This window comes from Allorhizobium undicola ORS 992 = ATCC 700741 (assembly GCF_000621665.1).
In the GTDB taxonomy this organism is placed as follows: domain Bacteria; phylum Pseudomonadota; class Alphaproteobacteria; order Rhizobiales; family Rhizobiaceae; genus Allorhizobium; species Allorhizobium undicola.
On the sequence record NZ_JHXQ01000006.1, the window covers coordinates 1 to 115,343 of the forward strand.

At 58.4% G+C, this 115,343-nt stretch carries 95 protein-coding genes; 35 read left to right on the forward strand and 60 right to left on the reverse strand.

The window, feature by feature from the left end; all coding sequences use genetic code 11:
• On the reverse strand, window positions 1-266 hold a 266-nt coding region (locus T424_RS0108435), incomplete at its 3' end, for an IS5 family transposase (protein ID WP_037067118.1).
• Between the two features lie 786 nt (window positions 267-1,052).
• Window positions 1,053-1,313 (reverse strand): hypothetical protein, encoded by a 261-nt coding sequence (locus T424_RS22490; RefSeq protein WP_154664854.1) that lies wholly within the window; start codon window positions 1,311-1,313, stop codon window positions 1,053-1,055.
• A gap of 201 nt (window positions 1,314-1,514) precedes the next feature.
• Between T424_RS22490 and T424_RS22495 the strand changes: the two genes are divergently transcribed.
• The 3 genes from T424_RS22495 to T424_RS20520 are packed head-to-tail and all read left to right on the forward strand — an operon-like array spanning window position 1,515 to window position 3,122.
• Complete coding sequence (locus T424_RS22495; RefSeq protein WP_154664855.1) at window positions 1,515-1,814, forward strand: hypothetical protein; 300 nt, start codon at window positions 1,515-1,517, stop codon at window positions 1,812-1,814.
• Window positions 1,760-2,371 carry a YitT family protein gene (locus T424_RS0108445; protein WP_027487343.1) on the forward strand — a complete coding sequence of 204 codons (612 nt, stop codon included), beginning with the start codon at window positions 1,760-1,762 and terminating at the stop codon, window positions 2,369-2,371. Before T424_RS22495 ends, T424_RS0108445 begins: the two co-directional genes overlap by 55 nt.
• A gap of 7 nt (window positions 2,372-2,378) precedes the next feature.
• Window positions 2,379-3,122, forward strand: a complete 744-nt coding sequence (locus tag T424_RS20520) for a GntR family transcriptional regulator (RefSeq protein WP_245269492.1) — start codon at window positions 2,379-2,381, stop codon at window positions 3,120-3,122.
• 378 nt (window positions 3,123-3,500) lie between these two features.
• Here the strand turns inward: T424_RS20520 and T424_RS0108455 are convergent, their stop codons facing one another.
• The 4 genes from T424_RS0108455 to T424_RS20530 form a co-directional block, all read right to left on the reverse strand.
• Window positions 3,501-3,926 (reverse strand): response regulator, encoded by a 426-nt coding sequence (locus T424_RS0108455; protein ID WP_027487344.1) that lies wholly within the window; start codon window positions 3,924-3,926, stop codon window positions 3,501-3,503.
• Window positions 3,923-5,053 carry a PAS domain-containing protein gene (locus tag T424_RS0108460; protein WP_027487345.1) on the reverse strand — a complete coding sequence of 377 codons (1,131 nt, stop codon included), beginning with the start codon at window positions 5,051-5,053 and terminating at the stop codon, window positions 3,923-3,925. Before T424_RS0108460 ends, T424_RS0108455 begins: the two co-directional genes overlap by 4 nt.
• 171 nt (window positions 5,054-5,224) lie before the next feature.
• A complete protein-coding gene (locus tag T424_RS20525; protein WP_037067083.1) occupies window positions 5,225-8,107 on the reverse strand; it encodes a hybrid sensor histidine kinase/response regulator in 2,883 nt (960 codons plus the stop codon).
• A 520-nt stretch (window positions 8,108-8,627) separates the two neighbouring features.
• Window positions 8,628-9,320 (reverse strand): BON domain-containing protein, encoded by a 693-nt coding sequence (locus T424_RS20530; protein WP_051558869.1) that lies wholly within the window; start codon window positions 9,318-9,320, stop codon window positions 8,628-8,630.
• Between the two features lie 350 nt (window positions 9,321-9,670).
• On the opposite strand from T424_RS20530, the gene T424_RS20535 reads away from it, so the two are divergent.
• A complete protein-coding gene (locus T424_RS20535) occupies window positions 9,671-10,228 on the forward strand; it encodes a DUF4142 domain-containing protein (RefSeq protein WP_051558870.1) in 558 nt (185 codons plus the stop codon).
• 290 nt (window positions 10,229-10,518) lie between these two features.
• Window positions 10,519-11,019, forward strand: a complete 501-nt coding sequence (locus T424_RS0108480; protein WP_027487346.1) for a YciE/YciF ferroxidase family protein — start codon at window positions 10,519-10,521, stop codon at window positions 11,017-11,019.
• A gap of 170 nt (window positions 11,020-11,189) precedes the next feature.
• Here T424_RS0108480 and T424_RS20540 read toward each other — a convergent pair whose 3' ends face one another.
• From T424_RS20540 to T424_RS0108495, 3 genes are all read right to left on the reverse strand, one after another.
• Window positions 11,190-11,393, reverse strand: coding sequence for a hypothetical protein (locus T424_RS20540; RefSeq protein ID WP_037067128.1), 204 nt, complete (start codon window positions 11,391-11,393; stop codon window positions 11,190-11,192).
• Between the two features lie 80 nt (window positions 11,394-11,473).
• Window positions 11,474-12,436, reverse strand: coding sequence for a bile acid:sodium symporter family protein (locus T424_RS0108490; RefSeq protein ID WP_027487347.1), 963 nt, complete (start codon window positions 12,434-12,436; stop codon window positions 11,474-11,476).
• A 301-nt stretch (window positions 12,437-12,737) separates the two neighbouring features.
• Window positions 12,738-13,817, reverse strand: coding sequence for a DNA topoisomerase IB (locus T424_RS0108495; protein ID WP_051558871.1), 1,080 nt, complete (start codon window positions 13,815-13,817; stop codon window positions 12,738-12,740).
• Between the two features lie 131 nt (window positions 13,818-13,948).
• On the opposite strand from T424_RS0108495, the gene T424_RS20545 reads away from it, so the two are divergent.
• The gene (locus tag T424_RS20545; RefSeq protein WP_051558872.1) at window positions 13,949-14,599 is read left to right on the forward strand and encodes a DUF4334 domain-containing protein; all 651 of its coding nucleotides are present in this window, start codon (window positions 13,949-13,951) and stop codon (window positions 14,597-14,599) included.
• Window positions 14,600-14,740: 141 nt separating this feature from the next.
• Complete coding sequence (locus tag T424_RS0108505; RefSeq protein ID WP_027487349.1) at window positions 14,741-15,703, forward strand: Gfo/Idh/MocA family oxidoreductase; 963 nt, start codon at window positions 14,741-14,743, stop codon at window positions 15,701-15,703.
• 44 nt (window positions 15,704-15,747) lie between these two features.
• On the opposite strand, the gene T424_RS0108510 is transcribed toward T424_RS0108505, so the two are convergent.
• Window positions 15,748-16,215, reverse strand: coding sequence for a sigma factor-like helix-turn-helix DNA-binding protein (locus T424_RS0108510; RefSeq protein WP_154664856.1), 468 nt, complete (start codon window positions 16,213-16,215; stop codon window positions 15,748-15,750).
• Between the two features lie 550 nt (window positions 16,216-16,765).
• Between T424_RS0108510 and T424_RS0108515 the strand changes: the two genes are divergently transcribed.
• The 3 genes from T424_RS0108515 (at window position 16,766) to T424_RS22500 (ending at window position 19,147) form a co-directional block, all read left to right on the forward strand.
• Complete coding sequence (locus T424_RS0108515; RefSeq protein ID WP_027487351.1) at window positions 16,766-17,044, forward strand: DUF2934 domain-containing protein; 279 nt, start codon at window positions 16,766-16,768, stop codon at window positions 17,042-17,044.
• Between the two features lie 91 nt (window positions 17,045-17,135).
• Complete coding sequence (gene glgA, locus T424_RS20550) at window positions 17,136-18,605, forward strand: glycogen synthase GlgA (protein WP_051558875.1); 1,470 nt, start codon at window positions 17,136-17,138, stop codon at window positions 18,603-18,605.
• Between the two features lie 368 nt (window positions 18,606-18,973).
• Window positions 18,974-19,147, forward strand: coding sequence for a hypothetical protein (locus tag T424_RS22500; protein ID WP_154664857.1), 174 nt, complete (start codon window positions 18,974-18,976; stop codon window positions 19,145-19,147).
• A gap of 154 nt (window positions 19,148-19,301) precedes the next feature.
• Here the strand turns inward: T424_RS22500 and T424_RS0108530 are convergent, their stop codons facing one another.
• The 5 genes from T424_RS0108530 to T424_RS0108550 all read right to left on the reverse strand — a co-directional run bounded on the left by T424_RS0108530 (window position 19,302) and on the right by T424_RS0108550 (window position 23,513).
• Entirely contained in the window at window positions 19,302-20,207 is a 906-nt protein-coding gene (locus tag T424_RS0108530) for a homocysteine S-methyltransferase family protein (RefSeq protein WP_027487352.1), read from the reverse strand.
• A gap of 122 nt (window positions 20,208-20,329) precedes the next feature.
• Window positions 20,330-21,019, reverse strand: a complete 690-nt coding sequence (locus tag T424_RS0108535) for an ABC transporter permease (protein ID WP_027487353.1) — start codon at window positions 21,017-21,019, stop codon at window positions 20,330-20,332.
• A gap of 9 nt (window positions 21,020-21,028) precedes the next feature.
• Window positions 21,029-21,754 (reverse strand): ABC transporter permease, encoded by a 726-nt coding sequence (locus tag T424_RS0108540; RefSeq protein WP_027487354.1) that lies wholly within the window; start codon window positions 21,752-21,754, stop codon window positions 21,029-21,031.
• Between the two features lie 11 nt (window positions 21,755-21,765).
• The gene (locus T424_RS0108545) at window positions 21,766-22,539 is read right to left on the reverse strand and encodes a transporter substrate-binding domain-containing protein (protein ID WP_027487355.1); all 774 of its coding nucleotides are present in this window, start codon (window positions 22,537-22,539) and stop codon (window positions 21,766-21,768) included.
• A 197-nt stretch (window positions 22,540-22,736) separates the two neighbouring features.
• Complete coding sequence (locus tag T424_RS0108550) at window positions 22,737-23,513, reverse strand: ABC transporter ATP-binding protein (RefSeq protein WP_027487356.1); 777 nt, start codon at window positions 23,511-23,513, stop codon at window positions 22,737-22,739.
• Between the two features lie 231 nt (window positions 23,514-23,744).
• Here T424_RS0108550 and T424_RS0108555 point away from each other — a divergent pair, with 231 nt between their 5' ends.
• Window positions 23,745-24,221: an Lrp/AsnC family transcriptional regulator gene (locus tag T424_RS0108555; protein WP_027487357.1), complete on the forward strand. Its 477-nt coding sequence runs from the start codon at window positions 23,745-23,747 to the stop codon at window positions 24,219-24,221.
• A 20-nt stretch (window positions 24,222-24,241) separates the two neighbouring features.
• Here the strand turns inward: T424_RS0108555 and T424_RS20555 are convergent, their stop codons facing one another.
• Genes T424_RS20555 through T424_RS0108570 form a run of 3 tightly spaced genes read right to left on the reverse strand, consistent with a single transcriptional unit; the run spans window position 24,242 to window position 25,534 of the window.
• The gene (locus tag T424_RS20555) at window positions 24,242-24,886 is read right to left on the reverse strand and encodes an exopolysaccharide biosynthesis protein (RefSeq protein ID WP_161712550.1); all 645 of its coding nucleotides are present in this window, start codon (window positions 24,884-24,886) and stop codon (window positions 24,242-24,244) included.
• A gap of 2 nt (window positions 24,887-24,888) precedes the next feature.
• On the reverse strand, window positions 24,889-25,221 hold the full coding sequence (locus tag T424_RS20560) for an ATPase inhibitor subunit zeta (protein WP_051558876.1): 333 nt from the start codon (window positions 25,219-25,221) through the stop codon (window positions 24,889-24,891).
• A 22-nt stretch (window positions 25,222-25,243) separates the two neighbouring features.
• Window positions 25,244-25,534, reverse strand: a complete 291-nt coding sequence (locus T424_RS0108570) for a hypothetical protein (RefSeq protein WP_154664858.1) — start codon at window positions 25,532-25,534, stop codon at window positions 25,244-25,246.
• Between the two features lie 514 nt (window positions 25,535-26,048).
• On the opposite strand from T424_RS0108570, the gene T424_RS0108580 reads away from it, so the two are divergent.
• Window positions 26,049-26,870, forward strand: coding sequence for a bifunctional allantoicase/(S)-ureidoglycine aminohydrolase (locus T424_RS0108580; protein WP_027487360.1), 822 nt, complete (start codon window positions 26,049-26,051; stop codon window positions 26,868-26,870).
• A gap of 466 nt (window positions 26,871-27,336) precedes the next feature.
• Here T424_RS0108580 and treY read toward each other — a convergent pair whose 3' ends face one another.
• Complete coding sequence (treY, locus tag T424_RS0108585; RefSeq protein ID WP_027487361.1) at window positions 27,337-29,982, reverse strand: malto-oligosyltrehalose synthase; 2,646 nt, start codon at window positions 29,980-29,982, stop codon at window positions 27,337-27,339.
• 271 nt (window positions 29,983-30,253) lie between these two features.
• Here treY and T424_RS20565 point away from each other — a divergent pair, with 271 nt between their 5' ends.
• A complete protein-coding gene (locus tag T424_RS20565) occupies window positions 30,254-31,711 on the forward strand; it encodes a phospholipase D-like domain-containing protein (RefSeq protein WP_161712552.1) in 1,458 nt (485 codons plus the stop codon).
• A gap of 113 nt (window positions 31,712-31,824) precedes the next feature.
• Here the strand turns inward: T424_RS20565 and T424_RS0108595 are convergent, their stop codons facing one another.
• Entirely contained in the window at window positions 31,825-32,778 is a 954-nt protein-coding gene (locus T424_RS0108595; RefSeq protein ID WP_027487362.1) for a putative bifunctional lysylphosphatidylglycerol flippase/synthetase, read from the reverse strand.
• A gap of 60 nt (window positions 32,779-32,838) precedes the next feature.
• Between T424_RS0108595 and T424_RS0108600 the strand changes: the two genes are divergently transcribed.
• The 3 genes from T424_RS0108600 (at window position 32,839) to T424_RS0108610 (ending at window position 35,770) form a co-directional block, all read left to right on the forward strand.
• Window positions 32,839-33,579: an endonuclease/exonuclease/phosphatase family protein gene (locus T424_RS0108600; RefSeq protein ID WP_051558879.1), complete on the forward strand. Its 741-nt coding sequence runs from the start codon at window positions 32,839-32,841 to the stop codon at window positions 33,577-33,579.
• A gap of 120 nt (window positions 33,580-33,699) precedes the next feature.
• On the forward strand, window positions 33,700-34,365 hold the full coding sequence (locus T424_RS0108605; protein WP_027487364.1) for a response regulator: 666 nt from the start codon (window positions 33,700-33,702) through the stop codon (window positions 34,363-34,365).
• A gap of 1 nt (window position 34,366) precedes the next feature.
• Window positions 34,367-35,770 carry a sensor histidine kinase gene (locus T424_RS0108610; protein WP_037067092.1) on the forward strand — a complete coding sequence of 468 codons (1,404 nt, stop codon included), beginning with the start codon at window positions 34,367-34,369 and terminating at the stop codon, window positions 35,768-35,770.
• 89 nt (window positions 35,771-35,859) lie between these two features.
• Here the strand turns inward: T424_RS0108610 and T424_RS0108615 are convergent, their stop codons facing one another.
• The 3 genes from T424_RS0108615 to T424_RS0108630 all read right to left on the reverse strand — a co-directional run bounded on the left by T424_RS0108615 (window position 35,860) and on the right by T424_RS0108630 (window position 38,748).
• Entirely contained in the window at window positions 35,860-36,738 is an 879-nt protein-coding gene (locus T424_RS0108615; RefSeq protein WP_027487366.1) for an ABC transporter permease, read from the reverse strand.
• A 14-nt stretch (window positions 36,739-36,752) separates the two neighbouring features.
• Window positions 36,753-37,571 (reverse strand): ABC transporter ATP-binding protein, encoded by an 819-nt coding sequence (locus tag T424_RS0108620; RefSeq protein ID WP_027487367.1) that lies wholly within the window; start codon window positions 37,569-37,571, stop codon window positions 36,753-36,755.
• 145 nt (window positions 37,572-37,716) lie between these two features.
• Window positions 37,717-38,748, reverse strand: coding sequence for an ABC transporter substrate-binding protein (locus tag T424_RS0108630; protein ID WP_407921388.1), 1,032 nt, complete (start codon window positions 38,746-38,748; stop codon window positions 37,717-37,719).
• 197 nt (window positions 38,749-38,945) lie between these two features.
• On the opposite strand from T424_RS0108630, the gene T424_RS0108635 reads away from it, so the two are divergent.
• From T424_RS0108635 to T424_RS0108655, 5 genes are all read left to right on the forward strand, one after another.
• The gene (locus T424_RS0108635) at window positions 38,946-39,974 is read left to right on the forward strand and encodes a LacI family DNA-binding transcriptional regulator (protein ID WP_027487369.1); all 1,029 of its coding nucleotides are present in this window, start codon (window positions 38,946-38,948) and stop codon (window positions 39,972-39,974) included.
• A 229-nt stretch (window positions 39,975-40,203) separates the two neighbouring features.
• Complete coding sequence (locus T424_RS0108640; RefSeq protein ID WP_027487370.1) at window positions 40,204-41,148, forward strand: sugar ABC transporter substrate-binding protein; 945 nt, start codon at window positions 40,204-40,206, stop codon at window positions 41,146-41,148.
• Between the two features lie 222 nt (window positions 41,149-41,370).
• The gene (locus tag T424_RS0108645; RefSeq protein ID WP_027487371.1) at window positions 41,371-42,270 is read left to right on the forward strand and encodes a sugar phosphate isomerase/epimerase family protein; all 900 of its coding nucleotides are present in this window, start codon (window positions 41,371-41,373) and stop codon (window positions 42,268-42,270) included.
• 10 nt (window positions 42,271-42,280) lie between these two features.
• The gene (locus T424_RS0108650) at window positions 42,281-43,291 is read left to right on the forward strand and encodes a Gfo/Idh/MocA family protein (RefSeq protein WP_027487372.1); all 1,011 of its coding nucleotides are present in this window, start codon (window positions 42,281-42,283) and stop codon (window positions 43,289-43,291) included.
• An 11-nt stretch (window positions 43,292-43,302) separates the two neighbouring features.
• A complete protein-coding gene (locus tag T424_RS0108655) occupies window positions 43,303-44,097 on the forward strand; it encodes a TIM barrel protein (RefSeq protein WP_027487373.1) in 795 nt (264 codons plus the stop codon).
• 65 nt (window positions 44,098-44,162) lie between these two features.
• Here T424_RS0108655 and T424_RS0108660 read toward each other — a convergent pair whose 3' ends face one another.
• Window positions 44,163-44,996: an AraC family transcriptional regulator gene (locus tag T424_RS0108660; RefSeq protein ID WP_027487374.1), complete on the reverse strand. Its 834-nt coding sequence runs from the start codon at window positions 44,994-44,996 to the stop codon at window positions 44,163-44,165.
• A 697-nt stretch (window positions 44,997-45,693) separates the two neighbouring features.
• On the opposite strand from T424_RS0108660, the gene T424_RS20570 reads away from it, so the two are divergent.
• From T424_RS20570 to T424_RS0108675, 3 genes are read left to right on the forward strand one after another with little or no spacing between them, the layout of a single operon-like run.
• Window positions 45,694-46,440: a serine O-acetyltransferase gene (locus tag T424_RS20570; protein ID WP_051558882.1), complete on the forward strand. Its 747-nt coding sequence runs from the start codon at window positions 45,694-45,696 to the stop codon at window positions 46,438-46,440.
• Window positions 46,440-47,327, forward strand: coding sequence for a PLP-dependent cysteine synthase family protein (locus T424_RS20575; protein ID WP_084268445.1), 888 nt, complete (start codon window positions 46,440-46,442; stop codon window positions 47,325-47,327). The genes T424_RS20570 and T424_RS20575 overlap by 1 nt, the downstream gene beginning before the upstream one ends.
• Before the next feature lie 5 nt (window positions 47,328-47,332).
• A complete protein-coding gene (locus T424_RS0108675; protein WP_161712554.1) occupies window positions 47,333-48,172 on the forward strand; it encodes a class I SAM-dependent methyltransferase in 840 nt (279 codons plus the stop codon).
• A gap of 74 nt (window positions 48,173-48,246) precedes the next feature.
• Here the strand turns inward: T424_RS0108675 and T424_RS0108680 are convergent, their stop codons facing one another.
• Both T424_RS0108680 and T424_RS0108685 read right to left on the reverse strand, forming a co-directional pair.
• A complete protein-coding gene (locus T424_RS0108680) occupies window positions 48,247-48,888 on the reverse strand; it encodes an SGNH/GDSL hydrolase family protein (RefSeq protein WP_027487376.1) in 642 nt (213 codons plus the stop codon).
• Window positions 48,889-48,894: 6 nt separating this feature from the next.
• Complete coding sequence (locus T424_RS0108685; protein WP_027487377.1) at window positions 48,895-49,710, reverse strand: IclR family transcriptional regulator domain-containing protein; 816 nt, start codon at window positions 49,708-49,710, stop codon at window positions 48,895-48,897.
• 248 nt (window positions 49,711-49,958) lie between these two features.
• Here T424_RS0108685 and bglB point away from each other — a divergent pair, with 248 nt between their 5' ends.
• Complete coding sequence (gene bglB / locus T424_RS0108690) at window positions 49,959-51,077, forward strand: beta-galactosidase BglB (RefSeq protein ID WP_027487378.1); 1,119 nt, start codon at window positions 49,959-49,961, stop codon at window positions 51,075-51,077.
• Between the two features lie 22 nt (window positions 51,078-51,099).
• Here bglB and T424_RS22505 read toward each other — a convergent pair whose 3' ends face one another.
• The gene (locus T424_RS22505; RefSeq protein WP_154664859.1) at window positions 51,100-51,255 is read right to left on the reverse strand and encodes a hypothetical protein; all 156 of its coding nucleotides are present in this window, start codon (window positions 51,253-51,255) and stop codon (window positions 51,100-51,102) included.
• Between the two features lie 117 nt (window positions 51,256-51,372).
• Here T424_RS22505 and T424_RS0108700 point away from each other — a divergent pair, with 117 nt between their 5' ends.
• From T424_RS0108700 to T424_RS0108720, 5 genes are all read left to right on the forward strand, one after another.
• A complete protein-coding gene (locus tag T424_RS0108700) occupies window positions 51,373-52,656 on the forward strand; it encodes an ABC transporter substrate-binding protein (RefSeq protein WP_027487379.1) in 1,284 nt (427 codons plus the stop codon).
• 80 nt (window positions 52,657-52,736) lie between these two features.
• Entirely contained in the window at window positions 52,737-53,630 is an 894-nt protein-coding gene (locus tag T424_RS0108705; protein ID WP_027487380.1) for a carbohydrate ABC transporter permease, read from the forward strand.
• Window positions 53,631-53,757: 127 nt separating this feature from the next.
• Entirely contained in the window at window positions 53,758-54,528 is a 771-nt protein-coding gene (locus T424_RS0108710) for a carbohydrate ABC transporter permease (protein ID WP_245269498.1), read from the forward strand.
• Between the two features lie 11 nt (window positions 54,529-54,539).
• On the forward strand, window positions 54,540-55,643 hold the full coding sequence (locus T424_RS0108715; RefSeq protein ID WP_027487382.1) for an ABC transporter ATP-binding protein: 1,104 nt from the start codon (window positions 54,540-54,542) through the stop codon (window positions 55,641-55,643).
• 424 nt (window positions 55,644-56,067) lie between these two features.
• On the forward strand, window positions 56,068-57,393 hold the full coding sequence (locus T424_RS0108720; protein WP_027487383.1) for a site-specific DNA-methyltransferase: 1,326 nt from the start codon (window positions 56,068-56,070) through the stop codon (window positions 57,391-57,393).
• Here T424_RS0108720 and T424_RS0108725 read toward each other — a convergent pair.
• The 20 genes from T424_RS0108725 to T424_RS0108830 form a co-directional block, all read right to left on the reverse strand.
• Window positions 57,390-58,277 (reverse strand): hypothetical protein, encoded by an 888-nt coding sequence (locus T424_RS0108725; RefSeq protein ID WP_037067097.1) that lies wholly within the window; start codon window positions 58,275-58,277, stop codon window positions 57,390-57,392. The two genes, T424_RS0108720 and T424_RS0108725, sit on opposite strands and share 4 nt — an antisense overlap.
• A gap of 101 nt (window positions 58,278-58,378) precedes the next feature.
• A complete protein-coding gene (locus T424_RS20580) occupies window positions 58,379-60,106 on the reverse strand; it encodes a diflavin oxidoreductase (protein WP_051558884.1) in 1,728 nt (575 codons plus the stop codon).
• Window positions 60,107-60,245: 139 nt separating this feature from the next.
• The gene (locus tag T424_RS0108735; RefSeq protein ID WP_027487385.1) at window positions 60,246-60,704 is read right to left on the reverse strand and encodes an SRPBCC domain-containing protein; all 459 of its coding nucleotides are present in this window, start codon (window positions 60,702-60,704) and stop codon (window positions 60,246-60,248) included.
• 197 nt (window positions 60,705-60,901) lie between these two features.
• Window positions 60,902-61,675, reverse strand: coding sequence for a thioesterase II family protein (locus tag T424_RS20585; protein ID WP_051558885.1), 774 nt, complete (start codon window positions 61,673-61,675; stop codon window positions 60,902-60,904).
• Window positions 61,672-64,062 carry a beta-ketoacyl synthase N-terminal-like domain-containing protein gene (locus T424_RS20590; protein ID WP_027487386.1) on the reverse strand — a complete coding sequence of 797 codons (2,391 nt, stop codon included), beginning with the start codon at window positions 64,060-64,062 and terminating at the stop codon, window positions 61,672-61,674. The genes T424_RS20585 and T424_RS20590 overlap by 4 nt, the downstream gene beginning before the upstream one ends.
• Before the next feature lie 60 nt (window positions 64,063-64,122).
• Entirely contained in the window at window positions 64,123-72,987 is an 8,865-nt protein-coding gene (locus T424_RS0108750; protein ID WP_027487387.1) for a type I polyketide synthase, read from the reverse strand.
• 79 nt (window positions 72,988-73,066) lie between these two features.
• A complete protein-coding gene (locus T424_RS0108755) occupies window positions 73,067-79,285 on the reverse strand; it encodes a type I polyketide synthase (RefSeq protein WP_027487388.1) in 6,219 nt (2,072 codons plus the stop codon).
• Between the two features lie 8 nt (window positions 79,286-79,293).
• Window positions 79,294-80,382, reverse strand: a complete 1,089-nt coding sequence (locus T424_RS20595) for an alpha/beta hydrolase (protein WP_051558886.1) — start codon at window positions 80,380-80,382, stop codon at window positions 79,294-79,296.
• On the reverse strand, window positions 80,366-81,595 hold the full coding sequence (locus tag T424_RS0108765) for an FAD-dependent monooxygenase (protein ID WP_027487389.1): 1,230 nt from the start codon (window positions 81,593-81,595) through the stop codon (window positions 80,366-80,368). The genes T424_RS20595 and T424_RS0108765 overlap by 17 nt, the downstream gene beginning before the upstream one ends.
• Complete coding sequence (locus tag T424_RS23180; protein WP_027487390.1) at window positions 81,592-82,350, reverse strand: 2-oxo acid dehydrogenase subunit E2; 759 nt, start codon at window positions 82,348-82,350, stop codon at window positions 81,592-81,594. The genes T424_RS0108765 and T424_RS23180 overlap by 4 nt, the downstream gene beginning before the upstream one ends.
• The gene (locus tag T424_RS0108775) at window positions 82,347-82,586 is read right to left on the reverse strand and encodes an acyl carrier protein (RefSeq protein ID WP_027487391.1); all 240 of its coding nucleotides are present in this window, start codon (window positions 82,584-82,586) and stop codon (window positions 82,347-82,349) included. The genes T424_RS23180 and T424_RS0108775 overlap by 4 nt, the downstream gene beginning before the upstream one ends.
• On the reverse strand, window positions 82,576-84,465 hold the full coding sequence (locus tag T424_RS0108780; protein ID WP_027487392.1) for an HAD-IIIC family phosphatase: 1,890 nt from the start codon (window positions 84,463-84,465) through the stop codon (window positions 82,576-82,578). Before T424_RS0108780 ends, T424_RS0108775 begins: the two co-directional genes overlap by 11 nt.
• Window positions 84,462-85,436 (reverse strand): 3-oxoacyl-ACP synthase III family protein, encoded by a 975-nt coding sequence (locus tag T424_RS0108785; RefSeq protein WP_245269493.1) that lies wholly within the window; start codon window positions 85,434-85,436, stop codon window positions 84,462-84,464. Before T424_RS0108785 ends, T424_RS0108780 begins: the two co-directional genes overlap by 4 nt.
• 476 nt (window positions 85,437-85,912) lie before the next feature.
• Window positions 85,913-87,133, reverse strand: coding sequence for a plasmid replication protein RepC (gene repC, locus T424_RS0108790; RefSeq protein ID WP_027487394.1), 1,221 nt, complete (start codon window positions 87,131-87,133; stop codon window positions 85,913-85,915).
• 551 nt (window positions 87,134-87,684) lie between these two features.
• On the reverse strand, window positions 87,685-88,725 hold the full coding sequence (repB, locus tag T424_RS0108805; protein ID WP_027487395.1) for a plasmid partitioning protein RepB: 1,041 nt from the start codon (window positions 88,723-88,725) through the stop codon (window positions 87,685-87,687).
• Window positions 88,722-89,975: a plasmid partitioning protein RepA gene (gene repA / locus T424_RS0108810; protein WP_051558888.1), complete on the reverse strand. Its 1,254-nt coding sequence runs from the start codon at window positions 89,973-89,975 to the stop codon at window positions 88,722-88,724. The genes repB and repA overlap by 4 nt, the downstream gene beginning before the upstream one ends.
• Before the next feature lie 171 nt (window positions 89,976-90,146).
• A complete protein-coding gene (gene eutC / locus T424_RS0108815) occupies window positions 90,147-90,923 on the reverse strand; it encodes an ethanolamine ammonia-lyase subunit EutC (protein WP_027487397.1) in 777 nt (258 codons plus the stop codon).
• Window positions 90,920-92,317: an ethanolamine ammonia-lyase subunit EutB gene (locus tag T424_RS0108820; RefSeq protein WP_027487398.1), complete on the reverse strand. Its 1,398-nt coding sequence runs from the start codon at window positions 92,315-92,317 to the stop codon at window positions 90,920-90,922. Before T424_RS0108820 ends, eutC begins: the two co-directional genes overlap by 4 nt.
• A gap of 220 nt (window positions 92,318-92,537) precedes the next feature.
• Window positions 92,538-93,101, reverse strand: a complete 564-nt coding sequence (locus T424_RS0108825; RefSeq protein ID WP_027487399.1) for a DNA-3-methyladenine glycosylase — start codon at window positions 93,099-93,101, stop codon at window positions 92,538-92,540.
• A gap of 51 nt (window positions 93,102-93,152) precedes the next feature.
• Window positions 93,153-93,449, reverse strand: coding sequence for a PilZ domain-containing protein (locus T424_RS0108830; protein ID WP_245269495.1), 297 nt, complete (start codon window positions 93,447-93,449; stop codon window positions 93,153-93,155).
• A gap of 324 nt (window positions 93,450-93,773) precedes the next feature.
• On the opposite strand from T424_RS0108830, the gene T424_RS0108835 reads away from it, so the two are divergent.
• Window positions 93,774-95,585, forward strand: a complete 1,812-nt coding sequence (locus tag T424_RS0108835) for a bifunctional diguanylate cyclase/phosphodiesterase (protein WP_027487401.1) — start codon at window positions 93,774-93,776, stop codon at window positions 95,583-95,585.
• Here the strand turns inward: T424_RS0108835 and T424_RS0108840 are convergent.
• From T424_RS0108840 to T424_RS23230, 5 genes are all read right to left on the reverse strand, one after another.
• A complete protein-coding gene (locus tag T424_RS0108840) occupies window positions 95,577-96,329 on the reverse strand; it encodes an aspartate/glutamate racemase family protein (RefSeq protein WP_027487402.1) in 753 nt (250 codons plus the stop codon). The two genes, T424_RS0108835 and T424_RS0108840, sit on opposite strands and share 9 nt — an antisense overlap.
• Before the next feature lie 4 nt (window positions 96,330-96,333).
• Window positions 96,334-97,152, reverse strand: a complete 819-nt coding sequence (locus tag T424_RS0108845) for an ABC transporter permease (protein ID WP_027487403.1) — start codon at window positions 97,150-97,152, stop codon at window positions 96,334-96,336.
• 1 nt (window position 97,153) lies between these two features.
• A complete protein-coding gene (locus T424_RS0108850) occupies window positions 97,154-98,059 on the reverse strand; it encodes an ABC transporter permease (protein ID WP_027487404.1) in 906 nt (301 codons plus the stop codon).
• Window positions 98,060-98,163: 104 nt separating this feature from the next.
• On the reverse strand, window positions 98,164-99,453 hold the full coding sequence (locus T424_RS0108855) for an ABC transporter substrate-binding protein (RefSeq protein WP_027487405.1): 1,290 nt from the start codon (window positions 99,451-99,453) through the stop codon (window positions 98,164-98,166).
• A gap of 27 nt (window positions 99,454-99,480) precedes the next feature.
• Window positions 99,481-100,566, reverse strand: coding sequence for an ABC transporter ATP-binding protein (locus T424_RS23230; RefSeq protein WP_027487406.1), 1,086 nt, complete (start codon window positions 100,564-100,566; stop codon window positions 99,481-99,483).
• 275 nt (window positions 100,567-100,841) lie between these two features.
• On the opposite strand from T424_RS23230, the gene T424_RS0108865 reads away from it, so the two are divergent.
• Window positions 100,842-101,552: a GntR family transcriptional regulator gene (locus T424_RS0108865; protein ID WP_027487407.1), complete on the forward strand. Its 711-nt coding sequence runs from the start codon at window positions 100,842-100,844 to the stop codon at window positions 101,550-101,552.
• Between the two features lie 58 nt (window positions 101,553-101,610).
• Here the strand turns inward: T424_RS0108865 and T424_RS0108870 are convergent, their stop codons facing one another.
• The 8 genes from T424_RS0108870 to T424_RS0108905 all read right to left on the reverse strand — a co-directional run bounded on the left by T424_RS0108870 (window position 101,611) and on the right by T424_RS0108905 (window position 109,923).
• Complete coding sequence (locus tag T424_RS0108870; RefSeq protein WP_027487408.1) at window positions 101,611-102,462, reverse strand: fumarylacetoacetate hydrolase family protein; 852 nt, start codon at window positions 102,460-102,462, stop codon at window positions 101,611-101,613.
• Window positions 102,463-102,576: 114 nt separating this feature from the next.
• Window positions 102,577-103,959, reverse strand: coding sequence for an FGGY-family carbohydrate kinase (locus T424_RS0108875; protein WP_027487409.1), 1,383 nt, complete (start codon window positions 103,957-103,959; stop codon window positions 102,577-102,579).
• Complete coding sequence (gene rhaM / locus T424_RS0108880; RefSeq protein WP_027487410.1) at window positions 103,956-104,279, reverse strand: L-rhamnose mutarotase; 324 nt, start codon at window positions 104,277-104,279, stop codon at window positions 103,956-103,958. Before rhaM ends, T424_RS0108875 begins: the two co-directional genes overlap by 4 nt.
• A gap of 3 nt (window positions 104,280-104,282) precedes the next feature.
• Window positions 104,283-105,296, reverse strand: a complete 1,014-nt coding sequence (locus tag T424_RS0108885) for an ABC transporter permease (RefSeq protein WP_027487411.1) — start codon at window positions 105,294-105,296, stop codon at window positions 104,283-104,285.
• The gene (locus tag T424_RS0108890; protein WP_027487412.1) at window positions 105,293-106,291 is read right to left on the reverse strand and encodes an ABC transporter permease; all 999 of its coding nucleotides are present in this window, start codon (window positions 106,289-106,291) and stop codon (window positions 105,293-105,295) included. The genes T424_RS0108885 and T424_RS0108890 overlap by 4 nt, the downstream gene beginning before the upstream one ends.
• Before the next feature lie 8 nt (window positions 106,292-106,299).
• Window positions 106,300-107,769, reverse strand: coding sequence for a sugar ABC transporter ATP-binding protein (locus T424_RS0108895; protein ID WP_245269501.1), 1,470 nt, complete (start codon window positions 107,767-107,769; stop codon window positions 106,300-106,302).
• Between the two features lie 280 nt (window positions 107,770-108,049).
• On the reverse strand, window positions 108,050-109,045 hold the full coding sequence (gene rhaS, locus T424_RS0108900; protein ID WP_027487414.1) for a rhamnose ABC transporter substrate-binding protein: 996 nt from the start codon (window positions 109,043-109,045) through the stop codon (window positions 108,050-108,052).
• A 65-nt stretch (window positions 109,046-109,110) separates the two neighbouring features.
• Window positions 109,111-109,923: a DeoR/GlpR family DNA-binding transcription regulator gene (locus T424_RS0108905; protein WP_027487415.1), complete on the reverse strand. Its 813-nt coding sequence runs from the start codon at window positions 109,921-109,923 to the stop codon at window positions 109,111-109,113.
• 197 nt (window positions 109,924-110,120) lie between these two features.
• Here T424_RS0108905 and T424_RS0108910 point away from each other — a divergent pair, with 197 nt between their 5' ends.
• The 3 genes from T424_RS0108910 to T424_RS20600 all read left to right on the forward strand — a co-directional run bounded on the left by T424_RS0108910 (window position 110,121) and on the right by T424_RS20600 (window position 114,469).
• Entirely contained in the window at window positions 110,121-112,217 is a 2,097-nt protein-coding gene (locus tag T424_RS0108910) for a bifunctional rhamnulose-1-phosphate aldolase/short-chain dehydrogenase (protein WP_027487416.1), read from the forward strand.
• A 148-nt stretch (window positions 112,218-112,365) separates the two neighbouring features.
• Window positions 112,366-113,658, forward strand: coding sequence for an L-rhamnose catabolism isomerase (gene rhaI, locus T424_RS0108915; protein ID WP_027487417.1), 1,293 nt, complete (start codon window positions 112,366-112,368; stop codon window positions 113,656-113,658).
• Between the two features lie 88 nt (window positions 113,659-113,746).
• Window positions 113,747-114,469, forward strand: coding sequence for a DUF1003 domain-containing protein (locus tag T424_RS20600; protein ID WP_084268455.1), 723 nt, complete (start codon window positions 113,747-113,749; stop codon window positions 114,467-114,469).
• The last annotated feature ends 874 nt before the right edge of the window (window positions 114,470-115,343 follow it).

The following is a 115,343-nucleotide window of genomic DNA, read 5'->3' on the forward strand; positions in this document are numbered from 1 at the left end:
GGATCATTGGACATCGCAGCGAACATACGCCACCAGACGCCCTTTTTGCTCCAGCGGCTGAAGCGCCGGAAGACGCTATTCCACTCGCCGAAGACCTCTGGCAAGTCACGCCAAGGCGAGCCCGTGCGCACGATCCAAAGCACGGCTTCCACGAACATCCGGTTGTCGCGGCCCGACGACCCCCGTGTCCGTTCGTCACCAATGATGTGCGTCGATATCCGCGCCCACTGCTCGTCCCGAAGGATCAACCGGTCCAATACGCCCATGACTGCCTCCAAAAGACAGTCTTGAATCTGATTTGCTCAGCCTTGGGAATCCCAAGAGTCCACAAGACCTAGGAGATAACCCATTGATCTCGTGATACCCGAACCGCATAATGAAAGCGAAACTCCACTTACGGTTCACCACATGAAGTAACCAACATGGTGGTTTTCCGCCCTTGAAATAAGCGAGGGCAAATATCTGCGAGAGGGCCAAATTTACAATTTGCTTTCGAAGTAATGACGAGACTACCCCTTAAATACGGAATTAGGTTATACAAAACTTAAAATAGCGTCAATGACCCCATCCTGCGTTAGAACATTGGGCCGAAAATTAGGACCGGTTTTCGGAAAAGTCTGCTCGAAAATAAGAAAGCAGAGCGTCGTATTGATTCTGGTTCACAGTACACGACACAACCTATCATGCTTCGTTTTGAGCACTTGTTCTTCCATGCATTGATAGCGTTTGAGGTGATAAGTCGATCCAGGCGGTGAAGGTATAAAGCCCAGGCGGAACCATGATTTCTGAGGTCCTCCCAGGGTTTTTCGTTTGATAGTTTTCATGCCCATTTTTGTGCCGCACACCGGCAAGACCAGGTCATCGCAGGGGGAGAGAATGTTTCCGAACAGTTGGGTGGCTCCACCATTCCCAGTATTCGACCATTCCCAGTGCAATGTCCAAAAATATGGATTGGCCAAAAGTGGACAACGATTTTGCGTTTACCACATTCATCCGGATGAAAGGAATGAAGCAGGCCACCTGGAACTGGCACCCCCCCTATTCAACCTACTTCAGCAGATCGAGGCATCACTCCGGTCTATAAGACTTTCTCCATCGAAAAATTCCTGATGCTCGTCGGCTGCAATTACCTCTTCCTCATCTGCAACGCCAACCAGGACCTCTTCAGCTTGGTCCAGCAATGCACCGAGCGCTTGCCTAGCCTGAACGTAAGCTTGAATAGTGTCAGCGTCGGCGGGATTGGCTTGCGCATGATAATACTGCGCAACGGAGAGCCCTTTCTCTCGGCGACCATTTTCCAGGGTAGATCGCATCTCACGAACCTGCCTGCGAAGCTCGAAGTAGCGTAGCATAAGTGATGTGAGTTCGCGTTGCCGCTCTATCGTAGTCAATAGCCAATCCCCAGTCGTAAAGGGCATGAGCGCAGACACGATTCGCAACGAAAAGTACAGAACGCTAAACGTTCAGACCATGCTCGACATATGCTTTGGCGCGAATATTAAGCAGGCGCACACATGGTGACGCTACGCAATACCTTAAGCGTCGAGGCCTTTATGGCAGAAAAACGTAAAGAAGACCTGAAGCAGGAAATCTTATTTTACAGAGCGACGCCCCGTCCTGAAGGCCAGGATAGGCACTCGTTGACAGGTGTCAACAGCAACAGGTTGACACCTGTCAACAGCCTATTGCCAAGCCCCCTCACAACTGGCACATCCATCGCGAGACTATCTGTAATTAAACAATCTGCTCCGGAGAAAGCATGGAAACTGACCGCAGCCACCGCCATCGTTTACACGAAGATGCAATTGCGCTGATATTGGGTACGCTCTTTGTCTCGCTAGGAACCCAAATCTATTCACAGACAACGCTACTGGTCGGCAGCACCGCAGGTCTTGCTCTCCTGATGAGCTACGTCACCCACGCGTCCTTCGGTATCATCTTTTTCGTTCTCAACCTCCCCTTCTACTATCTTGCTTGGAAGCGCATGGGTAAAGGATTCACGATCCGCACCTTTTTGGCGGCCACACTCGTTGCCTTGATGACCCAGCACCAGCCCCAATGGGTCAACTTCGCAGATCTGAATCCTGTCTATGCGACCCTTGTTGGTGGTGGGCTGATTGGGAATGGCCTGTTGATGCTATTTCGCCACAGAACCGGCCTTGGCGGTGTAAACATCCTTGCCATGTATCTTCAGGATCGCTTCAACTTGCGAGCCGGTTACATCATGCTCGGGATTGATGCCGCCATCATGATTGCCGCATATTTCGTGATCCCCATCGATCGCCTGGGCCTGTCCCTGATTGGCGCAGCCATCACAAACCTCATCATCGCAATAAATCACAAGCCCGGGCGATACGTGGCATGGAGTTGATGAGTTGATGCGCTTCAAAAAAGGTGACGTGCTTCTTTGCGTCAGCGGAACATGGAGCCACTTCGAAGACCACGCCATCAGCGGCGCACAACAGGGCAGGAATGGGAACGGTGCCATGCGAAGCGGAAAAACCGGACAGGAAATCGCTGATGCACTGGCTGGAATGATTATCACCGGAAAAATGCCTCCGGGCGAGCGTCTGGATGAGCTTTCGCTTGCTTCGCAATTTTCCGTTTCCAGAACACCCGTGCGCGAAGCGCTACGCCACCTCAAGGCCATGCGTCTTGTTGAGCATCAACCCAACCGAACCGCAGTAGTTGCCTCAATCGCTACAGCCTATCTTAACGCGATGATCGAAAGCCTGGCCGAGATGGAAGCCATTTGCGCCCGGTTCTCCGCAGAACGTATGACTGCCGAAGAACGGCATATACTCGAGCGCTTGCATCGCCAGTCCGCCCTGCTCGTTCATAACGGAAGCGATCAGGAATATGCCCTCGCAAATGCCGAATTTCATGCGCGGCTTTATCGTGGCGCCCATAACGACCACATCTCCGAAATCGCCATGCAAACGCGCCGCCGCCTTATCCCCTTCCGCAATCAACAGATCCGGCACAAAAGTCGCCTGGCACATTCCTATCGAGATCATGGAGTTATCCTTCACGCCATCCTGCGTGGTGACGGCGCCGCCGCAGGACAGGCTGCCCATGACCACATCACCTCAAATGGAGACGGCGGCGACGCAACCACATGAACAGGTGAGGGCATCCGCCCGAAACTCGGATGAGCCTCGACAGCTGGTGCGCATGTACTCGCCTAAAAAATCAGAAAATGGTTCAAGGAACATCTGAAGGACTGGTTGACAGGCTCCTTCTTCACGGAAATGCAAAAGTTGCAAATACGATTTTTCTTTATTTTTCAATATGTTGAATGAATGCTGGCGGACATTCTCATCCCAAGGGTCATTGAAAATGACTCTTGGGATTCCCTTCTCGAATATTTCAAGCCTCTGACGCAGTTGAGATATTCGAAATCCCTGCAAGGCGAGGATGCGTTAGCATCTTCGAGCTTTGGGACCACGCGGATCAAGTCTGACATATTCAGAATGCTCGTTCAGCTCCCCCCGACAGGCTCAGCCCGCCATACGGCCCTCGTCCTCTCCTGCAAGAATGAGGCTCGGAGGTGCGTCCCACCGCTGCACCTCGCCACGCATCAAAGCTTCAACGAAACGAACCGCATTTTCTAGGCCGTTCATCGTATAAGGCTTTTCGATTGCGCCGACCGCACCGGCAAAATCGACTGGCAAGCGCCGAACATTCCCGGTGACAAATACAAAGGGAATGCCACGCGCCGAGAGATAACGACCAACCTCCAGCCCAGTTACGCCATCCAGCAAATGAACGTCGACAAAGGCGAAATCAGGACGTTGCGCGTCGATTTTCATGCGTGCCTCGTGGCTGGTCATGGCCTGACCTACCACCTGATGCCCAACAGATTCCAGCTCGCTCTCCAGTTCCAACGCAAGCAGAGCTTCGTCTTCAACAATCAGGATGTTCATCGAATCGGTCCTTCGATAATTGCCTCAACCGGAAGAATGACACGTGAAAGCTGTGCGCCACTTTCCTGCTCCCGAGAAATCTGGGCGCGAAGTTGCCGGGCACAGGTGTCGATAATCAGCTGGCTAAAGCTCGCCTCTTCACTGATTTTCCCGCTCCCATCGATCTGGTCAGCAATCTCGATCAGAAAATGCCCATTCTGGCGCCTCACTGTGACTCGCATCTTACCGCCAAAGTCACGCAAGCCACGACGCGATGCGTCACCAACCAGTTCATTCACAATCAACGCCAGCGGTGATGCCTTGATCGCAGGAACAAGGACTGGCGACAAATCCAGCTCAAGCCTTACATCATCGCGTTTAAGCGCGTTGACCATGTCCACGACGCGCTCCCTAGTAAACTCGGCAATATCGAAACGGGTCACATCATCCGTCGTGAACAGCATCCGCTGAACCGTACTCAGCGCTTCCACCCGATCCAGAACAGAGCGAAGAGTATCCCGCGCCACGGGATCGGAAGAATTGCGTGCCTGAAGTTTCAACAGCGAGGCTATGGTCAGCAGATTGTTCTTCACCCGGTGATCCACCTCGTGAACCAGCACGGTTTTCGCCTGAAGGGCCTGGCGCAAATCTTGCGTCCTGTCGGCAACCTCCTTTTCCGCAGCCAGCCTTGCCTGCGCGAGGGCAAATTCATTGTTCTTGACAGAAGTAAAGTCCAGCTGCGATGCGAAGAAATAAATGGTATCGTCGGCTTCGTCCTTCACCGGACTAATGAACAATGCATTCCAGAAAGTGGAGCCATCGCGGCGATAATTAAGGATATTTTCCGAGACGTTGACCCGGGCCTCCACACCCGTTCTTATTCGGTTAACGGTGCCCCTATCCGTCTGCGGCCCTTGCAGAAGGCGGCAATTTTGCCCAAGCAGCTCGTCATGATGATAGCCGGTCAGATCACAGAAGGCGTGATTGGCAAAAATGATCGGGTTATCGGCCTGCCGCGGATCGGTGATGATCATCGGCATTCGTGTTGCCTTGAAAGCAGCCGCAAAGGGATCTTCGCTTGCATGGCCCGCAAGAAGCCGGGCCTGGGCCTGCTGTGCAGAAATTTTTGAACTCTCGTCTGCCGACATACTTTTACTGTCACTTTCCAGCAGCCGGGAGGAGCCGAAGCAATAATCCACCCGCGATTCAGTCATGCGTTGTAACGTCGTGGTTCAGGCGCAAATGTCCACCTTCACGCAATGAAAATGCCTCCGAAACTGTTTCGTTCCATGCAGCGCGCAAAATTTTGCCGGCGCCTTTCATTGCCGGGCCAGACACAGCTTGCGAATGAGTTGTTCAAGCACCCCGTGCGAATAGGGCTTTATCAGGATCTCGGCCCCCTCCACATTTCCGGCAAGAACAGAGCGGCTGTCACCCGTGGCGAAAATGACCGGCAAGCCCTTCTCACGCGCCCGCAGCCTGTCCGCCAACTCCACACCCGAACCATCGGGCAGATGCAAATCGGTCACAAGCACATCAGCGCCATGCTCATTGAACAGCAGGAGACTTTCGGCAAGCGAATCTGCCTCAAGCACGGATAAACCGGCTTCGGTGAGAATCTCTGCCGTACTCAGCCGAATCAAAAGATCATCCTCGCATAGAAGAACGCGGATCTTTTCCGCCTGAGCAGAGGGAACGGGCAGGGCAGGGACCGAAGACTGAGGCCGAGCGGCCTTTTCGTCATCGAGAATCTGACGGATCTTCCGTGCAAGCTGGTCGCGGCTATAGGGCTTGCTCAGGAAATGAATCCCTGCATCCAGCTTTCCATCGTGAACGATCGAGTTTTCGGTGTAGCCCGAAGTAAACAGCACACCAAGCCCCGGTATCCTGTCCTTGGCACGGCGTGCAAGCTCGGTACTTTTCATAGGACCGGGCATCACGACGTCGGTGAAAAGCAGATCAAGGGCAATGCCACTTTCCAGAACGATCAGGCCGGAGGCGGCATCCTTGGCCTTTAGCACCGAATAGCCAAGATCGGTGAGCAGCGCCACGGCGGTTTCCCGCACGGCATCATCATCCTCCACCACCAATATGCTTTCATGACCGCCGACCACGGACAGAGGAACCACCTGAACCACATCTTCCGGCTCGAGCGAACGAGGAAGGTAAAGTTTCACTGTCGTGCCGCAGCCCAACTCGCTGTAAATGCGGATATGACCACCGGATTGCTTGACGAAGCCATAAACCATGGAAAGGCCAAGGCCTGTTCCCTTTCCTTCCGGCTTTGTCGTAAAGAAGGGATCGAAAACTTTTGCGATGATATCGGGCGGAATGCCTGGCCCGGTATCCGTTACGGCCAGCATGACATATTGTCCCGGCTTCACATCGGGCGAATTGCGCACGTAATCGTCGTCAAGATAGGCGTTACCGGCCTCGATGGTGAGCTTGCCGAAGCCTTCCATCGCATCGCGTGCATTGATGGCAAGGTTTAGGACGGCGGTTTCAACATTGGTGGGATCGACCAGGGTGTTCCACAAACCGCCGCCCACCACGACCTCAATTTCGATAGCCTCCCCGAGACTGCGGCGCACCATGTGATCCATGTCGCGCACCAATCGCCCAAGATTAAGCACCTTAGGAGCCAGCGGCTGGCGGCGGCTGAAGGCCAGAAGCTGGGAGGCAAGCCGCGCACCGCGCATCGCCGCCGTCAAGGCATTTTCAAGCTGTTGGTTTGCCTTGGCATTCCCCGCCACATGGCGGCCTAGAAGTTGAAGATTGCCGGTAACGACTTGAAGGAGATTGTTGAAATCATGCGCAATGCCACCTGCCAGATTGCCAATGGCCTCCATTTTCTGGCTTTGTCGCAACACCTCCTGCGTCCGTTCAAGCTCCTGCGTACGCTCTTCAATGCGGTTTTCCAACATTTGGGCCAGATATTCGAGCTGGGTCTCCGTCTGCTTCTGATGTTCAATATCGGTATTTGTCCCCACCCAGCGGATGAGGGTGCCGTTCTCTGCGAAAAAGGGAATGGCCCGTGTCAAGTGCCAATGATAGACCCCGTCATGGCGGCGAAACCGCAGTTCCGTTTCGATCAGTGAACGCTCGGCCTGCCCCTTTTGCCAGGCAGACCACAGGCGTTCCCTGTCGTCGGGATGCACCGAACGGCCGGGCAATTGTCCAATCAATTCTTCTGAAGACAGCCCGGAATATTTATAAAAACGATCATTGCACCATTCCATATGACCATCCGGCAACATGGACCAGGCATGGTTCGGCACGGATTGAGCCAGCGAACGGAATCGTTCTTCATTTTCTCTCGCCGCCTCCTGGGCAAGCCGCTGCTCCGTCACGTCATGCCCCTGCACGAAGATGCCGAAAATGTCGCCATCGTCCGTTCGCATGGGTTGGAAGACGAAATCCAGAAAGAATTCACGAACGGTGCTGTCGTCGCCACCCTCTAGCAAAACGCGCAGGGAACGGGCATGAAATGGCTGTCCCGTCGCATAAACGCGATCCAGCACCTCTATGAAGCCCTGCCGGGAAATTTCCGGCAAAGCCTCCGCAACCCGCATTCCAATGAGCTTATCCCGCCTTACAAGTGCGCGGTAGGCCGCATTGGCAAGATCGAAGACATGATCTGGGCCGCGAAGCACGGCCGTAAAGCTTGGCGCCTGCTCCAGAAGAGAGCGGAAATAGCCGCGCTCCCGATCCAACAAAAGGTTAAGGCCGCTAACTTCATGGGCGCGCCGCAGCACATCCACTTCGACGCCAATATTCTGCTGCGCCCTCTGCCGCAGCAGATGCATTTCCGTGACATCCACCGTGTGTTGCAGGATGAGCTCCACCTCACCCCGATCGTTCAGAAAGGGTGTATGGGTCGCACTCCAGTAACGGTCCTCAATCTGGCCATCCGGGCGAGCAATGGGATAGGGAATAAGCGGAAGATGATCGATCTGGCCGGCTTCAAGCACACGCTGCAAGGATGTGCGAAGCATCCGTTCCGAAACAGAGCCCGCCTCGCTGGGAAAAGCCTCGAAGATGTTGCGGCCGCTCAGTTCATCCCGCTTTCGCTGCGTCACCGAAAGATAGGCCTCATTCATCCCGATAATGACCATTTGCCGGTCCAGAATCACATATGGATTCGGAGCCTGATCAAAAAGCGTCTCGAGATGAGCCTGCGTCAGTTGAATATTTCGGAACATGAGTGGGGGGAAACCTGTCGCCTGGAAGTTTCTTGGAATGCACTGAATCTTGGTGGCCGCAAGCCCTGTGGCCCGCAAGGCTACTTTCCCCTGCAAAGGAGAGGAATAGAAAAAGCATGGAACGACCGAGGGTGAACGGCCCTCGATATCGGGCGCCGGCCATCTTCAGAGGCATTCTTCCGCTAAGGCATTTCACAACAAAGCGAAAGCTGCATCTGTCTAAAATGCAGAAAAACTGCTGTTGAACGCCGCGCGTAGCCTTCACGATATCCAGACCTATCCCGCAACATCGAAGGATAAGGAAGCCATGAAAGACATAAAATCCATGAAACCTTGCGATACAGCACATTTTTCGCCGCCAGCCTGCTTTACTTCCAAACGGCAGGGAAGGGGAGGCCACATGCAAACACAGTTTTCCCCGGAGGATCGCTCCCCCAGGGAAAAGGATTCGTGAGTCATTCTTCGGAACCGGCTATGTACCACGGCTTCCACCTTGCGCCACGTTTCATGGCCTCCGCCCTTAGAGAGATGAGGCGCCGAGACCTGAAACCGTGCGGGTGTCCGGGCGCTTTACACGGATATTGTTCTGGACATTGACCACACCAGATATGGAATCGGCGATATCCTCCGCCCGCCGCTTCTCATATCGGTTTGCGACCTCGCCGCTTAGCGTCACATCGCCTTCGACGACCTGAACCTCGATGTCGGAAGCATCGACTGCCGCATCCTCGCTCAATCGGTCATTGACGTCCTCTAGAATACGGGCATCGGTTCGCTTGTAACCACGTGGCCCCTTGCCACGATTCTGGTCCATCTCGCGGCGCCGCTCCGCCTGTTCATCGCCAAACCAGGATGCAATCTCGTCGCTGGCCCGATCCACAAAACCACGGTCAGCCGCCCATCCCGGCGCATAGGAACGGTTCTCGGAGCCGCGATAGCCTGATCGATCGTATCGATCCGCACGGGATCTATAGGGGCGTTCGCGTTCACCTCCGTCGCCATAACCGGCGTCCGTAAAGCCCGTTTCGCCAGCCGACCAGCCCTCCCGGCGACGTGATGGATGATCCCTGCCGTAAGGATCAGCCATCGTGTGTCGATACGGGCTGGAATAGCCGCTTTCGCCGGGGCCGTAACCATCATAGTCACGCTCATCGCGGTCGGGCTGCAAACGCAGACGATCATCCGGGTGCCGGTTTCGATCGTTATAAGCCATTGCAATCTCCTTTTATCTCGAATGGATTGGGCAGCAAAGAAGCGCTGCCCAACTTGCCATCTCCGCTAAAAACAGCCCGCATCCATATTTGTTCCTTCAAACTTTCTGCATGTGACGGGGAACACCTTCAAAGAAGGCCGGTTAGGGGCGTGAGAATCCTGTGTGCCGGCTTGATCAAGGCTGGCATATGTGAGCGTGGCGCCGGCTGAAATGCGAAGAAACAAAGAGTTTGAACATTCCGGCGATCGACCGCCGCAACAGACGAGTTTGACATGACCTCATGACGTGTCACCGTCCTTGAGGCGAAGCAAACGCGGCCCATGCCACACATCATGAAAAGGAGAGAAATCATGATCGTCCGCCCCCTTGTCGCCGCCGCAGGCCTGATATTTTCAACGGCATCTTTCGCCCAGCAAACAATGCCTGCTTCTCCCCCAGCCGCACAAATGCCCGCAGCCTCTTCCAAGGGAAGCCAGCAGGCTTTGGCGCCCACGCCCAAGGACTTTGCACTGCAGGCTGCCGCAGGCAATCTGTTCGAAATCCAAAGCGCCGCCCTTGCGGAAAAGCGCGCAGTCAGCGTGGAAATCAAAGCTTTCGCCCACCAGATTTCCAAAGACCACCAGCAGGCGCAACAAGATCTCAAACGCGCGGCCAAAGATGAAAACATTACCCTTCCCAAAACCCTGCCTGCTGAATTGCAGGACAAGCTAAAGGCCCTGGAAGCCTCCACCGATCAGTTTGATGCCGCCTTCCTTTCCGCCCAGGTCAGCGCGCATGAGCAGACACTGGCTCTACTTCAAGCCTATTCGGACAAGGGAGAAAAAGGCGCGCTGAAGACCTATGCCATAGCGCAGACCGGGACGATTCGAATGCATCTGGTGAAAGCCCAGAACCTGGCAACCAAATAAAGGATATGCGGAACAGAAATGCCATCAGCCTTTATCCAAATCTACTGGTTGACATGCCAATGAATTTGAACTCGGAACAAATTCCGTTATTAAAATTTTTTAATATTAATACCAATAATAAAAAGATTATAAAATAAGTAACATTTATATATTCTATTTTTATACGTGAGGCAATCGAATAATATTATTATTTATTATATATATGAATATATAACAAGATATTTATAATTTACATTGCGAACCATCCAATATAACTGAGTTTACTGTTGCAATCGAGAGGAGATAGCATCATGATTGACAAGACCCTTGAAGATTTGTTCCATGAAACCTTGAAGGATATTTATTACGCAGAAAGAAAGATCCTGAAATCCTTACCGAAAATGGCGCGCGGGGCACAGGATCAGAAGCTGAAGCAAGCCTTCGAAAAGCACCGCGATGAAACCGAGGGGCAGATCGAGCGTTTGCATCAGGTTTTTGAAATCATCGGCAAACGTCCGCGCGCCAAGACGTGTCCAGCCATTGATGGCATTGTGGAAGAGGGCGAAGAAATCCTTGAAGAATTCAAGGGCAACCCTGCGCTCGATGCCGGCTTGCTGGCAGCCGCTCAAGCTATCGAACATTACGAGATTAGCCGCTACGGTACATTGCGCACCTGGGCGCAACAATTGGGACTGAAGGACGCGGTCACTCTTCTGGAGCAGACACTTGCGGAAGAATCCAAGACCGATGCGGATCTAACCAAGCTTGCCGAAAGCGCCGTCAACACAGCCGCAAAGAAAAAAGCCGCCTGATAGCAGTCATCTCGACGCTGCGAGGAGCCATTGCCATGGCTCCTCGCATTTTTGCATCAAAATATGGCATTCATAAAAAAACCTCCTGCGAGCGGCAGGAGGTGTGCGCTTTCATGAATGACGGATAGATCCTCTCCCCAGAAGAGGACAGATCCAAGGCGTAAATGAACTCAGGAAACCATTTCGAGTTTCAGCATCCTTCCAAGCAGATCCTGCTTTCGCAGCACGACGCGGCAGAGCGACTGACGCCGTGCATGGCTGCGAGCTGCTTCAATGGCCATACGGTCATTCGGATAAACCGGTGACGGGCTGCCATCGAAGATGTAAATCCAGCCGGTGGGTTCCGGCAACACATCGCAAAAAAATTCGGGCATGATGGGGCTCCTTCCAATAGCGCCCCAACACCTCGGCCGCCTCGAAAGTTCCACACTCACGGCAAAAACAGGCCAGGATGTCACATTTCCTGCCGCCCAGGATAGCGCTGGGCAAGAACGGCGCAGGCCATAAGCTGAATTTGGTGGAACAGCATGATTGGCAGCAGAATGGCGCCCATAGCCTGTCCCGCGAAAATGGCGCTCGCCATCGGCACACCGGAGGCCAGGCTTTTCTTCGAACCGCAAAAGGTCAAGGCGATTTCGTCTTCACGGGAAAATCCCAGCCTACGGCCACCAAACATGGTGAGTCCAAGAACGATTGCCAGCAGAACGACGTTCAGCACAAGCACCAACCCCACATCGCTGAGCTTGAAACTTGTCCAGATGCCTTCAATTACGGCTTCGCTGAAGGCCGAATAGACCACCATGAGGATGGATCCCCGATCAATGGGAGACAAGATTTTCTTGCGCGCCCGCACCCAATTGCCGATCCATGGTTCCGCAAGTTGCCCCGCAACAAAGGGCAGCAGAAGTTGAAGGCAGATTTGCCAGATTGCGTCGAGCGAAACCGTGCCGTGTCCACTCGTTGAAAGAAGGAGCCCGCACAGAATAGGCGTTAGAAACATGCCAAAGATATTGGAGGCCGAAGCAGCACAAATGGCGGCAGCAACATTGCCGCCTGCCATGGAGGTGAAGGCAATTGAAGACTGCACCGTGGAAGGCAGGACGCAAATATACAAGATGCCAAAATAGAGGGGAGGAGGCAGAAGGTCATGGATTGCCAGTCCAAGAAGCAGACCCAGAAGCGGAAATATCACGAATGTCGTTGACAGGATTGCCAGATGCAGCCGCCAGTGAAGAAGCCCGGCAACGATCACCTGTCGTGAAAGCCGCGCGCCGTGCAGGAAAAACAGGGCAGCAATGGCAATGCGGGTCGCGATGCCAAAAATATCGGCAGCTTCGCCGGTAATCGGCAACACGGAGGCAAGGGCCACTGTTGCCACAAGCAGCAGGGTGAAGGTATCGGGAAGAAAACGTCTCATAGGAACACTTACTCTTCAATCAAGCATTTCCCGGAAAGGTGTCGTTGGGGCTTTCCGTCCGGAAATGCGTAAAAACAAGGAGTTAGAACGGCACAGGTGAACCCGTGTTTGTCAGAAGGGCTCTGAATTCGCAGGTTGCAACCATCCTCCCGGTATCGGGCCAGCGGCCAGGCATTCCCTCCCGAACAGGCAGAAACCGGAATGTGATGGATTGTTCGAAAAGGAAGACGAAAGAGTTGCTTTGCCGCCCTTATTATTGGTGTTGCCGGATGCCTGCAACCGCCGCCCTCTCCAGGTTCTTTCATTTTTTGGTGAGGATGTCGCCCACCATGCGCAGATAGGACAGAAGGCGGGCTTCATCGGCCTTCTGTCCCGATCGGGGCTTTACGTCCTTCAAATCATGCAGCAGTGCTTGCCGCTCCTGCGGCCCGGCAAGCGTGGCGAGTGAAAGAACATCCGGGTGAACATAGCTCGAGCGGCAAATTGCCGGGGTATTGTGCAAGGCTTCGGCGGCAGCCGTGCAGATTTCCTTTATCGTCGGGCTGCGATCCTCTTTCACCGCCTGAAGGGCTGCCTTGAATCCTGCAAGTGTGCCGCCCCAGGTCCGAAACGTCTTTGCAGAGATCGCCTGGCCGGAAATGGTGCCAAGATAGGTGTTCAACCGGCCGGAATCGATGCGATGGCTCAGCCCTTCCTCGTCTTGATAGGTAAAGAGTTCACGTCCCGGCAGGTCCGCAATTTCCTCCAGTATCCTTTGAAGCCGCGGATGCCTGAGACTTCGAGTAAGCTTCTTTCCGCCTTTCGCGGTAAACTGTAATACAATTCCATCTTCCCCGAAACGAAGATGCCGCTTGAGAAGCGTGGTCGCTCCATAGGTCCGGTTTTCACGGGCATAGCTGTGATTGCCCACACGGATATGACTGGCATCGAGCAGGGCAGCGAGCGCTGCCAGAAGGAAGACCTGCTCATCCTGAGGATTAACGAGATCAGCATTGATCCGGGCCCGCATCAAGGGCAAAACCTCTCCAAACTGCATGAGATCCCCGAATTTGATCTGGGACCGCCACGCTTGCCAGTCGGTATGGTATCGATATTGTTTTCGCCCCCGTTGATCCAGCCCCGTCGCCTGGAGATGCCCGCGAGGATCAAGGCAGATCCATACATCTGTATAGGCCGGAGGAAGCCCCAGCGCCGCAATACGCTTGCGCAGGGCCTCATCCGCAAGCAGCGCGCCATTGGGCAGCCTGTAACAGAAACCTCGCCCACGCTTGAGCCGGCGAATGCCGGGCTCCTTGTCACTGACATAAACAAGCCCGATCCGTTCGAGATCCTTGGCCAGATCTTCAGGTTCGGGAGAGGGGAGGGCAGGGGCGAGTATCATGGCTCACAGAACGACCATAAATGTCTCATGTTCCCCTCCGGGATCAACTGGGGACATTTTCCTGCGGAAGCATAAGGGAACAAAACACCTTACACCCCGTTGACCATAGCTCCGTGGAATGGGGATGATGCATGAACGAAACCAGTCGCGAAGAAACCTCGCTCCCGCCCACCGATGACCTCCTTTGTCCTTCTGCGCCATCAGCTTTCATCCCTGAGGTTGCGGGCTGGCTGTCGAACTGGCAGGCGAAGGGACTTTCACCGGAGGAAGCCATTGCCCGATTTCTCGATCTTCCGGCCATGGAAGTCGAAGAAATGGCTGGTCGCTGGCGTGCCAGCGAATTGCCTACCTTCCACCCGCTCGATGGATTGCTCGTACGCTTCGGCTGGCACGGAAAGTGGTTTGTTTCGGCGGAAGAGGGGCATCCGCTGATGGTCAAGGGCAGATTCGGCCTGTTTCCCTTGAACCCCTTCGTCATTCCCCTGCGTCTCATGGTGGCTCATCGGTGGTTGTTCGATCATTTCGTTGGATATTGGCTGGTGCGCCATGCAGGCCGGCTATTCGCCGCACCCCGCGCCAAGGCACGCCTGCGGCCGGTGGCTCTGGGCGGCACGGTCAGTGCCGCCATGATCTATGACGAGAAGCCGATCATAGACCATTTTCGCCGCCTTGATTCGCAGCGCTGCGTCGGCCTGATGGACTACCGCGATTTCGATCGGCCCTTCTTCTTCCTGCTCATCCGCGACGAGAGCACTCCGCAGGACATGGACTGGAACTTATAGGCAATCCGGCGCGTTAGCAGTGGTCCCGGACAAGCGCTTCCACACCGAAGGCTTGAGGCGAACCGTCGGATACTGCCTGTACCCTCCCTGCGTCCATCTTCCAATAAGCGGCCCAATCGCTTTGAGTGCCAAGGATAATCAATGAATATGCCCGTAATGATCCAGGATCAGACCATTTCTGGCGCAATGCCGCTGCGGCTGGGATTTCTGGGAGCCGATCGTGATGCACGGGCCTGCATGGCATCACTTGGGTGTGCGCCATACGCTGAAATCTCGGCCTTTGCCGAAACGGCGGCCTGCGATGCCATGGCCGCTCTCTCCCTTGCTCCGCGGGCTTTCCGCACCTTTGACCTTGAGGCACTTCTCAAGCGGAACATCAACGGGCTGGTCATCAACAGCAGCAGCGCCAGCAATGCCGAACATGCCTTGTGTGCCCTGGCCCGCTCCCTCCCCGTCCTTTCACTACAGCCTATCGGACGTTGCGCCGATGAACTGCGAGCAGTCTTGGAAGCTGCCCGCTCCCTTGGCCAGCGGATCGAGATTGATTTTCCCTATCGCCTGGGCGATAGGCAGCGCGAATTGAGGGAGCGGCTTCGCAATGCGCCTTCCGGCGTGATCGAGACAATCCGAATTGATGCCTATCTTGCCATGCCGGCAGAAAATGAAGCCGCTTACCGTCATCAGGAGGCACAATTCTGGCATCATCTTGTTGATCTGGCACTCTGGCTTCAGGATCGCCCATGCCTGCCGAGGCTGCAATGGCTTCCTCTGACGGACAGCAAGCGAGAAGCCATCATGGAAGCGGCAGACGGAATGCTTGTTGAAATTGCGGTGCATCTTCACACAGCACCCAGCCATGGCGAGCTGGTATGCGTCACAGTTGAAGGCGCTCTAGAAGAGCGCGGACTGCGGCTTTCCCGCGGCAAGATCAACACCTTGCTACCTTCTTTGCCCGCAGGTTCACAATGGCCGCAAATGCTGACATCCCAAATGAGCGCGTCAGGCTGGGTCCAGCGTATCGCGGAAGGCGAAGGCTTTGACGAAAACTCCCTTGGCATGATCGAAATCGCCGAGTGTGTGGATCAGATTGTTGGCAAGCGCTGATATTTTACCGGAAACGGTCAGATTTACGCCGCTACGCTGTGCATTCAGGGGCGCTGCTGGAAAAGCGCAAGCTCTCTGCCGAGCCGGCGTCGCGCGCGGTTGAGGCGGCTCTTTACAGTACCCATAGGACAGGCGCAAATCATTGACGCATCTTCATAGCGCTCGCCCAGCATGACGGCCAGAACGACAACTTCGCGATGGTGAAGGGGAAGCCTTCCAAGCGCCGCCAGAATCTGTGCCGAGGCAAGCGAAAAACCGTTCCCTGCCGTCCCGCCCGCTACCTTCGAGCCGCTTCGAGCGGTCCTTGACCTTGTGGAGCCCGGCTTCGCTCGCCGATAGAAGGTACGGCGCACAAGGAAGAGCAGCCAGGTTTTGCAACCCATGCCGGATGGAGCACTCTCATTTCCCGACAGAACGACCTCCAGGGTTTCCTCCACGAGAGGATCGCCTTCCTGTAGATCAAGGCACAATCCGAGCGCAAAAGCCCTTAGAGATGGGATCGCCTCCGCCACGGCATCCGTTCCTGACCTGTCACGCTTTCGCAAGCCTGCGATCCTTCCCTGAGGTTGAAAATCTGGAAAATGTCCGTAAAGCCAAAGGGCGTTCCTGCCGTTGCCTCCGAAATGAAGACGAATTGCCTTTCCAAGTGCTTAAAGGCAACCGCAAGCCCTCCTGCTACAGCCATATGCGTGTAAACGCCACGCTTCCCGTGCGGTTCCAGAAGCTTTAGAAAATTAGCTTGGCAAAAGGCCGCCTCGTTGACAGGTGTCAACGCTGTCAACTTTCAGCATGAATCTCAGGGTCAGCCAGACACGATATCGTCAAAGCATGTCGCGCAAAAGTGTGCAGCGGTTTTGCGATAACGACATGCGAAAAAACAACGGCGTAAAGCGTCAGGAGCGAATCTGAAAGATCGCGATACGCTTTAGAGCGACTACTTTAATGAATCTGAAAGCAATTTTAAATTGAAATACTATTTGAGCAATCGCACAATAAGCTCGCCTTCATGCGGAACAGTTCACCTCCATCCTGCGTTCTGACAGGGTCAACGGGAGACAGGAAATGAAGCCATTCGACACAGAGTGGGTTGAAAAGCGAGCATACGCCTTATGGGAAGAGGAAGGGCGGCCTCACGGTCGAGATGCTCTTCATTGGGATCGGGCCTTCCAGGAATATCAATCGCTTTCGCAATCCGCGGAAAAGGCCAGGGCTGGCACCCGCCGCCGGGTGGCGCAGGCGGCTGTCATTCATCAATCCCCCGAAGCCGAAATGGCGGATGTTCCCGTCGATCCAACGCCTGCAAAGCCAAAGGCAGCCAAGCGCAGCAAGAAGGAGGCTTAGTATGCGTTCTCTTCTCCATTCGAATGCGCCCCCTCCCGCCCCATCTGCAATAGGCTATCTTGGTAGAGGCAGCCGTATACAAGAGGGCCAGATGCGGGTCTTGTCGGTGACATCCGAGATTTTCCCCCTGATCAAGACCGGCGGCCTCGCCGACGTCACTGGCGCGCTCCCCAAAGCACTTATGCGTTTTGGCATTGCGACACGCACCCTCGTGCCCGCTTATGCAAGCCTGCGACCGATGATCCGTGACCGGCGCCCTCTCATGGAATTCGAGGATCTTCTGGGTGAAACGGCAGCACTCTATGCCGTGCAGGCAGAAGGTCTGGATCTGTTTCTTCTGGATGCTCCCGCCCTTTTCGACCGTCCCGGCGGTCCCTATATTAATGCCGAGGGCAAGGACCACGAAGACAACTGGCGGCGTTTTGCGCTGCTTTCGCTTGCCGCCGCCGAGATTGCGTCTGGAGCCCTGCCGGGCTGGCAGCCCGATCTTGTGCACACCCATGACTGGCAGACGGCTCTGACCTCAGTCTATATGCGCGAACGCGATTGCCGGGTCCCGGTCGTTTTGACCATCCACAATCTCGCCTTTCAGGGGCAGTTTTCCGCATCTCTCCTGCATGCCATCGGTCTGCCGCCGTCCGTTTTCACTACGGACTGCCTCGAATACTATAACGACATCTGCTTTCTCAAGGGCGGACTCATGACGGCCGATCTGATTACGGCTGTGAGTCCCACCTACGCACGCGAGATTTTGACAAAACGCTTCGGCATGGGCCTTGAGGGCGTGCTGTCGCTCCGACGCAATAAATTGTGGGGCATCGTCAACGGGATCGATAGCGAAATCTGGGATCCAGCCAACGATCCACACCTGTTTGCCCGCTTCGACCAGAAGACGATCGGACTGAAGCGCCTCAACAAGATGGAGCTGCAAAACCGCTTCGGCCTCCAGAACGATGATGGTCCGCTTTTTGCCGCCGTTACCCGCCTCACATGGCAAAAGGGCATGGACATGATGGCCGAAGCTGCCGATGAAATCATCCATGGCGGCGGCAAGTTGTTTATTCTCGGCCAGGGGGATCAAGCCATCGAAGCGGCTCTTCATGCCGTAGCCGAGCGCTATCCCGGACGCATGGCCGTGCAGATCGGCTATGATGAAGAGACTGCCCACCGGGTTCATGGAGGTGCCGATTCAATCATTCAGCCCTCGCGATTCGAGCCCTGCGGCCTTACCCAGCTTTACGCGCTTCGCTACGGCTGCGTTCCTGTCGTGTCCCGCACCGGAGGCCTCGCTGAAACCATCATCGATGCGAATGACGCCGCGTTATCGGCTAAGGCAGCAACAGGTTTTCAATTCCATCCGGTAACGACGGATGGTTTGAGACACGCGCTGCGTCGCGCTCTTCAGGCCTATGCCTCGCCAAAGGAATGGCGAAGGTTGCAAATTCAGGCCATGCGGGCCAATTATAGCTGGGAAAGAAGTGCCGAACGCTACTCCAATCTCTACGCCAATCTTATCCGGCAGGCGGGCGGCAGACCCACGGCAAGCAAGCTTTCGCTGTAACCGGAGACGATCCTCAAGGAGCGCTTGCGGGAGGACCGAAAAAGAAAGCCGGTTTTCCCGAAAACATAATCGTGGCTTTTGTCCAACTTCAAAATCATGACTGGCATTGGATGCATTGCGCCACTCCAGATTCCTTTACCTGCGTTCTTTCAATCAAAGCCGACAGGGCAACGGCTATTTCGTTGAGCAATCCCAGAAAAATTGGAATCCGAATTATCCAGCAGATTTAGGGTGTTACAGCGCCCTTTGTGCGTTTGATAAAACGCACGGCGCTGTAGAGCAGCTCTGATTTTTTTTTAAGTAGTCCAACCGGCAACAACCTGCGTAGTGAAAAGATAAATTCAAACCACAACGGCGTGGCGTGAGACATGATTAAAAAAAGCTCTACCGGTAATACTCCCACTCCTGGCAAGGAGAGCCTTGACCACAGGCTGCATATGCTGCTGCAAGAAATCGAAAAGGCACCCGTGCCCGAAAAGATTTCAAGGCTTGCCAGAGAGGTTCAGGATGCACTGAACGCAAAGGCAGGAGAGAAGGAATAAGGCTGGCCTGGGCCTCATGGGATCCAACAGCGGATCCCTCAGGTGTTCTCAGCCATGGCCGCTTCGCATGTCCCGCAAGCAGCGGCGACAAAAACATGTGAAGCGGCAATTTCAATCCATCCTGAAGCCGATGTGACTCAGTAACCATAATCCTTCAGCGCAGTGCGCGGGAAATTAGGTGTATATGCTCCGCACCGATACCGCAGCATCCGCCGATCATGGTAGCGCCCGCCTCTGCCCAGGAGCAGGCGAAGCTTGAATAGCGATCCCCCGTCAGATCCTTTCGGGTATCGTGAAGTCCTTCATTTGCGGCGCTGTCGCCCTGCTCGCCTTCGAAGGCATTGGCATAGACGCCAATTTCAAGATCGGCGTCCTTTTCCGCAAAGACCGCGGCGGCCACTTCGACGGCCCGCTGCATGACTTCGGGTTTGCTGCAATTGAACAGCAGCGCCTTTGCGCCAGAACCGGCGATCCAGGCCGCAGCGTCAGCGACGGTTTCCCCCGAACGAAGTTTCGGCGTGGCGCCGGCGACCTCCTCGCCTCCGTCCTCAAGCGTGAAAGATACCCAGAACGGCTTGTTCGTGGCCGAAACAGCCTCACGCACCGCCTCACCTTCAGCAATCAGACTGAGCGTTTCGCCCAGCCACACATCCACATAGGCGTCGAGGTTTGCCACAAGAACCTTCAGATAGTCCTGAACGCGGCGAGCGTCGAAATTTTGCGGCTCATAGGAACCAAAGATCGGTGGCAACGATCCCGCCACGAGAACCTTGCGATCCTTGACGGCATCCGCCGCCTCACGCGCGAGCCGCCCGGAGAGGGCGATAAGCGCGGCACCTTCTTTCGCAAAGCGCTCTTCGCCAATATGGAATGGTACCAGCGCATAGCTGTTGGTGGTGACGACATCGGCACCGGCGGCAATGAATTCATCGTGAACCTGCCGCACGATCTGCGGAGAATTCATCAACGCCAGCGCTGACCACTCCGGCTGCTTCAACTCGGCACCCAGCCGCAACAATTCGCGGCTCATGCCACCGTCGAGAATAAGCATCCTTTTCATTGTGATCTCCCTGAAATGTCCGCGCATTCATCCGGACGTCTTGATTTGAATGATGTTGATGTCACCTGCTGGACCTTTGCCCGGCAGGACAGCCTTCGCTGGAAATACACATTTCCCCCATGTCAGCGGCGAACCGGAACCTGAGCCTCGATCAGCCTGAAAGCCCGCGCGATCATCGCCGTCAGGATCAAATAAAAGATCGTAACCACGAGAAGCGGCTCGTAGACGAGAAGCGTGTCCTGCCGCACCTTGTAGGCCACGGCATAGAGGTCCATCACCGTGACCGTAAAGGCGAGGGGGGTTGCCTTCAACTGCATGACGATTTCACCGGCAATCGTTGGCAGGGCAATGCGAATGGCGCGAGGCAACCAGATGCGCCGAACGAGCGTGAAACGTCCCATGCCAAAGGCGCGGGCTGCTTCCAGCTCGCCCTTTGGCACGGCCAGCAGCGCGCCGCGCAGCACCTCGGCTTCATAGGCCGCATAATTGAGGGTAAAACTCACGACCGCGAAGAAAAACCCTTCCCGCAGAACGGGCCAGAGGAAGCTTTGCCGCAGGCCGGGCACGATGGGAAGAAGCGAGCCGACGCCGTAATAAAGCAACCAGAGCTGGATCAGCAGCGGGGTCCCGCGAAAGAATGTGCAAAAAGACCGCGCCGACAGTCTCGCTATCCTTCCCCCGCTTACCTGCGCGAAAGCAAGCCCGATCGCGAGGATGAAGCCAAGGCTGACGGAGAGAACGAGAAGCACAAGCGTTTGCCTTGCGCCTGTCAGAAGCAGCGGCCAATAAGCGGCGATCCAGGAAAAATCCATTTTCAGTCCCTATCGCAAAGCGGGCTGGCCACGCCGCACGCGCCGCTCAAGAAGCTTGAAGCCCGCATTCGAAACAAGCGTAATCATCAGATAGAGGAGAGCTGACGCCAGAAAGAACACGAAATATTGCTTGGTGCTGGCGCCAGCCAGGCGGGTCGCCAATGCAAGCTCCTGATAGCCGACCACTGCGACAAGGGCGCTGTCCTTGGTGACGGACAGCCAGAGATTGGCCAGTCCCGGCAGCGCATTCGGCAAAAGCGCAGGCAGAACGACCCGCCGGAAACGAAGCGCCGGCCCCATCCCGAAAGCCTTGGCCGCCTCGATCTGGCCGACAGGAATGGCAAGAATGGCCCCACGCAGGATCTCGGTAACATAGGCTCCCTGCACGAAACCCAGCACCGCAACGGCTGCGATAAAACCGTTGACCTCCACGGGCGGAAGCCCGAGGCTCACGAGCAGACGGTTCAGCCCGTCCGTGCCGGCATAATAAAGCCCGACGATGAGGATCAATTCCGGTATAGCCCGAATGGCCGTGGTATAGACATTCAGAAGCTCAAGTCCGAAACGGTTGCCGGAGAGCTTGCCGAGCGCGCCCCCCAGCCCCAGAACAAGCCCCAGGGCAAAGGCCCCGGCGGAAATGGCCAGCGTTGCCGCCGCACCCGTCAAGAGCACGCCACCCCAACCCGGCGGATAGGGGGCGAGCAATTCGAAAATGCTTGGAGACGTGCTGGCCATTGGTGATGTGCTTACTTCGCGCCGTAAATATCGAAGCTGAAATATTTGCGGGTGATCTCGTCATATTTGCCGCTGGCGCGAACCGCCGCGATGGCGGCATTGAGCCTGGCCTTAAGCGCCTGATCTTCCTTGCGCACGCCGCCGGAAACACCAGCGCCCAGCACCTCGCGGTCGTCGGCGACATCACCCATCTTGGCGCAGCAATCCTTGCCGGTATCACTCTTCAAAAACGCATCGAGCGGCAGGGAATCGCCGAAAACATAATCGATACGGCCTGCGGCAAGATCCTGGAACGCCTCGTCCAGTGTCTGATAGGTCTTTTCCTCGGCAACCTTGGAGAAATATTTTTTGTAATAATCGGACTGGATGGTCGAAACCTGAATGCCGATGGTCTTGCCCTTCACGTCCTCAGCGGCCGCGCCGGGCTTCTGGTCCTTTGGACCGATCAGCGTGCTGGGCGTGTTGTAATACTTGTCCGTGAAGTCGATAACCTTGCGGCGCTCGTCCGTGGCCGACATGGACGACCAGATCACGTCGAATTTCTTGCTTTGCAGGGCAGGGATAAGGCCGTCCCAGGACAGCTCCACGATCGAGCATTTTTCCTTCATTTCCGCGCAGACCGCATCCATGAAGTCGATCTCCCAACCCTGCCATTTTCCGGCAGCATCCTTGGCAAAGAAGGGCGGATAGGATTCGTTCATGATCCCGAAGCGAAGGTCGGCATGAGCAGACATGGCCGAAACGGCAAGTGCTGCTCCAGCCAGAAGTACGGACAGAATTTTCATTCACTAGCTCCCTTTGAGTGATCGATGCCATTCCAGCGAAAGTGTGGAACGCACCAACTGTCTGTTTTTAAGCACTTACGACCAGAAAACCGGTTTCCGGTTTTCTGACAATGCTTGAACATTCAAGAACATCGCGACCTGCAACAGAAGCCTGTCGGGTGCGGCCTGTCTATCGGTACCTACCAGGTTTCGAACCGTCACTGAGCAAGCCCTGAGGTGAAATCACGGCATCTGGCGCTCAATGGCGCGCCGAAAACCTGTTCCGGCGGTCCCTGCTCCTCGATACGTCCCTGATCGAGAAAAAGCACGTGGCTGGAAACATCGCGTGCAAAGCGCATTTCATGCGTCACCAGCAGCATGGTCCGCCCCTCTTCAGCCAATTGTCTGATGACCTTCAGCACCTCGCCAACCAATTCGGGATCGAGCGCCGATGTGGGCTCGTCGAACAGCATCACCGCAGGCTCTATGCAAAGCGCCCTTGCAATGGCTGCACGCTGTTGCTGGCCGCCCGAAAGAAAAGCCGGATAGCTGTTTCGCTTGTCGTAAAGGCCCACCTTGTGCAGCAATGCCTCGGCCCGTGTAATGGCCTCGGCTTTCGCCACCCCCATCACGTGAACGGGGGCTTCGATGACATTTTCAAGCACCGTCCGGTGAGCCCATAGATTGAAGCTCTGGAACACCATGCCAAGACCGGTCCGCAGGCGCTCGACCTGACGCCAGCTCCGGGCGTCCATGCCGGAACGGGTGGCACGGGTGCGGATTTCCTCGCCCTTGATGGAAACAGTGCCGCGATCGGGAATTTCCAGAAAATTAAGGCAGCGCAGAAACGTACTCTTTCCGGAGCCGGACGAGCCGATAATGGAAATGACATCCCCGCTCGCAGCCTTCACCGAGACGCCTTTCAGCACTTCGTTTTCCCCAAAACGTTTGTGCAGCTCGTTTGCCTCGAGGGCAAAGGGTGTCTCAACTGTCATTCTCAATCCGATCTCAGCGCCTGTGCGGAAGATAATAGCCAATTTGCGAGAGATGTATGCGCATAACGACCTCGAAGAACGAATAAAACGCAAAAAATCATCTAATTTGGGTTTTTTTCCCAAGCGCGATTGACTTTACAATTGTAAGACAGCCTGACAAGGTGCAGCCTGCATTCACAGAATGCGCCAGACGGCCCCGGAAAATCAGGGGACGCGCAAGGAAGAAGAGCAATGGAACGCTTCGACAGGTTCGACCGTGAAATCATCCAGATGGTCCAGCGCAATTGCCAATTGAAGGCAGAAGCAATTGCCGAGGCGGTGGGTCTTTCCACCTCTGCCGTGCAGCGACGGTTGAAGCGCCTGCGCGAGGAAGGGGTGATCCGCAGTGAAATTGCGGTGATAGACCGCAAGGCCACCGGCCATCCCATGGTCTTCATCGTGGGCATGGAAATCGAACGCGATAATTACGATGCGCTGGCAAAATTCCGCTCCTGGGCGGAAAAGCAGGATCATATCCAGCAGGTCTATTATGTGACCGGCCATGTCGATCTGATCGCTATCGTCACGGCCCGCGATGTCGAGCATTATGACGACATCGCAGCGCTCATCATGGCTGAAAACCCGCAAATCCGCCGGATGCACACAAATGTCGTGCTGCGGGATGTCAAGCTGGGGCTGTTCATACCCATTGCGGACACATCATTATAGGCGCCTGCGCCCGCAGACGATCAGCCTGCCATGGCTGTCGAAAGGGCGGAATGGGCCGCACCGAAAAGAAGATAGGACGTCACACAGGCGGCAACCGCCACCCCCATGGCAAAAAGCACCACCAGCCCGTCGCGCTCGGCAAGCGAAATTGCAATCAAAATCACCGCCAGCGCCGGCACCGTATTGCCGAAGGGAATGGGAAGCGCGATCAGCACCGCCAGAAGCAATATGGGGATCGCCAGCAGGATGCGCGCCGATTTTCCGGTCAGCAAGCCAAGCCGGCCATTTTCCAGCCAGCCTTCAGCCCGCAAAACCCAGGGATGGCCGACACGCGCCATGGCCTCGACCACTTTGAGCGGAAGTCTTCTGCGCCCGATAAAGGCCGGGAACCACAGCCGGTCTGCGCCCCATAGCATCTGGAGCGCAACAATCGCCAGACAGGTTCCGAAAACCATGCCGAAGGGGCCCGGCAAGGGAATAATGGTGGGGAGCGCCAGGATCAGCAGGGTGAAGGCAACACCGATCCGCCCGCGATGACCGATGATTGCATCGATTTCAATGCCATTTTCGGCGCGGGCCTTCTCCAGAATTTGCAGAAGAAAATCGGAGCCGCGCAAAACCGGCTCCTCGCTCGAAACATAGGGCGGATCGTTTTTAACGTTCATGGTCAGTCCGTGCATCCACTTTCGCGCAGGGCCTGCTGGTGCAGCGAGCGAAGCAGGCGAAGCGCATCGGCCTGGCTGATCGTCAGGTTCATCGCCTCGAAGTCCTGCTGGATCTTCACGATCAGATCCTGATCGCCCTTCACCACATAATCGGCCAGATGCATTTGCCGGGCGTAACGGGAGAGGGCCTCACCCGAAAGCCCCATGCGTTCGCCCGCCCAATACCCGAACAGCACATTGCGCCGGGCGCGAATGGCATCGGGCGTATCGTCTGCCGACCATTCCGAATGGCTCATATCAGCCTCCATCACACGGGCCGCGGCTTGCATGGTCATCACGTCTCATTCCTTCAACTTGTCAGAGGTTTTCTTGTTCCGCGCCATCCGTTACCTGCGCCAGAATCCCGGCGCAGGAAGGATGCACGGTCTGGGCCAGGGAGGTCGGCTCCACAAAGCCGGTGGCCAGTCCCACGGCCGAGCGGGCAGCCCACCATGGATCGTTCAGCCCCTTGTCGAGAAGGCGCGTCCCCGTCTCGGAAACACAGGTGCGCGCCTGCTCGACCACGGCAGCAGATCCCTGCAATTGCGCTATCCGTGACTGGTATTCCGCCTGGAAAGGCTCCAGCAGAACCGCCGAAAGGAGAGCCATGAACCACTCCGAGATCATCACATCACCTCCCGCTGCAACGAATGGCGAGCAAGGCCGCGATCAGAGAGACGAACACGCCCGCCACTATTGGGAGGATTAAGGCCTCTGGGCTTGCGATCCCGGCGGTCGGATGCGGGGAGGGGGGCACGGCCCGGTCTGTCATGGCGCAAGATGGGAAAGGTCACAGGTCTACTCCTTCGCCGGCAAAACGCTGTCGACAAAGGTCCGACATCGCAGAAGCGCCGGCGGCTGCTGCCAGAGGGGCCCGGACCACGGGATGACCTGAAAATGGTCGCCGAAGGCGGCTGTTTCAAGGCGCAAGCGGGGAAAAAGCGGCGCATTTTCGCGATTTCTGCGCCCTAAATGTTAATATCTTGCGGGAGCGGGAATGACGCGCTACCCAAGATACGCGGTCTTCTGGATTTTGAAATTTGCTCTGGCGGGCGCGCGCGCCGCAGCAAATGTCCAGTCAGACCACAAGACGATTTGCCGAACCAGACAGGGCCTCTACTCCATGAGCGACAATAGCTACTTCAACGCCTATGGCGGCCTGCCGCCGCAAACCCAGACGCTTTCCGGCAAGGCCGTGTTCAAGACGGCCTATGCCGTGATCCCGAAGGGCGTGATGAGCGACATTGTAACCAGCCTCCTTCCGCACTGGTCCGGCGCGCGCGCCTGGATCATTGCGCGGCCCATGACCGGATTTGCCGAAACCTTTTCGCAATATATCATGGAAGTCGCGCCGGGTGGCGGAAGCGACAGGCCGGATAACGACCCGCGTGCCCAAAGCGCGATATTCGTCGTGGAAGGCACGCCCTGCATCATCCATGAGGGGCAACGTCATCTGTTGCGTCCCGGTTCATTCGCCTTTCTGCCTGCGGGATCGGCCTGGAGCCTGAAGAACGAAGGGCAGGGGCCTGCCCGTTTCCATTGGATCCGCAAGGCTTTCCAGCCCGTGGAAGGGGTGGAGCCGCCCCCGGCCATGTTTACCCATGAGGATCAACATCCGATTTCGATGATGCCGGAAACCAATGGCGCATGGGGAACCACGCGCTTCATCGATCCTGACGATATTCGCTATGATTTCCATGTCACCATCGTCACCTTCCAGCCGGGCGGCATCATCCCCTTCATGGAGACCCATGTGATGGAGCATGGCCTCTATGTTCTGGAAGGCAAGGCGGTCTACCGGCTCAATGACGACTGGGTGGAGGTCGAGGCCGGAGATTTCATGTGGCTGCGGGCGTTTTGCCCGCAGGCCTGTTATGCCGGAGGGCCCGGACGTTTCCGCTATCTTCTCTACAAGGATGTGAACCGCCACGCCCGCCTCTGGTAGGCGACGCGAATAGAGCATTTTCAGGAAAAGTGGAAACCGGTTTTCCGTCCGGAAATGCGTAAAAACGAACAGTTAGAGCCTTTCACCGTTTCCGTGACACAGTACACGACGCTACGGTTTTGCGTGTGGCTTACCCCCCTCTGTCCTGCCGGACATCTCCCCCTCAAGGGGGGAGATCGGCAAGATCAAGGCCCTGCCTAAATTCCTGAAAAAGGCCGTCCTCACAAATAGCCTTTGAAGAATGGCGCTTTGTCCGTATTGCAATCTCCCCCCTTGAGGGGGAGATGCCTGGCAAGGCAGAGGGGGGTAGGCCACGCCAAATTCCTCAGCGTCGTGTACTGTGTTTCCGTGAAAGGCTCTACAGCGCCGTGCGTTTTATCAAACGCACGGCGCTGTAACACTTTAAATCTGCTGCATAATTTTCACCTTAAATCGATTTCGATTTAAGGAATTATGCAGTAGAGGTTCAATCTTCACACGCCCTGAGCAGCGCCACAGGGTGAGTTTGCATGAGCGTGGAAAGGCTGATTTGCGGCCCTTCCACCCTTTCTGCCGAGAAAATATCCTGAAAACCTTTCGCCCCGGCCTGCTGTGGCAAGGTCAGGCTACTGGCCGAAAGAAGCGCCGGATCGAGCAGCAAGCCCTCTTGCGCCATGCAGCCGAGCGTCAAGCGCGGCGCAAGAACGATGACGCTTTCGCCTGCCCGCATTCTCTCGAAGGCGATGACATGGCAAGCGGCCGGCCCCTCCACCGAAAGGGTTCGATAAGAGCCTTGCGTGAAAAGCTCCGGATGCATGTCCCGCCGCAGGGCCAGAACCCTGGCAATCATCCATGCCTTGTAAGCAGCAAACTCATCTGCCGTGGCGGGCGGCGCCGTGCGGGGTGGTGCGGCAAAGGCCACCTCGCGGCGATTATCCGGATCGACGAGGGAGAAATCCGACCATTCGCTGCCCTGATAGATGTCCGGTATGCCCGGCGCCGTCAGCTTGATCAATGTCTGGGACAGAGAATTCATCATGCCGGACGCAGTTATCATGCCCGCAAATTCCTTGAAATCCGCAAGCACATCGGCGTTGCGGGGTTCAAAAAGGCCATTTGCGTAAGCGAGGACGGCCTTTTCATAGGCCTCGTTTTCATCGCCCCAGTTGGTGCGTTGCTTGGCCTCCCGCAACGCTTTGGAGAGATAGGCGGAAAAGCGCTGCGACACCCCTTGCTCATCTTGTTCGTCCAGCTGCGCGGGCAGGGGCCACATGCCCAGCAGGGACTGGAACATCAGCCATTCCACCTGCGGTTCCGGCGCCACACCGTCTGGCAGCTGCATGGCCTCGCCAGCAAGCCGCTCGCGCCAGCGGGCGAAAGCGGCAAGCCACGCCTCCGGTGCTTCACTGAGGGTAAACAGCCGGGCTCTGGCATCTTCGCCGCGCTTCGTGTCATGGGTCGAACTTGCCAGAAGGGCATGGGGCGCCGTCTGGACACGCTGCTGCATGGCAGAATGGAAGCTGTCCACCCCGCTGACCTTTTCTGGATCTCCTCCCACTTCATTCAAGGCAATAAGCGCATTGAACCGGTAAAACAGGGTATCCTCCAGTGACTTTGCCATGATTGGACCAGTCAATTGCTGGAACCGGGCACGAAAACGCCGGATCTCTTCCCGTCGGTGCGCCGCAGCTTCGCCTTTCATCAGCCCAATGATATGGGAAATGGCCGCGCCCGACGCGGACGCGGCGTCTGAACGGGCACGCTCCACAACCTCGTCGATGAGAATTTCATCGCCTTCCTCCATGCCGTGACGATCGGCATAGGTGCGATAAACCGGAAATTGCCGAACAAGCGCGCATATGCCTGCCTGCAACGCGGCAAGCGGCGGGCAGGCCTGGCCGGGCGGGCAGCAGGTGCGGGCAAGGCGGGCAAGATAATCGACCTCTCCGGCAAAATTGACCGACAACATCTGATCCTTGGCATCGAGAAGCTGTTCGGCATAAGGCTTTGACGCGCCCAGCATCGCAAATGCTTGCTGCAAACGCTGCAACCCATCGGGGCACACCAGCGCATCGGCAATACTGGCCGAAAATTCATAGCCCGTGGTTCCCTGCACCGGCCAGGATGCAGGAAGCGTCTCGTTCTTCTCCAGAATTTTTTCCACGACGATATAAATGTCCGGCCCCACCGCCTGCCGCAGCCGGGCAAGATAGGCCGCCGGATCAGCCAGACCGTCGATGTGGTCAAGCCTCAGGCCCTGCACAAGCCCGCGCGATACCAGATCCAGAACGAGCCTGTGGCTTTCGCCGAAGACCTTTTCATCTTCCACGCGCAGCCCGACAAGCTCCGTCACTTCAAAGAAGCGGCGATAGGTCAGATGCGACTTTGCCAGCCGCCAGTCCACCAGGCGATAGGCCTGCGCCTCATGCAGGCGGGACAGCAATTGCTTGTCTGCCGAAAGCGCTTCAAGCGCTTGCGCCAGTTCATCGGCCTCCTGCCGGGAAAATTTCAGCGCCTTGCGCTGTTCGGCCCATTTTTCGCACGCCGCATCTTGCGAAAGCCGCTCCAGCCGACGCGCCGGCTGGATGGGCAAGCGCGACAGGCATTGGTCCCAGCTTGCAGGTGTCAGGGGATAGGCCTGCCCATAAACGCTGAAGCAAAGCCGGTTTTCAGCCGGGTCGAATGTCAGTACAATTTCACCCTGCGCGGCGACTTCCTCGAAAGGAGCGCCCAGAAAGGGCAGGGTGAGCGGCTCCTGCCAGTCGATGTCGAAAAATCCGGCAAAAGGGCTGGCCTCGCCCCACTCGATTACATCCCGCCACCAGCGGTTTTTAAGACCTGATGACATGTGATTGGGAACAATATCCAGGATGAGACCAAGCCCCGCCGCCCTCAAGCCTTCGACAAGATCGACAAACCCCGCCTCGCCGCCAAGCTCCGGATCGATCTCGTTGCAATCGGCAACATCGTAACCATGCGTCGATCCATCCGCGGCGGTGAAGATCGGCGAGGCATAAAGGTGGCTCACACCAAGGCCGACGAGATGCGGAAGGATTTCCCTTGCGCCTGAAAAGGTCATGCCGTTGCGGAATTGAAGGCGGTAGGTGGCAGTGGGAAACGCCGTCGAGGCCATGAAATATCCTTTGCGCAAGGCATCCGGTTCGCGGGCGCCGGGTCCGAAGGCTTGGGAAACAGGATCTTCGGCGCATTTGTTCCGATAGATTTTCAGCACGCGCCGCCCTCGCAACATCGCCGGAACAGGCGAGGGAACAAAGACGCGGCTGCCCCGTTACGCAGACGCGGGCAGGCGAAAGCACGATCTTGTGCCATGACGGGCCCGCGGGGGAATGATGGACTGGAAAAAGCACTTTGCCAGAATGCCCGTATCACCTGCGGACACGATCATGGCGCCCGGACACAATGTCTGGCGAACCGTTACGGCGGACAAGGCCGGCTTTCTCATCGATGGCGCTGATTATTTCGAAGCGCTGGAAGAAAGCCTCGGCCATGCGCGGGAACAGGTTTTCATTATCGGCTGGGATTTCAACCCCGATATAAGGCTTCGTCCTGCCGATCCGGGCTCGCCCACGCTTGGCCAGACGCTGCTTTCGCTGGTCGAACGCAAGCGTGATCTCAACATCCATATCCTTGTCTGGTCAATGGGCCCGGTCTATTCAGGCAAATCCCTGAAAATTCTGAAACGGCGGCGCTGGAACGCGCATCCGCGCATTCATTTCCGTCTCGATACACGCCATGCCGTACGCGGCTCCCATCACCAGAAACTGGTGGTGGTGGACGATGCCCTTGCCTTCGTTGGCGGCATAGACCTGACGCACAAGCGCTGGGACACCGCCGAGCATCGAGCCAACGATCCGTTGCGGGTGACGCCGAAGCGGGAAGCCTATGAACCTGTTCATGACCTGCAAATGGTCATGAACGGCGAGGCCGCCGAAACGGCAGGGGAGGTGGCACGCCGCCGCTGGCTTCAGGCCACGGGAGAAACACTGGAGACCCCGCGCTGCCACACCGTTCCCGTGCCGGAACTCGCCCGGCACCTGCTTTCTGACATGGAGGTAGGATTTGCCCGCACCGAGCCTTCGATTCGCAACAGTCCGCCGGTTCGGGAAAGCTTCCGGCTGACGCTGGACTGCCTCGCCAGCGCCAATACATGCATCTACATCGAAAGCCAGTATTTCGCCAATGCCGAGGTTGCCGACATTCTCGAGCAGAAACTGCTAAGACCCGACGGCCCGGAAGTGGTGGTCATCACCACGCGCACATCGCATGGCTTTCTCGAGCGGGTCGTGCTGGGTGAAAATCGCGATCGCATGATCCGCAAGCTCAGGCAGGCCGATAAATACGGGCGCTTCCGCGCCTTCTATCCCGTGGTTGCAACCGATACCGCCGAACCGCAGGAAGTGCTGGTCCATGCAAAGCTCCTGCTGATCGACAATCGCTTCATCAGGGTCGGATCGGCTAATCTCAACCAGCGTTCGGTCGGCCTCGACACGGAACTGGACGTGGCCATCGAGGCCCGCCTCCCGCAAGAAGAGCGCATTCTCGAAAGCCTGCGCCATCGCCTCGTTTCAGAACATCTCGGCACAAGCCAGGCTGCGGTGGAGCGGCAATTCCGTCAGTCGAATTCGCTGGTCAGGACCATCGAGGAACTGAACATGGGACGCCGTGGCCTCAGGCCTTTCTCAGGCACCGGCGCCCCCGGCAAGACGGACCTGCATTTTGCCACCGGTCTTGTGGATCCCCGCGCGCCCTGGTGGCCGCTGCGCCCGTTCAAGGTAAAGCCTCTCGCAAAGCTTCAGGGCTTCGAACTGCCCAAGCAATCGTCGGAGGGCGAACCCGGCTGACCTTACCTGCCACTGGCCGTTGCTGAAACCGATACGGGCATCATGAAAGTGGTGCCCGTTTTCGAATTTGTGAAACGGGGCGGGTGGCGTATCAGGGCACCCGTCTTTACCAATCAGTGCGAAACCATCCTGACGTCTCTGACGTCCGCCTCGTCTTCGGTCCTTCGTGCTTTCCAGGCGCGGTACTCGCTGACGGCAAGCAGGAGGGCGCCAAGCGGCAGCGGGATGAAGAAATAGACGACGCGAAAGGCGATAAGCGCGCCGATGGAGGCATCCTTGCCCATCAGAAAGGAAATCGTTGCCTCCATCACTCCCAATCCACCGGGAACATGGGCCACAAGCGCCGACAAATTGGCAACGACATAGGCGGTGGTGGTTTCGAAATATCCGGCGCTGGCGCGTGCCAGCCAATGCAGGCAGGCCGCGACGCTGGCAAAATTTGCAATGCCGACAAGCACCTGCATGATCCCGATCGTGCCTTCGGGCAGGGTAAACCGCCATTTGAACAGCCGGACCGTCCCCCTGAAAACAAAGCAGCAGACGATATAGGCCCCGATCAGGCCAAGGCAGGCAAGGCCAAGCCACCAGGCAAGATCCTTGCCCATGCCCCCAAGCTTTGCCGCACTTTCCGGCAAAAGCACAAGGCAGATGCCCGCAAGCGCGATAAGCCCGATGGCAACGGTCGATCCGCAAAACAGAATGACCTTGGCGATTTCTTCCGTCTTCAAACCCCAGCGCGCATAATAACGATAGCGAACCGCGCCGCTTGAAAGCGCCGCAAGGCCGATATTATGGCCAATGGCGAGACTGGAAAACGAGGCGATGGCCGCTTTCCTCCACTCAAGCCTGTGCCCGGCGTAAAGCAGGCCGAGATAGTCGAAACCTGTCAGGCAAAGATAGGACAGCGCACAAAAGCAAAGCGAAAGCGCAAAGCCGGAGGCGGGAATAGCGCTGAGCGATGTCTTGATGTCCTCCAGAGAGAACTGGCTGAGCGCCTTATAGGTCAGCCACAATGCCGCAACGGTCGCAACCAGCATCAATCCATGCAGCAGTATTTTCTTTTTCATTTAATCCGGGCTCCCGTTTTGCGTTCGGGAACGATTTGCCGGGCCCATGGGTTCCCCTGCATGATTTCAAGGAAGAAGAAGAACCCGGCAAGTTTCCGGTTGATGACCTATAATATCCACGGCGGCATCGGAACGGATCGCAAACTCGATCTTTCCCGCATTGCCGCCGTCATCGAAGGCTCCCAGGCCGAAATCGTCTGCCTACAGGAAGTAGACGTGAATCGCGGCCGAAGCGCCTTTACCGATCAGGCAAATGAGATTGCCCGCCACATCGGCATGGACGCGCATTTCCATCCCGCCCTCGATATTGCCGGGGAAAAATATGGCGATGCGATCCTGACCTCCCGCCGCAGCCGGCTCGTCAAGGCAGGGCCCTTGCCCTCCACCGGCGAGCAGCGGGGCGCGCTATGGGTGGAAATCGCCATGGACCAACGCAGGATCAATGTCATCACAACCCATCTCGGCCTGCGGGGAGGGGAGAGAAACAGGCAGGCTGCCGCTCTTATGGGCTCCGATTGGCTGGACCATCCCCGCCGGGACGATCAGGCCTTCATTCTGGCCGGAGATTTGAATGCCGTATCCCGCTCGGCATCCTATCGTGACTTGCGGCGCATGTTGGACGATCCGGCGGCAAAGATTGCCCGGCCAACCTTTCCCTCGCGTTTTCCCATCCTGAGGATCGACCATATTCTCATCAGCCGGCACCTGGAAGCAAGCTTCGTCGAAACCTTGCTCTCACCCCTCAGCCGGCTTGCATCCGATCACCTGCCGCTTGTGGCCGATCTTGCCTTTCGCGACTGAAACAGGCAGAGGCCTGACGGCGGCGTCCCGCAGCCGTGAAAGCCATGGGCTTTTGCAAACACTTCGCCTTATAAGAAAAGGCAGGCGTGCCGACATTCGGGCGAGGAACAAGGGGGTTACATGCGACTGCTCATCGTGGAGGACAATCCTGATCTGGCCGGCTGGCTTGGCCGAGCCCTGACCCAGGCCCGCTATACGGTGGACGTCGCGCATGACGGGGAAGAGGCCGAGGAAATGCTGGCGGTGGCCGACTATGCCGCCATGGTTCTCGATCTTTCATTGCCGAAAATCGACGGCATGACGCTCCTGCGCAATATCCGCCGGGCCGGCAACAAGACGCCTGTCATCATCCTCACCGCAAATGCCTCTCTCGATGGCCGGGTTGCAGGCCTTGATGCAGGCGCCGACGATTATCTGGCAAAACCCTTCGAACTTCCGGAGCTTGAAGCACGATTGCGGGCTCTGATCCGTCGCGGCCACGATCTGGCCAATCCGGAAATCACCGTGGGCGACCTTACTCTTCACAGCGCAACCCGGCAATTTTTCCTCGGAGGCACGCTGCTGGCGCTCACGCCAAGAGAGCATTCAGTGCTGGAATTCCTCATCCTGCGCTCCGGCACGCCGGTTTCGAAATCGGCATTGCTGCAAAGCGTCTTTGGCTTCGACGCAGACGTCGATCCCTCCACGATCGAGCTATATGTGCATCGCCTGCGAAAGAAAATCGAGGGCGCCAGCGTGGAAATCGCCACGCTGCGCGGTCTTGGCTACCTTCTGAGGGCCTTGTGACATGGCCGCCCTTCTGTGGCGCCGGGCCAGTGACGGACTTGCCCTGCTGCGTGCAAGCCTGTTGGGGCAACTTCTCGTCTGGGTCACTGCCACGCTGGTCATCGTGCTCAGCATCAATCTGGTTCTCAGCCTTCGCCAGGGCAATGCCACCGCCGAAATCGTCACTGACAACATGCTTCTGGGCTCGGCCCGCATGATTGCCGAAGCCGTCCATGTCGATGGCAGCGGCACGATTGCCGCAGACATTCCTCCCGCGGCCCTCGAGATCTTCAATACCGGCTATGGCGACCGCGTCTACTACAAGGTCACGACTCCATGGGGAAACATCATTGCCGGCTATGAGGGACTGGCAGAACCGCGCCAGCAGATGGTCGGCCAGAACATGCAGTTCCGGGACATGGATATTCGCGCCATGGCCATTACCCACCCCGTGGTGGGCCTGAGCGAAGATGGACTTGTCACAGTGGTCATTGCTGTCACCCGCAACGGGCAGAAAGCGCTTCGCCACAGATTGTGGTGGTCGGATTTTGTCAATCAGTCCGTTCTCGTCGCGGCAGCCGGGCTTGTCACGGTCTTTGGCCTGCGGCGCGGCCTTGCGCCGGTCCTTCGGCTTCGCGATGCCGTGGTCGCCAGCAAGCGGGAGCGCTTGGAACCCTTCGATCCCGCCAGTGTCCAGACGGAATTGCGGCCTCTGGTTCATGCGCTGAACGATTATATGGGCCGGGTCCAGAAGCAGATGGCGGCCCAGCGCCGCTTCGTCTCCAATGCTGCCCATCAGCTGCGCACGCCACTGACACTCTTGTCCACCCAGGCAGCCGTCGCCGCGCGGGAGCAGGACGAAGCGGCGCGGCTGGAAGCACTTCAGGCGCTGACGCGCAGCACCCGGCAGGTTTCACGCCTTGCCGAGCAATTGCTGACATTGACCCGCGCCGAACCCGGCAGCCGCGCGCCTCGGGCCGAGCATATCGACATGGCGGTGATAGCCCGCGAAGTGCTGGAGGCTCAGGCCGTGGACGCCTTGCAGCGCGGTATCGATCTTGGACTGGATGCCGAGGAGAAAGCCCCCGTGGTGGGCGATGGAACGATGCTGAGGGAAATGCTGGTCAATCTGGTCGATAATGCCCTGCGCTATACCCCCGCCCCCGGCGACGTCACGGTGAGACTTAAATGCGTGGAAGACCATGTCGTGCTGCGGGTGGAAGATTCCGGACCCGGCATTCCCGTCAGCGAACATGACCAGGTCTTCGAGCGATTTTACCGTATCATCGGCACCAAGGCCGATGGCAGCGGGCTGGGGCTGGCCATTGTCCGCGAGGTGGTGGACGGGGCAGGCGGGACCGTTACCCTTGGCAGCGCCGCCTCCGGCGGCCTTGCCGTAACGGTAAGGCTACCCAGACGGCAGTGATGCGGGACATTACCGCCCGCCTCCCGTGTTTCAATCATGATGAAATCGCGGCGAAGACGATTCCCGCCTTCACCGCGATTGATGGAGTCTCAATGGGTATCCAGGCTCTGTTGCGGCCGCCACTTGGCAAGGCGGTTTTCAACAAGCGTCATGACATATTCGGCAACAAGCGTCACGATCATCACCAGCACGATTGCCGCGAACATACCTGCCGCGTCGAACGTGCCCTTGGCAATCGAAATCAACTGGCCGATCCCGTAGCGCGCGCCGACGAATTCACCGACGATCGCACCGATGATCGCAAAGCCGAAGGAGACATGCAGGCTGGCGAAAATCCAGCTCATGGCGGAGGGAATGACGACGGCCCGCGTGACCTGCCAATCCGACGCGCCGAGAATGCGGGCATTGGCGATCATATCACGATCGGCTTCCCGCACGCCCTGAAAGGCATTGGCAAAGACCACGAAGAACACCATCACGAAGGCCAGCGCCACCTTGGAGGCCAGCCCAAGCCCCATGATCATGATGAAGATCGGCGCCAGAACCACACGCGGAATGGAGTTGATGGCCTTGATGTAAACCGAGAAAATATCGGACAGCATCTGGTTTCGTCCAAGGCCGATGCCAACCACCACGCCGGCAATCGAACCACTGAAAAAGCCGATCAGGGCCTCCTCCATCGTCACGCCCAGATTATACCACAGCGATCCTTCGGTGGTGCCATTCACCGCCCAGTCGTGAAGGCGCTCAACCACAGCACTCGGGCTTGCATAGAAAAAGGGATCGATCCAGTTCCGGTTCGATGCCAGCTCCCAAAGGCCCAGAACCGCCACCAGAATACCCACCTGCCAGGCACGGACCGTCAGCTTGCGGCGCCTGATACGCGCCAGCGCGGCGGCTTCGATCTCCTTGTCGCTGGTGCCGGGACGAAAGGCGGCTGTCGTTGCTTCCATCGTCATGTCGGTCATGTCACGTCTCCTCCTCAGGCGGCTTCGCTGGCGCGGCGATAGCTGGTTTCGACTTCCTGGCGCAGGTCGTCCCAGATGGTCTTGCAGTAGTCGATAAAGGCCGGTTCGTAGCGGATCTCGGAAACGACACGCGGACGCGGCAATTCGATCTTGTAAACGGACTTCACCGTCGCAGGACCGGCGGTCAGAACATAGACCTTGTCGGCCAGAGCCACCGCCTCTTCGAGGTCGTGCGTGACGAAGACCACGGATGCCTGCCGCTCCGACCAGAGCTTCAGCAACTCCTCATGCATGACCGTGCGCGTCTGCACGTCGAGCGCGGAGAAAGGCTCGTCCATCAACAGGATCTCGGGCTCGTTGATGAAGGTCTGGGCCAGGGCCACACGTTTGCGCATCCCGCCTGAAAGCTGGTGCGGATAGTGATGCAGGAATTTCGACAGGCCCACACGGGCAAGCCAGCTTTTGGCCAGTTGCTCGGCCTCGGCCTTCGGCTTGCCGCGAAACAAGGGGCCCGCCATGACATTGTCGATGACGTTGCGCCAGGGAAAGAGGGCATCCTTCTGAAAGGCAAAACCGACCCTTGGATCGATGCCGTTCACCGGGCCGCCCATCAGGCGAACCTCACCTGCGGACGGCTTTGCCAGCCCGGTGACAAGGTTCAGCGTCGTGGACTTGCCGCAACCGGTGGGACCGACCACGGCGACAAATTCGCCGCGCTCGACCGTCATGTTGAAATCCTTGAGCGCAGTCAACGTCTTGCCCGTGGGCGAAACGAAACGGCGGGTCACGTTGATCAATTCTATGGCCGGCTCCCGGCCCTGATTGGCAGACATGGCTTATCCTTTCGGTGAAAGGCCGAACATGGATGGCTTCCAGCACAATGCCGAAAGCGGCTTTATGAGAAAAAGGCATAAAGGCAAGCGCGGCCGCCTCATGCCCGACCACTCGGCATGAAATTGCGGCCGTCTTCGTCAGTCGTTACTTCGCGTTTATCACGAATTCGGTCGTATAGGTCTTGGCCAGATCGATCTTCTTGCCTTTGACATTCTTGGAAAACTCGGAAAGCACGGCCAGAACCGTCTTCGGACCGTCTTCCGGCATGACGCCATCCGGCGTGAACATGCCCTTGCCCGCTTCAAGCGCCTTGATATAGCCTTCCTTGTCGCCGACGTAGAAATCCTTCGGCATCTGCTCGGCAATCTCGGCGGCGCTGTGAGTATTGATATATTTCAGCGTCTTGACGAAAGCATTGGCAAGTTTCTGGACTTCTTCCTTATGGCTCTGGACCCAGGCCGTCTCCATATAGAGAGATGCCGCCGGATAGGTGCCGCCCAGCGCCTCGCGGGTCTTCTCCACCGTTCTGAGATCAACCAGCACGCGGGCTTCGCCGGTCTTCAACATGCGCGAGATCGTCGGCTCGGTTGTCATGCCCGCCTGGATATGGTCCTGCTGCATGGCCGCGATGAAGGTGCCTCCCGCGCCAACCGGAACCGTCACCACCTCACCGGGACCAAGGCCGCCCTTGGATGCCATGAACAGCGTGAGGAAATTGGTGGAGGAGCCAAGCCCCGTCACACCAAGGCTCTTGCCCTTCAGATCCTTGAAGGACGTGACGTCCGGATATTTGCTGGAGACAAGCTCGACTTCGCCGGGCGCCTGGCTGAACTGAACCACCGATTGCACGAACTTGCCCTTGGCCTGAAGATCGACACAGTGATCGTAAAAACCGACGACGCCGTGAACCGCACCCGCCAGAAGCTGGTTTTCGGCATCGACGCCCGCCGCCTCGTTGAGGAGTTCGACGTCGAGACCCTCTTCCTTGAAATATCCAAGGCTTTCGGTGAGCTTTGCCGGAAGATAGATCTGCTTTTCATAACCGCCGACCATGATGGTGATTTTTTCGGCAGCTCCGGCAAGGGCGCTCGTGCTTAAAAGCGCGGCAACGGCAAGACCGGAAACAGATAGAATGCGCTTTGCGATGCAATGAAACTGCATGAATTCCTCCCTCAGGCGGCATCGGTTCGCGCCCTCCGTAGCGCTTTCCCTGCCGATGCCTGAACGAAGCATTAACAGGCCGAGCTTTCATTCAGCTTTCAGTCGCTGGCAAAAATCAATTCTTTTGCGCAGACGGCCTGTCAGCCTGATTGAAATCATTGCAGGCCTGATGAAGTATATCATCCATAAAATCATAAATTCGGAGGAAACCCATGCGTCGCCCTACCATTGCCGATCTCGCGCGCGCTGCCGGCGTTTCCGTCGCGACGGTTGACCGCGTGCTGAGCGGACGCCTGCCGGTGCGGGAGGAAACATCCCGCAAGGTCTATGAGGCGGCGGAAAAAATCGGCTACCACGGCACCAATCTCATTCGCCAGCGATTGTTTTCCGACCTGCCGGAATACCGGCTCGGCGTCATCCTGCGCAAGGAGAGGCACTCCTTCTATCAATCCTTTGCCAGCGAAATCGAGGAAGCGGCAAACACGGCGCGCAAGTGCCGCCTGCGCCTCCACGTCCAGTTTGCCCAGACCGCCGAACCAACGGAAATGGCCGATCTTCTGATGGCCATGCAGGGCAAGGTCCAGGCGGTGGCCGCCACCGGCCCGGATCACCACGACGTGACCTCGGCCGTAACGGAGCTGAAAAGCCGTGGAATTCCAACTTTTTCATTGCTCTCGGATTTTGCCCAGGGCGTGCGGGAGGCCTATATCGGCGCCAACAACCTCAAGGCCGGACGAACCGCAGCCTGGCTGATCTCGCATCTGGCAAGACGTCCGGGAAAGGTCATCCTGTTTGTCGGCGGGCACCGTTTCCACGGTCACGCGCTGCGCGAAACCGGATTTCGCAGCTATATGCGCGAATATGCCCCCGATTTCGAGGTTCTCGACGCCCTCGTCAACCTGGAAACACGCCGCCTGACCTATGAAGCTTTGCTCAGCGCGCTTTCCCGGCATGAAAACCTCGTGGGTGTCTATTGCGTGGGCGGCGGCATGGAAGGCGCAATCGAAGCCCTTCGCGAAGCAGGCGAGGGCAGGGGGATCGTCACCCTCGTCAACGAATTGACGCCGGACTCCCGCCAGGCCCTGCTCGACCGCACCATCTCCTGCGTCTTGCAGACCCCGCTGCGGGAATTATGCGCCGACCTTGTTTCGATGATGGTCAACACCATCGAGCAAGGCATGTCGGACACGCCCGGACAGCGGTTTCTGCCCCCGCAAATCTGGGTGCCCGAAAGCCTGTGAGGGCATGATGTCTTTCTATCATTACAAGTTGATCGTTTTCTTTCATGCTTGATGGGGTATCGCTTCCTCTTTTTCGTTGACTGTGACCGCGTGTTTGACGATCTTGTGTCCCGGACGGTCGTCACGGGAGGCCACCGTTCCGGTTTGTCGGGAGGCGTGCGGATCAAACTCCGCGTTCGCCCTCCGGACGCCGGTTCCATGACACCGACTACTCAAGGGAGGACTATTTATGAGAAAATTTCTGTTGGCTGCTTGCGCTAGCGTGAGCTTCGTCGCTTCTGCCGCTCACGCCGAAAACGTCGGCGTTTCCATGGCGCTGTTCGACGACAACTTCCTCACGGTTCTGCGCACCGGTATGCAGGATTACGCCAAGACGCAGAAGGGCGTAACGCTTCAAATCGAAGACGCCCAGAACGACGTGGCAAAGCAGCAGAGCCAGATCCAGAACTTCATCGCTTCCAACGTGGACGCCATCATCGTGAACCCGGTTGATACCGACGCGACGGCCGCCATTTCGAAGCTCGCAGCAGATGCCGGCATTCCGCTGGTTTACGTGAACCGCCAGCCGGTCAACGTTGACAGCCTTCCCGACAAGCAGGCTTTCGTCGCATCCGACGAAAAGCAGTCCGGCACGCTCCAGACCAAGGAAGTCTGCCGCCTTCTGAAGGCAAGCGGCGCCAAGGAAGCAAGCGCCGTCGTCATGATGGGCGAGCTCTCCAACCAGGCTGCCCGCGTTCGCACCCAGGACATCAAGGACGTGATCGCCACGCCGGAATGCTCCTTCATCAAGATCGTTGAAGAGCAAACCGCAAACTGGTCGCGTACCCAGGGCGCCGACCTGATGACCAACTGGCTCTCCAGCGACGTCAAGTTCAACGCCGTCATCGCCAACAACGACGAAATGGCCATTGGCGCCATCCAGTCGCTCAAGGCTGCCGGCAAGAACATGAAGGACTACGTGATCGCCGGTATCGACGGCACGCAGGACGCTCTTGCAGCCATGCAGGCCGGCGACCTCGACGTCACCGTTTTCCAGAACGCTGCCGGCCAGGGCCGCGGCTCGCTCGATGCAGCCCTCAAGCTCGCCAAGGGTGAGAAGGTTGACAAGAAGGTTTACGTTCCCTTCGAACTGGTAACGCCGGATAACGCCAAGAAGTACGTGGTCAAGAACTGATCCTCCCGGGAGGGGCGGGGGCAGCGTGCAGGCTGATCTCGCCCTTCTTCCACGCCGGCATGATCCGGCGCATGACGTTGACAATCACCGGGCACGGCTCACCGTTGGCCCGGATTTTATCGAGCCCTGCCGAAAACAGGCGATGAGTCGTCCGAGACTCATGACGCGGATCGCGCGTTCGTCTTTAAAGACAGGCGTGTCCCATCTCTCCGAGGATGAATGATGAAAATTGCAATCGACCCTTTCATGCATCGCCATTTGAGCCTTGAGGAACTGCCCCGCAAGGTGCGTGAGCTTGGCTACGACTGGATCGAAATGAGCCCTCGCGGTGATTTTCTCGAGTGGTTCAAGGCGCCGCGCGTTTTTCCGGCCCGCATCAAGTCCTTCAAGCAGGCTCTGGCAGCTGAAAATGTGAAAATCGCTTCGCTGCTGCCCATGTATCGCTGGGCATCCAATGACGAGACGGAGCGCAAGGCGGCCGTAAAGCACTGGAAGCGCGCCATCGAAATCTGTGTCGAACTCGAAGTCGATACCATGAATTCCGAATTCGGCCGCGGTCCGCACCCTGACAAGGGCTCCTGCTACTGCTGCCATACCGGCTCGATGATCGAGGCCTGCGAGGACGCCTGGTGGCGCTCGATGGAAGAACTCGTGCCGATCTTCGAACGCGAAGGCATTCAGCTCAATGTCGAGCCACATCCGGAAGACTGGTGCGAGACGCTGCAACCGGCGCTGGACATCATCCGCACGGTCAACTCCAAAAACGTGAAATTCCTCTATTGCGCGCCGCACACCTTCTATTTCGGCGACGATACCAAGGCCATGCTGCGCGAAGCGAAAGATGTGCTTGCTCACGTGCATGTCGGCGACACCTTCAATCACAAGGCCTCTTCCGGGCTGCGTTACATCCTCAATCCCCCCGGCACGCAGGCGCGCGTTCACCAGCACCTCAACATCGGCCAGGGCGAAGTTCCGTGGGACGATTTCTTCGGCACGCTCGCCGAAATCGGTTTCGACGGCATCATGACGGCTTGCGTCTTTGCCTGGGAAGACAAGGCAGACCAGTCCGGCAAGTTCATGCGCTCCGAAATGCAGCGCTACATCGATCGCTATTTCAAGTAAGGAAAAGCAAATGACAGTGAGAATTGGTGTGATTGGCACGGGTATGATCGGCCGCGACCACACGCGCCGCATCCAGCAGGTCCTCTCCGGCGCCAAGATCGTCGCCTTCAGCGACGTTAACCTGGAAGGCGCAAAGGCCGTTCAGGCAGATCTCGCCCCGGACGCCCGCATCTATGCCACCGGCGAAGAACTGATTGCAGCCGACGACGTCGATGCCATTCTGGTGACATCGTGGGGCGCAACGCATGAGCAGTATGTTCTGGCTGCGATCGCGGCCGGCAAGCCCTGCTTCTGCGAAAAGCCGCTGGCCACCACTGCCGCTGGCGCAAAGCGCATCGTCGATGCCGAAGTTGCCCATGGCAAGCGCCTCGTTCAGGTTGGCTTCATGCGCCGTTACGATGCAGGCTACCGCCTGCTGAAAAAGGCCGTGGACGAAGAAATCGGCACGCCTCTGATGATCCACGCTGCCCACCGCAACCCTTCGGTTCCGGAACAGTATGTCACGCCGATGGCAATCCACGACACGCTGATCCACGAAATCGACGTGCTGCGCTGGCTGCTCAACGACGATTACGTTTCCGCCCAGGTCGTTTTCCCGCGCAAGTCCAGCTACAGCCATGCGAAGCTTGCCGATCCGCAGATCGTCCTTCTGGAAACCAAGAAGGGCGTCCGCATCGACGTGGAAGTCTTTGTAAATTGCCGTTACGGCTATGACATCCAGTGCCAGGTTGTCGGCGAAGAAGGTCTCGCAAACCTGCCGGAGCCGATGTCCATCGTCATGCGCAAGGGCGCGAAGCTGCAAAACGCCATCCTTACCGACTGGAAGGATCGCTTCATCGACAGCTATGACGTGGAACTGGCCGACTTCATCGCTGCCGCCCAGAAAGGTACGGCTGCCGGTCCTTCGAGCTGGGACGGTTATGTTGCCGCCATCACCTCGGATGCCTGCGTCGAAGCTCAGGAAAAGACCGGCCAGATCGTTCCGATCTCCCTGCCGGAACGTCCGGCCCTTTACAACTGAGGTTTGCTGAAATGCGTTTTGCAATCAACCACATCGCCGCGCCGCGCCTTTCGGTGGACGATTTCTTCGCGATGACCCGCCGTTTGGGTTCGACCGAAGTCGAAATCCGCAACGATCTGCCGGACGTCATGGGCACGGTCGATCCTGCTGCCGTTCGCGAGGCTGCCGCCCGTCACGGCGTCACGATCCTCTCGATCAATGCGCTTTACCCGTTCAACGTCTGGTCCGGCGATCTGCCGGAGCGTGCCAAGCGCATGGCAGCCTATGCCAAGGCCTGCGGCGCCAAGGCTCTGGTCATGTGCCCGCTCAACGACGGCACGCCGGTTTCCTTCGAAGACGTCGTTGCCGCGCTGAAGGCCATGAAGCCCATCCTCGAAGAGAACGGCATTATCGGTCTGGTAGAGCCGCTCGGCTTCCCGATTTCCTCGCTTCGCAAGAAGTCCGTGGCAATCGATGCCATCAAGGCAGCCGGCGGCGAGGGCGTGTACAAGCTCATGCATGACACGTTCCACCATCATCTCGCAGGCGAAACCGAGTTCTATCCCGAATGGACGGGGCTCGTTCACGTTTCCGGCGTGACGGATCCGGCCGTTACGGTAGACGCCATGCTGGACGCTCACCGCGTTCTCGTGGATGGCGCCGACCGCCTGGAAAACATTCCCCAGGTCAAGGCACTGCTGGCGGCTGGCTATGAAGGTCCGTTCTCCTTCGAGCCCTTCGCCGAGGAAGTCCATGCTGCGGCAGACCCCGAAGGTGCACTGCGCGAGAGCATCGACTTCATCAAGGCAGGCGTGGCAAAGGCCTGAGGCCCAACCACATCCTATTGATTTAAAAAACACCGGCCTGATCCGTTCAGGCCGGTGCCTTGGTTTCAACGGCAAGCGCTAGCATAGCGATTTGGCGTCAGCCCGAAGGCCTTGCGAAAATGGCCGATGAAATGGCTCTGGTCGTAAAAGCCGACATTCGCGGCAACACAGGCGGCGGGCATTCCCTCGACCAGCATGGCTTTTGCCGCCTCCAGCCGCAGATTGTTCACATATTGATGCACGGTCATCCCCGTCTGTTGTTTGAACAGACGCATGAAATGAAATTCGCTCAAACCGGATTGACCAGCTATCTCCTCTATCGACAAACGCTCCGCCAATTGCTCACGAATATAATCGAGGCTTCGTTGAATGGGCGCCTTAGGCGGTGAGGAAATGTGAGAAAAATGCGCGCGCCGACCATATCGGCGGATCAGCATTTCAAAGGCCCCGAGCACCGCCTCCTGCCGACCGACCAAATCAGGGCAACTGGCGGCAACATCCGCAGCCGCGACGAGCCGCTGCGCCATTTCCCGATCTTCGATCAGAAAAGACGTGCCAAAGTCCAGCGACCCCCGCGCAGTTCCGTATAGCCCCTCGGCCAGGCGTTCGAGGCTCGCGGCACTTGGATAAAAGGCCGAATAGGACCAGCTCACATCCCTTGCCGCACTTTCACCGGTATGCACCTCGCCGGGCGGAATAATCATGACGCTTCCGGGCAGGGCAACCCCATGCATATGAGCGATCCTGTGTTTCTGCGCCCCGCCGCTAAAGGCGGCCACTACAAAAAAGTCATGGGCATGAGGCGCATAGCGGTAACTTTGACACCGCGCTTTCAACACATCCGTTCCGCCGAGAAGATGCCGATCATGCCACAACTGGATCGTGTCACTGTTTGCCATGCGTATCTTGAATCCCCTTTGCTTGCGCCTGGAGCCTTCCGGATCTGAATTTGGCTTCGGCGAGACGGATTAGGATCAAAACTCAATCAGGATGGGTGTTCTGTTGAACGAGATGGGATTGCGTGGCGGCGAACAAGCGTAAGGCAAGGCCGTGAGCCCTTGTCGAGCATTGTTCGCAATCAGGCGGCCCATCCGGTTCAACCCTTCGGGCAAGGCGAATTTTCGCGTCTGCGGGCGTCGGAAAGTTTTTAGAGCGCTTTTCGATCTGACTGCATCAGATCGGCGCTCTAACCTTTTCTTTTTGAACCATAATCTTGTCGATCCGCGTTTCACTCCGGTCAGATTATGCTCTAACCAGACGCCGAACGCGCACCGAACGATAGCGTCAACCTCATACAACTTCCGGTAACTTTTACTTTTAGCTATAACTCTGGATAGCATATTGATAAGCCACCCAGCAATAAGTTGTCCCGGAATTTTATTCTATCTTGGGTTTTTCTGCCGAAAACAGTTCAGCTTGCACCAAGCCCAGTCGCCCTATTTCTGCATTTCCTAATTGATCGTTGAGACATATTCTCAAATAAACGGCAAGCGGTTTACGATTTTTTCAACCGCAGTTTCTTCCTATCTCCGGCCGTCAAACGTGAATTAGGTTCATGCCTCTCATAAACAATTGGTTTAAAGAGGATGGCGCGAAGTGGAAACCTATTACTCTTTCAATAAGGATGACATAAACGCAATCAATCAGAATGACGCGCGCAATTTCCATGCGCGGGATTATGTTCTGCGCCTTGCCGCCATCGCACTCGACTGTCCATGCGAAACGATTTTACCTTGGCACAGGGACAGTATTATCAAAGATATTCTTCCGCTGGCCCTTGAAGACCTTGAGGCTTATCACAGGCAAGATCCAAGCATCCGCCACAAGCCTGTTTCCTGCATTGCATCGCCCCATTCCACCTTTTTCGCCGTTCTCGCCTATCGCATCGCCCACCGCCTGATCGCAGAGCAAACGCCCTCGGCACAGGAAAACGCCATGCGTTTGAGCTTTTACGCCCGCAGCCAGACCGGAATAGACATTCATCCCGAAGCGCAAATCGGCCGTCGCTTCGTCATCGATCATGGATGGGGCGTGGTGATCGGCCAGACAACCGTGATTGGCAATGACTGCTACATCCTCAATGATGTCATTCTTGGCGCCCGCACCGTCTCGAATGCCTCTGAGGGCAAGCGTCATCCGTCGATTGGCAACCGGGTGCAGATTTGCGCGAAGGTGCGGATTTTCGGGCCGGTGACGATTGGCGATGACTGCTTCATCGGGCCGGATGTTACCGTATTGCATGACGCCGCCCCCGGAACGCGGCTTTTGCGGGCAACAGAGCCGCCAGTCTGGATGACGGCAGCGGCCATATCGGCTCTGGCCGGAGTAGGGGGGGCGGAATAATGCCTCGCGCAACCCCCATGATCTCGCCTCGCGCCAATCTCCGGGTCAAGCTGGAGCATATGAACCCGGCCGGGAGCCACAAGGCGAGGGCAGCCCGCCACATTCTCCGCAAGGCCATTGCCGAGGGGGAACTCAAGCCTGGCGGCATCCGCCGGATCCTTGAAAAAAGTGGCGGCAATTTCGGCATAGGACTGGCCTTCGAAGCCATGAAGCTCGGGATTGGCGTGGATCTGGTGATCGGCCTGTCCTTTTCTCCCGTCAAAAGGCGGCTTTGCGAGGAGTTCGGCGCACGCCTCGTGGGTGTGGATTTACTCCATGAGGGCAAACAGCCAAAGCAGGTCATCGCCACCCTTCTGGAAGAGCAGGGGAGTCGATATTTCTTCACCGACCAATTCGCCAATGACGCCAATTTTCAGGCACATATCGAAGAAACAGGCCCCGAAATCATTGCCCAGCTTGACCGCGATGCCGATCGCTTCGATGGCGTGACGCTTGTGGTGGGCGCTGGCACCGGCGCCCATGCGGCGGCGCTGGAAAGCGTTTTCCGGCCCCATTTCAAAAAATTCGAACTGGTGGTGATCGAGCCGGAAAACTGTTCCTTTTTGGAAGGGACTTTCGGCAGCCATGGACAGCAGGGGGCAGCCGTCGGTGTCAGGCCTCCCTTTCTCGATCTCGCCAAAGTCGATGCCTTTGCGCCGATTACCGACCAGCAGGCAGGCGAGGGGCAAAGGATGATGGCGCGGCACTGCGGCATTTATCCGGGACCGACAGGCGGTGCCAATTATCTCGTAGCCCATGATCTGGCCATCCGGCACCCGGAGCGGCTGGTTTTGACCATGACTTATGACACGGGCGAAGGCTACCTTTCGCAAACGATGACAGGATGAACGGAATGAACGATTTCTTTTCCTTCGAACTCCAGAGCTTCGCTGAATTTGAGCGTCATGGTTGGGAAAAGCTTTCCTCCGCCTATGACGGAAGCTGGGGCCATGTCACCAGCGCCTTTGCGCCCGCCATTCTCAATGCCCTTCCCGATCTGGAAGGGCTTCGGCTGATGGATGTTGCGACCGGACCGGGCTATGCGGCCCGGCTTGCCCTTCAGCGCGGGGCAAAGGTGACGGGCGTGGATTTTTCGGCAAACATGATTGCCTCGGCCCGGCAGAATGTTCCCAAAGCGCAGTTCGAGATCGCCGATGTGAAAAGCCTGCCTTTCAACGATGGTGAATTCGATTTCGCCATATCGAATTTTGGCTTTCAGCACTTCGATGATCCAGCCGCCGCCTTTCGGGAAATCGCCCGCGTGCTGAAGCCGCATGGAATGCTCTCCTTTACCGTTTGGGCGGAAAGCGCCCGCAATGCGGCAAGCCTGATCCTGGAACAGGCGCTTGATCGTTTCGCGCAGGAGCCCAATTGCGTTCCGGAAGGCCCAAGTTACGACTTTCTGCTGAACATGGAGCAATTGCACCGCATCCTGCAACAGGCTGGCTTTGCCGCAAAGACCACCAAGTCATGCCTTCATGTCATTCCCTGGCGGCTGCGCGATGAAGACGAACTCTTCCGCGCTGAATATACCAGCTCCGTTCGCTCCGGTGCGCGGTTGCGCCACGAAGGAGAGACCGCCCGCGAACGCATTCGTGAAGCCATGGCCAAGGATATTCGCAATCATTACAATGAAGATGGAAAGCTGATCATTCCAATGGCCGCCTACATCATCAGCGTTCGAAAGGCGTGAGTTGGCTCCCATCCATGGTTTCACCCATGTCCAGAAGCAAAACCAAAGACGGTCTTGCCGAAAACCTCGAAGTATCACGCGAGGATTGACCGGATTACCGGAACGAGGGCATTCGCAAGCGCGATATGCCCCTCTTCCGTCAGATGGACTCCATCGACCGGAGACACCTCCGCAACAAGGCCAGCATCGAAAAACGCCGCATCCAGACTGACCGCGACCTGTTTGTAGAGGCTGGCGAGACGGCGCGACTTTGCCGCGCCGCCCGCCATCGTCTCGTCATGCGGCGGCACCTCATCGATCGGCACCGGCGCCAGAACCAGAAGACGCGGCTGGCCTGCGTCAGGTCCGTATCCGCCCTGGCGGATGCGCCGGAGAATTTGTCGCAGACCCTCGGCAATATCGGCGGCCGGCAGGTTGAGCCGCGCCTTGAGATCGTTGGTGCCCAGCATGACGGCGACGATGTCGATCGGCGCATGACTTTCGAGAATGGCCGGCAAGACGGCCAGCCCGTTCTTGTGTGCGCCGGTGATGGGATTGTCATGTACGGTCGTGCGTCCCGGCAAACCTTCATCGATCACCCGCCAGCCTGCACCCAGCGCCTTTTCCAACCGGGCAGGCCAACGAATATCCGGCCCGTAGCGATAATTGCTTCCATCCGCCAAGGTGGGGGAGGCGCCGTAGGTATTCGAATCGCCATAGATCAGTAAAACCGGCATGGCGCCTCATTCTCCGCCAGATCTGCGGCCTGCAATTGGCCCGACATGACCGAAGGCCGTGGAGGCTGCCTCGCCCGCCTCACGCAACAGCTGGATATATTCCTCCAGCCTGGTTTCCTGAAAGCGGAAAAGCGGAAAAGCCACGCTGATTGCGGCAATGGACTGACCAAGATGGTTGAGAATGGGCGTGGCCATGCAGCGCACGCCTGCCTCCGATTCCTCGATTTCCTCGGCATAGCCGCGCGCGCGCGTCACGCGCAACTGCTCCAGATAAACCGCAGGGTCCGTGATGGTATTGGGGGCAAGCTTCTGCATCTCCATGGCCTTCAGATGCACCAGCACTTCCTCCTCATCCCGCCAGGCCATCAGCGCCTTGCCAAGGGATGTCGAATGCAAGGGATTGCGCAGCCCCAGGGTCGAACGCATGGAAAGCGAAAAAGCGCTATCGTATTTGTGGATGTAAGTGACCTTATGCTCCCATTCATCCAGCACGCCGAGATTGATGGATTCGCCCGTCTTGCGCGACAGGCGTCCCATCACCTTGTCTGCCACCCTGAGGAGATCCGTTCTTTCGCTGAGGGTCCTGGCCCCCATGCTGAAGAGCTTGAGGGTAAGGCCGTAGCGTTCGGTTTCGGGATCCTGTTCCACATAACCCAGATCAACCATGGTCTGGATCAGGCGGTGGGCGGTCGTCTTGGAGGTCATGGCCTTTTGCGCGATGTCCGCAAGGCTCACGCGGCGGTCCTCCACCAGCGCCTCCAGAACGGCGAAGACCTTGAGAACGGCCGCGGCATTATCCGCTTTTGGGCGCTCTTCATTCATGGGTCATCCTTCCCCTTTTTTCGGAACATCGTCCCGTTTTTATTTTCACTTCCATGCGAGCCAAGTTGAAACTTAGCCTTATGCTATTGGATTTCTGGAATTTTTCCAATCTGCCAAACTGAAATTTTGACGATTGATCTTTTCCAGAGAGTGTGGTTTCATCAGAAAAATGAAAGGACGTTCCGAAAAAGTCAACACGCCGATCCAAAATCTTCGGTAGCCGGAACGACAGAGGGAGGAGACCTGCAATGCATCCTGCGTTGGCCGAGAAGCCGCGTTTCATTTCCCGCGAAGGCGTTCGCGAGCTGATCGACCGGCTAACCGACAATCTCGTCAATATCAAAGACGAGACGGGACAGTTTCTGCTGCGCCTTGAAGATGGCCGCGTCATCGACACCAAGGGCTGGGCAGGCTGGGAGTGGACGCATGGCATCGGTCTCTACGGTCTTTACAAATATTGGGAAACGACCGGGTCGGCCAAGGCCATGGACATCATTCAGGCCTGGTTTGCCGATCGCTTTGCCGAAGGCGTACCCACCAAAAACGTCAACACGGTTGCTCCATTTCTGACGCTCGCTCATCTTTACGAGGCAAATCCCAATCCTGTCTGGCGGGCCTATCTGGAAACATGGGCCGAATGGGTCATGCGGAAAATGCCGAAAACGCAGGAGGGCGGCCTCCAGCACATCGTTTACAACAGCTATAACGAGCAGCAGCTGTGGGACGATACGCTGATGATGAGCGTGATGCCGCTGGCCAAGATTGGCCTCATCCTCAACCGGCCGGACTATGTGGACGAGGCCAAATACCAGTTTCTCATGCACGCCCATTATCTTGCCGATGCGCCAAGCGGCTTGTGGTTCCACGGCTATACCTTCGATGGCAACCACAATTTCGCCAAGGCGCTCTGGGCACGCGGCAACAGCTGGATCACCATCGCCATCCCGGAATTCATCGATCTTCTCGATTTGAAGGAAAGCGACCCGGTTCGCCGCCATCTTCTGTCCATTCTGGCGCGTCAGGCAAAATCTCTTCGCCGCTATCAGGACGAGACCGGCCTTTGGCATACCCTGCTGGACGATCCATCGAGCTATCTCGAAGCCTCGGCAACGGCAGGCTTTGCCTATGGCTTGATGAAATCGGTTCGCCTTGGCTATCTGCCGGAGGATTACGGCGATTGCGCCGAGCGCGCCGTCAAGGCGGTGATTGGCAAGATAAGCCCCGACGGGGAATTGCAGCAGGTATCGTTCGGCACGGCGCTGGGACCCGATCTCGATTTCTACCGCAACATTGCCCTGACCTCCATGCCCTATGGACAGGCCATGGCGATGCTGTGCCTGAGCGAGTTTCTGCGCGACTATCTGTGATCCTGACGGGCGCGCAGTCCTTTTACGTGAGGACTAGCCGGGCAACATGCCCGGCCATGCGGGCGGCAATGGCCGCCGGATAGGCCAAACAGGCCTTATGCAGGGGGCAAGGAGAGGCCCCTGCATTCATGAACGACAAGACGACGGGATAGAGCATTTCCAGGAAAGGCGTAGTCACGTTTTCCGTCCGGAAATGCGCAAAAACAAAAGCTTGGAGCGCAGCAGCTCTTGGCCTTGCGCAGGGGCAGGCTGCACCGCCCCGGACATGGCACACGGTTTATGGAGGAGGAAAACCATGAAAATAACACGCAGACAGGCATTGGGGGGCATTGCGGCAGGGGCGGGTTTCGCGCTCATGCCGACCAGCCGGGCATTTGCCAATGCCGGCAATATCCGCCATTTCTGGTGGGGCAATCCCTCCCGCGACAAGCGCACTTTCGAAGTGATCGCGCTGTTCGAAAAATCTCATCCCGGCACCAAGGTCAGCGGTGAAACCATCGGCTGGGGTGACTACTGGACGAAGATGGCGACCCAGGCCGCTGGCGGCAACATGGCAGACGTGGTGCAGATGGACCACAGCTACATTCACGAATATGTCGGCCGCGGCGCGTTGCAGGCGCTGGATGGGCATATCGGCAAGGATCTGAAGCTCGATCACTACGACAAGGGCGCCAATACCGTCGGCACGGTGGATGGCAAGTTGTACGGCATCAATATCGGCTCCACCAGTCAGGCCATACCCTATAACATGCGCGCTTTCCAGGAGGCGGGCGTCACCTTCGATCCACTGTCCTGGACCACTGAAGACTTCGCGAAAGTCTGCGCCGCCATTACCGAAAAATCCAAGGGCAAGATGACCGGCTCCGAAGATCTTTCGCTCTATCTGGAAAATTTCGAGGTCTGGGTGCGCGCCGCCGGTCACGATCTTTACAATGCCGATGGCACGCTGGGCATGACGGAAGAGGATGTTCGCACCTATTGGCAGTTCTGGGCCGATCTGCGCGAAAAGGGCGTGGTGGAAGGCAAGGACGCCACCGTCGTTCTCGACAAACCCATGAACGATCTGGGCATCGTCAAGGGCACCACCGCCATGACCTTCCGTTACGCCAATCAGGTTCCGGCGGTGCAGGCACTGGTGAAAGATCCCATCGGCGCTGCCATGGTGCCGCAGCGTCCGGGCAAGGGCTTTGGCCATTACGTGCTGCCCTCCATGTTCCTGGCCATGAGCCGCGATGCCAAAGCGCCGGAAACCGCCATTGCCTATATCAACAACTGGATTACCGATCCGGATGCGATCCGTACGCTCGGCATCGACCGCGGCATTCCGCCCAGCGAACAGGGCCGCGAAGCCCTGAAGCCGGTGCTGACCGAGGTGGAAAAGAACGTGGTCAGCTATTTCAGCGGCATCCAGACGAAGATCGGTCCCACGCCCAAGCCCAAGCCCAAGGGGGCAGGGGAGGTGCGCGACAGCTTCATGCGCACCGGCACCGACGTTGTTCTCGGTTATATCAAGCCGGATGAGGCGGCAAGCCAGTTCATACAGGACGCCCAGGACATTCTTGCCCGCGCCAAGCGCTGATCGTGTTTCCCGTTTCCCCCGCCGCAATCGCCTTCGAGAGGGCAATTCCGGCGGGGCCGAGATGAAAAGGTCCAAGTTCCATGCAACGATTTTTGCGGCGTAATGCCGCCGGCTATATCTTTTTGTCGCCCTGGATTGTCGGCTTCCTGTTTCTGGCGCTGGGCCCGATCCTGTTTTCGCTCTATCTGAGCTTTACCCGCTACGACATGATGACGCCGCCGCAATGGCTGGGCCTGGGCAATTACGAATATATGTTCACGCGCGACCGCCGCTTCTGGCGGGCGCTGTCTGTCACCATCGAATATGTGGCGCTGGCCGTGCCGCTTCGGCTGGCTGTGGCGCTTGGTGTTGCCATGCTGCTGGACAAGGGCCTGCGCAGCATCGGGGTTTATCGGGCAATTTTCTATTTGCCGTCGCTGCTTGGAGCCTCCATCGCCATTGCCATCCTGTGGCGTGAAATGTTCGGCCTCGAAGGCGTGGTCAACCAGTTCCTCGCACTCTTCGGCATCCAGGGCATAGGCTGGATCACGTCGCCCTCCACCTCGATCTACACCGTGGTGCTTCTGGCCATGTGGCAGTTCGGCTCGCCCATGCTGATCTTCCTGGCGGGCCTGCGCAACATTCCCCGTGATCTTTACGAGGCGGCTGAAATCGACGGGACATCGAAACTGCGGCAATTCTTCCGCATCACGCTTCCCATGCTGGCGCCGGTGGTTTTCTTCAATCTGGTGCTGCAAACCATCGAGGCCTTCAAGACCTTTACCTCCGCCTTCATCATCTCGCACGGCACGGGCGCACCGGCAGACAGCCTGCTGTTCTACACCGTCTATCTCTTCAACGAGGCCTTCAAATTCTTCCGCATGGGCTATGCCTCCGCTCTTGCCTGGGTGCTGCTGCTCATCATCGGTGTGTTCACCGCCATTGCCTTTACGACCTCCAAATATTGGGTTCACTATGAAAACGAACGTGATTGAAACCGGCGATGGCTTGGCCCTTGCCAGGGAGGCCGAAGCAGCCCACGCCTACAAACTTAGACAAAACGCGCGGGAACGGCGCGGGCGGCTGTTAAAGCACGCCTTCCTCATCGTCTTCTCCATCATCATGCTCTATCCGCTGATCTGGCTGGTGGCGGCCTCCTTGAAACCTGAAAACGAGATTTTCGGCCAGCTTGGGCTGTGGCCAAGCCAGTTCCAATGGTCCAATTACGTCAAGGGGTGGAATGCGCTGCCTGTATCCTTCAGCGTGTTCTATTGGAACTCGATCGTCGTCACCGGGCTTTCCGTCATCGGCAATCTTCTGTCCTGCTCCTTTGCAGCCTATGCCTTTGCCCGCCTGCAATTCACCGGCCGCAGCTTCCTGTTCGGCCTGATGATGATGACGATGATGATCCCTTATCACGTCGTCATCATTCCCCAATATGTGCTGTTTCTCAAGCTTGGCTGGGTCGATACCTATCTTCCGCTGGTGGTGCCGCGCTTTCTGGCCGCAGATGGTTTCTTCATCTTTCTGATGGTGCAGTTTTTCCGGCAAATTCCGCGTGAGCTGGACGAGGCGGCGATGATCGACGGTTGCTCGCCCTTCAAGATCTTCTGGGTGGTTATCCTGCCGCTTTCCATTCCCGCCATGGCAACGGCCGCGATCTTCTCCTTCATCTGGATCTGGGAAGATTTTCTGGCGCCGCTGATCTATCTGAACAATATCGAAAATTACACCGTGCCGCTTGGCCTGCGGTTGTTCGTGGACCAGGAAGGCCAATCGAGCTTCGGGCAGATGTTCGCCATGTCCGTGCTGTCGCTGGTACCGGTTGTCGTCTTCTTCATCGCCTTCCAGAAATTGATCATCCGGGGCATTGCAACCTCGGGCATGAAATAAGGAAAAGAACCATGGTCGGTCTTACCCTTCGTAATCTCGGCAAGTCCTATGCGGCGCTGAAGATCATTGAAAATCTCAATCTCGACATTCGCGACGGTGAGTTTCTCGTGCTTGTCGGCCCATCCGGCTGCGGCAAGTCCACGCTGCTGCGCATGATTGCCGGGATCGAGGAGATCACTGACGGAACGCTTTCCATTGGTGGCCGCATCGTCAACGACCTGCCCGCCTCGAAGCGGGAGCTGTCGATGGTGTTTCAGTCCTATGCGCTCTATCCGCACATGTCGGTACGCAAGAACCTGGCATTCGGTCTTCAGAACCAGAAGATGGACAAGCAGGAAATCGACCGGCGCGTCAACGATGCCGCCCGCATCCTGCAACTGGAAAAACTTCTGGAACGCAAGCCCCGGCAGCTTTCAGGCGGGCAGAAGCAGCGCGTGGCCATTGGCCGGGCCATCGTGCGCGAACCGAAGCTCTTCCTTTTCGACGAGCCACTTTCCAACCTCGATGCGGAATTGCGCGTGCAGATGCGGGTGGAACTGGCAGCGCTCTATGAAAGGCTGAAAACCACCATGATCTACGTGACCCACGATCAGGTGGAAGCCATGACACTTGCCAGCCGCATCGTGGTGATGCGCGCCGGCAAGATCGAACAGGTCGGGACACCTGAAGAACTTTACACCAGACCCGCCAATCTCTTCGTCGCAGGCTTTATCGGTTCGCCGCGCATCAACGTCATCGCCGCGCAAACCAACCCTCGCAGCGGCATGATGAAACTTGCCGATTTTCCCGACTTTCCGCTGCCGCACCTGCCGAAAACCGATGCCAGCATGACCGTCTGCATCCGCCCGGAAGCCGTGCGGCTGGGAGAAGGCGACATCACCGCCGAAGGCAAGGTAACGCTGGTGGAATATCTCGGCAGCGAAGCGCTGATCTATGTCACGCTTGCATCCGGCCAAGCCATCCTGCTGCATGGTTCCGTTCATAACCGCCCACGCCAGGGCGAAAGCGTCGTGATCGGCCTCAACGTCGCCGACATGCATTTCTTCGACGCCAAGGGCGAACGGATCGAACCCGCAGCTCCAACGGCAAAGCAGACACAAGCTGTCTTTTCATAGCTTCTCATAGCTTCGAAGCTCATAGCCTTAACGCCTGAGAAGCCTTTCTTGCAGGGAGGCTTTTCATTGCGTAATCAGCTTCATAAGTTCCATAACGTATATTATCGTTCACATTTTAATCAGCCAGCGGGAACCAGAGTGTAGACCGCCGGAGCACCCAGGAGATCTAAAGGGCTTTGCCCCTCGCCCCCCAACGGAACCATCTCGCAAGACTCTGCGCTGTGCTTGTGCGCCCGCCGCCTGACACCATTACACTCGCTACACCAATTGGTCGGTGATCAGGCAAAAGTGCCATTTTTCATCACTCATGCCTGGTTACCGCGCCAACTTCGTTTAACTGACTTGCAAAACGAAGGTAAATATGGTCAATTATTGCCATATATTCATTGTTTGTTCTGAATTGGTTACCTAAAGAGGGAATGACATGGCGACAGGCATCACTAAGCGAGAGCAACTTTCACCAGATGCCATTTCCGCACACAACTTTTATGAGGAAGAATTGGCACTTCCGACCGATCAGAACAAGGCAGAGCTCACATACCCTCACAAGGCCCAGCTCACTGATGTCCTTTCGCCTGTCAAGCGGCATTTCTTATGCCTCACGAAAGACGGCGCGTTCGAATCGCCTACCTTCTCTGACAACGCATTCGTCTTAGACGACAATTATTTCGCGCTCAAAGAGCTTATGCAGGCTCAACGCAAGGCTACATTGATTTATCTTGACCCGCCTTATGCCACCGGCTTGCACTTTCATTCACGTGGCCTGGAGCACGCCTATAACGACCGCATGGGCCAAGCTGCCTATATCGAGTTTATGCGGCGGCGCCTTATCCTCATGCGCGAATGCATGACGGATGACGGCTCCATTTACGTTCATATCGGACACCAGATGGTAGCCCATCTTAAAATCTTGATGGATGAAATCTTCGGCGCCGATAAGTTTCGCAACATCATCACGCGTCGAAAGTGCAGCAGCAAGAACTTCACTAGTAAGCAGTACGCGAACCTAAACGACTTCGTACTGTTCTACACAAAAAGCCGAAATTACAAGTGGAACCAGCCGGGCGTTGATGCCGAAGACGATTGGGTGTTGAAGGAATATCCGCACGTTGACGAGCTGGGCCGTCGCTACAAGTTGGTGCCAATTCATGCGCCTGGCACCAGGAACGGTGAAACCGGAATGCCGTGGCGGGACATGATGCCGCCGCCTGGAAAGCACTGGCAATATGCCCCTTCCAAGCTAGAAGAGCTGGACAGGGTCGGTAACATCTATTGGTCGAAGAACGGCAATCCACGCCGTAAGGTGTACTGGACTTCCGAAAAGAAGCGAGCACTAACGGACTATTGGGATCAATACCGCGATGCCCACCACCAGAGCATTCAGATTTCGGGCTATCCGACGGAAAAGAATCTCGACATGCTGAAAATGATTGTAGGGGCCTCCTCCGAGAAGGATGACCTTGTCATCGACCCCTTCTGCGGGTCTGGAACAACCCTTCAAGCCGCACGCGACCTCCACCGGCGATTCATCGGCATAGATGCCTCATTCACGGCTGCAAAGGCTACGCTGCGGAGAATGCGTCATGGCCTCGAAGCAATGGGCGATTACGTCAACAAGAAACGTACGGAAGGGCCTAGGTTCGCGTTTATCGGCGAACGTCAGGCTGCTGCCCATGAATGTGCTTTCTATACCGATAGCCGTCTTTATGCATCTTACCGAGATGAGATCGAAGTGCTAGGGTCAATTTAACTGTTGAGCCACTCGGGGGTTATTCGCTTTTCCGCCAACTTTAGGGTGATAACTCTCACTCTGCCATCCCAATCGCCGTCTAGGTCGCAGGACTCTTTCCACGTATCTGCGTGTACGAGACCAGGACCATCGGACAAAAATATGATTTTGAACTTCGTGGGTGTCACCTTGTCGAAGGCCTTGGCCTTCTCCACTTTGTTGGCATTGCCGCCTGTGCGGTCGTCGGATTGGGCGCCGCCTCGAGTCGAGTCATAGCGGGCAAAGCCGATTGCCACGACTTCACTGTCCGCTGGGCGACGAACAACAAAGTCGCAGGGAAATGCGCTTTTGAACTCCGGGTAAATGGTCGATAGCTCAATATCCCGGCCAGCACCGCGTGGGCCTTCTATAGTAAAAAAACCCTTAAAGCGCTCTTCGAACCAGTCAAAAAACAAGCCGGTGAGCAAATATCCTGACTGGCCCCTTGCATCATACTCGCCAATCAGGGCAGCAAGCGCGAAGCGGGCTTCTGGAGAAAGGTCTTCAAACTGCTCTTTCAGCTTATCGATGGGCTTGAAGGTCATTCCAAAGGTTTCAATAAGAGATTCCGTACTGATTTTTTTAATCTTTTTTGTTGACTCTGTGTCGAGGACCGGAGACACGCAGCGGCGATACATTTTGAGGAGCGCCATACGCTCATCCGCATCGCGATCCGGTTGGCGTATACGCTTTAGCACCTCGCCACTTGACTGACTTTCCTTAATTATTTGGCAAAATGTCTCAATGTGACCCGCATATTTCTCGTAAAGAATATCGAGAATTTCGGGGAACCGTATCGCGCTATCAATCGGTGTTATAATTTTGTTTACATCGGCGATCAACTTTAGAAATTTTGTTTCGTTCATTCGGCCATTCTCGGTGATTTGCTCTGTCACGATTAAAAAACACACACCAAGAGTCAAACGATGAATTCTTCGTCCGATGCTCAAGGGTAAATCGACCGTCCTCAATAAACGTCGCGCATGTAGCGTTTTTCGCTTCTCATCCGGGCAAGATAGTCTTTGGCATGTTCCGGGCTCATGCCGCCATGGCGGGCTATGACATTCATGAGGGCCTGTTCCACATCACGCGCCATTTGGCTTGCATCGCCGCAAACGTAAACTGCCGCCCCCTCCTCCAGCCATGCCCAGAGGTCCGCACCCCGTTCCAGTATCCGGTGCTGCACATAGATCTTTTCCGACTGGTCCCGCGAAAAGGCAAGATCGAGGCGGTGCAGGATACCGGAGCGATGGGCCTCCAGCAGGTCCTCACGGTAGAGAAAGTCTTTTTTCTCATTGCGGTTGCCGAAGAACAACCAGTTTCTGCCGCCGCCACCCTTTGCCGCTCTTTCCCGCAGAAAGCCACGAAAGGGCGCGATTCCCGTGCCCGGACCGATCATCACCACCGGGCGGGAGGCATCTTCCGGCAGCTTGAAGCCGCTATTGGGAAGAATACAAATATCCGCGCACGCACCATCCTTGAGGCGATCGGCAAGATAGGTTGAACAGGCCCCGCCATAATAGCGTAGATCGCTCTGGTAACGCAGGCTTCCAACCGTAATATGCAGCCTGCCGGGATCGCAAAGCGGGCTGGAGGAAATCGAATAGCTGCGGGGCTGGAGCGGCTTCAGCAAGGGCAGCAGCGTTTCGGGCGAAAAGTCTCCCGCTGGTGCAAGCCGCAAAGCATCCAGCACATCGCCACGCCGCAACAGCGTTGCAATTGCGTCCATGTCACCCTCGGCGAGCAGACGCCGAATCGCCTCGTCGCGGCTTTGTTCGGCAAGCGCGCGGATCAGATCGGCGGACGGGCTTCGCAATTCCACCTCCCGTTCAAGCACAGCGGAAATGGGCCGGCCCCCCACCTCATACTCGGCGCCGACACCGAGCAAGGACAGGATCGCCTTCACGATTTCAGGGTCGTTGACGGGACGAATGCCCACGGCGTCTCCCGCCTGATAGGTCAGCCCCGTGTCGGCAATATCGAATTCGAGATGATGCACATCGCGAGACGCATCGGGTGCCGTCAACTGGATATGCCGCACGAGGCGGGCAGGCGAAAATGTTTTTTTGCGCACGGAATAAGCTTGCACTGTCTCGCCGCGAGCAGCCTCCGGCTTTCCGGTTCGATCTGCCAACGTTGCAAGCAGCTTTCCTATCCACTGCGTTGCGACCTCCTCATATTCGACGTCGCAGTCCAGCCTTTCCAGCAAACGGTGCCCGCCGAGCGCATGAAGCCGGGCATCCAGCTGCCGCCCTGCCCGGCAGAAATCACGATAGGACGAGTTTCCAAGACCGAGAACCGCAAATCGCTTCCCCTCCAGCAAGGGTGCTTCCGCCGCAGTAAGAGCTTGCCAGAAGGCCTGCCCATTATCCGGCATGTCGCCTTCGCCATAGGTCGAGACAAAGGCAATGAGCGTGGAAAAATTCGCCAGATCATGAACATCCATGTCGTCCAATGCCGCAAGATGCACCAGTACGCCTTGATGGGCGGCCATGGCGGCAGCATCCCGCGCCAGATTTTCCGCATTGCCGGTCTGGCTGGCATAGACGATGGCCACCTCCGGCCGCGTTACCTGCGGCGTAACCCTGCGGCCAAGCAGACCGGAAAGCCAGCCTGAAATCCGGCCCGTCATGCCCGAACCATGCCCGCGGCCGTCTGCGACCGGCCCCGAGATTGCAAATCTCTCTTTTTTCATGATCGCCAGTCCCAGGACGATTTTCAGTTGACAGGGGAGAAGACGCTCAAGCCATCCCCATATTAAATATATGCTTTAATTATGTTTTTATAAAATCCGTCTGCACCTTCAGCCTCCGGTGCAAGGCTGCGAACAGCAATCAGGATGAATGTGCCTCTGCCTTGTTCAGCGCCTCGACACGCTCCTTTAAAGCGATGTTGAACGCAGCAAAGGCAGCGCGGGTGCGGGTATTCAGCGTTTTCCAGAACAGCGGCACAAGCCAGCCGGAAAAGCTTTCACGATGCACGAAGCGGGTGATGCCATCAGCGCGCGCCTCAAGGATGAAGCGATGCTCGCCGGAAAACAGGAAGGATGCCCCAACCGTGCCGCGCCAGCCGAATTCGCGCTGCGGCTCGCAGGCAACGACCACCGGCTTGAAGGTCATGACGCCGCCTCCGTCGTTCATCGTCAGGGCAAGCCGCTCCCCCAGCGCCGGATGGCCCTCGGCTGCAAGGATGAACCGGCTCCACTCCGGGAAGGTGGAAAAGGCCAAAAGCACATTCCACACATCACGCGCCGGCGCATGAATGTCGATGGTCGATTCAACAATACGAGCCATGATGAACTCCCGAGCCTTCGTGGTTGCATCGCCGCAGACTACATCAAACGGGATTATTGAACAGAGTTAAATTGTGTATCGTTTTAAATTCAATCATAGATATAAAATACATTCGAAATAACCTATCTGTATTCAGAGAATGATCCGAGCCGGGTGAAACGAAAATACCCGGCCCTCTGCTTCAGAAATAAGGGGCTCTATGAAACAGCAGCGCACAGTGCTGGCCGGGCCGAATATGCCGCCATGATTTCCTCCATCACCCGGTCTGCCAGCACGGGGAATGTCTGGCCCATGAAGTAGAAGTGCCCGCCGTCGTACTCATGCAGGCTGAAGCTGCGGGTGGTTTCCTCGCCCCAGCATTCCATGACGGCGGGCGGCGCCCAGGGATCCTGCCGTCCGGCAAACGCCGTTACCGGAAGATCGAGGGGCGAGCGGGCGGGATCGGCGAGATAGTGATCGATGGCCGCAAAGTCGGCACGGGCGTTTCGCAGCACGATTTCCAAAAAGTCAGGCACCTCAAGAAAGCGTTCCGGCATACCGCCCAGCGCCATCAGTTCGGCCATGAGCGCCGGGGCGGGCAAATCCTGAAGCCCGCGCCTGGCGCTCACATGCGATGGCCCCTGGCGCCCGGAAACGCCGAGCCAGAAAGCGGGGCAACCCCTTGCTTGCAGCGCCGCAGCCACCTCAAAGGCAATGACGGCGCCCAGACTGTGGCCAAACAGCGCCAGAGGCCGATCAAGAAATCCATCGAGATCGCGAAGGACCGATCCGACAATCCCCTCCATGGTTGATTCCGGTCGCTGGCGGTGACGTTTGCCCCTGCCCGGCAGATCCAGCAGCAGCATTTCGGCATTGGGCGGCATATGACGGCTGAGCCCGAAATAAGTGCTGGAAGAACCGGCAGCGTGATGAAAGACCACCAGCCGAAAGTCCGGATTTGTCAGGGGGCGAGGACGGATCAGGTCGGTCATTCGGCTGCCACCCCTTCACCTGTATGTTTCAGGATATAGTCGGCAATGCCGTCATAAAGCGTTTTCAGCGGAACATCGGTTGCCAGCGCATCCATGGGCAGATCGATCTCATAGCGCTGTTCCACCGTCTTTTTCAAAAGCATGGCGATGAAGGAATCGCCCCCGACATCCAGAAAGGTCTGGTTCTGATCCAGCGCCTCATCGGTGCGCAGCAGCTCGGCCAGTTCACGTTCCACAAAGGATACGAGATCGCGGCGCCCGGCCTTGTCCTCGTCGTCGGTTTGCAACTGCACCATCTCCGCCAAGGCGCCAGTCCTGCCCTGACGCTGGAGCGGCTCCTCGATCCAGAAACGCTGACGCTGGAAACTGTAGACGGGAAGATCGGGCGTGATGCTTGCACCTTCCCCCCGCAAAGCCTCCAGCCGGAGATCGACACCATGCGTGAACAGCACGCCAAGCGCTTTCAGGAAAAGCGTGCAGGTTTCGCGGGCGGATTTGCCCAGCAGCGGCAATTGCCTGTCCTGCACGCTCAGGCAAGGTTGTCCGGCCTCGCTCTTTTCCTTCTGCGCCCGCAGGCCGAGGGCCTTCAACAGCGCTTCCAGCCTTTCCTGCGGCCGCCTTGCGGTCTCAAGGCTCGACAGCGCGGGAAATTCGGCGTCGAGATGGGCAAGCAGGGCCGCGCATTTTTCCTCGTCGCCTGCCTGAAGAACCGGCTTGACGGGTCTTGCCGGATCCATGGGCACCGGCCCGCGCGCAGCCTGTTCGAGCGCCGCGGCAATCGCGACACCTCCCCTGCCCGTCACAGCCAGACGGATGGGCAAGGGCGTACGGCCAACCCGGCTGGTATGGGCAAGATCGGCTGTCAGAGCGTGGTCGGCCACCTCGAACTGCACGGCATAGCTCAGCGCCAGCGCCTTCAGCGCCGAGGCATCGCGGGCCGAAACGAGAACCAGTTCCTCCCGCTCGCCTCGCACCTTGCCATCCGCAGCCGGTCCTTCCCATGCTTCGAAAATGGCGTGGGCATTTGTGCCGCTCAAGCCAAAGGAGCTGACCCCGGCAAGCCGGCGGGCATAGGCATCAGGCCACTGAACGGCTTTCCGGGGCACGTCGATCGCGGTCGCCTTCCAGTCGATCATCGGGCTCAGGCCTGCATCACGCGGCGAAAGGGCGGGCGGGATGATACCGTTTTGCAGCGACAGCACCACCTTCACGATCCCGGCAATACCGGCAGCCGCCTCCAGATGGCCGATGCGCGATTTGACATTGCCGATCCGCAGGGCGGTTGGCCTGCCTTCGGCTGCCGATCCCAGCGTGGCGTCCAGCGCCTGGATTTCGATGGGATCGCCAAGCGAGGTGCCCGTACCATGCGCTTCCACATAGGCAATGTCGGCGGGATCGCATCCGGCATCCTTCAAGGCGGCGGCGATCACCTCCTTTTGCGCCGGGCCGCTCGGCACGGTCAGGCCGGAAGAGGCTCCATCGTGATTGACGGCACTTCCCCGCAATACGGCGAGAACAGGACGACCTTCACGCTCGGCATCGTCCAGACGCATCAGCACAAGCGTGCCGATGCCTTCTCCGCGTCCATAGCCGTTGGCCTCGCCGGTAAAGGTCTTGGAGCGTCCGTCCGGCGCCAGCGCCTTGCTCTGGCAAAGCGAAATCATCAGTTCAGGCGAAAAAATCAGGTTGGTGCCGCCAACCAGCGCGTAACGGCATTCCTGACTGCGCAAGCTGCGCGCCGCAAGATGCAGCGCCACCAGCGAGGAGGAGCAGGCCGTATCCACGCTGAGCGCCGGACCGGAAAAGCCCATGGCATAGCTGATGCGGCCTGCCGCAAAGCAATGGCCGCCGCCCGTGCCGAAATAGGGATCGATCGACAGCCTGTCTTCCTGCCCTAACCGGCGTTCGGGATATTCGCTGGCCATGATCCCGACGAAAACCCCGGCATTCAGCCGTTCGTTGCGCCGAATGGCAATGCCCGCCCGCTCCATGGCCTCCCAGGAGGTTTCCAGCAGCAGGCGTTGCTGCGGATCGAGCGCCTCTGCCTCGCGGGCGGAAATGCCGAAGAATTTGGCATCGAAATGCTCGACATCGGCAAGGAAGCCAGCCCGCTTGACATAGGAGGCGCCCGGCTGGTCCGCACGCGGATCATAGGCTGCCTTCAGACCCGGACGGTTATCGGGAATGTCGCTCAGCGCATCGCCCTCCCCCGTCAGAAAGTCCCAATAGGCCTGCGGCCGGTCCAGCCCGCCGGGGAAGCGAAAGCCCATGCCGACAATGGCAAGCGGGGCGCGCTGTCCGGCTTCCAGCGCCTGGATGCGCGCCTTCAGCCGCCGTGACAAGGCCAGCTGTTCTTCGATGATTTTTCTGAGATCCTGCTCGTTCATGCTGTCTCTTCCTGCCTGTGGAAGCACCTTCTTGCGAAGGTGCCGCGTTTGGTTCGATGCTCAGAAATTGGCCAGATCGTCCTTCACCGCCCGGATGAGATCCTCCAGCGACTGCTGCGATGTCTCCCCTTCCGTCGCCGGCGCAACGGTCCCCGCTTGCTCCTTATCAGGCTCTTCGCCTGCGACCGGCAGCAATTGCAGCAGGAAGCCGCTCAACAGGGGCAGGTTTGGATAGTCGATGGCAATGGTGGCCGGGAGATCGGTATTCAGCGCCTGCGCAAGCTTGGCCCTGAGATCGATCGCCATGATGGAATCGAGCCCTATATCGGCAAAGCCGGTCTCATCCGTTACCGCATCGCGGTCGCCGATCGCCTCGCCCACCATGTCGCTCAGCACCTCATGCAGCCGCTCGGCCCGATCCTCCGGGTCAAGCGGGCCAAGCTCCTGTGCAAGCCACCCCTTGGCCCGCAAATCGGCCTCCCCGCCCTTGCCCGGCGCGCCCGCCGTCCCGGCAAGGCTTTCCAGCGTCGCGGCGCGCGGATGATGGCCCATGGACGCCGCAAAGGCCTGGAAATCGGCAGAAACGGCAACGATATGCGTCTCGCCTCCCGCCGCGGCCAGCGACAGCAAGGGCAGCGCCATGTCGTCGGTGATCACATGCACGCCAAGGCGCTCGGCAGCCTTTGCGGCAGGCCCGGCGGCAGCAAGCCCCCCCTTGGCCGCGGGCACCCACGGCCCCCAGGAAATGCTGGTGGCATTGACCCCACGGGCGCGAAGGGCATGGGCCAGACCATCGAGATAGCCATTGGCTGCGGCATAGCTTGCCTGACCTGCCGAACCGAGGCTTGCCGAAACCGAGGAGAAGAACACCAGCTTCGCCTTGGTCTCGTCCTCGGCCGCCTTGAGCAGCACTTCGGCACCCCGCACCTTCGCGCTGAAGACACGGGCGAAGGACTCCGGCGTGATCCGCTCGAAGGCCTGGTCATCGGTAATGCCCGCCAGATGGAAGATGGCTTCCAGCGGCGCAATCACCCGTGCAGCATCGATGGCGCGGGTGCAATCCTGCGGATTGGTAATGTCACCGGCAACAGTGACGACCGCCGTGCCGCCCGCCTGAAGGTCGCTGATGACGCGCCGTGTCACCTCATCCGGCTGGGACCGCCCCATGAGCACGATGCCCCTGGCGCCACTGGCCGCCGCCATGGCCGCCACGCTCAGGCCAAGCGCCCCAAGGCCGCCCGTCACCAGCACGCTGCCATTCAGTTGCCATTGCGGCGCCTGCTCCTCGATTGGCTGCAACCGTGCCGCCTGCACCCCTCCCGCCTCGATGCTAAAGCGCGTTTCGGTGATTTCGCCGGTGATTGCCGCTCCGATGTCTTCAATCCTTGCCTCCGGCGAGAGCGTGATGCGCACCAGCCTGCGGTCGGCCGCCTCCGCTTCAAGGGCGGTCAACATGCCCCACAGCGCCTGCCGCAGAGGGGAGGCTTCAACACGGCCGTCGGCTAGAACGATATAAGGGGTCTGGCGCGGCGCGTTGCGAATATTCTCGGCCAGTTGCACCACGGCGTGTTCCACATCCGCCGCAGACACGGAACCAATCGTGGCAAAGCTGAGATCAAGGATCCTGGAGGCAAGCTCCACCGCCTGCCCTGTTGCAAGCCCCTTGCCGGAGAGCCATTCCTCAAGCCCGCCCACCGCCGCAAGCGGCCCAAGCACGGCCAGACTCGGGAGGGCAGGGGCGGCCACCGGCTCATGTCTTTTCCAGGCCAGCCGGTAGGCGTGATCCACGCCGCGTTTCAGGCTGCGTTGCAGCAATTCACGCGGGGCATGGCGCACGCGGAAATCATCCACCGAGAGATAGGAGCGTCCTTCGGCGTCGAAGAGGTGAAGATCGGCGGTTTCAACCCGCAGCCTGCCATTGGGCAACGGGTCTGCCTTGCCGATCCGCACGAAGCCCCAAAGCTCGCTGCCCGCCGGTGCTGGCCGATGCAGCGAAAGCCGCGCCGCCGAAAAGGGAATGGCAAGCGAAGGGGCCTCATCGCCCGTATCGTCAACCATGAAGCCCGCGATGGACTGGAACAGGCTGTCGATCAGGCCGGGATAAATCTCGTAATCGTTACGCGCGTCGGGAAGGTCCGGCTGGGCATAGCGCAGCACGGCCTCTTCGCCGCGGATCCACACATCCGCGATCCAGCGGAAGGACGGCCCGAGCGTGTAGCCCAGCGAGCGGAAATGCGCGTAGAAATCCTCGCCGCTGATATGGCGCTCGGCGGAGGCAATGAAGGCCTGCCGGTCCACGGTCAGTCCGGCGCGCGGCGCCTTGTCGGCCAACCGGCCCATCAAATGGTCCTGCCAGATGCCCTGGCCGGGATCGATCAGGCTTTTTACCGCAAGGTCGGGATTGGCGCCCTCGCCGATGATGATCTGGGTCTCGAAGCTTTCCCCGTCGAGAATGACGAGCGCCCTCGGGCAGATCATATCCTCGATCACCACGCGCTTGCCGCTTGCCGCAAGGGCGGAAAACACCGTGCCCAGATGCGAGGCCACCGGCGTGACCACCGTGCCATAGAGGCGATGATCAGTGAGATAGGCCGGAAAATGGCAATCCCGTTCGAAGCTGAAAACCCGGCCATGAATGGCCGGGGAGCGGACTTCCCGGCCCCAATGGCGGCGCGGTCCCGCTGATGCTGCGGCCTGACGGGCGGCAGGCCGCACCTTGGTCCAGTAGCGGGTTTCGGCGAAGGGATAGAGCGGCGCGGAAAGGGCCGGTGCGTGCAGATAAGCGTTGACGGCGGCAAAATCGAAATCCTGCCCGGCCTCGTAAAGCGTCTTGACGGCAGCCAGCATGATCTGGCGGTCGCTGACGCCGCGCTTGAGCGAGTGGGTCGCGCCGCGACGCGGTGCAAGCCCTGCCGCCGTGGTGAGATGGGCAAGCGTCTTGTCCGGGCCGATCTCAAGGCAAAGATCCACACCAAAGCCCGCCAGCGCCTGCAAGCCATCGCTGAAACGCACGGCCTGTCGCACATGACGGCACCAGTAGGCGGCATTATACTCTGCCGGACCTGCCAGCTTGCCGGTGACATTGGAGACGATCGGGATTTCCGGCGCACCATAGGCAAAGGCGGAAATGCGCGCTTCCAGCTCGCCCAGAACCGGCTCCATCATGCGCGAATGGAAGGCATGGGAAACGGTGAGCGGACGGGCCATAATCTTTTCCGCCTTCAAGCGCTCGGCCAGCGCATCGATCTCCGCCTGAAGACCGGCAACCACCGTTGCCTCCGGGCCGTTGATGACGGCAATGTCCAGCGTGGTACCGGCAATCCAGCCGGAAACGGCGTCAGCCGGGGCGGAAATGGCCAGCATTGCACCGCGCTCGGCGCTTTGCATCAAACGGGCGCGGGTGGCGATCAGCGCCAGACCGGATGCCCGGTCGAGGACACCCGCATAAATGGCGGCTGCGATTTCGCCCACGCTGTGGCCAAGGACGATGGAAGCGGTTACGCCATAGGCCTTCCACAGCTCGGCCAGCGCCAGTTCCAGCGCCACAAGCGCTGGCTGGGTGATCCATGTCTGGTTGATCGCCTCCTTGTCAGCGCCGAAGAGGATGAATTCCCGCAGCGAACGTCCGGCAAAATGCGGCGCAAGGATGCGGTCGCAATCGTCGATCACGGCGCGGAACACCGGTTCTGTCTCGTAAAGCTCCCGGCCCATGCCGAAATACTGGCTGCCCTGACCTGAAAACAGGAAAGCGATGCGCGGCTCCTCCAGCCCGTCATGCGCGGGCTTTGCACTTTCCAGTGCCGCAATCAGCTCATCCCGACCTTTAGCGGTGATTGCCCGACGCCTGGCAAAATGGGCGCGTCCCTTGCCTGCCGCAGCCACCAGACCGGCAGGATTGCCATCACCGCCCTGCTTCAACCGTGCCGCCCAGCCTGCCGTCAGCCGCTCCAGCCCATCGGCATCCGGTGCGGAAAGCGGCAGCAGAAACGGTCCGTCGGCGGCCATAACCGGCAATGCATCGGCATCGCGGTATTCCTCCACGATGACATGGGCGTTGGTGCCGCTGAAGCCGAAGCCGGAAATGCCTGCAACCCGCGTTTCCCGGCTTTCCCACGGGGTGAGTTGCCGCACCACTTCCACATTGAGGTCGGACCAGCGAATGTGAGGATTGAGGCTGCCGCTGTGCAGGCTTGCCGGAAGTGTGCGGTTTTGCAACGCCAGCACCGTCTTGATGATCGACGCCATGCCGGAGGCAGATTCCGCGTGGCCGATATTGCTCTTGACCGATCCCAGACGCAAAGGCTCGTTCGCCGCGCGGCCTGCTCCCAGCACGGCATGGGCGGCATCGACCTCGATGGGATCGCCGAGCGACGTGCCGGTTCCATGCGCTTCCAGATAGCTGACGCGCGAAGCGGCAAGGCCCGCATCGGCAAGGGCTGCGGCAATCACGGCCTGTTGCGCCTTGCCACTCGGAACGGTCAGACCGGAGGACGCGCCATCATGGTTGACGGCACTGCCCCTGAGGACGGCCAGAACCGTATCGCCGTCGCGCCGCGCATCGGCAAGGCGCTTCAGCACCACCATGCCCACGCCTTCGGCCCGCACGAAACCGTTGGCATCGGCGGAAAAGGTCTTGCAGCGCCCATCCGGTGAGAGCATATGCGCCCGGCTGACGGCCACCGAGCAGGATGGCGCGGTGATGACATTGACGCCGCCCGCAAGGGCACAGTCGCTTTCCCCGCTGCGCAGCGAACGCAGCGCAAGATGCAGTGCGACCAGCGAGGAAGAGCAGGCCGTATCCACCGCAAGCGCCGGGCCATTGAGGCCAAGATTATAGGAAATGCGGCCCGCATTGGCATTGAGCGCCGTTCCGGTTCCGAAATAGGCATCGAGTTCGCCAAGGCCCCCCTCTTCCAGAAGGCGGGCATAATCCGAATTGGAAATGCCGAGGAAAACGCCCGTGGCCGTGCCTTTCAGCGAGCGCGGATCGATATTGGCATGTTCCAGCGCGTGCCATGCGGTTTCCAGCAGCAGGCGCTGCTGCGGGTCAAGGCTCTCGGCTTCACGCGCCGGAATATTGAAGAAATGTGCATCGAAACGGGAGAGATCGGAAAGAAAGCCGCCCTGATCCGTGGTGATGCGGCCCCGCGCCAGCGGATCGGCATCGTGAAGGCCGGTAACATCGAAGCGTTCAGTGGGCACCTTGCCCACGGTATCGCGCCCTTCGGCAAGCACCTGCCAGAATTCCTCCAGCGTATCGGCGCCGGGAAAACGTCCCGCCATGCCGATGATGGCGATGGGTTCCCGGCCTGCCCCGAACACGGCATTCGCGCGGGCCTCCTGCGGCGGCGCATAGGTGCCAAGCGGCGGCAATGGCGGCAGCACGGCCGGTGGCATGATGGGCGCGACCGGCGCCTGCGGGGCAAGGGCGGCGGGACGGCTTGCCAATTGCTCCACCACATGGGCGGCAAGGCTTGTTACGGACGCATTATCGAGAATGGCAGCCGCCGAAAGGTCGATCTCGAAAGCGGCGCTGATGGCCTGGGCCAGATCCACCGCCATGATGGAATCGAGGCCAAGATCGAAAAAGCCCACATCGTTCTGCACGGCGGCACCATCGGCAAAACCTAAAATGGCAGCAACGATCTTGCGCACCTCCTCGCGGGCGGCAGCGGCACGCGCCTTGAGCGGCAGGGAAAGAATGGCGGTGGCCGCCGGAGAATGCGAGATGTTCATACGGGCTTTCTCCCCAAGATTATCGAAAATGCCCCGCTTGCGGCGGCTGCCGATCACGTCACGGAAACGGTCCCAGTGAACGTCGCAGGCAATCAGTTCGCTGCCCGGTCGCGGGCTCGTGGCGGTGAGCGCGGCAATGCCCGCCCCCGCGTCAAGGGCACTGACACCGAGACGTTCGAAGGTGGCGCGGGCAGCGGCGTCGGCCATGCCGTCAAGCGCCCATGGCCCATAGGCAATGCTTGCGGCAGCCCGGCCATCGGACGTTTCCGCCCCCACTGCGGCCATCAGCCCGCCATTGGCCGCGCCATAGGCCGCATAGCCTTCCGTGCCCCAGACGGCAGTGACCGATGACAGGGTGACGAAGAAATCCGGCCTGTAGCGGCGTGCGATGAGATGCAGCCACCAGGCGCCGGAATATTTGCCACGCAGCGCCGCCTCGAAACCCTTGGCGTCAAGCCTTGCGACCGGCATGGGCGCAAGGCTGCCCGCAGCGTGGATGATGCCGCCAAGGGCGGGCATGGTTTCGAGCGCCTGCGAGATTGCGTTTTCAAGTGCCTTGCCGTCATCGCAATCGGCAGCGACATAGCGAGCCGTCACGCCGAGGGCGGCCAGATCATCAAGGCCTCTCAGCGCCTCCTGCGAAAGCGCTGAACCTGCCGTGCGACCGATCAGCAGCAGATGGCGGGCGCCGGAGCGCGCAAGCTGCATGGCCGTTGCCCGGCCTATGCCGCCAAGCCCGCCGGTCATGAGATAGGTTGCGTCAGGCTTCACCGGCAAAGCCGGACGGAAACTTGCAGGCGCGCGAGCAAGCCGGGCGAGATAAACCGTACCCTCGCGAACAGCCACGAGATCCTCCACCCCGCCAGCAAGAGCATGGGTCAGAATGCCCGCGGCCTCTGCCTCCACATTCTGGCTGAAACCTGAAGCGGAAATATCGACGATACCGCCCCAGGCCTCAGGATATTCAAGCCCCAGAACCGGCGAAAGACCATGCAGCAAAGCCTGATGCGAGGGGAAAAGACGCTCGTCCGGCAGCACGCAATGCTGGCCACGGGTGATGACATGCAGCCTTCCGCCACAGGCCTGAGCGGCCCGCAGGGCCTCGACGATCTCAGCGCAGAAGGCAGCGCCCCTTGCGGCAATGTCCTCGCCATCAACCGCTTCCGGCAAGGGCGGCGCCAGAAGGCCAAGCAGAATGACCCGCTTTTCCTTGCCAGCCAGAACAGGCGCCCCGATGGACAAAGCCGAAACGCTGGCACGCTCGAAGGTGCAGCCAAGCGCCGCAGCCCGTGCGGCAAGCGGGGCGAGAACCGCCTCGTCGTCACCGGCCAGCACCAGCGTGGGGCCGCCAGCCGAAACGGCGGGTGCCGTGGCCTTCTGCCATTCGATGACATGCAGCGCGGGCGGCTCGGCGTGATGCTCTGAAGGTTGCGGTGAAGGCGTGGCGGCGGTGATACTCTCCCCTTCGAACCTGACCTTTTCTGCCTTCGCTTGCGTCAGAGCCGGGGCATGTTGCTGGCGGTCGAAGGGATAGCCCGGCAGGCTCACGACCTGACGCGGCAGCGAAGCGGGATCGATTGCGGGAATGGCTGGCCCCGTCAGGATTGCAGGGCTTGAGCCTCCTGCCGCCAGGACGGCAAGCGCCGCCAGCGCCTCGCTGCGGTTTTTCGCGGATATGAAAACCCGCTCCGGCTGGCGCGCGCGCCCGAAACTGGCCGTATAGGCAAAGGCGGGATAGGCGCTGTCGTCCAGCGCCTCGAGCCGCTGGCGATAATCAGCGGCAAGCGATGCGAGCTGGCCTTGGCTGCGCGCCGAAATTTCAAAGCCTGCGATATCCGCCTTGACAGGTTCGACAGCGGGCGCCGGACCCAGAATGATATGGGCATTGGTGCCGCTCATGCCGAAGGAACTGATGCCCGCATAGGCTCCGGCCGCCCCCCACGGCGTGACGGACCGGGGAAAGCCGATGCCCGTGCCGGAAACATCGATACGCGGATTGAGGGTCTCGAAATGCACGATGGGCGCAAGCGCCCCATGGCGCAGGCAGGCAATGGCCTTGATGAGGCCTGCCACCCCGGCGGCAGCTTCCAGATGGCCGATATTGGTCTTTACCGCACCGATATGAAGCGGGGCGCCATCGGTTTTGCCGGCAATGGCGCCGACGATCGCTTCCATTTCGATGGGATCGCCAAGCGAGGTTCCGGTGCCATGGGTTTCGATATAGCCGATGTCGGCGGGTTGAAGCCCTGCATCGGCAAGGGCCGCCTCAAGAAGACGGGTCTGGGCCAGCACGTTGGGCGCGGTAAAGCCGCTGGAGCGGCCATCCTGATTGAGCGCCGAGCCGTGCAGCACCGCCAGCACGCGGTCGCCATCGGCAAGCGCCTGATCGAGCTTCTTCAGCACCAGCATACCGCCGCCCTCGCCACGGGTGAAGCCGTTGGCGCGGGCATCGAAAGCCTTGCAAAGCCCATCGGGCGAGAGAGAGCGGGTTTCGCGCACCAGCCGGGTGGAACGCGGCGAAAGAATGAGGTTGACGCCGCCTGCAAGCGCCACGTCGCACTCGCCGCGCCGAATGGCCTGCGCGGCCAGATGCACCGCCACGAGCGAGGAGGAACAGGCCGTATCCACCGCCATGGCCGGACCTGTCAGGCCAAGCGTGTAGGAAATGCGGCCCGCCGCGAAGCAATGGCCATTGCCGGTTGCCCAATAGGCATCGGGATCGTCACCCTGCCAGTCGCGATAATCCTGGCCGGTAATGCCGATGAAAACGCCGGTGGTGGCGTCCTTCAGTCTTTCGGGAGCAAGGCCTGCATCGTCCAGTGCCTGCTGGCTAACCTCCAGCAGCAGGCGGTGCTGCGGGTCCAGAGCCTTGGCCTCGCGCGGGCTGATACCGAAAAAGGCGGCATCGAAACCCGTGACATCTTCCAGAAATCCGCCCTTGTGCGGCAGACTCTCCCACTCCTCGGCAAAGCGGGCGCGACGTTTTTCCGGCATACGGGCAACGAGGTTGCGACCCTCGCTCAAGGCCTGCCAATAGGTGGCAAGATCGTCGATGCCGCCGGGAAAACGCATACCAACCCCAATAATGGCAAGCGGCTGACGGGTGCCGCGGGCATCGAGTTCGGCTTTCAACTTGCGGATCGTATCCAGGGCGCGGGTCAGCGGCGTGGCGGCAGATTTGGTTTCCATCTGGTCTACCTCTTTCGGTCGGGTGCCGTCCGGGCATGATGGCCCGGCAGGCGACCCTTGAGATGTCGGGAATTGCGGATCAGGCAGCTTCGGCGAACATGCGCTGGCACAGCACGGCCGACAGCGCCCTTGCATTGCCGTAGGTCCACAACAGCGTCGGCGAGAGCTTCAGGCCGAAAGCCGCCTCCAGCCGGTTGCGCAGTTCAAGACCCATGAGGGAATCGAGCCCCAGAGACTTGAAAGGCACATCCGATGCGAAGCTTGCCGGATCGAGCCGCAGCACGCGGCCCGCAAGCTCACGCACCTTTTCTTCGGCCAGCGCCAGGCGTTCTTCCTCGGAGGCGGACTGGAGGTGGAGCTTGAAATCCTGCCCGCCGGTGGCCTGTCCACCGCTGCGCGAGGCCTCCAGCAGCAGGTGCCAGCTCGCCTGCGCCGCCGTGTCGGGATAGGCCTCGAACCATTGCCGCAGGTTGAGCGGCACATAGCCCACCGCCACTTCGCCCTCGACGAGATAGCGTGTCAGCGCCTGCCAGCCTTCATCCGCCGTAAAGCTGCCCATGCCGCGTTCTTCGAGACGCGCACCGCGAATATCGTCCTTGGCCGCAAGGCCGATTTCAGCGAACGGTCCCCACTGGACCGCAAGGGCGGCAAGCCCCTCCTGCCGTCTGCGCTCGGCCAGCGTATCGAGAAAGGCATTGCCGGAGGCATAGATTGCCTGACCCGCATTGCCGAACAACGAGGCGGCGGAGGAGAACAGCACGAAGAGATCCAGCGGATCCTGCCGGGTCAGCTGATCGAGATGGATTGCGCCATCCACCTTGGGCCGCAGCACGCGCTGCACCTGATCTGGCGTGAGGTTGACGATCAGAGCGTCGTCCAGAAGACCCGCCGCATGAACGATGCCGCGAATTGGCGTCATTTCCGCGCGAATGGTATCGAGAACGCCTGCCAGCGCCGCACGGTCGCCCACATCCACGGCGAAGCTTCGCACATTTGCACCCCCGGCGCGCATAGTCGCAATCGCCTCGCCTGCTTCGGCGGAAGGCACTGAGCGCCCCAGAAGAGCAATGGACCCTGCCCCATGCGCGACCAGATGGGCGGCAAGCGACAGACCGAGCGCACCCAGACCGCCGGAAATCACATAGGTCGCATCCGCGCGGTAACGTCCGGCCCGCAAAGGTTCGGGCGCAACATGCGTCACCGTTTCCGGCGCCGACAGCACGAATTTGCCGACGTGATTGCCCTGCGCCATGGTGCGCAAAGCCTCGGCGGCATTGGCGAAATCATAGGTCATGAGGGGCAAGGGCTGAAGCCTGCCCGCATCCACCGCCGTCCATACATCGGCCATCAACCGGGCAAAGCGTTTGGGACGGCGTTCCATCAATCCGGCAAGATCGACGGCAGAGATGGAAATACGGCTTTTGAACACACCAAGATTGATCGAACGGCCGCCGTAAATGTCCTTCTTGCCCACTTCGATGAAGCGGCCATCTTCGGCAAGGCATTCGAGACCAAGAGGAATGGCCGCCCCCGTCAGGGAGTTCAGCACGACATCGACGCCCCGTCCCTCCGTCACCTCGCGCACGGCGTCGGCCCAGTCAAGCGTGCGCGAGCAGAAGACATGCTCAATGCCCATGCCGCGCAGCAGCGCGCGCTTTTCCTCGCTGCCTGCCGTTGCAATGATGCGTGCCGAACGCATCCGGGCAATCTGAATGGCGGCAAGGCCAAGGCCGCCGGTGGCCGAATGGATCAGCACCGTCTCGCCCTCTTCCAGACCGGCAAGGTCAACCAGACCATACCAGGCGGTTGCCATGACCAACGGCAATGCGGCGGCCTCTTCGAAGGAGAGTTTTGCCGGAATGGGCCGCACATGGCCTGCCGCCAGCGTGACATGCGAGGCAAAGGAGCCGAAGGCGCAGGCCACGACCCGGTCGCCCACCGCAAGCTCGCTCACGCCTTCGCCAACCGCCACCACTTCGCCCGCGCACTCCCCGCCAAGGCGCGACGACTTTTCGTCGAGACCCGGATAGGTGCCCATGGCCTTCATGACGTCGATGAAGTTGAGGGCCGCGGCCTTGACCGCAACCTCGACCTCGCCCTTTCCGGGTGCCGTGCGGCTGAGCGGGCGATATTCGAGACCATCCCAGAAGCCGGGACGCGCCGAGACCAGCCGGAAGGGCTGGGCGGGCGTGTTCCATGCCACGGGCTCAGGTTCATCCTGCCGGACGCCCTGGGCAAGCCGGCCAACGAAGCGGCCTGCCTCGCGCAGCACGACCTGATCCTCGCCGGAGAGCGACAGAAGTTCCAGCGCCGTTTGCGCCGCCCAGTCTCCGGCCTGCGGATCGACATCGATCACCAAGCCCTGAAGCTCGGGGTGTTCACGGCGCAGAACCCGCAAAAAGCCCCAGTAAAGCCCTGCGCCCGGATCGGCGGGCGTCGGCGTGGCGAGACTGCGGGCATGAGCCGTGACAATGGCAAGGCGTGGCTGGGAGGCGAGAGCCCCTGCCTGCCGCACCACGGCGGCAAGTTCATGCAATCCGGTCTTTTGCGCCTCTATACCGGCCTCGGCCTTCGGCGCGACATAAACGATACCGGCAACCTCGGCATTGGCCGGAAGCGGCCCGGAGATCACCCGCGTGACCTGCCCGCCAGCGGCTGAAAGAGCCGCAGCAAGGTCATCCGCGCCATCCCTTGCCGTGCCATAGACCAGCCAGGCAGCCTCCGCCGTTTCACCCGTTCGCGGCGCCGCAATGAAATCGAGGCGGAAACGCCGCGCATCGGCATCGGACTGCCCGTCCTGCTGTTCCAGAACCTGCAAGGCAATGCCTTCCATGGAGGCAAGCGGGCTCTTGTCGGCGGCATAGAGGAAAATGTCGAAACGGGGAGAACCACCCTGCTCTCCCCTCAGGCTGGCATGGGCAAAGACCTGCGTGACCGGCTGGGCGGGATCGGTGAAGAAGGCAACCTTGGCCACCTCCACCGGCACCACGGTGCTGGAACCATCGAAGAGCGCAAGCGAGGTTTGCAAGGCGGCATCCCAAAGCGCTGGATGCAGCCCATGCGGGCGGGCGCTGGCGCGGGCGGGCTTTGGCAACGAAATCTCGGCCAGCACCTGCCCCGCCTCCCGCGTCAGGCGAGTTATGCCCTGGAAGGCGGGACCGTAATGGATGCCGCGCGCCGAAGCTGCCTGATAAAAGGCTTCGACCGAGAGAAGGTCAGCTCCCAGCAGATGCTCGGGAAAACGCCGCGTTTCGGTGGGAGACAGGCGATTATGGAAACGGGCCGTCGCATTGGCAGCCCAGACCGTGCTGCCCGCTTCCAGCGAACGCAGGCTGATTTCGCCACCATCGGTAATCGTATCCCGCACGGTCAGGCTGGCGCGCACGGGCTGGTCGGTTATCGTCAGGTCGCCGGTGAATTTCACCGCGCTCAATTGCGCGGGCATGATGCCGGTGCGGGCGCGGGCCGCCGAAAGCGCCAGCGCCATCATGCCAGCGCCGGGGAAGACAACGGCCTCATGCACCTTGTGGTCCACGAGCCACGGATTGTCGTCAACACCGATGTCGAGCGCGCCCTCCCAGGCATCGGGCTCGGTGGCCGACGGCAGAAGCTCGACCTCCAGCCCGGCCCGGCCGGTACCCTTGCGGCGCGGCGCACCCACCCAATAGCTCGTCCTTTGCCACGGATAGGCTGGCAGCGGATAATCTGCGCGCGGCAGAAGGCCGAAGGGATCAAGCCCGGCGGCATAGGCACGCGCGTGAAACAGCATCACGTCCTTCAGGCTGCCCTTGTCGCGCAGCATGGTGGACAAGGCCACCGGCGGATCTGGCTGATCTGCCGCCAATTGCTCGATGGCCGGGGCAAGCCCCTTATGCGGCGCAACCTCGATGACATGCGTGACGCCTTCGGCAAAAAGCCCGGTCATCACATCGGCAAACATCACGGGCTCACGCAGGTTGCGCACCCAATAGGCGGCGTCAAGCTCCTCGCCGCGCATGTCGCGGACCTCGACGGTGGAGACGAGACGCACGTCTCCCGCCATGGGCTTGATGCCGGTCAGCGACGCATGGAGTTCCTCCTTGAACTCGTCCATGTGATGGCTGTGCGAGGCATAATCCACCTTGATGAGCCGGTTGAAGGTTTCCTCCGCGTCAAGCAGCTCCTTCAGCGTCATCACGGCATCGGCATCGCCAGACAGCACGGTGGAGCGCGGGCCATTGCTGACGGCAATGGAAATCTGGTCCTCGAAGCCTTCCAGTGCCGCCTTCGCCCCGGCAAGATCGAGATCGACGGCCAGCATCAACCCACGCCCGGCCTTGCCGCGAATGATGGAGGAACGCATGGCAACCACACGGGCTGCATCTTCGAAACTCAGCATTCCGGCCACGGTTGCAGCCGCCACTTCGCCCTGGCTGTGGCCAACAACCATATCAGGCTCAATACCCGCTTCACGCCATAGCGCCGCCAGCGAAACCATCATGGCCCACAGCACCGGCTGGACAATATCCACCCGCTCCAGCCATTGCGTCCCGGCGCGGCCGGAGACAATTTCCATCAGATCCCAATCGACAAGGGGCTTGAGCGCTGCGGCGCAGCGCTGCATGACATTGCCAAAAACCGGGCTTTCCTCAAGAAGCCGTACCCCCATATCCGCCCATTGCGATCCCTGTCCGGGGAAAACAAAGGCGATCTTGCCCCGGCTTCTGGCGCTGCCGGTTACGCCAAACTCCCCTTCCTCGCCATTTGCCAGCCAGTGTTCGAGGCTTTCGCTCAACGATGCGGCATCCGTTCCAACAAAACCCGCACGCCGCATCAGATGGCCGCGTCTCAAGGCAAGGGTTCCGGCAATTTCGGCTGCGTCTTGCGGCTTTGCCGCCAGAAGATCGATCACCTGGCGGGCGCGTTCTTTCAACGCCGCCTCGCTATGGCCGGAAAGAGCAAGAAGCACCGGCGTTCCATCGTTCTTGGCGGGCGCAGGCTGCTGGTCCGGCGCAGGTGCAAGAATGATATGGGCATTCGTGCCGCCCCAGCCGAAAGAGTTGACCCCGACATAGAAAGGTTTGTCGGCCGGCAATGCGACGGGCGCATCGGGAACCTTGAGCCCAAGCGCGGCAAAATCGATGGACGGGTTCAGAACGTCGCCATGCAGGTTCGGCGGCACAACGCGATGCTCCACGGCCATCACCGCCTTGGAAAGACCCGCAAGACCTGCGGCGGCTTCCAGATGCCCGATATTGGTCTTGACCGATCCGAGAATAATGGGCTCCAGCCCTGTCTCCTTACGCTCGCGCCCGATCACGCGGCCAATGGCACCGGCCTCGATGGGATCGCCAACCGCCGTGCCCGTACCATGCGCCTCGATGTAGCGCACATCTTCAAGGGCAACGCCCGCCTTGCCGTAAATGGTGGAAAGAAGGTCCTCCTGACCGTCAGGGCTTGGCGTGACAAGGCTGTCACCGCCGCCGTCATTGTTGACGGCGGAGGCAACGATCACGGCATGAATGCGATCTCCAGCCGCCACGGCATCTTCCAGCCGCTTCAGATAAAAGGCGATGATGCCTTCACCGCGCACGAAGCCATCGGCACTGGCGGAAAAGGCCTGGCACCGCCCAACCGTCGAAAGCCCGCCGAAATGGGTGAGACCGATCGAAACATCGGGCGCCAGCACGAGATTGACCCCGCCCACAAGCGCTGCTTCGATTTCGCCATTGGCCAGGGCCTGCGCGGCAATATGCATGGCAACCATGCCGGAAGAACAGCCGGTTTCCACGGTAAGACTCGGCCCCTTGAAGCGGTAGAAATAAGAAACCCGCGAGGAGATGACATCGAGCGCATTGCCGACGATGGAATGCTGCGTGGTGGGCGCACCATGATCCTTGCGCAGCAATTCGTAATCATGCCATGACGCGCCGACATAAACGCCAATGCGCCGTCCCGCCAGCGTCTCCGGCCTTTGCCCTCCATCTTCCAGCGCCGTCCAGCTTGCTTCCAGCATCAGGCGCTGCTGCGGGTCCATGTCTTCGGCTTCGCGCGGAGAAATGCCGAAGAAAGTGGGATCGAACTGGTCCAGACCGTCGATGAAGCCGCCCACCGCCTGTACGCTTTTTTGCGGATCGAGCGGCTGGCTGGCATCCCAGCGATCTTGCGGGACGGGACGTATGGCGTCGCGCCGCTCCATCATGAGTTGCCAGAGGCCATCCATGCTCAAGGCGCCGGGAAAGCGTCCGGCCATGCCGACAATGGCAAGGCGCTGTTCGGCAGAAGGCTGAGACTGCGAAGAGGAAGAAGACTGCGTCATGAAAGACCTCAGGAATGATGAAGGCGGCGACCGGCAAAACGCAGGCGCAGGCGCAATATCTGCTTGATGAAACGGCTAAACATGGCCCGCCCCGTATGCTGGAGCAGGAGGGAAAGAATAATCAGGCGGGTTTCTGTAAGGTGGTTGGGCGCGCCGTGGACGTCGTGAAAGGCGTGCAGGTGGAAATCGGGCACAAGACTTTTCGCCTCCTCCCATTCGCTGGCCGGAATGATCTCGTCTTCCAGCGCGGCCACGTAATGCAAAGGCACGCCAATTCCTTTCAATTCCGCCTCGCTGAGGGCAAGGGTCGAAAGGGCGTCGTTCACATCCTCCTGCGGGCAGGAAAGCGCGACGGACAATGCAAAGCGGGTGATCGACGGCATGGAGGCCTTGGCTTCCTCATCCCGGAAAAACGCGCTGAGCGGCGCACCTATGGTGACGATGCCCCGGATGCGCGGATCCCTGAGGCCATGCACTGCCGCCAGATAGCCACCGAAACTGGGCGCCACGATCAATGTGCGCGACACATCGCATTCATAGGAGACAGTCGCCATGATCGCGCCGTAAAGTGCTGCGGCGGAACGGTCGTAGCGCAGCGGATTTTCGCCCATGCCGGGGAAATCGGCAATTGCCACCGCCGCGCCAAGCTTGCGGCCAAGCTTGAGAAATCCGCCCCACTGCTCCTTCAGGGAAACGATACCGCCCATCAGGATCACGAGCGGGGCATCCCGCCGCTTTGCAGGCGAGAAGAGAAAGGTAAGTCCATGCTCACCAACCCTTGCAAGCCGCCTTTGCCCGATGCCGGCCTCTTTCATCCAGCGGGAAAAGCTTGCCGTGCAGGCTTCGCCCGCATGGCGCTTGGCCGGGCTGTCCGCGGCAGGAAAACGGGCCAGATTATAAAGATTTGCCGCAGAAAGATGGTCGTTACGTTGCTCTGCCTGAGCCGCCTTCTGCGACCACTCGCAAACCCAGGACCCGGGCCCATCGCCATCCATGCTGACAATGCGCGAGAGAACATCGTCGATGAAGGAGGGCGAAAAGCCCATGTGGCGGGCATGAAGGCCCACGAATTGCTTTGCCTCAGGCAGCTTTGCCATGCAGCACCTCCACCGGCATGTCGTGGGGGGCGTTCAGCACCTTGTCCAGCAAACGGTATTTTCCCGGATTGAGATTGAGCAGCCGGAGTTTGGCCCGGCGCAGCATCGTGCCAACAGCGGAACTCTTTGCCAGATTGGCCTCTTGAAGCCGCTGAAAATGCGTAACCATGGCCTTATGCTTGCGCCGCAGTGCCGCCGTGGGCTCAAGGGTGGCGGCGGGAACCGGACCGATACTCTGCTTCAATGCCTCGGCAATGACCGGAGCGAAATAGATCGTATCCTGAAGCGCGAGGTTAACCCCCTGCCCCAGGATGGGCGTGGCCGTATGCGAGGCATCGCCGATCAGCAACAGACCGTCCCGCGACCATTGATCGACTTCCGCCGTGAAAATTTCCAGAAAGGAGGTGTCGTTCCAGCTCTGGATATGGGTATTGACCAGATCTGCAAGCCGGGGATCGAGATCGATGACACTGGCGCGGAAGGCCTCGATGCCCTGACGGCGCGCATCGCCAAAGCCCTTCTTGGGCACGTTGTAGCCAATACGCAGCAGATCGGGAAAGGTCGGCAGGATGACCAGATGCCGGTCTTTCTTGACGACGAGTTGCGATTCATGCAGCCAGCCTTCAGGCCGTGGCAGCTTGAACCACACGAAATCGCGTTCCATCGGCGTGATCTTCGCCTTGAGACCCGAAGCCTTGCGCACTGCCGAAAACCGGCCATCGGCGGCAATGACCAGACGCGCGCCGATTTCCAGCGGCTTGCCATCGGGATCTTCGAGCCGCGCCCCAGCAACCTTCCCGTCCCGCTCGATCAGGCCGGTGAACTGGTGCCCCATGAGAAGGCGAAAATTAGGGAAGGTCACGGATTGGCGGTTGAACGCGCCGATCATTGCCGGTTGGGGAATATCGATCGGCAGGGCGTCGATCGGAAAGCGCCGGTAATCCATGGACATGATGCTCTGGCCCTTTTCCCGGAAGGAAATGCCCTCAAGCTCAACGAAGCCATGCTCTTCCAGACTGGGGCCGAAGCCCAGCTCGCGAAGGGTGAGTACCGAGCGCGCCGCGATGGTTTCGCCGCGGAAATTGCGCTCGAAGTCCAGCCCCTTTTCGGCCAGAACAACATCGACACCCCGACGCGCCAGAAGATTGGCCATCAAGGCCCCCGCTGGACCCGATCCGATGACCAGGACATCGGTTTGATGGTGATTGTTCATTGTTCCGTCCTCCAGTTTTCAAGGGATTTCTTGATGGATGCGAGTATTTCCGCTGCCAGCGCCCCATCCAGCACGCGATGATCGAAGGTCAGCGACAGGGTGAAAACCGGCCTGACCACGATGGCGCCATCCACGACGACGGCCTTTTCGGCAATGCGCCCGACGCCCAGGCCTATGGTTCCGGCAATCATCGGCAGGATGGCGCTAACATCTTGTTGTCCGACCGACGTGACCGAGAAATTACCCTGGAATTCTGCCCGTTTACGCGGATTGCCCAGGACGAGGTTATAAACGAGCCGCATGAGCGGCAGGGGAAGACGATGCAGCTTTGCAAGTGCGGCGAAGGGGCCTGACGGCGCAACCTCGGCCTGCTTGTGCAAATCGATGGCGGCCTGAATATCCTCAAGGCGTGCATGATCGGGATCGGCAACCGTTCCGGACACCACGCAGCGCACCGTGCCGATCCGCTTGTCGAACAGCACCTTGGCTGTCAGCCGCGGGCTGCTGGCCAGTTTTGGAAACAGGCCGTCCTTCAGCACCATCCGGGCGGGCGGCGTGGCGGAGATAACCGCTGCTGCCGCCTTTACGATGAAGCTGACATAGCTGATGCGGTCGCCGCCCGCCGCCCGCGCCGCCTTCAAGGCGCTGGCGTCGATCTCGGTCATCAGATAGACGTGGGCCGTCTGGCTGGCATCCTTCAAAAAAGCATAGGTATGACCTCGCTCGCGCGGGAAAGGATGGAGAGGCGCATTCATGCCGTGCCCTCGGGCAGCTTGATTGCGCCTGCAACCCCGGCCACGGTTTCGGCCGCCATGAACAGCTGGTAATCGACCGGCTGGCCGGTTTCACGCTCCAGAAACACCAGCACACGCAGCGCGTTGACGGAATCCCACCCGGCAACTTCGCAAAGTGCCGTCTCTGGCGTCAGCTTTGCTTCGTCGAGGTCCAACAATTCGGCAATCACGCCGATGACAACAGTTTCAAAGCTCATGAAAGGCCTCCGCACCTTCGGTGATGTCGAGATAGGCAGGCAGGGCTGGCAATTGCGCCAACTCATGCCGGAAATCGGTTTCGCTGACGGCTGCAAAGCCCAGCCGGGGGAAGAAATCCGCAAACTGTCCGTTTTTGGCGGTCTTGATAAAGCGACCGTTCACGCAAGGCAGGCCTTTGTCACGCGCCGCTTTCAGAATGAGGCCCAGCAGCAGAGCCTCGACACCGCGCGAGAACACCCGGCAACTCATGACGAAATTGTCGATGGAGAGGCCGCCCGCTTCATCCCGCCCAAGCGCGATGGCCGCGATGAGGCCGCTATCGCCAAAGCGATCGGCAAGCCTTGCACCGAAGACGGACAGGCCGGGACCGGTAATCTCTTCGGCGGTAAAACGCCGCCCCGTGAGATTGAACTGATTGGTCTTGGCGAAGAGCTGGACAATGCGCCCCTTGTTCAGTTCGTTGAGCGGCTCGATGGTGAGGCGGGACTGCAATCCGGCCAGATAGCTGTCCATCGACAGGCTTTCCGACTGAAGTTCCGCGCGGGCAGCCTCGGCCCGATACATCGCGACACGCTCACGATCTTCAGCCGTCAGTTCCAGCAGGTTGAAGTAATTGCCCAAGGCCAGCGCTGTCGCGAAGGCCGCTGGCTCGGCCGGAAGATCAACAATGGCAACCTCCGGCAGGAAGGAGCCCACCGCATCGCGCTCAACCGGGTGATCGTCCAGAAATACCATGGCATCGAGCCCGATATTGATACTGCCCGCCTGCGCCCGGATATTTTCCGCCTTCGGCTGCCAATTGGCCGTGATGACCGTAAAATCCTCCGGTCTCAGCACCATTTCCGGATGATTGGCCAGCGCATCGCGGGCATTCGCATCGTCGTTTTTCGAGCAGACCGTCAAAAGCACGCCCTGGCGCATGTAGTCACGGGCCAGTCGCTGCACCTCCAGATGGGCCGAGCCCGGATAGGATCCGCCAATCTCCAGCCCCGCCGTGCCAACATCGCCGACCACCCCTCCCCACAGCGTATTATCCAGATCGAGAACCAGACACTTGGATGCAAGGCCGAGACTGGCCTTTGTCACCGCTGTCATTTCAAGCGCCACGCCCTTCAGAAAGTCAGGTCCATAGGCATGACCGGCCACATGATGCATCCGGTGGCTGGCAAAGGGGCTTGCCCCCGAAACCGCCAGGCTTTCGGCCAGGGCAAGCACCACCGGCCCGCCTTCGCGGGAAGCAAGGGCCAGAATGGCGCAGTTCATGGCATTCCATGCCGATACCAACCGCGCCCGGCTGCGATAGTCTCGCAGACGCAAAAGCCGCAAGGGTGAAAGAGGAATTGTGCCCAGCACCACCTGTCCACCCGTCAGGCTGCGGCAGGCTGCCGACCAATCCGCCAGTTCTCCGGCAAAACGCTGAAGACGTGCCTCCACTGCCTCCAGATCGAGGCAATCGGCAATATCGGCAAACACCGCCTCGTCATCGAGGAGACAGAGCGTGAGTTGCGGTTTGTGAACGGTGAGCAATTCATGACCGGAAAGGACATCGAAACGCCACTGATTGAAACCGCTCAACCGAATATCTCCGACGATACCCTCTCGCAAAAGCGTCGCCATGAGCAGATTGGGAAGACTGTCGAGGGTGGAACTGCCCAGGATTGCCAATCGCTGAGCCCGCAGGCCGGGAACCTCAGCTAGAACCGCACGGTCCTTCTGCCCCGAGAGCAGCGACCCCGCCGCATCCAAATCCAGCGGATCGACGAGACCCGCCAGAATTTGCCTGATCCTGACAACAGAGCCTGCGAGGTTTTCACGCCGCAGTGCACGCAATTCCGCCATTGGACTACGATAGAGGGTTTTTTCGGATGTGCTGGTCATGCAAACCTCAATGCCATGCCGGACATGATCCATTTCGAGGATTCCACCGTCGCCACCAGCACACGGCTGCCGCCAGCCGAACCGTCCGCCACCTTCTGCATAAGGCGGTTGAGTTGAATGAAGGGCAGCGCATTGCCGTTATTGCCGGTCTCGGCGACGCAGTTCACCGCCTGATCTGGCCGTACGCCCAGAAAGTCCCGGATCTTCTCGGTCATCACCCCATTCAGCTGTGGCGTCAGGACATATTCGACCTCTCCAAGCTGCCAGTTGCGGTTTTCAAGCAACTCATCGAGGATGAGGCGCGACACCTCCGGCACATGCCGTTCAATTGCCTTATAGTCTTCCTCGCCCATGGCCTCACCTGCGGCCGCGCCCCCCGCGCCAAACCACTTGACGATTTGCGCCGGCTTACGGCCAAGCCCAATGCCGCGCAAAAAGAGATGCTCGACATTGAGACCCGCACCCTGCGGGTCAGCCGCAACCACGGCTGCTCCACCGCCATCACCGAACAATGCGAAGTTCACCATCTCGGCTGGCTTCATCTGACGGGAGTCTTTCGCAGATGGCCACATTTTTCGGCAGGTGTCGGCGCCAATCACCAGGCCAAGACGATAGCCGCTTGCCAGAAGCGCCTTCGCCGTAAACAGCCCCTGGAGTGCACCGGCACAACCCGAAGTAAGCTGAAGGGTCGGGATATTGTTGATGCCAAGCCTGTCTGCCACAAGATTGACCGTTGCTGGCATCAGGTGGTCGGGAGAGGCTGTGGTAAGGATCAGAAACTCAATATCAGCGGCCTCTACGCCTGCCGCTTTCATCGCACGCCGACCTGCCTCGGTGGCCAGATCACCCGTGCTTTTTGGCACACCCTCGGGGCTGTCCAGCCGACAGAAATATCGGCTCCGGTTGCCCGTCATCCCATCAAGCCATTGTTCATGCAGCCCAAATTTGGTCGCAAGGTCACGATTGGTCACCGGTTCTCCCGGTAAGACCTCACTCAAGGCGACGATCCTCACGAGGACCTCCTCTATCTCGATTGTGAGCTTCGGGCGATGGTGACTACGGGGGGCAAATAAGCGCAACCACCAGAATATTTCTCGCCGACAGATGCAACCTTCTGTTATGGGATGAAAACTTCAACCTAGGGAAAACACCGTATTTTCAGCACCACTTTCGGTAGTGTCAATAATTCGGTTTTGTTTTCAATACAATTGACGCAAAAGGGCTGCATCGAACCTGATGGAATCGGCTTCGGGAATGTGTGAAATCCTGAACCAAAAGCAGCCGGTGCACCCGACAGGTGATAATGACATGAGACTGGATGAAGGCCGTTTCTATCCAGATCCTAAAACGCGCCGCGTTTGCATCACCAATCAGATCAGCCTGACCAGAGCTATTGTCAGCTTTTATCGGGACAATCCTCTAGCCAGGTCTCACTATCGGCAGGCGTTTACGTCTGAGCGCCCGGTTTTGACCTTTCTAGCGCCTGTAACATCGGATAGATGCTGAATTGGCCTTTTTCCGCTTTCTCTGTCAGCGTTCGCAAATATCCCCCTGCCGAACGGATGGTATCGGTTTTTTCCAGCATCGCCGCGATAACCACAGCCGCCGCTTGCTCACCCAAAGCTCTTTTGGCTTTTGCCCACGCATCCGGAGAAATCCCCAGCATCGTTCTGACAACTTCGGCAGCCGCGACCACATCGCTCCATGAACTGATACCAGCCTTCGTGTAATCACCGAGCTGCGGACAAATCGTCTTCAGCTTCTTGAGGCTTATCGCCAGTTTCCTGGGCGCATCATTCGGAGTTCCGGCTGCCGCCTTTTCATGTTCTTTGCCGTTTATTTCAAATATCTGGTCTGTGTTTGAATTATGATAATGCCGCTCGTTATGATGGTCATTGCAGCTCATTTCTTCCTCAGAAAGGCTTGAAAGATAAGCGTTTTCGACTTCTTTGCGGAGTGCGGACAGTTGGGCGAGCCGTTCGCGCAATTCGCTTAGGCTCAGCGTGCCGCGCCAGCGCGCATTGATGCCTTTCTGCTCAAGAGAGAATTCCAGCCATTGGCCGGCGCGGCTCTCTTCGATTGCAAGCGCGATGATCTTGCTGATGTCACGATTGGCAATAGTGACTTCACCGCGCAGGGATCGTTCTGCCTTCATCCGTGCACGCGCCTCTTCGGCCGCCATATAGATCTCGTCGGCGCGAAGAGCCAGAGGCGCCAGATCGAAGCCATAGGCATCCTCAAGCTGGCCGTATTCATCTTTCCGGCAAAAACGTTTTCCATTCGCGCTATCACGACGCAGGATCATCCCGGCCTCGACAAGGGCCGCAAGGTGCCGGCGGATCGTCGCTGGCGCCATGCCACGGGCGCGCACGCCCAATTCCCGGTTGGAAGGAAATACGATGACCGGACGACTCCCATCGAGCACACGATCAGGATGGAAGCTGGCCAAGGCTTCCAGAAGGCAGATTGCCCTGTCGCCAAGCCCAAACTGAAGCCGCGCCTCGGTAAGCGCCCGCAGAAGCTGCCACTTGTCGGCCTGCGCCGAACTGTTGCCCGTCGCGCCGTTTTCACGAAGGTCGCTCTGCCGCTTTACCAGTCGTGCCTGCCGCGCAAGCACCCGCGCAGAGGCCCCCCCGGCGCCAAAAGGCGTCGTTGCCAGTCGTTCCATCTTTTTCCCCTTCACAGGGAGACAAAGCCCGCAACGACGGCCCAAAAATGCGCAAAATCTCGCGACGCGGATTGAAAACAACCCGCGACTCTTGACTTTTTGCTTCGGAAATGATTCTCTTGAATTGCTACATAGAAGAGGGCTTCCGAAATGGCGACGTTTTGGGGGCCTTTTTTCTTGTCTCCGTTCTTTCCTTTTTTCCTTACAGCGCCGCACGTTTTATCAAACGCAAAAAGAACGCTGTAACACTTTAAATCTGCTGCATAATTTTCACCTTAAACCGATCCCGATTTAAGGAATTATGCAGTAAATCTGCTGCATAATTCTCACCTTAAACCGATCCCGGCTCAAGGAATTATGCAATAGCACCAAATGCCACCGCCAGATCGATGATCGCGCTGGCCAGGAATTCGCAGCTCGCCCCGTCCGAGGGCAGCGCCACAGGTTTTGAGCGGCGAACTGAAAACACAATGCCTCCTGACGCTTTTGTCTTCACCTCTGACCCAGGTCACTCTTGAGAGAACCCGGTGCAGCCCATGCCAGATCACGTTTCATGCCTTCAAGAACTCGGCATAGGCCGCCGCCATTCTCTCGGCGAAATGCTCTACGAATGCCGGATCGGCATCGGCCAGAAACTCAAGTTTTATCCGGCGCCCCTGCTGGGCTACGCGCGCAAATACGCGCCCGCCCGGATCACGCAGGTCTTGCGGTTCCTCGCGGGACGCCGCCCGCCGCTCCGAAAGCCGGTCGAATAGCATCTGGAAGCGCTCATCTGTCATCGCGCTTCGAAACCGCTCCGAAGAAACAACCTCGGCCGCCCTCTCCTGGCCCTTCTCGTGGGCGAGCAATTGCCCCAGGGCCATCCAGCGCTCCCTCCCGGCCTTGGGCGCGGGGCCAACAGCGCGTGCGAAACGCTCCGGCACGCTTTCGGCAACCTGGATAAGACGCGAAAGTTCGCTTTTCTGAACGCCCAGCGCTTCGCCAATGACCTTACGGTCGAAGCCACGATCGCTCAGCGCCTTTCCAAACAGCGCTCTTTCGATAAAGGTGAGGTTTCTGCGCTCGGCATTTTCCTTGCCCTGCGCCAGCACCAGTTCATCATCGGTAAGTGGCCGGATCAGGGCCTTGACCGCAATGCCCAAGCGCCGCGCGGCATTCAGACGCCGGTGGCCATAAGCGACCTGGTAGCGCCCCTCCTCCGACGGATGCCGACGCACGAGAATAGGAACCTGCTGACCGGCGCTGCGGATGCTTTCCATCAGCGCCAGAAAATCGGGATCGTCCCGCTCCTGATCGCTGAGACGATCCGAGATGAAAGAAGCGTCTATCTTATCGGTGGGAAGAGCGATCACCCGCTCCCCATCTTCAAGGGCCTGCCGTAATGCCCGCGCCTCTTCCGCTTCCCGCGTGATGGATGACAGGCTGAGCCCCATGGCTTTGATGGCGCCGGAAGCCGTGCGGGAAGAAGGCTGCGGTTCTGCCGGTTCACCCGGACCAACGCCGCCGTCCGCCTTCGGCTCGGCCACCTGCGGCGTGGAAGAGGGGTCAGCAAACAGGGCGCGCAATTCGCTTTTGCGGTTTTTCCCGATCATTCCTTCCGTCCCCAAGCTGAATGAACCAATTGCTCGATTTCCGAATTCACGGCCTCCAGCGATTCGATCGCGCGGTCGTAGGTTCCGCGGCTGAAATTCTCCCGTCCGACTTCATAAAGCGTCTGCTTGGTCAGACCGGCATCGGAAATGGCCGTGGACTTGACCATGGGCGCGGTCAATACCCGCTCTCCAAACAAGGACCGGAGAAACCCGACAATCTGCGCCTGCGGCCCATCATTCGGCTCGAAACGGGTGATGAGATAGCGCAGGAAATCGAAATTGAGTGTACCGCCAGCCTCACGCACAACCCCCAGAAGGTCGGAGGTCATGAAAAGAAACTGGCTCATCGATGCGACGTCCAGCATTTGTGGATGCACAGTCACGATAACCGATGTCGATGCACAAAGCGCCGAAAGCGTCAAATAGCCGAGCTGCGGCGGGCAATCGATGACCACGACATCATAATCATCGGCAACACTTTGCAACGCCGCCTGTACGCGCGCGAAAAACAGCGATTTTGCATCGCCGCTCTTGCGCTCGGCCAGAGCGCGCGGCGTCACATGCTCGAATTCCTGGAGTTCGAGATTGCCCGGAACGAGATCGAGATTGTGGAAATAGGTTTTGCGAATGATGTCGCGCAACGGACGGGCTTCCGCATCGTAGCGAATAGCGCCGTAAATCGTATCATTGCCGACGAGATCGAGCTCAGGCTGATAACCGAACAGGGCAGAGAGCGATGCCTGGGGGTCGAGATCGACCCCCAGAACACGGTGGCCAGTCATCGCCAGAGATTGAGCGAGGTGAACCGCAGATGTCGTCTTTCCCGAACCGCCCTTGAAATTGGTAACGGAAATGACCTGGAGATGCTCTCCCAAACCCGGATCGCGCCATTTTACGTAGGAGCGTGCCTTGGCGACATTGCCCTTGGCAAGCGCCTGCTCGGCCAGATAATGGCGAAGCGCATCGATATCGGCCAGCGAATAGTAACGACGCCCCCCCGTGCCTACGACCGGTTGGGGACCTTCACCGGCAAGCGACAATTGCCGGAGATAGCCGTCGGAAACACCCACGAGACGCGCAGCCTCACCGGACGTGAAGCTGCGGAGGGTCTTTTGCGAGGCAGGCGGAAAAAGACGCTCACGCATGGCTTTGAGCTGCGCGGAAAGTGCTTGCGCATCATCGGCAATGGTCTCGTCTGCGGGCTTTGAACCCTGCTGATCCAGCGCAGCCTTTTCTGATGCTACACCCATTACGCAAATCTCCACCTGTGTTTTCCCCGGCGCGTGACGCGGGGACCCGGAATCATGTGATGACTGATTCTGTGCAGGAAGAATATACGCAAGGCAAAGAAATTAACAGAGCCCCACAGGATTTACGGATAAAGCGGAAACAGGAAGACTTTTCCGTAAAAGCACTTATTTTTAAATTCCGCTCAACTCATTGTTTTTAGACATAAATCCATCCGATTCCGGCAAAGAACCCATTTCGGCATTTTCCTTCAGGTTGACGCCGGAAAGTTTCAGACGCAGAGCCTCCCTCACCAGCCAGGCCAGCCGATCCGCCGCAATCTCGTAGCTCAACCCGTCAGCATGAATGTTGGAAATGCAATTGCGCTCGCTATCCCTTTTCCCGGCGCAAGGAGCGAAAGTTATATAGACGCCGAGACTGTCAGGCACGCTCAGACCCGGCCGTTCACCGATCAGCACCACGGCAAGCTTCGCACCGAAGGCGGCTGCAACCTCGTCGCCGAAAGCAACGCGGGCCTGCCGTCCCAGCACAACGGGAGCCAGTGAAAACCCGCCCAACCGGCGCGTGGCGGCCCGATATAACGCGGCCGCATGGTTTTGCACGGCCGCTGCGGACAGACCATCGCAGATGACAAAGCAGATGTCGTGCTGGCTGGCGTTTTTCGGCAGAAATGCAGGATCGGGCCTGCGCCCTAAATCCGGGCGCCGCAGATAGACGGTGCGATCCGGCGCGAGCGATGGAATGATGTGCGTCTCAACGGGCGCGATTTCCGCGGCAAGTGCCTCGAAATCAACCAACCCGTGAACGGCATCGCGGGCGCGCGCATGGGCCAGCTGGAACTCGAGCAGATCCTTGAGCGGAAGCGCATCGCCTGCCCGCCCAAGCCCGATACGCGCCCGCGTGGCACGGCGGAAGCGGGCGAAGGGATCGATGTCGATCGTCGAGTTCATCTTGAGCCTCCGTAAGAAAGCAAGGCGCGGGAAAATGCGTCGGAATGGGGCCGGGGCGGAAGCTTGCCATTGCGATCCAGCAAGCCCATGCGTCCAAGCCAGGCTTCGAATTCGGGCGCAGGCGGGCGGGAAAACTGGTGACGCAGTCCAACGATGTCATGATAGGAAAGGCTCTGATAATTCAGCATGACGTCATCGGCCCCAGGCACGGCGATGAGGAAGTTGACGCCCGCCACCGTCAGCAGAACCATGAGATTGTCCATATCATCCTGATCGGCCTCGGCGTGATTGGTGTAACAGACATCCACGCCCATCGGCAGCCCCAGAAGCTTGCCGCAGAAATGATCCTCGAGGCCGGCGCGAATGATCTGCTTGGCGTCGTAGAGATATTCCGGCCCGATGAAACCAACGACCGTATTGACCAGCAAAGGATCGACGCTGCGTGCGACGGCATAGGCGCGCGCCTCGAGCGTCTGCTCGTCAACGCCATGATGCGCATCTGCCGAAAGCGCACTGCCCTGCCCGGTTTCAAGATACATGACATTGCGCCCGACGGTACCGCGACCAAGCGACAATGCCGCCTCGCGCCCCTCCCGCAGCAAAGCGAGGTCAACGCCAAAGCCACGGTTTGCCGCCTCCGTTCCCGCAACCGACTGAAACACCAGATCAAGGGGCGCGCCAGCCTCGATAGCCTGAATGGATGTGGTGACATGGGTCAGGACGCAGGATTGCGTGGGAATATCGAAACGTTGGCGAAGCGCATCGAACAATTCCATAAGCCGCATACAGGCATCAAGATTATCGCTTGCCGGATTGATGCCGATCACGGCGTCGCCGATGCCGTAGAGCAAGCCATCCAGTGTAGAGCCTGCCACGCCCTCCGGGTCGTCGGTCGGATGATTGGGCTGAAGGCGGCTGGAAAGGCGGCCAGCAAGACCTATTGTCGAGCGAAATGCCGTCACGATACTGGTCTTCGCCGCAACGGTGATGAGATCGTGATTGCGCATCAATTTGGAAACCGCAGCAACCATTTCCGGCGTCAGGCCCGGCGCAAGCTGTTTCAATACATCCGCCGTAGCCTCGTAAGAGAGCAGAAAATCTCGAAACTGCCCAACGGTCATATGCGAGACAGGCTTGAAGGCTTCTGCATCATGGCTATCGATAATCAGCCTCGTCACTTCGTCGGCCTCATAGGGCACGAGCGCCTCGTTCAGAAAGACTTTGAGGGGAAGATCAGCCAGAAGATAACGTGCCGCGACACGCTTTTCGTGACTGCACGCCGCAATTCCTGCCAGTTGATCGCCGGATTTTTCGGCACTCGCCGCCGCCATAACCGCTCTGAGATCGGTGAAAACATGACGCTCCCGGCCAAGGATGATCGAATATGGCGCCATGTCCGTCCCTCTCTTTCCATGAACCCGGCTGCCGCGCAGTCACGCCGCCAGCCCAGAATGCTAGTTTGCCACCCTGGTGTTACAGGAATTGCGCTTGCGCACGGCAATCCTAAACCAAAGGCCGACCCCACGATAGTGGCGCCGTCGCCAGCAGGAACGCAAACTTCGTGCCAAAGCTCTGGTTTGAAGCGCAGCAGGACCGATTACAAACGGCTCGCCGTCACGGCCTTTCCTGCGCTATCGGGAAAGGTTTGCTCACGAAGGGAGAGCCTCGCAAACCAAAGCGCCACGGATAATCTGCGGCCTTGGAAATGCCGACACGTTTGCCGACCATGACGTCGGGAGCATCTTCGGGCCAGTGCAGCAAGAAGGGCAATGTACCAATGTCACGGCCGTCGTGGTCGGCATTGATGCCGAGAGCCTGGGCAAGCCGTCCCGGACCGGCGCAGAGTTTGCGCGGATAGCAGAGATTCCGGCGGGCCATCATCTTCTCCAGTCCACAAAGAGGCTCAATCGCGCGTAGAAGCACCGCGCTTCCGGGCCGGCACACGATATTGACGCACCAATGAATACCATAGGACCGGTAGACATATAGTTTTCCGGGAGGACCGAACATCGCGCCATTGCGCGCATTGGGCCCTTTGAAACTGTGGGATGCGGGATCGTCGGCCTCATAAGCCTCCGTTTCGACGATGCGGCCGCCGCAATCCTGAAAATAGAATTCCGCACCGATCAACATCCGGGCAATTATCAGCGCAGACTGGCCAAAAATCCCCTGATCCATCAGGCTGGTTCCTGCAAAGCAAGCATACGCGATTATCTTCGAGCGGTGACATTATTCCACGAAATGGACGCCGATTTCTTTGAGCTTTCGCCAGCGGACCTCACAATGGCGGCGCTGCTGGCCGTCGATCTGCAAATCAAACGCATCCGGCACAAGTCCGAGATTATCCGCAGCGAGCTTGGCACCCGTCTCGGAAATGTTGCGCACCATGCAATCCAGCGTCGAGAAGCCGTTGTTGTAAACAATGCGCCCCGCTTTCAAGGCTCTGATCCGTGGGGCAATCCGCTTTTCGTCCATGGCATTCCTTCCTCTTCGCAGCGCTGCGATGACTGAAAAATGCGCCTGCAATACCCATCTTTCTCACAACCGCGCCGCCCCCTTCCCAAATTGCCTGCGGACGCCCGACCCTTTGTCTGACAAACGCAAAACCCACCGGCCTCAAGCTTTCCGGACTTGCGAAAACCCGGCCCAGCATCGGCAAATCATGCTGGTAAACAACAATGATAAACACACATATTCGCGAATTTCACAATTTCACAAGATCAGCAAGCACGGAAATGCTTTCTGTAACAGAGTTTCCTAAAAAGCGTAATCTCTTCTTAAGCGCGAAAGGCTTAGACTTCAGCCGTCATCGGGGTGGGTATGGCCTCCGATCGGGGGTATTTTTGATCTATGTTGATGCGTTTGCAAAATAAGGTCCTTGAAATGATCGCCAAGGGGATAGCGCTCGGCGATGTTCTCGACCACCTCTGTCGAACGGTCGAACGGATCGTTCCAGACATTGTCTGCTCGGTCTTGCGTCTCGATGATGACGGAACCCTCAGGCATCTTGCAGGCCCTTCCCTGCCGGAGCATTACTCTCAGGCAATCAACGGCCTGCCGATTGGCCCTGGCGTTGGTTCCTGCGGCACCGCAGCCTATCTTGGTGCGCCGGTTCTGGTGGAAAATATTGCAACCCATCCCTATTGGCGCGATTTCAAGGCGCTTGCTCTGCCGCTCGGCTATCTGGCCTGCTGGTCAACACCGATTTTGACGGGCAAGCGGGTGCTTGGCACCTTCGCCTTCTATTATCGTTCGAAACGCGGTCCGAGTGAAATCGAACAGTCTATCGTCGATGCCTGTGTTGCACTCTGCGCCATTGCCATAGAGCGCGAAATTCGCATCGAGGAACGGTGGCGCCTTGCCAACACCGATGCGCTGACCGGTCTTCCCAATCGCGCCCGCTTCAATGAAGTCATTGCCGAAAAGGCCGAACAGACCATTCCCTGGGGCCTGCTGCTTGTCGATCTCGACAATCTGAAAATGGTCAACGACACATTCGGGCACAAGGCCGGAGACGATATGATCGCGGTCGTTGCCGAAAGACTGCGCAATGTGAGCGCGCCTGACACGGTTTTCCGGCTGGGCGGCGACGAATTTGCGCTGATCATCAGCGGAGAGGATTGCGCAGATCCCGGCTATCATGCCGCCTATATTCTCGAAAGTTTCAAAAGCCCCTGCCTTTGTGCAGGCCAGACCGTTTATCCTTCCGGAACCATTGGCGGCGCGGTGGCACGGGCAGGAGATTCACCCGACGACGTGCGCCAGAACGCCGACCTTGCGCTCTACGAAGCGAAGGAACGGTGCCGGGGCAATTATCTGGAATTCGGCACCACCACCGGCTCGACAATCGCGCGACGCTATCGCTCCATCCAGCAGGTTACGCGGGCCCTGCACGAAAACCGGATCATCCCCTATTATCAACCGGTCACGCGCATCACCGATGGCAAAATCCTCGGCTTCGAAGCTCTTTGCCGTATGCGCGGCCTGAACGGCGAAATCATCGCCGCCAGCCACTTCCACGAAGCCACGAGAGACGTGCAAACAGCGCGGGATCTGACCGCATCCATGTTTCGCCAGGTGCTGGCCGATGCCCGATCCTGGCTGGATCAGGGTCTCGATTTCGGCCGGGTTGGCGTGAATGTTTCGGCTGCCGATTTTCTGGACGGCAAACTGATCAATCTTATCACCCGCGAGGCAGAGGCGGCGGGCATCAGCCTGTCAAGACTGGTCATCGAGGTAACGGAAAGCGTTTACCTCGGCCAGCGCGAGGAAACGGTTCTCAACCAGATCCAGGCCATTCGCGATAGTGGCGTCACGATCGGCCTTGACGATTTTGGCACCGGCTTTGCTTCCCTCACCCATTTATTGACCGTGCCGCTGAATGTCATAAAAATCGACAAGTGCTTTACCGAAAAGCTGCTGACGGACAGAAACGCCGAAATCATCGTCGAAGCGCTGGTGCAGATGTGTACGCGGCTCGGCTACGATGTCATCGCCGAAGGCATAGAAACCGTCGAGCAAGGACATCGTCTGCTTGAGATGGGCTGTCTGCTCGGTCAGGGTTATCTGTTCTCAAAGGCAGTTCCCGCCGCCCACGCTTCGAAGCTTCTCCAGCAGAATGTCGATTTCCCTTTGCCCGAAGTAAACCTGCGCTCAGCCTGAGCGGCCAAGAAGACTGGCCGGGGCAAAACCGGCCAGCTCGCCCCGGTAATCCTTTTCCACCGGGCGTGCGTAGGCGTTGCCCTTTGCCGTCGAGAGGCCCAGGCTCACCAACGCCTCTGCCTGGCGCACCGCGGCGGCGACACCGTCAATCACCGGCACCCCGAATTCCACGCGCAGTTGCCGGGTCAGATCCGCCATTCCCGCGCAGCCCAGAATGATTGCCTCTGCCCTGTCCTGTTCAAGCGCCAGAGAAATTTCCGCCTGCAACCGCGCGTGCGCATTGGAGGCGGGATCCTCCAGCGACAGCACCGGAATATCCGCAGCCCGCACCTTGCAGCGCTCCTGCGCCCCATAGCGCCGCACCAGATGTTCCAGAGGCAGGCGGGAACGCTCCATGGTGGTGACGATGGTGAAACGCTGGGCGATAAAGCCGGTGATGGCCACCGCCGCCTCGCAGATACCGATCACCGGGATGGACGCAAGCGCACGGGCTGCATCGAGGCCGGTGTCGTCGAAACAGGCAATGATTGCCGCATCCGCGCCAGCCTTTTCTCCTTCGGCCAGCTCCATAAGCAAGCCGGGCACGGCCAGTGCCTCGTCGTAATATCCTTCGATGGAAACCGGCCCCATGCGCGAGGTGCGCGCGATGATTTCGGTGCCGGGCGAGGCGACCGCTTTCGCAGCGCTTGCCGCAGTGCGCGTCATGCTTTCGGTGGTATTGGGATTGATGAGGAGAATTTTCATGGTGTCAACTTGCCTTCCGGCCACCATTGATGCGCCGTATGATAAAGAGCGCCGCAAGAATGGTGATAAAGGAGAAGAGCGTTGTCACCGTTCCAAGGGCATAAAGCACCGGCGTCGTGACATTGGTGGTCATGCCGTAGATTTCCAGTGGCAAGGTGTTGAATGTCCCCGCGGTCATCAAGGTCCGGGCAAATTCGTCATAGGAAAGCGAAAAGCCGAACAGGCCCACACCGATCAGCGACGGCGCAATCATTGGCAGCAGCACATGCCGGAAGGTCTGCCAGTTGCTGGCGCCAAGGTCGCGGGCGGCCTCCTCATAGGCGGGTGAAAACCGGTTGAACACAGCAAACATGATGAGCACGCCAAAAGGCAATGTCCAGGTAAGGTGAGCGCCGAAGGCGGATGTGTACCAGGCAGGCTCCAGTCCAAGTTGCTGGAACACCACACCGATCCCAAGCGAAACGATGATCGACGGCACGACGAGGCTTGCAACGGCAAGGTAGAAAAGCGCCGTCGCCCCGCGAAAACGGCGGCGAAAGGCAAGACCCGCCAGAAGCGACACGACCACGGTGACAATCATGACCATGAGGCCCAGTGTGAAAGACCGGCGGAAGGAGCCGCCGAAATCGCCAACGGCCTGCGTTTCGAACAGGTTGAAGAACCAGTGCAGGGACACACCATTCAAAGGAAAAGTCAGCCCGCCGTTTTCTCCTTGAAAGGACAGGATGAAAATAGCCGAAAGCGGACCATAGAGAAACAGCACGAACAGGGCGAAAAAAAACGCCAGCACATAAAATTCCCGCGTGCGATGTTCACTGCCCATATCATAGCTCCTTGCGAATATCGACGACGCGCATGATGGCGGCAACCATCAGCAGCACCAGAACCAGCAGCACCACCGCATTTGCCGCCGCGGCCGGATATTGCAGCAATGACATCTGGTTCTTCATCATCAGGGCCACGGAAGCGCTTTGCCCGCCCGACATGACCTGCACGGTGGAAAAATCAGCCATGACCAATGTGACGACAAAGATGGTGCCAATGGCCATGCCAGGTTTGGAAAGCGGCACAATGACATTGGTGAGGATCTGCCAGTTCGAAGCACCGGCGTCCCTTGCTGCTTCGACAAGGGCACGATCGATCCGCATCAATGTGTTGAAAATCGGCGTGACCATGAAAAGCGTGTAGAGGTGAACCATGGCGAGGATGACCGCAAAATCGGAATAAAGCAGCCACTCCACCGGCTTGTCCAATAGACCGGACCCGACCAGCATCTGATTGACGAGGCCGTTGCGCCCCAGAACCGGGATCCAGGAAATCATCCGGATAATATTCGATGTCAGGAAGGGTACTGTGCAAACAAGGAAAAGCACCCCCTGCATGGCGGCGGAACGAATATGAAAGGCAAGGAAATAGGCAACCCAGAAGCCGATCAGCAGGGTCAGCGCCCAGACAATGGCCGCATATGTCAATGTATTCAGATAGGTTTTCCACGTCACCCATGATCCGAGCGTTTCGGCATAGTTCATGGTGACGAAACCGGGATACATTTGCGCGAAGTCATAATCCCAGAAACTGACGATGGCGATCATCAGGATTGGAATGGCCAGAAATGCGCCAAGGATGAGGGTCAGCGGTGCGGCCTGCACATAAGCAGGCAGCCATGGTGGGAGTTTGATCTCCCGGCGTTTGTCCGGATCGCCGGCACCGATGAAGCGCACCATCACCATGCTTTGCCCTTCCTGTTTTTCGAGAAAATCCGCTTCGCTCGAAGCGGTCACAACCGGCGGCCGGAAAGCGGGCGTCGGCGCCCGCTTTCCATTTCCCCCACCGGTCAGGCGGCGATGAACTCGTTCCAGCGGCGAACCATGTAACGGTCCTCGTCCATCACGGAATTCCAGCACGCGACCTTGCCCATACGGTCCTCGAAAGCGCCGCCATCGCGCACGGCGCCAGCCTTTTCCATCACCTTGCCTTCCGGCGACATGATGTCGCCCTGCGCGGGCTTGCCGTCGATCCAGTAACCCCATTCATCGGCGCTCATGAAGGTTTTTGCGGTTTCCATGCAGGCGGAATAATAGCCCTGACGGTTGAGATAAGCGCCTACCCAGCCGGATGTGTACCAGTTGATGTATTCATAAGCCGCATCGAGCTCAGCGCCCTTGAGATGCGAGGCAAGGCCAAGTCCGCCACCCCAGGCACGATAGCCTTCCTTGAGCGGCTGATATTTGCAGGCAATGCCCTTGGAGCGAACGGCGGCGACCGCTGGAGACCACATGGACTGGATGACCACTTCACCAGACGCCATCAGGTTGACGGACTCATCGAAGCTCTTCCAGAAAGCGCGGAACTGACCGGCCTGCTTGGCCTTGATGAGGAAATCGATGGTCTTGTCGATTTCAGCCTTCGTCATATTGCCCTTGTCGGCATATTTGATCTGGCCCATGGCCTCCATGATCATCGCCGCATCCATGATGCCAATGGAGGGAATATTGAGGATGGACGTCTTGCCCTTGAACGCCGGGTCCATGATGTCGGCCCAGGTGGTGATCTCGCGCCCCACGAGATCGGGACGAATGCCAAGCGTATCGGCATTATAGATCGTCGGCATCATCGTGAACCATTCGGTCTCGCCCTTGGCAAAGGTCTTGGCGCCTGGCTTTTCGACATAACCGACCGTGTGCGGCGCCGTGCCCTGGGCAATGACGCTATCGGGTTTGAGCTTGCCGTTCTTGAACAGCGGCACAACCTTGTCGTAGTGCTTCAGCTTCTTCACATCCATCGGCTGGATGACGCCGGTGGGGTAGACCTTTTTCAGGATCCAGTATTCGATGTCGGCGACATCATAGGAATTGGGCTGCGTTACCGCGCGCTGGGCGGCGGCATCGGAATCGGTCGCGGTCATTTCCAGCGTAATGCCGAGATCCTTCTTGCACTGTTCGGCAATGGCGTTGATGTTGGAAACACCCGTGCCGAACTGCCGCAGCGTGATCTTGGATTGCGCCCAGATGGTCGGGAAGCCATTCAAAACCCCCGCTCCGGCCGCAGCGCCCGCAGCCGCTGCACCTGTCTTGAGAAGCGAGCGGCGGGTCAGACCCGGCTTTTGCTGTTTCGTATCCTTCATTATCGTTCTCCTCTGGTTTTTATCGTTTCAGGCGGCAGGGCCACCAAGCAGAATGGCGTCGGCCAGATCCCAGCCAAGGGGCACGGCTTCCCCCACTTTCACCGGATGGGCGAAATAGGCGCTCTCGCTGAGAATGGCGGTAAAGTCCTGCACGCCCGCCCCGCTCAGCGTCAGTTTCACGGTCGCACCGCGATATTCGACGTTGGTGACAGAACCCGTGAAACCGAGTCCTTCCGAAAAAGCGCCACCGATGCGAACCCGGTCCGTTCGAACAGCCATATCCCGGACCTCGCCGGTCTCGGCGATCCCGGAGGCCAGGAAATCCGCCCCGCCAGCAACCGAGATCGCCACCGAACCGTCGCTGGAGCCAATGATCCGGCCGGAGATCACGTTATGATCGCCCATGAAGCGGGCAACGAATGCAGTGGCAGGTCTTTCGAAAACGGCGCGCGGCGGGGCCGCCTGCTCTATGCGACCGTCATTCATCACAACGATCAGATCGGCAAGCGCCATCGCCTCTTCCTGGCTGTGCGTGACATGCACGAAGGATATGCCAAGCGAGGTCTGCAATTTCTTCAATTCGGCACGCATCCGGATTTTGAGAAATGGATCCAGCGCCGAAAGCGGCTCATCGAGAAGCAGAACCTCCGGATCGGTAATCAGCGCGCGCGCAAGCGCGACGCGCTGTTGCTGACCACCGGAAAGCTGGGCCGGTTTACGGCTTGCATAGGGATCGAGCTGCATCAGCCGCAGCATGTCCAGCGCCTTTGCCTGGCGTGTCTGCTTGTCCACGCCCTTCATCTTGAGGCTGAAGGCAACATTGTCGATCAGATCGAGATGGGGAAAAAGCGCATAGGACTGGAACATCATCGCCGTGCCGCGCCGCGCGGGGGGCAGGTCGGTGATATTGGTGTTGCCAAGCAGAACATCACCGCTGGAAATGCTCTCATGCCCGGCAATCATCCGCAGGGTCGAGGTCTTGCCGCAACCGGAAGGGCCCAACAGACAGCAATAGGTTCCGGCGGGAATCTTCAGGCTGATATTATGGACCGCCGTGGTGCTTCCATAAATTTTCGATACCCCGGCGATGTCAATGGCAGCAGCTTTGTTCATTCGCCAAACCCTTCCCGCATTGCAAGTGTCTGCAAAGCATGAAGCATCAAACGTGCCAGTTTCGAAAACGGCGTTTAAGAGGCTGTTAATACGGAGAAAACCGCCGATCGGTGTGTGCCATGTGCTGTACGGCAGGGAGATGCTGCGTATTTTTGCAGCGATTGTTTTCTCATCCTGTCTAAATCGTATGCAATAGACAAAATTCCTCGGAACAACCGGCCTTTCACCCGCCTCGGTTTCGGTGTAGAACATTTCTCAGCGGAAAGGCGGTATGCATGAGCCTTCAGGAAAAATGGATTTTTGCCGACAATAATGCCGAGGATCGCGCCTTTGCGATCCGCGAAGCGCTTCGCAATGCCATTATCGATCGGCGTTTGGCACCGGGAACCAAATTATCGGAAGCGGAAGTCGGGGAATTGTTCGACGTGAGCCGCACCGTGGTGCGCAGTGCCCTGCAAATGCTTGGCTACGAAGGCTTGGTCAAGACGGAACGAAACAGGGGTGCTTTTGTATCCAATCCCAGCCCGGAAGAAGCCGTTCAGGTTTTCGCATCCCGCCGGCTCATCGAATCTGGCATCGTGACCGCGGCGGTGGAAAAACTCACGGAAGAGCATCTCCATCTGTTTCGCCAGCATTTGCGCGAAGAGGAGCAGCACCTGCGCGACCATGGACCGGCCGCCCGCCGTGCCGAGATAAAAGCGTCCGGTGATTTCCACCTGTTGCTTGCAAAAGTGGCGGGCAATGCAATCCTGCAAAAATTCATGGACGAGCTGATTGCCCGCTCCTCACTGGTCATTGCCCTTTACGGCGGAACCGGCATTTCCCGTTGCGGGCATAATGAGCATCACGACATTCTCGCCGCGCTTGAAGCTCGCGACGCCAAGGCCGCAAGCGCCCTGATGCTTCACCATATAGACCATATAGAAGCCGATCTTGACCTGCGCTCACGCGAAGGTCTCGCGCTCAAGGATGCCTTGGGGCTTTAGGAAAAGGCCAGAGTCTGTCTCGTTCACTATAAACCTGACAGACTCCGGCGGCAAAACATCAGATTTCTTCGATGACAGGGTTCACCAGCCGCCCAATGCCGGGAATATCGACTTCATAGACATCGCCCGCCTTGAGGAAAACAGGTGGCTCGCGCCGCTCCCCTACGCCGCCCGGCGTGCCGGTCACGATCACATCACCCGCCGAAAGCGCCGTGAAGGACGACAGATAGGCGATAAGCTGCGGGATGGAGAAGATAAGATCCTGAAGGCTTGCCTGCTGCATGACCTCGCCGTTGAGACGACCGGTAATCGTCAGCGCCGTATAATCGTCGATCTCGTCTGCTGTCACCAATGCCGGGCCAAAACCGCCCGTGGCGGGGAAATTCTTGCCCGGAACGAACTGCGACGTATGCCGCTGCCAGTCCCGCACCGACCCGTCATGATAGCAAGCATAGCCAGCCACATGCTCCATGGCATCGCCTTCATCGATATTACGGCCGCCGCGGCCGATAATCACCGCGAGTTCGGCTTCGAAATCAAGGCTGGTCGATGATTTAGGCTTGATAATCGGCTGGCCGTGGGCGACCTGCGTATCGGCATAACGGGTAAAGACCGTTGGATATTGCACTTCGGGGCGCTTGGTTTCCTCACGATGGGCGACATAATTGACCCCAATGCACAGGATCTTCTGCGGATCGGGAATGACCGGCAACAGGGTCACATCGGAAAGCGCCAGCTCTGGATGGCGATCCTCGGCATAGTCTGCGGCAATTTCGAGAAGATCATCCAGAATGGCCTGCTTCAATGTTGTGCAATTGTCGGCGAGACGGCCTGTCAGGTCAACGATCCCACCCTCGACAAGCGCTCCGAATCCTGGGCGGCCCATACGTGTATAGCTTACGAATTTCATGCAACGTCTCCATTTGCGCCTGCCGGGCGCCAGCAATCGGCCCTTGGTAGCAAGGGCCAATGACAATTCCAAGATCACATTCAGTGTCTCGCGCAGACGTTACAGGCGCCCGCTTTATCCACGCTCAGACAGACGCTTGAAAAAAAGCGCCCGGTAGGATGCAAGGTCAATCGCACCGGGATGATAGGATCTTTCCTGAACCGGCGCAGGCGCGATGCCGCATAACAAGGCCGCTCCCTCGGCGGTGCCGCTTGGCGCGCCGCCCTCCGCCACCACCACTTCACGGCCTGTCAGCGCAGCCAGTGCCTGGAGATAAAGCAGATTGCCCGCAAAAGGCCCCTCGACGATCGTTTTGCCTTGCGCGCCGATCAGGCCGAGTGACGTTTGCGTCATCAGCGCCGAATAAAGCGCAACGACCGCAAAATAGGCCGCATCATCCTCTGGCTCGCCATACCATGTCAGCGTGCCGCCGGGCAGCGGGCCGCAGCCTTCCACCACGTTGGGTAACAGCATGACGCCCCTGGCGACGACATCCCCGACCGCCGCCGCAATTGCCGCATTGTCCGGTGGCGTGCGGCCTGCCGTCAGAAGCTCATATTCCCGCCCGCCCATATAGCGGGCCGAGGGAACGGCGCGTCCATAGGCATCCACGTTGCAGAGCGTGTCCCGCGCCGGATCGAGCCCATCGACATTGCCACCTACCGCGAAGCTGATGATCCAGGTTCCGGTGGAAACGACGGAAAAAGGCGGCTTGCCCCGCACGAGGTGCGGCAGGAGCGATGCATTGCTATCATGGATCCCGCAATAGACCGGGATAGTGCGCCCAATCGCAATCGCATCGGCCACCTCTGCCTTGAGGCTGCCAAGCGGTTCGAAAGCCGGTCTGACGGATGCAAGCTTCCCGCCAATTCCAAGCTTTTCGACCAGCGATGAAAAATCACCCTCGGCAGGACACCAGAGATCGGTATGGCAGCCGAGCGAGGTCGCCTCATTGGCCAGAACCCCGGTGAGGCGAAAAGCCCAATATTGCGGATAGGTGACAATCGCGCTTACCTTCTCAAAATCCGCCGCAAAGCAGCGCTTTTGATAATGAAGTTGTGCCCCGGCATTCAATCCGGCTGGCAAGCGGGGCGAAAAGGTCGCTCTGAAATCCGGGCGCACCGCATCATAGTCGGCGATGACATCGGCGGGATAGGCATATTCATAATCCAGAATCGGCAGCGCCAGCTCTCCGGCCTCATCCAGCAAAGCCAGACACGCCCCATGCGTGGTAATGGAAACGGCATCAAAGCCCGGCTCGGCCCCGAAGCGACGAAGACTTTGAAGAATGAAAGCCCACAATCCCTCCACGTCGAAATGGGGATAAGGCGGACCTGCCAAAATCGTATTTGCCCTGCGCAGGCAAGCAATCTCCTGACCGCTTGCCGCATCGAAAACCACGACCTTGGCATTGGTCTTGCCGATGTCGATGACGGCGATTTTCCGAATATCGCTCATGGCATGTAAAAAACCGGAACGAGATCGATGGCAATCGGCGACTGGTCCGGATGTGTCGCCATAATATCCGCCATATGGCTCCACCATTTCTTCATGATCGGATGATCGGGAAGCGAGGCCATTGTATGATCCTTGCGCCGCGTCAGCAGCCCGAACAAGATGCCGGTGTCGCGATCGAGATGGATGGAATAGTCACTCACCCCGGCCTCATGCAGCAAGCCGACGAGTTCCGGCCAGATTTCATCGTGGCGTTTGCGATATTCCGCCTCCATGCCCGGATTGAGCTGCATCTTGAAGGCATGTTTTTCCAGTTCCGGCATGTGTCAGCTCCGCAGGTTGCGCATCCGCCGAACGATGATCGGCAGGGCGATAGTGATGATCAATAGCAGGCCGATGAAGATCGACATGACGATGCCCGGAACATTCATGAGCCCCAGACCGAAGGTCACGAGCCCCATGACGAAAGCCGCGATCACAACCCCGCCGATCGTGCCTGCCCCGCCGGTGATTGCAACGCCGCCCAGAACGACCATGGTCACGACCTCAAGCTCCCAGCCTTGCGCAATCGATGGCCGGGTGGAACCAAGGCGTGAGGTGAGGCAGACGGCCGCGATACCGCTCATCAGGCCGGTCAGAAGGAAGAGAATGAATTTCACCCGATCGACCGGAATACCCGAGAAGCGCGCGGCAAAATCATTATTGCCGATGACAAAGACCTGACGGCCGAAATTGGTGCAATGCAGCAACACGGCAAAAATCACGGCCATGACGACAAACAGCACGAATTCGAAGGAAAAGACCCAGAACACATAGCCCTGGCCGAAATAGCCAAAGCTTTCCGGATATTTTCCGAAGGCCTGATCACCGAGAACAATATAGGAAATGCCGCGGAACAGGCTCATGGTTCCGATTGTCACGACAATCGAAGGCAATTTCAGTCCGGCAACGAGGACGCCGTTGATAATGCCGCAGATAAGGCCGACCGAAACGCCGATCAGGACGAGACCGGGAGTATCGACCCCCATCTGCGCCGCCCAGCCCATTGCCGTCGAGGCCAGTGCAATGATTGCCGCCACGGAGAGATCGATCTCACCGGCAATGACCAGAAGCGTCATGGCAAAGGCAATCAAGGCCTTTTCGGTAAAATTGAAAGTCGCATCCGAAAGGTTCCATGCATCGAGAAAATAGGGCGACGCAAAGGAATTGGCGATAAAGATCAGCACTGCCACACCGAAAAGCAGGCACTCCCAGCTTCCCATCAGACGGCGAAAGGGCGTGGTCAAACGATCCGGGATATGGCGCGGCATGGATGGCGCCTGAGAGGATTGAAGCGTCATGCCGCCACCTCGCTTTTGCTTTGAATGGATTGGTCGCGCAGGATGATCCGGCCCTTGCGCCGCTCGGATCGCGCATTGAAGACCACGGCCAGCACGATGACGAAGCCGGATATGGCCATTTGCGCGAAAGGAGAAATTCCGATCACCGGCAAGGCATTCTTGATAACGCCCAGGAAAAGCGCCCCCAGCACAGTCCCGGCCACGCTGCCGATACCGCCTGCTATGGAGATGCCGCCAATGACGCAGGCCGCGACCGTATCGAGTTCAAAACCGCTTGCGACATCGACATAGGCGACGGCATAGCGTGAAACCCACAAATAACCGCAGAGACCGGCCAGCGTGCCGGAAAGCACGAAGGCCAGAAATTGCGTGCGGCCGATATTGATGCCCGCGTAAACAGCAGCGGTGGGATTTCCACCTGCCGCATAGGTGGCACGGCCGAAGGAACTGCGCGTCATCACCAGCCAGGCCACTGCGACAACAAGAACGGCAACCCAGGACAGCAGAGGCAGACCCGCAAGGACCGTGCGGGGCATGTTCAGGAAATCGGCCGTCATCTGATGCGCATTGACCCAGGCGCCGCCCGACAGCACGAAGGCCATGCCGCGATAGATGGTCAGCGTCCCAAGGGTCACGACAATGGAAGGCATACCAAGTGCCCAGACCAGATAGCCGTTCAGCGCGCCGAGCAGCGCTCCGATGGCGATGGCGCACAGAACAAGCAGCGCAAGCGGCAATCCCGGAAAGCTGGCATCCAGCATGGCAACGGCCATGCCCGTAAAGGCAAGATTGGCCGCAACGGAAAGATCGATGGATTTGGTCATGATGACCACCATCTGCCCAAGCGCCAGAATGATCAGGATCGAGGTATCGTTGAAGATGGTGGCAAGATTGCCCGGAGAGGCGAAGCCTTCGGCGCGGGTCGCGAAAATCAGCACCAGCAGGGCGATGATCACCGCCAGAGCCGCCTCGCGATGTCGAAGCAGGGTTTTCATGAAATACCTCACATATTACCGGTGGCGGCGCGCACCAGCATCTCGGGCGTCAGCCCTTCACGATCGTAGACGCCTGCCATCAAGCCTTCCCGCATCACCATGACACGGTCCGACATTCCAAGGATTTCCGGCAATTCAGAAGAGATCATGATGATGGAAAGGCCTTCTGCCGCCAGCTCCGAAATAAAGCCATGGACGGCGGCCTTGGAGCCGATGTCGATACCTTTCGTCGGCTCGTCGAGAATGATGACCTTTGGTTTCGTGGCAAGCCACTTGCCAATCACCACCTTCTGCTGATTGCCGCCCGACAATGTACCGACGGGAACGGAAAGGGCCGCAGCGCGCAAATCCAGACGTTCCGCATAAAGGCGCGCCAGCCGGAATTCCTCGGCCGCACGCAAGAACCCCCTGCGCGACGTTTGCCCAAGCGATGGCAGCGAGATGTTCTGGTAAATCGGCATGGGCAACGCCAGACCATGCCTGCCGCGCTCTTCCGGCACGTAAACTATGCCGCTGGCGATGGCATCCGCCGGTCTGTTGATCGCAAGCGTTTTCCCTTCCAGTTCCACCTGCCCGCTTGAAGCAGACGTGACACCAAACAGCGACTGGCAAAGCTCCGAGCGGCCCGCCCCGATCAGCCCATAAATGCCAAGAATTTCCCCCTTTCGCAGTTCAAAAGCAATATCGCGAAATTCCGTGGGGTGGCTATAGCGGGACACTTTCAGCACGGTGCCGCCAAGGCTGGCCTTTACCTTGGGAAAGACCTCATCGACATCCCGCCCGACCATAAGCCGGACGATCTCCTCCTGCGGCGTTTTCTGCAACTTTCCGGCACCCACCATGCGCCCATCGCGAAAGACCGCGTAATTCTCCGCAATTTCATAGAGTTCATCGAATTTGTGGCTGATGAACAAAATTGCCTTGCCCTGCCGTTTCAGGTTTTCGACAATGCGAAACAGATCGTCGATTTCCTTGCGAGACAAGGCCGCTGTCGGCTCATCCATGATGACGATGCGCGCCTCGACAGACAGGGCGCGGGCGATTGCAACCAGATGCCGCTGGGCGATGGAAAGATCCTTCAGGCGAATTGTCGGGTCGATCCGGCTTTCCAGCGCCTCCAGCAATTGCCGCGACCGGGCGTGGATGCTGCGCCAGTCGATCAGGCCGAAACGGGTGCGGGGCGCATGGCCCAGAAAGATATTTTCACCTACCGTCAGCTCGTCGAAAAGCACGGTTTCCTGATGGATGGCCGTCACGCCAGCATCTATTGCGTCCTGAGCGCTGGCAAATCGCATCACCTGGCCGTCGATCAGGATCTCGCCTTCGTTGGGACGGTAAATGCCGGTCAGAATTTTGACGAGCGTCGATTTACCCGCTCCGTTCTCGCCGATCAATGCCGTAACCTGACCGGGATAAAGGGCAATGTTGACGCCATCCAGCGCTTTAACGCCGGGAAAGATCTGCGAAATGCCGCGCATTTCAAGAACTGGCGCGACCGACGCCGCCAATGACGCATCGCCCGCAAGGGATGCAGCCTGACCGCTTTCAGCCATCGGGGGTTCAACGCTCATCGTGGAATGTTCCATTTTTACTGTCATCATGGATTGGGCCGGCTGCTGATCCGACCCAAACTGTCTTCGATGGATATTTGCAAGCAAAGCCACCCCTGGTCGCGGCTTGACCGCTCAGGCTGACCGAGAGCCAGACAGCCCCTCTCTGCCGGTTCGAGACCGGCAGAAGGCTGTTTCGATCACAGGATCAGAAGATCTTGGAGAACTGATCGATATTCTTGGCGTCGTAGACAAAGGGTTCGGCCATGGCAGCTTCGCCGCCTTCACCAACCTTGATCGACCCCATGCGCCCTGCCGGTACGGACGTACCCGGCTTGCCGGTCGCATCGCCCTTGACGAGGTGATAAGCAATCTGGGTGGCAGAATAACCAAGGTCGATCGGGTTCCAGATGGCGAATTCCTTCGTGGCGCCGGACTTGATCGCACCCGCCATTTCCGAGGGAAGGCCAAGGCCCGTGACATAGACCTGACCGATCTTGCCAGCGTCCTTCACGGCCTGCGATGCCGCCAGCACGCCAACGGTGGTCGGCGCGACGATGACCTTGACGTTTGGCTTGGAGGTGAGAAGGCCATTGGCTTCGCGATAGCTCTTGTCGGCAAGGTCATCACCGTAGACGGTCGTGACGAGATTGAGACCGGGGAAATCCTTGAGCTGCTTCTTCATTTCCTCGATCCAGATATTCTGGTTGGTCGAGGTTGTGGTGGCGGAAAGAATAGCGAAATCGCCCTTGCCGTCAGGCAGGTGATCCGCCGCAAGCTTCAGACACATCTTGCCGATCAGCTCGTTCGAAGACGGGTTGAGATGCAGGATGCGTCCCGCCGGCGCCACGCCGGAATCCCAGGAAATCACCTTGATCCCGCGCTGTGCGGCCTTTTTCAGAGCCGGAACGACGGCATCCGGGTCATTGGCGGAAATAGCGATGGCGTCAACGCCCTGAGCGATCAGCGAATTGATGACCTCGATCTGGCCTTCCGCCGTTGTGGAGGTCGGGCCGGTATAGATGATCTTCACGCCGCCAATTTCTTTGGCGGCTTCCTCCGCGCCCTTGTTGGCGGCCTCGAAGAAGCCGTTTCCAAGCGATTTCACCACCAGAGCAATCTTGACCTCGGCAGCCTGGGCCATGCCCGTGGCAGACACGAAAGCAATTGCAGCCGCGCCAAGGAAACGTCTCGTCATTTTCATGGTCTTCCTCCCGTTATGATAAACCCTGCTCCCTCGCCACCTTTTCCGGTGGTTCAAAATTGCACCTAGGCAACCGAGGGAGATTCCTCCTTGTGCGGTGAAGCGACCGGCTTCACCGTCAAAAGCTTTATGCCTGCCGCCTCCACCATGGCGACAGCCTCTTCCGGCACGCCGTCATCGGTTATGATGGTCGAGACATTTTCGAGCGGGCAGAGAATCATGCTCGATCGACGGGTGAACTTGGTGGAATCCACCATGACGATCAGTTCATCCGCCTGCCGCATGAGCCGCTGCTCGCTCTGAATGACAAGTGCATCCGGCTCCATCACCCCCAGCGCGCTGATGCCTTGCGCGCCGATGAACATGCGCCGTCCATAGAAATTGCGGATGGCGTCATTTTCGAACGGCGACAGGATGAGGCTCTGGTCACGGTAAATAGCCCCGCCCGGCACATTCACCGTGCACTTCGAATGCTTGATCAGATGTTCGGCAATGGCGAAGGAATTCGTCATCACCTGCAATCGGCGCGCGGCCATGAAGTGAACCATCTGAAAGGTCGTCGTACCACCATTGATGATGATCGAATCGCCTTCGTCACAAATCTCCACCGCTGCGCGCGCAATTGCGCGTTTCTTATCGATATTGACCGATTCCGACACGCGAAACGGTCTTGCTGCAAGATTTCCCAATTGCGGGGGATGAATGGCCTCCGCCCCTCCCCGCACCCGGCGAAGCTTGCCCTGCACGTGCAAAGCAGCAATATCCCGGCGGATCGTGGCTTCGGAAGCCTCTGTCAACTCGGCAATATCCTGAACCGTGATCACAGGCTTTTCCTGGATCGCGCTCAGTATGATGCGATGGCGTTCACGTTCGTGCATTGCTTGCTCCTGCCCTGTAATAATTCAGAAACTTTTTACCTCGTCAATCAGGTTCAATCAAAAAACACTATATTGCACCGCACAATGAATTTTTATGATCGTTTTTGATTGACATTGAGGCATGTGCTGCGCAATACCAAGCAAAGACCCGCAAGTCTGACCGGCTGCGGACAACCACAATATCGGGAGGATTGCCAATGACGGGCCAGCCCCGCCTGCTCGAAAACCGTTGGGACGACAGCTACGCCGCCACGCTCGATGAGCCTGGAAAACTGCTTTATCGGTCCAACCTGCTGGGCGCAGACAAGCGCATTACCAATTACGGCGGCGGCAACACTTCCGCCAAGGTCATCGAGACCGATCCGCTCACCGGCCAGGACATCAAGGTTCTCTGGGTCAAGGGATCGGGCGGCGATGTCGGCACCATCAAGCTCGACGGTTTCGCGACCCTTTATCAGGAAAAACTGGATGCGCTGAAAGGCATCTATCAGGGCCTACACGACGAAGATCGCATGGTCGGCTTCCTGCCGCACTGCACCTTCAATCTCAATCCGCGTGCCGCCTCCATCGATACGCCATTGCATGGCTTTGTCCCGTTCACGCATGTCGATCACATGCATCCGGATGCGATTATTGCAATCGCGGCATCGAAAAACTCGCGCGAGTTGACGGAAAAGGTATTTGGCGCCGATATTGGCTGGCTTCCCTGGCGTCGCCCCGGCTTCCAGCTCGGTCTTGATCTCGAAGCCTTCGTCAAGGCCAACCCGAATGCCAAGGGCGTCGTGCTGGAGAGCCATGGCCTGTTCACCTGGGCAAACGATGCCAAGGCTTGCTACGAACTGACCCTCGACATCATCAACAAGGCGATCGTCTGGTTTGCCAAGGAAACCGAAGGCAAAGTCATTTTCGGGGGTGCGGTCACAAACAGCCTCGAAGCGTCCGAGCGTCGCGCCATTGCCGCTCGTCTCATGCCGGAAATTCGCGGTCGCATTGGCAAGCAGGAGCGCAAGCTCGGCCATTTCGACGATCAGGACGCCGTTCTGGAATTCGTGAATTCCAGCAACCTCAAGCCACTCGGCGCGCTGGGCACCTCTTGCCCGGATCACTTTCTGCGCACCAAGATCCGCCCGCTGATCCTCGATTTCGATCCGTCCAATCCGGATGTTGAGGCCGTCATTGCCGGTCTCGACCAGGCACTGGAAGATTACCGCGCGGATTACAGCCGCTATTACAATAGCTGCCGCCATGACAATTCGCCGAAGATGCGCGACCCCAATCCGGTCATCTTCCTCATTCCCGGCGTCGGCATGTTCTCCTTTGCCAAGGACAAGGCAACCGCCCGCATTGCCGGTGAGTTTTACGTGAACGCCATCAACGTCATGCGTGGCGCCTCCACCGTCTCCGAATATCAGGGCCTGCCGGAGCAGGAGGCCTTCGATATCGAATACTGGCTGTTGGAGGAAGCAAAGCTCCAGCGGATGCCGAAGCCCAAGAGCCTCGCAGGCCGCGTTGCCTTCATCACCGGCGGCGCCGGCGGGATTGGCCGGGCGACGGCGGAGCGTCTGGCGGCTGAAGGCGCCTGCGTGGTTCTGGCCGATATTGACCAGAACGCGCTTGCCACGACCGAGCAGGATTTTGCAAAACGCTACAGCAGCGATGCAGTCCGCAGCGTCCAGCTGGACGTCACCCGCGAGGACGCGGTTGTCGCAGCCTTTGCGGAAGCCAGCGTTGAATTTGGCGGCGTTGACATTCTCGTTTCCAATGCAGGCATTGCCTCCTCTGCCCCGGTTGAGGAAACGACGCTTGCCATGTGGGACAAGAACATCAATATTCTTGCCACCGGCTATTTCCTTGTCTCCCGCGAGGCCTTCCGCCTGTTCCGGCGTCAGAATATCGGCGGCAACATCGTTTTCGTGGCATCGAAGAACGGACTTGCTTCTTCTCCGAATGCCTCGGCCTATTGCACCGCCAAGGCGGCGGAAATCCATCTTGCCCGGTGCCTTGCATTGGAAGGTGCTGATGCAGGCATCCGCGTGAACACCGTCAATCCCGACGCGGTCTTGCGCGGCTCGAAGATCTGGAACGGCGAATGGCGCGAGCAGCGCGCAGCCTCCTCCAAGATCGAGGTGGACGACCTTGAGGAACATTACCGCAAGCGCTCGATGCTGAAGCTGAATGTCTTCCCCGAAGACATTGCCGAGGCCATTTACTTCCTCGCTTCCGATGCCTCCGCCAAGTCCACCGGCAATATCATCAATGTCGATGCCGGCAACGCTCAGAGCTTCACGCGCTGAACACTCCTGCCTGCGGGAAGGCTCCAGGGCCTTCCCGTCTTTGAAAATACAAACGATAGAACGCATCCTTCGACCATTGATTCGATGGAAATGGCCTATCGCTACGCCCCCTCCGCAGCGGGAGGGATGATCTCTCAGGGAGGAGCCCATGACAGACCTGAAAATCGCGGCTGAACTGATTGCCGCAGAAAACGACAAGCGCGCCTCCGCGCTGAAAAGCGATTACGATGCCCTTGGTGAACGCCTCGCAAGGCAATCCATCGATATTGACGCGATCACCAGCAAAGTCTCTGAATTTTTCGTCGCCGTCCCCTCCTGGGGCGTCGGCACGGGCGGCACCCGCTTTGCCCGTTTTCCGGGTCAAGGCGAACCGCGCAACATCTTCGACAAACTGGAGGATTGCAGCGTCATTCACCAGTTGACGCAAGCCACGCCCACCGTCTCGCTGCATATTCCGTGGGACAAGGCCGACCCCAAAGACCTGAAGGCAAAGGGCGCATCACTCGGCCTCGGCTTCGACGCCATGAATTCAAACACCTTCTCCGATGCTCCGGATCAGGCGCATTCCTATAAATTCGGCTCTCTCAGTCATGTCGATGCCGCCACACGCCGTCAGGCCGTCGAACATAACATCGAATGTATCGAGCTTGGCAATGCCATCGGTTCCAAGGCATTGACGGTCTGGGTCGGCGACGGCTCGAATTTCCCCGGCCAATCGAACTTCACCAGGTCCTTCGAGCGTTATCTCGATGCGATGCGCGACATCTACAAGGCGCTGCCGGATGATTGGCGGCTGTTCTCCGAACACAAGATGTACGAACCCGCTTTCTATTCCACGGTGGTTCAGGATTGGGGAACGAATTACCTCATCGCCCAGACCCTGGGTGACAAGGCGCAATGCCTCGTCGATCTCGGCCATCACGCACCCAATACCAATATCGAGATGATCGTGGCGCGCCTCATCCAGTTTGGAAAACTGGGTGGTTTCCACTTCAACGACTCGAAATATGGCGATGACGATCTGGATGCCGGTTCGGTCGAGCCCTATCGCCTCTTCCTCGTTTTCAACGAACTGGTGGATGCCGAGTATCGCGGCGTGAAGGGTTTTCACCCGGCACATATGATCGACCAGAGCCATAACGTGACGGACCCGATCGAAAGCCTGATTTCCAGTGCCAACGAAATCCGCCGCGCCTATGCACAGGCACTGCTGGTCGATCGCAAGTCGCTGGACGGTTATCAGAATGATAACGACGCGCTGATGGCATCCGAAACGTTGAAACGCGCCTATCGTTGCGATGTCGAGCCAATTCTCGCCGAAGCGCGCCGCCGTCACGGCGGCGCAATTGACCCGGTCGCCACCTATCGCGCCAGCGGCTACCGCGCAAAGCTTGCCAAGGAACGGCCAGCGGTAAAAGGCGGCAGCGGCGGAATCGTCTGAAGCTGACGGACACGCTTTCGGAAAACATGATTCCTGAATAGAATTGGGATGCCGGCAAGAGCTGGCATCCCTTTTTCCGGAGTTCGTCGTGACCGTCATCCGTCCGTCTAAAAATGCCAAGGGTGGCATTTGCTGCCTTTGTAAAAAGCATTTCGAGCGCAGGTTCCTCCACGCCGTGGATGCACAACGCCCCGCACTTGCAGAAATGATCCACGCAGAGATCGGCCCAACCGAACCCGACGCGCTTGTGTGCGAGAATGATCTCGCCCGCTTGCGGCGCGAGGCCATTTCCAAAATGCTGGAAGACGAACGCGGCGAACTATCAGAACTCGACCAGCGGGTCATTCATGATCTGGGAACCGGCATCTCCACGGTCCAGCAAATCGCCCAGGAAAAAGATCAGACAATCGGTTTTGGCGACCGGGCCGCAGACGCCGTTGCAAGTTTTGGCGGCTCCTGGGCCTTCATCCTGCTTTTCATCGGCATTCTCGTGGCGTGGATGATTCTCAATACCGTGATTCTCGCCTCCAACGCCTTCGACCCTTACCCCTTCATACTTCTTAATCTTGTTCTCTCTTGCGTTGCAGCACTACAGGCGCCCATCATCATGATGAGCCAGCGGCGCCAGGAGGAGAAAGATCGAAAACGCGCCGAAAACGATTACATGGTCAATCTGCGCGCCGAACTTGAAATCCGTCAACTTCACGAGAAAATCGATCATCAGATGGCCCGGCAATGGGAGCGGCTGGCAGAAATGCAGCAAATTCAGATCGATCTGCTCGAGGCCGGACACAATCGTCGTAACCAGTAACGACCGTTACGCCAGCTTTATCTCGGCATCGCGGGTGCGGCATTGATTTCCTTCGTTGCGGAATCTTTTATTAGCATCTTTTAATTTTTAAGTAAGGAAATCGAGCTAGGGTTGCAATTACAGGGATCGGATTGTTGCCTGCCTCCCCTCGGGCCCTGGCGCATCCCTTCACATCCTTGTGGCCACCCGGGCTGTTCCCCTAGCAGTTCGGGACAAATTTCAGCACCGTGCCCCCCGCACGGTGCTTTTTTTTGCCGCCTTTCCAATACCCAACACGTCATACGCCCCCTTTAGAGCCGGAAATTCCTCAATAAATAGAATGGAAATTCCACAGCGTCTTTTCCCCATATTGCTGATTTTGCGGGAAATCCGCCGCTTTTTGCGGCTAAATCAGAGCAACCCATTGACGGCCACAGCGGAAAATGGAATAAATTGTCTGCGAAAAGGGTGGCGCGGTTCTTTTGTTCTGGAAGCAGTGCCGCCCGTCAGGTTTGCCGGATTGAGGAGCAATCTTGCAAGCGGGAAGGTGACGTGGGGAGCGTCGGGAGCGGAGGATGCAGATTGTGCATATTTCGTTGTCTGGTTTATTTTGCTCACATGCCAGACAGGCGGCGTGCGGGCGGTCTGCCCATTTAAACCTGTTCTGCTTGTAAATCCTGCAACGGTTTTTTCTATTCGGTTCTGCCGGGAGGCGGGACCGCGCAGGTGTCTAGTTTTGACAAAGGCGCTCGCCTAACGCCAGGGGGCACGGACCCTCTGAACAACAGCCGTAAGGCGTGATTTGGGGCAGATACGGTCCGCCCTTGTCCGCAGGCCGGCAAAGTGGAATGCTTGCAATCCACCTCCGCAACAAGGAGGAGAGAGCATAAGGGAG

What these genes read in the sequence shown, in the direction of transcription:
- T424_RS22490 (WP_154664854.1), bottom strand. Translation starts at nt 1,313, where the DNA reads ATGCGATCTACCCTGGAAAATGGTCGCCGAGAGAAAGGGCTCTCCGTT.
- T424_RS22495 (WP_154664855.1), top strand. Translation starts at nt 1,515, where the DNA reads ATGGTGACGCTACGCAATACCTTAAGCGTCGAGGCCTTTATGGCAGAA.
- T424_RS0108445 (WP_027487343.1), top strand. Translation starts at nt 1,760, where the DNA reads ATGGAAACTGACCGCAGCCACCGCCATCGTTTACACGAAGATGCAATT.
- T424_RS20520 (WP_245269492.1), top strand. Translation starts at nt 2,379, where the DNA reads ATGCGCTTCAAAAAAGGTGACGTGCTTCTTTGCGTCAGCGGAACATGG.
- T424_RS0108455 (WP_027487344.1), bottom strand. Translation starts at nt 3,926, where the DNA reads ATGAACATCCTGATTGTTGAAGACGAAGCTCTGCTTGCGTTGGAACTG.
- T424_RS0108460 (WP_027487345.1), bottom strand. Translation starts at nt 5,053, where the DNA reads ATGTCGGCAGACGAGAGTTCAAAAATTTCTGCACAGCAGGCCCAGGCC.
- T424_RS20525 (WP_037067083.1), bottom strand. Translation starts at nt 8,107, where the DNA reads ATGTTCCGAAATATTCAACTGACGCAGGCTCATCTCGAGACGCTTTTT.
- T424_RS20530 (WP_051558869.1), bottom strand. Translation starts at nt 9,320, where the DNA reads ATGGCTTATAACGATCGAAACCGGCACCCGGATGATCGTCTGCGTTTG.
- T424_RS20535 (WP_051558870.1), top strand. Translation starts at nt 9,671, where the DNA reads ATGATCGTCCGCCCCCTTGTCGCCGCCGCAGGCCTGATATTTTCAACG.
- T424_RS0108480 (WP_027487346.1), top strand. Translation starts at nt 10,519, where the DNA reads ATGATTGACAAGACCCTTGAAGATTTGTTCCATGAAACCTTGAAGGAT.
- T424_RS20540 (WP_037067128.1), bottom strand. Translation starts at nt 11,393, where the DNA reads ATGCCCGAATTTTTTTGCGATGTGTTGCCGGAACCCACCGGCTGGATT.
- T424_RS0108490 (WP_027487347.1), bottom strand. Translation starts at nt 12,436, where the DNA reads ATGAGACGTTTTCTTCCCGATACCTTCACCCTGCTGCTTGTGGCAACA.
- T424_RS0108495 (WP_051558871.1), bottom strand. Translation starts at nt 13,817, where the DNA reads ATGATACTCGCCCCTGCCCTCCCCTCTCCCGAACCTGAAGATCTGGCC.
- T424_RS20545 (WP_051558872.1), top strand. Translation starts at nt 13,949, where the DNA reads ATGAACGAAACCAGTCGCGAAGAAACCTCGCTCCCGCCCACCGATGAC.
- T424_RS0108505 (WP_027487349.1), top strand. Translation starts at nt 14,741, where the DNA reads ATGAATATGCCCGTAATGATCCAGGATCAGACCATTTCTGGCGCAATG.
- T424_RS0108515 (WP_027487351.1), top strand. Translation starts at nt 16,766, where the DNA reads ATGAAGCCATTCGACACAGAGTGGGTTGAAAAGCGAGCATACGCCTTA.
- glgA (WP_051558875.1), top strand. Translation starts at nt 17,136, where the DNA reads ATGCGGGTCTTGTCGGTGACATCCGAGATTTTCCCCCTGATCAAGACC.
- T424_RS22500 (WP_154664857.1), top strand. Translation starts at nt 18,974, where the DNA reads ATGATTAAAAAAAGCTCTACCGGTAATACTCCCACTCCTGGCAAGGAG.
- T424_RS0108530 (WP_027487352.1), bottom strand. Translation starts at nt 20,207, where the DNA reads ATGAAAAGGATGCTTATTCTCGACGGTGGCATGAGCCGCGAATTGTTG.
- T424_RS0108535 (WP_027487353.1), bottom strand. Translation starts at nt 21,019, where the DNA reads ATGGATTTTTCCTGGATCGCCGCTTATTGGCCGCTGCTTCTGACAGGC.
- T424_RS0108540 (WP_027487354.1), bottom strand. Translation starts at nt 21,754, where the DNA reads ATGGCCAGCACGTCTCCAAGCATTTTCGAATTGCTCGCCCCCTATCCG.
- T424_RS0108545 (WP_027487355.1), bottom strand. Translation starts at nt 22,539, where the DNA reads ATGAAAATTCTGTCCGTACTTCTGGCTGGAGCAGCACTTGCCGTTTCG.
- T424_RS0108550 (WP_027487356.1), bottom strand. Translation starts at nt 23,513, where the DNA reads ATGACAGTTGAGACACCCTTTGCCCTCGAGGCAAACGAGCTGCACAAA.
- T424_RS0108555 (WP_027487357.1), top strand. Translation starts at nt 23,745, where the DNA reads ATGGAACGCTTCGACAGGTTCGACCGTGAAATCATCCAGATGGTCCAG.
- T424_RS20555 (WP_161712550.1), bottom strand. Translation starts at nt 24,886, where the DNA reads ATGAACGTTAAAAACGATCCGCCCTATGTTTCGAGCGAGGAGCCGGTT.
- T424_RS20560 (WP_051558876.1), bottom strand. Translation starts at nt 25,221, where the DNA reads ATGACCATGCAAGCCGCGGCCCGTGTGATGGAGGCTGATATGAGCCAT.
- T424_RS0108570 (WP_154664858.1), bottom strand. Translation starts at nt 25,534, where the DNA reads ATGGCTCTCCTTTCGGCGGTTCTGCTGGAGCCTTTCCAGGCGGAATAC.
- T424_RS0108580 (WP_027487360.1), top strand. Translation starts at nt 26,049, where the DNA reads ATGAGCGACAATAGCTACTTCAACGCCTATGGCGGCCTGCCGCCGCAA.
- treY (WP_027487361.1), bottom strand. Translation starts at nt 29,982, where the DNA reads ATGGCCTCGACGGCGTTTCCCACTGCCACCTACCGCCTTCAATTCCGC.
- T424_RS20565 (WP_161712552.1), top strand. Translation starts at nt 30,254, where the DNA reads ATGGCGCCCGGACACAATGTCTGGCGAACCGTTACGGCGGACAAGGCC.
- T424_RS0108595 (WP_027487362.1), bottom strand. Translation starts at nt 32,778, where the DNA reads ATGAAAAAGAAAATACTGCTGCATGGATTGATGCTGGTTGCGACCGTT.
- T424_RS0108600 (WP_051558879.1), top strand. Translation starts at nt 32,839, where the DNA reads ATGATTTCAAGGAAGAAGAAGAACCCGGCAAGTTTCCGGTTGATGACC.
- T424_RS0108605 (WP_027487364.1), top strand. Translation starts at nt 33,700, where the DNA reads ATGCGACTGCTCATCGTGGAGGACAATCCTGATCTGGCCGGCTGGCTT.
- T424_RS0108610 (WP_037067092.1), top strand. Translation starts at nt 34,367, where the DNA reads ATGGCCGCCCTTCTGTGGCGCCGGGCCAGTGACGGACTTGCCCTGCTG.
- T424_RS0108615 (WP_027487366.1), bottom strand. Translation starts at nt 36,738, where the DNA reads ATGACCGACATGACGATGGAAGCAACGACAGCCGCCTTTCGTCCCGGC.
- T424_RS0108620 (WP_027487367.1), bottom strand. Translation starts at nt 37,571, where the DNA reads ATGTCTGCCAATCAGGGCCGGGAGCCGGCCATAGAATTGATCAACGTG.
- T424_RS0108635 (WP_027487369.1), top strand. Translation starts at nt 38,946, where the DNA reads ATGCGTCGCCCTACCATTGCCGATCTCGCGCGCGCTGCCGGCGTTTCC.
- T424_RS0108640 (WP_027487370.1), top strand. Translation starts at nt 40,204, where the DNA reads ATGAGAAAATTTCTGTTGGCTGCTTGCGCTAGCGTGAGCTTCGTCGCT.
- T424_RS0108645 (WP_027487371.1), top strand. Translation starts at nt 41,371, where the DNA reads ATGAAAATTGCAATCGACCCTTTCATGCATCGCCATTTGAGCCTTGAG.
- T424_RS0108650 (WP_027487372.1), top strand. Translation starts at nt 42,281, where the DNA reads ATGACAGTGAGAATTGGTGTGATTGGCACGGGTATGATCGGCCGCGAC.
- T424_RS0108655 (WP_027487373.1), top strand. Translation starts at nt 43,303, where the DNA reads ATGCGTTTTGCAATCAACCACATCGCCGCGCCGCGCCTTTCGGTGGAC.
- T424_RS0108660 (WP_027487374.1), bottom strand. Translation starts at nt 44,996, where the DNA reads ATGGCAAACAGTGACACGATCCAGTTGTGGCATGATCGGCATCTTCTC.
- T424_RS20575 (WP_084268445.1), top strand. Translation starts at nt 46,440, where the DNA reads ATGCCTCGCGCAACCCCCATGATCTCGCCTCGCGCCAATCTCCGGGTC.
- T424_RS0108675 (WP_161712554.1), top strand. Translation starts at nt 47,333, where the DNA reads ATGAACGATTTCTTTTCCTTCGAACTCCAGAGCTTCGCTGAATTTGAG.
- T424_RS0108680 (WP_027487376.1), bottom strand. Translation starts at nt 48,888, where the DNA reads ATGCCGGTTTTACTGATCTATGGCGATTCGAATACCTACGGCGCCTCC.
- T424_RS0108685 (WP_027487377.1), bottom strand. Translation starts at nt 49,710, where the DNA reads ATGAATGAAGAGCGCCCAAAAGCGGATAATGCCGCGGCCGTTCTCAAG.
- bglB (WP_027487378.1), top strand. Translation starts at nt 49,959, where the DNA reads ATGCATCCTGCGTTGGCCGAGAAGCCGCGTTTCATTTCCCGCGAAGGC.
- T424_RS0108700 (WP_027487379.1), top strand. Translation starts at nt 51,373, where the DNA reads ATGAAAATAACACGCAGACAGGCATTGGGGGGCATTGCGGCAGGGGCG.
- T424_RS0108705 (WP_027487380.1), top strand. Translation starts at nt 52,737, where the DNA reads ATGCAACGATTTTTGCGGCGTAATGCCGCCGGCTATATCTTTTTGTCG.
- T424_RS0108710 (WP_245269498.1), top strand. Translation starts at nt 53,758, where the DNA reads ATGCTCTATCCGCTGATCTGGCTGGTGGCGGCCTCCTTGAAACCTGAA.
- T424_RS0108715 (WP_027487382.1), top strand. Translation starts at nt 54,540, where the DNA reads ATGGTCGGTCTTACCCTTCGTAATCTCGGCAAGTCCTATGCGGCGCTG.
- T424_RS0108720 (WP_027487383.1), top strand. Translation starts at nt 56,068, where the DNA reads ATGGCGACAGGCATCACTAAGCGAGAGCAACTTTCACCAGATGCCATT.
- T424_RS0108725 (WP_037067097.1), bottom strand. Translation starts at nt 58,277, where the DNA reads ATGAACGAAACAAAATTTCTAAAGTTGATCGCCGATGTAAACAAAATT.
- T424_RS20580 (WP_051558884.1), bottom strand. Translation starts at nt 60,106, where the DNA reads ATGAAAAAAGAGAGATTTGCAATCTCGGGGCCGGTCGCAGACGGCCGC.
- T424_RS0108735 (WP_027487385.1), bottom strand. Translation starts at nt 60,704, where the DNA reads ATGGCTCGTATTGTTGAATCGACCATCGACATTCATGCGCCGGCGCGT.
- T424_RS20585 (WP_051558885.1), bottom strand. Translation starts at nt 61,675, where the DNA reads ATGACCGACCTGATCCGTCCTCGCCCCCTGACAAATCCGGACTTTCGG.
- T424_RS20590 (WP_027487386.1), bottom strand. Translation starts at nt 64,062, where the DNA reads ATGAACGAGCAGGATCTCAGAAAAATCATCGAAGAACAGCTGGCCTTG.
- T424_RS0108750 (WP_027487387.1), bottom strand. Translation starts at nt 72,987, where the DNA reads ATGGAAACCAAATCTGCCGCCACGCCGCTGACCCGCGCCCTGGATACG.
- T424_RS0108755 (WP_027487388.1), bottom strand. Translation starts at nt 79,285, where the DNA reads ATGACGCAGTCTTCTTCCTCTTCGCAGTCTCAGCCTTCTGCCGAACAG.
- T424_RS20595 (WP_051558886.1), bottom strand. Translation starts at nt 80,382, where the DNA reads ATGGCAAAGCTGCCTGAGGCAAAGCAATTCGTGGGCCTTCATGCCCGC.
- T424_RS0108765 (WP_027487389.1), bottom strand. Translation starts at nt 81,595, where the DNA reads ATGAACAATCACCATCAAACCGATGTCCTGGTCATCGGATCGGGTCCA.
- T424_RS23180 (WP_027487390.1), bottom strand. Translation starts at nt 82,350, where the DNA reads ATGAATGCGCCTCTCCATCCTTTCCCGCGCGAGCGAGGTCATACCTAT.
- T424_RS0108775 (WP_027487391.1), bottom strand. Translation starts at nt 82,586, where the DNA reads ATGAGCTTTGAAACTGTTGTCATCGGCGTGATTGCCGAATTGTTGGAC.
- T424_RS0108780 (WP_027487392.1), bottom strand. Translation starts at nt 84,465, where the DNA reads ATGACCAGCACATCCGAAAAAACCCTCTATCGTAGTCCAATGGCGGAA.
- repC (WP_027487394.1), bottom strand. Translation starts at nt 87,133, where the DNA reads ATGGAACGACTGGCAACGACGCCTTTTGGCGCCGGGGGGGCCTCTGCG.
- repB (WP_027487395.1), bottom strand. Translation starts at nt 88,725, where the DNA reads ATGATCGGGAAAAACCGCAAAAGCGAATTGCGCGCCCTGTTTGCTGAC.
- repA (WP_051558888.1), bottom strand. Translation starts at nt 89,975, where the DNA reads ATGGGTGTAGCATCAGAAAAGGCTGCGCTGGATCAGCAGGGTTCAAAG.
- eutC (WP_027487397.1), bottom strand. Translation starts at nt 90,923, where the DNA reads ATGAACTCGACGATCGACATCGATCCCTTCGCCCGCTTCCGCCGTGCC.
- T424_RS0108820 (WP_027487398.1), bottom strand. Translation starts at nt 92,317, where the DNA reads ATGGCGCCATATTCGATCATCCTTGGCCGGGAGCGTCATGTTTTCACC.
- T424_RS0108825 (WP_027487399.1), bottom strand. Translation starts at nt 93,101, where the DNA reads ATGGATCAGGGGATTTTTGGCCAGTCTGCGCTGATAATTGCCCGGATG.
- T424_RS0108835 (WP_027487401.1), top strand. Translation starts at nt 93,774, where the DNA reads ATGTTGATGCGTTTGCAAAATAAGGTCCTTGAAATGATCGCCAAGGGG.
- T424_RS0108840 (WP_027487402.1), bottom strand. Translation starts at nt 96,329, where the DNA reads ATGAAAATTCTCCTCATCAATCCCAATACCACCGAAAGCATGACGCGC.
- T424_RS0108845 (WP_027487403.1), bottom strand. Translation starts at nt 97,152, where the DNA reads ATGGGCAGTGAACATCGCACGCGGGAATTTTATGTGCTGGCGTTTTTT.
- T424_RS0108850 (WP_027487404.1), bottom strand. Translation starts at nt 98,059, where the DNA reads ATGGTGATGGTGCGCTTCATCGGTGCCGGCGATCCGGACAAACGCCGG.
- T424_RS0108855 (WP_027487405.1), bottom strand. Translation starts at nt 99,453, where the DNA reads ATGAAGGATACGAAACAGCAAAAGCCGGGTCTGACCCGCCGCTCGCTT.
- T424_RS23230 (WP_027487406.1), bottom strand. Translation starts at nt 100,566, where the DNA reads ATGAACAAAGCTGCTGCCATTGACATCGCCGGGGTATCGAAAATTTAT.
- T424_RS0108865 (WP_027487407.1), top strand. Translation starts at nt 100,842, where the DNA reads ATGAGCCTTCAGGAAAAATGGATTTTTGCCGACAATAATGCCGAGGAT.
- T424_RS0108870 (WP_027487408.1), bottom strand. Translation starts at nt 102,462, where the DNA reads ATGAAATTCGTAAGCTATACACGTATGGGCCGCCCAGGATTCGGAGCG.
- T424_RS0108875 (WP_027487409.1), bottom strand. Translation starts at nt 103,959, where the DNA reads ATGAGCGATATTCGGAAAATCGCCGTCATCGACATCGGCAAGACCAAT.
- rhaM (WP_027487410.1), bottom strand. Translation starts at nt 104,279, where the DNA reads ATGCCGGAACTGGAAAAACATGCCTTCAAGATGCAGCTCAATCCGGGC.
- T424_RS0108885 (WP_027487411.1), bottom strand. Translation starts at nt 105,296, where the DNA reads ATGACGCTTCAATCCTCTCAGGCGCCATCCATGCCGCGCCATATCCCG.
- T424_RS0108890 (WP_027487412.1), bottom strand. Translation starts at nt 106,291, where the DNA reads ATGAAAACCCTGCTTCGACATCGCGAGGCGGCTCTGGCGGTGATCATC.
- T424_RS0108895 (WP_245269501.1), bottom strand. Translation starts at nt 107,769, where the DNA reads ATGCGCGGCATTTCGCAGATCTTTCCCGGCGTTAAAGCGCTGGATGGC.
- rhaS (WP_027487414.1), bottom strand. Translation starts at nt 109,045, where the DNA reads ATGAAAATGACGAGACGTTTCCTTGGCGCGGCTGCAATTGCTTTCGTG.
- T424_RS0108905 (WP_027487415.1), bottom strand. Translation starts at nt 109,923, where the DNA reads ATGCACGAACGTGAACGCCATCGCATCATACTGAGCGCGATCCAGGAA.
- T424_RS0108910 (WP_027487416.1), top strand. Translation starts at nt 110,121, where the DNA reads ATGACGGGCCAGCCCCGCCTGCTCGAAAACCGTTGGGACGACAGCTAC.
- rhaI (WP_027487417.1), top strand. Translation starts at nt 112,366, where the DNA reads ATGACAGACCTGAAAATCGCGGCTGAACTGATTGCCGCAGAAAACGAC.